The sequence below is a fragment of the Sorangium sp. So ce1335 genome (genome assembly GCF_051521615.1).
GTDB lineage: Bacteria > Myxococcota_A > Polyangia > Polyangiales > Polyangiaceae > Sorangium.
In genome coordinates this window covers 5,625,001-5,740,343 of the sequence record NZ_CP150363.1, presented here as the reverse complement: position 1 = coordinate 5,740,343, position 115,343 = coordinate 5,625,001, and the positions used below count along the sequence as shown (strand labels likewise).

Below are 115,343 nucleotides of genomic sequence, written 5' to 3'. Positions count from 1 at the left end.
AAGAAGAACGGCCCGGCGTCCGGGTCGCGGTGCGTTCCGGCCGACTCCTTGAGGAAGATCTGGAGCAGGTACGACCGCGTGCCGTCGCCGTCGACGAGCACCTCGAGCTCCCGCAGCGCTGCCACGTCCTCGTCGATCTGCCCGATGCCGAGCTGCCGCACGCGCTCGGGCAACAGGTCGTAGTAGGCGGGCGGGGTCGGCATGAACTCCACGCCGCGCGCGCGCAGGCCGCGCACGGCGGTGAGGATGTCGTCCACGGCGAGCGCAACGTGCTGCACCCCGTCGCCGCGGTGCTCCTCGTTGAAGACGTTGATCTGCGAGCTCTTGAAGTGCGGCCGGTAAGGCTCGTTGTTCGCGAACTTCACGCCCGAGCGCGGGTCCCACATCACCGCGGAGCGCAGGCCCGAGCCGTGGCCGGTGTCCTTCGCGACGTCGTTCGTGTGGAACGCGATCTTCCAGAACGGCTCGAGCCCGAGCACGTGCTCCATCCAGAGCAGGGCGGGCGCCATGGTCTGGAAGTTCGAGGTGATGTGATCGAACCGGGCGATCCCGAAGCGGTTCTGGCCGCCGCGCGGCGTGTCGTGGGCCACGCAGCCGGGGAAGAGCGCGGGGTAGCCGCGGCGCTCGACGAAGCGGAAGGTGGTGTCCCCGAACGGCGTCGTGATCGAGAACGAGGCGAAGGTGCCGCCGCCCTCGTGCGTCGCCCGGTGGATCTCGCCGATCGGCGTGCCCCCGCGGCCGTCGAGCAGCCGGAAGGCGCGGTCGATGTCCTCCACCTCGAAGACGATCGTGCCCACGCCGTCGGGGTGCTTGCGCAGGTAGCGCCACGCCCGCCCGCCCTCGCCGATCGGCTGCGAGCAGACGATGGCGCACTCGCCGGCCTGGAAGACGACCGACCGCTGCGCCGCCGCCGCGTTGAGCTCCGGCGAGCTCGCGGCGATCTCCTGGAAGTCGAGCTTCTCCGTGTAGAACCTGCGGCTCCGCTCGAGGTCGCGCACGTAGTAGTGCAGCGCCTCAACCCGCTTGATGCCGATCGACTCCACCTTGGTCATTCCGGTCCTCCGTCGCGAGGGGTCCACCCGGCGCGAGCTGCGCGCCCGGCCAGCTTCACGGGCGCCGCCCGTGGCCGTGGAGCGTCGGCCGCTTCGCCGGGGCGCTCATCCGGCCACCACCCGCTGCGCGATGCGCCCGAACAGGCTCTCGCCCGAGCGACTCAGCATCTCGATCATGATCGTGTCTCCCGGTCGCATGAAAGGCGTCCTCGCCGCCCCGCGCTCGAGGATCTCGAGCATGCGCTTCTCGGCAAGGCACGACACGCCGCGCGCCGGATCCCGGTTCGAGACGGTGCCGCTGCCGAGGATCGTCCCGGCGGTGAAGCTGCGGGTCCTGGCGATGTGCTCGATGAGGTCGAAGAACGAGAAGTGCATCTCCGGGCCGGCCTCGGGATCGCCGATGAGCGCGCCGTTGTAGGTCGAGCGGAGCCGCAGGTGGACGCGCCCGTCGCGGAGCGCGTCGCCGAGGTCGTCCGGCGTGATCGCGAACGGGGAGAACGCCGTGGCCGGCTTCGAGCAGAAGAACCCGAAGCCCTTCGCGAGCTCGGCGGGCACGAGGTTGCGCAGCGTCACGTCGTTGGCCAGGAGGAACAGGCGGATGTGCCGGTGGGCCTCGTCGCGGCGCGCGCCCTGCGGGGTGTCGCCGAGGACGGCGCAGACCTCGGCCTCGAAGTCGAGGCCCCAGGCCTCGTCGCGCAGGACGATGTCGTCGGTCGGCCCGAGGAGGACGCCGGAGCCGCCCTGGTACACGAGCGGATCGGTCGTGAGCGTCCCGGGGGGCTCGGCGCCGCGCGCCTTGCGCACAAGCTCGATGTGGTGGATGTACGCCGACCCGTCGATCCACTCGTACGCGCGGGGCAGGGGAGCGGCGAGCTCTTCCACGGCGAGCGGCATCGCGGCCGCGCCGCCGCGCTCGATGTCGTCGGCGATGCGGCGGAGCGCGGGCTCGGCGCGCTCCCAGTCGTCGAGCGCGGCCTGGAGCGTGGGGAACGCGCTGCCGGCCGGCGCGTAGGCGAGGCCGTCGCGGCGGACGACGACGAGCGTGCCGTCGCGGCCGGGGCCGCGGAGAGAGGCGAGCTTCATGCGGGGGCGAGCTCCTCGTGGCGCTCCGATGGAACCACCGGAGCTCCCATCGCCCAGGGGATCACTTCTGCACCTGGACGCCGAGGAACAGGGCATTGCCCTTCGCGCCCGACAGGTCGCTCCGCTGATAGCCGAGCGCCACACGCGCAGCGTGCCCTTGGATGATGTAGCCCATCTGGGCATCGATGAGCAGATAGGGATCCGCGCCCTTCGGCTTCGCCTGTTGCAGCCGGACCAGGGGCTGCAGCTTCCCGACGCCGATGTCGTTCGGCGTGAGGTAGCTCGCGAGCACGAAATAGGAGTGATCGAACCTCTCGAAATCGCCAAAGTACTTGTAAATTGCGCCCTCGAGCGTGACCGTGCCCGCCGTGCCGAGGTTCTTTTCGAACAGGAGGTCGGCGTTGACCTCGCCGTAGGTGTCCTTGCGCGGGATGCCTGGCGGCGTGCCGTCCGCAGGGGGCGGCAACGATTCGACGGAGCCTTCCCTCTGCACCTCGCCGGCCACGCCGAGCGCGAGGATGCTCTTCTCTCCGAGGTACGTGGATTTCTGGTAATAGGCCGGCTCCGGGTCGAGCAAGCTGATGTTGATCCTCGCCGTGTAGAGCGGGCTCACCGAGGAGTCATGCAGGTTGAAGGCACCCACGTAGTATTTGAACAGACCGCCCGCCACCTTGCCCCAGGCGGTCACCCCATCGTTGCGCCCGAAAGGCCCCTGCCTTGGCCCGATCGGCGGCGCATAGGGCTCGAAGAACCCGGGATAGTTCCACGGCCCCATCGACCACGGCCCGGAGAAGGCGGAGCGATCCGACGGCACGATCATGCGACCGATCCAGACGTTCAGCACATCGTGCAGCTTGAACTTGGCGATGGCGTCACGGAGGGTCGCGCTGCCCGCGATGTTGCCGCCGGTCGGGGTCGGCCCGAACTGCGCAACGATGGCGCCCTGCACCCCGATGAACCGGTTGATCTCGCCCGAGAACATCAGGTCCAGCTCTCCGTCCCCGAGCAGTCGGTCCATCCTCTCGCGCGCGCCGGGGTTCTGTAAGCGGCCTCCGACGCGGGCCCAGGCCGCGACGCTGATCGGGTTCTTCCACGGCTCGTCCGCCGCCGGCGGCGCCGGCGAAGCTGGGCCGGTCCCGGCAGCGCCACGCGGCGCCGGCGCGCCGGCGTGGGCTTCCGCGGAGGGCGCTTGCGCCGCGCTCGCGTCCGCAGGAGGGCTCGCGGGCTCGGTCGCGGGCGCCGCGATCGGCGGGTCTTCGCCCGTGGGCGCCGGCGGCGCTCCGGGCTCCGCTTGTGCCCATGCCGGGCGATTGAAGGAGATGATGCCGAGGACGACGGCCACGATGCCTGCGCCAGCATCGCCCCGGCGTCTCGACGCTCTCGTCTGTGTGCTCATGCGTTTCACTCTTGTCAGGCCAGCGTCAGGCCATCCGAGGTCTTGAAGGTCTCAGCCACGATTGCGCCCCCTAGCCGATCTCGTACACCGTGAGCCGCACCCGGTCGGCCAGCCGCTCGCCCACGGCCAGGGCCAGCATGGCGTTCAGCCGCAGGAGCCCTGGCGCCGAGGTGCGCATGCGGATGGCGGTGCGGAAGTAGTAGAGCCCGGGGTCCACGGCCTCGCCGCGCCCGAGCGCCGCCAGCACTTCCGGCGGCCCGGCGCGGACGCCTTCGGAGAGGATCTCCACCGTCCCATGGCCGGCGATGTCGAGGATGTAGTGGGCGGAGATGTCCATCCGCCCGTCGGCCCAGATCGTTTGCCAGTCGCCGCCCGGCAGCACCCGGCCCTCGAGGCCGCCGGCCACCGTGCCGCCGACGATGGGGATGAAGCGACGGCCGGGCGAGCTCGGATTGACGGTGACCGGCGGGGCCACGGCCACCTCGAGCGTCATCAGGGGGAAGAGGGGCGGGCTCACGCGAGCGGCTCCGAGGCGCGCTTCAGGCCGGTCAGCACCTTGTAGCGGGCGGCGATGGCCTCCAGCTCGCCGGGGGCGAACACGTCCTCGATGCGTTCGAAGCCGTCGGGCGCGCGTTCCTGGGCGATCTGCATGCACTGCTCTGGACCGTTGCCGCGATTGGCCGCCACGATGGCGGCGGTGGCGGGCAGGCGCTCGGCCTCGTAGGCGGCCAGCGCCTCCACCGGATCGGCGTGGGCGGCGAGGGCGCGGACCAGGGCGCGGGCGTCCAGGATGGCCTGGCTCGCCCCGTTGGAGCCGATCGGATACATGGGATGGGCGGCGTCGCCCAGCAGCGTCATGCGCCCGTGGCTCCAGCGCGGCAGGGGATCGCGGTCGACGAGCGGGAACTCGTAGATCGCGTCGGCGCCCCGGATCAGGCCGGGCACATCCAGCCAGTCGAAGCGCCAGTCCTCGAACCTGGGCAGGAAGTCGGCGGGATCGCCCCGCCGGTTCCAGTCCTCCCGCCGCAGGATCTCGGCGACGGCGAGCTCGGCGATCCAGTTGATCCTCTGGCGGCCGTCCGGCCCCGGTGGGGAGATGGGATAGGCGACGAACTTCTGATCCTGATGCCCGGCCATGATCATGCTGGCGCCGGTGAGGAAGGGCGCTGCCATCGTGGTCGCCCGCCACAGGATGCGGCCGCCGTAGACCGGCGGCCCCTCGTCCGGATAGAGGCCGGCGCGCGCCGCCGAATGGATGCCGTCGGCGCAGATCAGGAGGTCGGCGGTAACCCTCCAGGCCACGCCCTCGCGGCGGCTGAGGAAGCGCGCCTCGATGCGGCCTTCGCCCTCTTCGTGGTCCACGAGGCGCCTGTCGCAGATCACCCGTTCGGGGCCCAGCCGCTCGACGGTGGCGTCGAACAGCACGCCCTGCAGGGCGCCGCGGTGCAGGGAGATCTGCGGCGCGGCGTGGCCCGCGAAGCGGCCGCGCGGCTCGCCCCAGATGCGCTGGCCGAAGCGGTTGAAATAGACGAGCTCGCGGGTCGCCACCCCCTGGGGCAGCAGGACGTCGACGAGGCCCAGCTCGTCCAGCACCTCCCCTGCGTGGGGCAGGAGGTTGATGCCGACGCCGAGCGGCAGGATGGTGGGCGCAGCCTCGAACACCGTCACCTCATGGCCCGAGGCGTGGAGCGCCAGGGCCGCGGCCAGGCCGCCGATCCCGGCGCCCACGACGATCACGTGCATGTTATTCTCCCGCAGACATGCGGCTTGACGCCGCCTCTTGTTGAAGCCGCCCCCATGCCTCAATCAACGGCATGGCGGCCGCGGAGGGTCATCACTGCCACCGCCACCCCGGCCGACAGCACGACCGGCACCATGGCCATGGCCACGCCGGCGGGGCCCCAGCCCTGGCCCAGCAGGTGGCCCGCCACGAGCGGCCCGCCGATGGAGCCCACCCGGCCGACGGCGATCGACGCGCCGGTGGCCAGCCCGCGCGACGGCGCCGGGTAATAGAGCGGGATGACGCCATAGAGCGAATACTGCGCGCCCAGCAGGAAGAACCCGGCCAGGCCGGCCAGCACGAGCACGGGCGCCAGGCTGTCGGCCCCCGCCAGCCCGAACAGCGACAGGGCCAGGGCGGGATAGGCCGCGATGATGGGGAGGCGCGGCCCGAGCCGGTCCACCAGCACGCCGATGACCCAGCAGCCGAGGACGCTGCCGGCATTGAAGGCGAAGGCGGCGCCGGCACCTCCCGCCCCGCCGAGGCCCTTGGCCGCCACGAGCGACGGCAGCCAGTTCAGCAGCAGGTACAGCACCAGGAGCGTCAGGCCGAAGGTGCACCAGGCCAGCATCGTGATCAGCAGCCGGCCATGGCCGAAGAGCGCCTGCACGCTGCCCGGCCGCTGGGCGCCGCCGGCCGCCGCCGCGCGGCTGTCGGGCATCAGCCGCGCCATCGCCGGCAGCAGCAAGAGCGGCAGCACGCCGCCGGCCACGAAGATGCTCTGCCACCCGAACCGTGACAGGAAACCGGCCGCGAACAGCGCGGCCAGCGCGCCGCCGGCCGGCATGCCGCTGAACATCAGGGTGGTCGTGCGGGTCCGCCGGTCGGGCGGGGCCATCTCCAGGGCGACGGCGACCAGGGTCGGCATCGCCGCCCCGAGGCCGGTCCCGGCGAAAAACCGGTAGAGGCCCAGCGACAGCGGTCCGCCCGCCACCACGGTGGCCAGCGTGAACAGGCCGAAGACGCCGACCGCCGTCATCAGCAGCGGCTTGCGGCCCATGCGGTCGGCCATCCAGCCGCCGCCCAGCGCGCCGCAGACGAGCCCCGCCATGCCGGCCCCGAACACGACCCCCGCCTGCCCGGGCGAGAGGCCCAGGTGGGGGATCAGCAGGGGGGCGGCCACGCCGATGGCCTGGATGTCGAACCCTTCCAGCAGGGTGATCAGGAAGCACAGCGACAGCGTGACGGCGCCGCGCGGCGCGTGAGGGGGCGATGCGCCCATGGGGAGACCTTCCGTTTCCGTCCCATTGCCCGGGATTGTTGCGGCGGGCGGCAGCCTGAACGACGCTGGCTCAAGCGAGACCCGACTCAGAACTGCGAGAAGAAGTTCCAGATCAATTCACCGGAATTGCTCACGGGGGTGTGGCCCCCCCCTCTGGACTCACACCACACGACGGGATAGCCCGCATCGCAGCCCTCGTAGCTGACGCAGGGGCTCGGCTCGACCGGTGTCGTCTGCGAACCGCAGTTGTTTCGCTCGAGGAAGACGTCGCGCGCGGACCGCCCGTGATCGACCGGAACCACGTTGTCGGCGTCGCCGTGGGCGCCCCACACGGCCACGGGGTGGTCGCCGTCCTCGCAGCCGCTGTAGGTCGCGCCGGACATGGGGGCGATGGCGCGGAAGACGTCGCCCATCGCGCAGCCGATCGCGAAGGACATCATGCCGCCGTAGCTGAACCCTGTTGAGAAGATCCTGCTCTCGTCGATGCAGAGCTCGCCGCGCAGGCGGTCGAGCATGGCGCGGAGGAACGCGATGTCGCGGCCGTTCGTGTTCGCCCAGCCCTGGTCGAGGCCCTCGGGCGAGACGAAGATCGCCGAGCCGCCGGCGCGCTGCTGGAGGCCGTAATAGCCGCCGCCGAACCCGGTCGCGACCTGCTCGGCCGATCCGCCGCGGGGATGCCAGGCGAAGATCAGCCGGTAAGGATGGCTCGGATCATAGTCGTCCGGCACGGCGAGGATGTACTCGCGCGTCGAGCCCCCGACATCGATGCTGAAACGGCCGCTCCTCGGCGCGTTCGCGCTGCCGCAGCCCGCGCTTTGCGTCTCCCCGCCAGGCCCGCCTGCGCCCGTTCCGGCGGCGCCCCCGCCGCCTTCTCCCGAGGCCGGGCGCCCGCCGCTGCCGCCGGTGCCGTCGACCCCCCCCGTCGCCGACGAGCTCCCCGTCGTCGACGAGCTCCCCGTCGTCGACGAGCTCCCCGTGGCACCGGAGCCGGTGGTGCCGGGCCCAGCGAGCCCTCCGGAGCTGGCGCTGCTGGACGACGCGTCGGTCGTCCCATCCCCCTCGCTGGAGCAGGCCAGCGCCGCGAGCGCCGAGAGCGCCGCGATCGCGACGAGCCCCGGCGTGGTCGTGCCGAAATCACGAAGCGTTTTCATTCGTCCTCGCCTCTGCTCGAAGAGCGCCGTCGTTCCTCGCATCACCTGACGCAGGTGACCGCAACGACTTGGTAACCCAAGTCCTACGCGCCGAGGCATAGGCATACTCGCCTATGCCTCCAGGCGAGACGTCGCGCCCACGGCGGCTGGCTGGACGATTCGCGCGAGAGTCGAATTCCCTCGGCGCGCATCCGACCAAGCCCCGGATCGTCCACGGCGAGGACGACCCTGGGCGCGGCGAGCTCGATCGGGACGCAGCTCCGCGGCCGCTCATGGTCGTGACCCGGGCCCGCCCTGAGGAGTCCGTCTCCGGCATCCACGGAGCCCCCGCATCTGCGCCATGAGGGCGTCGGATTCTTGCCAGCGATCCGGTGCCCTCTGCGGGAGCACCGCGGTATCGTGATTGGAACGCTGGAGACGTACGGCGAGAAGCAAAAGAACCTGTTGTCTGGCGAGCTCAGCAGGGCGTACGCTCTCGTGTCCACTCGTCGTTCTTTGTCGACGAGCGTTGCCCATCGTTCCCCCACGAGTGAGGTGCCCATGAAGAGAGCGTCGCGCCGTTCAGGTTCGTCCCTTCGCCGTGCGTTCGTGAAGTCCGCGTTCTCAGCCGCAGCGCTCTCCGCAGCGCTCGCGGTGAGCAGCGCCGCGGCGGCCACGCCGTCCTACACGCTGTTCGAGAGCGGGCAGGTCCGCCCGCTGGCCCTTTCACCGAACGGCAAGCTCCTCTTCGCCGTCAATACCCCGGATGGCCACCTCGAGATCTTCGCGATCCAGGGCGGCAATCTCGTGCATCGGGGCTCGGTGCCGGTGGGCCTCGAGCCCGTCGCCGTCGCGGCGCGCAGCGACACGGAGGTCTGGGTCGTCAACCACCTCTCCGACAGCGTGAGCGTCGTGAAGGTCGCCCAGGGCGGGTACGGGGGCGCCGTCGTGCGGACCCTCCTCGTCGGGGACGAGCCGCGCGATCTCGTCTTCGCAGGCCCGGGCAGGAAGCGCGCCTTCATCACCACGGCCCACCGTGGCCAGAACATCCCCTTCGACCCGCAGCTCACCACGCCCGGCGTCGGGCGCGCCGACGTCTGGGTCTTCGACGCCAATCAGCTCGGCAGCTCCCTCGGCGGCGACCCGCTCACCATCGTCACGCTCTTCAGCGACACGCCGCGCGCGCTCGCGGTCACGCCCGACGGGAAGCGCGTCTATGCGGCCGCGTTCCACTCCGGCAACCGCACGACCATCATCCCCGAGATCGTCGTGCCGGACGGCGGCGAGGACGCCGGCGGCGTGCCGGGGCCGAACATGAACGCGGAGGGCGTCCCCGCGCCGGAGGTCGGGGTCCTCGTCAAGCATGACGGCGAGCACTGGCGGGACGTCATCGGGCGGACCTGGGACGACGAGGTCAGGTTCTCCCTGCCGGACAAGGACGTCTTCGTCATCGACGCGACCGCGAACCCGCCCGCGCAGCTCGCCGGCTCGGCGGGCTTCTACGCCGGCGTGGGCACCGTCCTCTTCAACATGGCCGTCAACCCGAAGAGCGGCAAGGTCTACGTGAGCAACACCGAGGCCCGCAACGACCTCCGCTTCGAGGGGCCCGGCCTCTACGCGGGCGAGAGCCTGCGCGGCCACCTGCACGAGGCGCGCATCGCCGTGCTGGGCGCCGGCAGCGTCGCGACGCGGCACCTCAACAAGCACATCGACTACGACGCCCCGCCCGCCCCGCTGCCGAATGCGGTGAACGACAAGAGCCTCTCGCAGCCGCTCGGGATGGCGGTGTCGAAGAACGGCAAGAAGCTCTACGTGGCCGCGTTCGGGTCGAGCAAGATCGGCGTGCTCGACACCGCCGCCCTCGAGAACGACACCTTCGCGCCGAGCGCCGCGGACCACATCGCGCTGAGCGGCGGCGGCCCCACCGGCATCGTGCTCGACGACGCGGGCGACCGCCTCTTCGTGCTCACCCGCTTCGACAACGCGATCTCGGTGGTGAACACCGCGACCCAGCAGGAGATCGCGCACGTCCCCATGCACAACCCCGAGCCGCCGGCGGTCGTCGAGGGGCGCCCGTTGCTCTACGACGCGCGCTTCACGTCGAGCAACGGCGAATCGGCCTGCGGGAGCTGCCACGTCTTCGCGGATTTCGACAGCCTCGCGTGGGATCTCGGCAACCCCGACGGCAGCGTGCTCAACAACCCGTCTCCGATCGTCCCGATCGCTCCCGCGCTCGAGCCCATCTTCGGCACCGACCCGCTCGTCGGGGCGAACCCCGATTTCCACCCGATGAAGGGCCCGATGACGACCCAGAGCCTGCGCGGCATGCAGAACCACGGCCCGATGCACTGGCGCGGCGACCGCACCGGCGGCAACGACGAGGCGAGCGCGCAGCCCGACGACGGCACCTTCGACGAGGACGCGGCGTTCAAGAAGTTCAACGGCGCGTTCGTGGATCTGCTCGGGCGCAGCGCGCAGCTCTCCGCGGAGGAGATGCAGAAGTTCACCGACTTCATCCTCCAGGTCACCTATCCGCCGAACCCGATCCGGAACCTCGACAACTCGCTCACGGCGCAGCAACAGGCCGGGCGCGATTTCTTCCGCAGCGTCACCGTCGCCCCGAACGGCGCGTGCGTGGCGTGCCACGTGGTGGATCTCGACGCCAACCCGGGCGAGGGCGTCTTTCGAGGGTTCTTCGGGACCGACGGCCGCTCGTCGAACGACGCCGAGCCGCAGATCGTGAAGATCCCGCACCTGCGCAACGTGTACCAGAAGATCGGGATGTTCGGCACCAGCGCCCCGTCCGGGTCGGTCCCGCCCGATCCATTCCTCGGGGATCAGGTCCGCGGTTTCGGCCTGTTCCATGACGGATCCACCCCGGACCTGTTCAAGTTCAGCAGCGGGTTCGACGCGGGGCCGCTCAACCCCGTCGGCATCCCGCACGACGCGGCCGGCGCGCAGGCGAAGAAGGACATGGAACAATATCAGCTCGCCTTCGAGAGCAACCTGGCGCCCATCGTGGGCCAGCAGGTGACGCTCGACGCCGTCAACGGAGCGACGGTCGGCGCGCGGATCGACCTCTTGATGCAGCGGGCCGACGCGGGCGAGTGCGATCTCGTCGCCAAGGGCCGGTTCGGGCTCAACAACACGGGCTTCCTCTACCTCGGCCAGGGGGAGTTCGCGGCGAGCCAGCAGTCGCTGCCGCCCATCCCGGACGCCTTGTTGCGGGTCATCGTGAGCGTGACGAGCAGCGCGCTGACCTACACCTGCGTGCCCCCGGGCAACGGAGAGCGCATCGGCGTCGACCGCGATCTCGACGGCTTCCTCGACGGCGACGAGGTCGCCGCGGGGAGCGATCCGGCGGATCCGGACAGCACGCCTTGAGATAGAGCGAGGGGCATCCCGGCCCGGTTCATCGGACGCGCATCGGGGGGCGACGGATCACGGGGCGACCGACTCGGACCCCGGCGAGCAGTTCCCCGCGAGCGAGCTGCAGGTGAGCCGGTTCTGCATGAAGCTCACCCGCCGGGGTATCTCGACCTGCTTGACGAAGCTCGAGAGGACCCCGGTGCCGTCGGGGCCGGGCGTCGCGAACGGCGCCACGTGATAGAAGGTGGCGAGCTGCTCGGTCTCGGCGTTGTGGCACCCGTTGCAGGTCTGGCCGGCGAACGCGTGGCGCAGCGGCTCGTCCGTGTTCGGAAAGCCCCATTTCGTGGCGGAGGGGACGATGTTGCCCTCCGCCTCGCCCCCGAGGAGCTGAGGGTCGAGCGGCGTGACGCCGGCGATGATCCCGGTGCGGTTCGCGACGAGGAAGGCCTCGAGGCCCGGGTCGCCGTTGAGCTGCTGGTCGGGCGTCTGCGCGGCCTCGACGAGCCGCAAGAACGCGAGATAGCCGGTCGGCTCCGGGACGAGGTGGAACTCCCGCCACGACCAGGGGGCGCCCATCAGGTCCTCGCTCGTGCGGAGCTGGCCGAGCGCGCTGGCGTTGGGGTTGCCCGGCGTGCTGCGCGCGGCGCCGCGCTGCGTGAACAGGTCGGTGATCTCCTGGAGCGCCTCGTTGTACTGGGGGCCGAAGGCGTGCTGCCCCAGCGCGTGGAACCGGGTGATCCAGCTGTGCCGGTCCGGCACGGCCGAGTTGTTCGGCAGGCGGTACTCGAAGATCACCGTCATCCCGCCGATGAAGTGGTTCGGCGGGATGATGCCGAACACGAAGCGCGCCTCGCCGCTGCCGTCCGCGTGCAGGTCGGTCCGGTTGAAGATGCCGCGGAGCTGAAACGGCGCCTGCGCGAGGTCGAGCTTGCCATCCGGCCGCGTCGGCCAGAGGTTCAGCAGCGACGTCGTCGCCCGGGTCGACGTGGGATAACCGTTGACCGTCAGCGGCTGGAACCCCTCGAGCCACTCCGCGACGAAGTCCGCGGGATCGACGCCGGAGGGGGTCATCTGCTCGATAAGGTACCGGAAGCTCCACGGGCCGCCCGTCGCGTTCGAGGCGCGCGCGTCCTGGGTGACCGAGGGGTCGACGATCGCGATCTCCTTGTAGGGGTCGACCGCGGGCCCCGCGCCGCAGGCGCCGGCACAGGCGAAGTTCTGGATCTGGTCGGCCGAGACGTTGCCCAGGTTGACCGAGCTCGGCGTGATGGTCGCGCTCGGCTTGGAGGGGGTGAGCGTATACGACCCCGCGGGCAAGCCGGTGAAGATGAAGTTGCCGTGGCTGTCGGTGACGGTCGACACGGTCACGGGACCGGTGAGCTGCACGGTGACGCCGCTCATCCCCGCGTTCGACGCGTCGTTGCCGACGTGCCCTGCGATCGCGATGGCGCCGCCCAGCGCCGCCTCGTCGCTGTCGAACGAACGTTGCTCCTCCAGCGGCTCGGCCCCGCAGGACGTGGCGGTGAGGGCGGCGAACGCAAGCAGGCGGGCGGTGAGGCGGCGAGTCCTGGTTTCCATCGACAAGGATCCTTTCACGACAGGAGAAGACGCGCGCGCGGCTGCGCGCGCCTGATTCTGTGCCGTGAAGGAGGCAGGGCGCCGGATCGTTAAAAAGATTTCACATTATTTCATGGATACATCACGAGGCGGTACGTCGAAGAGAGACGACCCGGGCTCGGGGCGCGAGGCCCCGGGCCCGGGTCGTCCGTTGTCACCGGCGCGCCGGATAGGGCGTCAGTAGCCGTACACCTCGACCTCGTTCAGGCGAACGAAGACCGGCTGGTGGCTCGGGCCGCGCAGGCTGACGACGCGCAGCTTGCTGCCGACGACCTCCGCCAGCGCGTGAGTCCGCTGCGCCTGCGTGTTGCCGCGGACCTGCAGCGCCGTGACCCAGCCGCTGCCGTCCCACACCTGGAGATCGTAGTCCTGGATCGCGTAGGTGGCGGTCGTGAACAGCTCGACGCGCGTCAGCGTCCGGAGCTGGTGGAAGTCGAGCTCCACCCACGAAGGGAGATCCACGACATACGAGCACCCGGCGTCCGTGCAGCGGTAGAGCTCGTCGTTCGCCCAGCTATGGTCGCCGCCGAGGCTCGTGTCGACGCTGCCGTCCTTGATCCTGTCGACCGAGTAGCCCCCGAACGTGGACTTCGCGCTCGCCGACGCGGCGAGCGAGAGGTTCTGCTCGACGGGGCTCCACACCTCGACGGTCGAGTCGGCCGTCGCGGCGTTGCCGGCAGGGTCGGTGACGCGGACGCGCACGGGCTGCACGCCGGGCGTTGCGCTCGACGACGCCGTGAACGACACGCTCTGGCCCGACGCCTCGTAGGTGCCGTCTCCGTCCAGATCCCAGCTGTAGGCCAGGGCGTCCCCTTCCGGATCCACGCCGCTCGCCGTGAGCTGCAGGGTGTGCCCGGTCGCGACGCGGTACGGCCCGCCGACGGTCACGGTCGGGACGGCGCTCGCCGGCGCGAAGCTCGCGGCGCTGTGCGCGGCGGTCGTGTACACGCCCGTCGCCTCCGCGGCGAGCAGGGGCGCATTCCGCCTGTCGACGAGCTTCAGGTTCGTGAGCGTGTACGGCCCGCTCTGCCCCGACCGGTAGATCTCCTCGCCCGAGAAGACGAGGTCGACCGTGTTGCTCCCCGGCACGACGTGCCGTGAAGCCACCGTGCTGGCGATGGTCGTGGTGCCCTTGACGAGATCCGCGGAGACCGCCGCGTCGCCGTCGAACGTCGAATTGACGCCGACCGTCACGATGAGCGCGTCGTTCAGCCCCGAGCCGTCCGTGCGCGCGCGCGCCGCATCGGTGGTGCCGCTGCCGAGCGTCAGCCCGGACGACCCGATCTGCACGAGCTGCGTGCCCGACCGCTCGAACGCCGTCCCGCCGCTCCTCGTGCCCGAGGCGCTCCACTCGATCCGCGCGTAGCCCGACGCCGCGGGGACAGCGTAGCTGCCCTCGAAGTGGCCGGCGCCCTGGTGGACGAGCGTGACGGTGTCGGTGACGCCATCGGCCCGGACGACCTTGGCCACGACGGAGGCCGCCTGCGGCGCCTCGGACAGGGTGATGTTCAAGGCCGCGGTCTGGCCCGGATAGAGCACGTCGGCCACGGCGCCGAGGTTCGCGGTGAAGAGGCTGTCGAACGACGCGGACGAGCTGTACGTGGCGCCCGTCGCGGGCACGTCCGAGCCTCCCTCCACGATCACCTGCCACGTGCCGGCGCGGGCCGCGGGGAAGTAGTACGCGGCGCTCGTCGCGCCGGCGTCGTAGACGACCGCGTCCTCCGTGATATCGGTCGAATCGACAGGCGCCGTGTCGGAGGCGGGCACCTCGAGCGACTGCACGTAGGCGGGATCGATCGTCGTGCCCGTCGGGTCGACCAGCGTGAGGCCGAGCGTCCCCGCCGACCAGCTCGCCTGGAACGTGGTCGGCCCGCCCTCCACGACGACGGAGCGCGTCTGGCTCTCGCCGGGCAAGATCGCGGCGCGGCGGAGCCCCGCGGACTGCCCGAGGGGCGGCGCGACCTGCGCGTTGGGCGCGGTGGGCTCCGCGGCCGTCCGCGCGGCGATGCGGCAGGCCACGCGCGAGCCGCAGGTCGACCTCGTGCCGGTCACGAGCACCGGCTCGACGCACCCGTGGTACGTCTCCGCGCTGATGGTGTTGCTGTCCGAGTAGACGAAGTACTCCCGCGGGCCGAGGCCGGAGGAGTGCACCTCGTGCGTGACGTAGCGGTCGACGTTGCACCCGGGGAGGCCGATCGAGCTCGGCGTCTGGATGAACGCGTCGTCCGAGCCCGCGATCAGCGCGCTCATCGCCCAGCCCTTGCCGTTGTGCCACGTGGTGTCGGGCCAGGGGATGGTGATGCAGATCTTCTTGCCGAAGATCTTGATGCACTTCTGCCGGTTCTCCCACATCGGCGCGTCCCCGCCGATCACGTGGTAATCGACGCCCGCCCGCTGGCGGTACATGCCGTTGAAGACCGCCATGCCTGGCTTGCTCATCTGGCACACGGCCGGCTGCAGCGCGTTGCAGGCGATGACCTCGACGTCGGGCACGCCGAGGTGCGGCGAGCCGAACGTGAAGAACCGCGAGACGTCGCCGGCGTATGCGGGCCCCTCGATGTACGCGCGCGACACGAGGCCGCCCATGCTGTGGGCGAGCACGATCGCCTTGGTGCGGCCGGTCTCGTACGTGGCCTGAGCGATGGCCTGCTCGACGTGGAGGGCGTTGGCCTCGAGGGGGGGCGTGGAGCCGAGCGACGTGTCGAGATCCGCATAGTAGGGCGCGTAGCCCGCCGACTTCAGCCAGGCGGGGAACGGATTCAGGTCCCCGGTACCGCCGTTCCAGCCATGCACGTACACGACCGGCTCGCGCGTGTAGCCCTTCATGTTCACGGTGGCGACCGCGGTGGCGCCGCCGAGCGTGACCTGGTTGTGGTCCGCGATGTACTGCGCCGAGCCGAAGGTGTACCCGCCCCGCGACGCCGTGACGGTGTACGTGCCCGCGGCCATGTCGTTCAGCGTGTAGTTGCCCCACGCGTCGGTCGTCGCCGTGACGCCGCCGGCCTGGACCGTGACGCCGCCAAGGCCGTTTCCGTTCAGGTCCGTCACGCGCCCCGCGATCTGGTAGGGCGTGTCGCAGCCGTAGACCTCGAGCTCGTTCACGCGGGCGTAGATGGTCTGGTGGTCCGGGCCGCGGATGGCCCAGACGCGCACCTTGCTGCCGGCCACCGGCGAGAACGTGTGCGTCCGCGTCGCGCTCGTGTTGCCGCGGATGGAGGCGGCGGTGAGCCAGCTCGACCCGTTCCAGACCTGGAGGTCGTAATCCTTCAGCGGATAGTTCGCCGTGGTGTAGAGGTCGATGCGATCGATGAGGCGCTGCTGCGCGAGATCGAGCTGCACCCACTGGGGCAGCCAGGCGCCGCTCGACTGCTGGTCGTTGGCCCAGCTCGACGACCCGCCGAGGGCGGTGCTGCGGCTACCGTCGTTGATGCGCGCCGGGCTGTAGCCCGAGAAGGTGGTCTGCGCGCTGGCGGCGGCGCCGATCGCGTAGTTCGTCGCGCCGCACGCCGCCGCGTACTCGGCCTCTTCGACGAACTCTTCCTCGCCTTCAAGCGAGCCATCACAAGCGGTGATAAGAACGGAAGCTGCTGCGAGGAGCAGCGAAGGCACGCGCCTCGCCCCTCGCGAAGAGAACCTGAAACCCATGAAAGAATTCTCCCTGCGACGGCAACAGGGGGTGACCGTGCCGTCCGGCGACGCCTCATAGGAGATTTGTGTCCGGATTGGAAGCGACTGAAACGAAAAGATTTCAGTAGCTTATGCGCTTCTTGTGAGAGCGCATTATTTTGATGGGGCGGCCCTGGAGGCGCTGGGCAACGAGTCGCGGCTTCGAACGCAGCGCCGCGACCGGCTCGAGCGCGACATCGACCGGCCTGGGGCGGCTCGCGCTCGCCGCCCGAGGCGCCCCCGTGCGCTAGGGCCGGTCGAACTCCGGGATGAGCTTTCCGATCTGGCGGATGCTGCTCATGACCACCTCGTGCGGCAGGCGCGCGACCTGCTGGAAGCAGAGGAGGCGATCGATGCCGAGGTCCTGGTAGACCTTCATCTTCTGCCGGCACGTCTCGGGGCTGCCGACGATGAGCGAGTCCTGCTCGCTGAGGCCGTCGAAGACCTCCTGGCTCGGGACTTCCTCGCCCTGCATGATGCGCGCGATGATCGACTGGGCGCGCGTCGTCGCGGGCGACCGATTGGCGCGCTCGCGCAGGAACTGGCCCGTCAGGCCGCCGCCGGCCGGATCGTTGAGCAGCGCCTGCTCCTCGGCGTAGGTGCGCAGGAAGGACTCCTTCGCCTCGAAGAACGTGAACGACCCGTTCGTGTACCACGCCGCCGCCTCGGCGGCGCCGTTCTCCATGGCCTGCTTGTCGGTCTCGGCGCAATGGACGAACGTGAAGAACGCCACCTGGTCGTTGACGAACGCGCCGACGGGCCGCTCGCACCGGCGGATGGCCTCGCGGTAGATCCCGATCCACTCCTGCACCTGCTCGCGCGGCGCCCACAGCGTGACGCCGAGCGCCCCGACGCCGTTGCGCCCCGCTTGCTCGAACGAGGCCACGCTCGAGCAGGCCTGCCAGAGGGGCGGGTGGGGCTTCTGGTACGGCTTCGGGACGATGGGCACGTTCTGGATGTCGATCTCCTCGCTCTTCCAGGAGAAGCGCTCCTGCGTCCACATCTTCGGCAGCATCTCGAATGTTTGCTGCATCTGGGCGCGCGTCCGGTCCGGGGGGATGTTGAACGTGCGCCACTCGGGGATCGTCGAGCGGGCGAGGCCGAGCTCCAGGCGCCCGCCGCTCAGGTGATCGAGGACGGCCGCGCGCTCGGCGACGCGGATCGGATGATTGAAGCGGAACGGCGCCAGCACGGAGGAGTGCCCGAGGCGCATCTTCTTCGTGTGCTGCGAGATCGCCGCGAGCATGAGCTCCGGGGCGGACGAGTAGCTGAACTCCTCGGCCGTGTGGTGCTCGACCTGCCACCAGCATCCGTATCCGAGGCTGTCGGCGAGCTTTGCCTGCTCGAGGGTTTCCATGATGATCCTGTGCTCATGGTCCTTCGACCACGGGCGCGGGCTCTGCATTTCAGTGAACAGGTCGATCTTCATCGAGCCTCCGAGGTTAAGGCGAAGCCCGAAGAATCGATCCGTTGTGTATGGACAGCAAGCCGCTTGTGGGGGGAAAATTACGATCGCGCTGAGGCGGTGCTGCGGCCGCGGGGGCAGCGGCGGCTCGGTGGCCCATGTGATGTCGTGTGGTTTCTCATGGGGCGGTGTGGCCTGCCGCAGCTCGGTCGCGGTGCTCGGCGGGCAACGGCGCCCGGCGGATCAAACGAGTCCGGAGAGCGGGCCGGAACCGGGCTTGCGGTTGCCGATGCTGTCTGTCTCGAGGCCCATGAGCTGGGCGATCGAGACAAGGAGCTTGGCGTGATCCTGCCTGTCGTGATCGAGGTAACGCCCGGTCTTCAGGGCCCCGCGCGCGCCTCCCGCCATCACGAAGGGAACACGCTCCATGCGGTGCGCCGTGCTGCCGAGCTCCCTGCCCACCACGACGAGCGTGTTGTCGAGCAGCGTGCCGTCGCCCTCGCTCACGGCGTCGAGCCGCCCGAGCAGGTACGCGATCTGCTCCGAGTACCAGGCGTCGATCTGCTGGAGCTCCTGGCGTCGATCCCGCCCGTCGTGGGACATCGTGTGGTGATCGCTCGTGTGCCCGAGCCACGAGTGAAGGATATGGCTGAAGGCGTAGCTGAGCTGGAGGCTCATGACGCGCGTGATGTCGCACGAGAACGCGGCCACCGCGATGTCCATCATGTTCCTGATCTCCGCCGGATAGTCCGAGCCGCGGCCGCCTGACTCCACCGGCTCCTCCGGCACCGTGCAGCTCAGCGCCGGGTCGGCAGGCTCCGCCGCCTGGTTCAGCCTGCGCTCCATGGCCAGGAGCCCCTCGAGGTGCGCGTCGAGCTTGTGGTAATCCTCCTTGCCGACCCGCCTGCGGATCCTGGTGAGATCGTTCTTCAGCAGGTCGACGAGCGCCTTGCGCTCCGCCCGTTCCCGCTCCGCGCCCTGATCGCTCGTTGGCGCCTCGCCGGTCGACGTCACCCCGGCGAACAGCCGATTGAACGCGGCCCTGGGGTTCGTCTCGGGGTGAATCGGCGAGTTCTCGCCGGCGTAGATCATCCGGTTCAGGCTGTTCGGATTCAGGCACTGGACACCGAGCTCGACGGTGCGGTACGGCGTCTCCTGCATCGGGTCGTCCGGAGCGCGCTCGTACGGCATGCCGCTGCCGTGCGCGCGGGCGATGATCTGGTCGATGGACGCGCCGCTCCCCCAGCCCGTGCGGTTCCCGTTGCCGCCGTCGAAGTTCGCTCCGGAGGACGGACCGTTCAGGGTCGATGCCGTCCAGAGCCCCGCCATGCCGTAGGCGTGGGCCTCGCCGGCCCCGCCGGCCGTCATCGTGAGCCCCCACGGGATCACGAGCTTCGACTTCCAGGGCTCGAGCGGCGCGTGAATGGCGTGGAGCGAGAAGCTGCGCTCCGAACCCTGCGGCCTCCAGTCGATCACGCTGTTCCAGTCCCGCGCCGGCGCGCCGTCGGGCTGGAAGATCAGCAGGAGCCGCCTGGGGCGCACCTTCTCCTGCCCGGAGGCGTTCATCAGCGGAAGCAGCGATCCCATCGCCGCCGCCCCGGCGCCGAGCCCGAGGGCCTGAAGCATGCTGCGGCGTGAAACCCCGATTTGCGTTCGACGGTTCATCATGGTCACTCCTCGCTGGCGGTGAGCCGCACGTGGCGGAAGGCGTCGCTCAGCGCCACCTGAGCCAACAGGGTCCGGATGTTCCCGCCCGACGCCTTGAATTCCTCGTGGAGGGTCTGGATCGAGCAAGCGTCGTCCAGGCTCTCGATCCGGCCGAGGGCGAAGCGAAACCACTGGTTCGCGACGCATTCGGCCACCTCCGAGCTCGCAGCGAGCTTCTTCGCGAGCTCCACGCCGCCGTAGTACGGACCCGCGAGGTCCTCGCGCGCGCTCGTGATCTCCCCCGCGGCGTTCACCTCGCCGAGGCCGTCCGTCGCGCGGTACTTGCCGATGGCGTCGTAGTGCTCGAAGCCGAGGCCGATCGGATCGATGAACTGATGGCAGGCCGCGCAGGTGGGGTCCGCCACGTGCTGGGCGAAGCGCTCGCGGGTGGAGGTCACGTCGTCCACCGGCGGGGGGACGTTGGCCACGTTCGCCGGCGGGGGGCTCAACGGCTGGCACATGAGGTTCTCGCGGACGACGATCCCGCGGTGGATGGGGGAGGTCTGGTTGTGGTGAGACCAGCGCGCGAGGAACGCCGCCTGCGTCAGGATCCCGGCGCGGCGGCTCGGATCGAGCGACACCGGGTCTCCCGGCGTGAACCCGTCCGGCGGCTCGATATCGTACAGGTCGAACAGGGGGCCCTCCGGGAACGTGTAGTCCGCGCTGAGCAGCGTGCTGAGCAGGCCGTCGCCCCGCCGCACGACGTGATCCGTGAAGCGGGCGGCCTCGTTCAGCATGGCGTTCGCCATCCCCTCGTCGAACGCGGGGAACATCGCGTGGTCCTTCTGCGCCTTGGGCAGCTCCGAGAGGCCGAGCCACTGGCCGTGGAACAGCGCGATCGTGGCGCCCGCCCTCGGGTCCTGCAGCATGCGGTCGACCTGCCTTTCGAGCACGCCGCGCTCGAGCAGGCTGCTGTCGGCGGCGAGATCGACGAGCTCGGTGTCGGGGATCGAGTTCCACAAGAAGAAGGAGAGCCGCGAGGCGAGGCCGTAACCATCCATCGGCTCGGGGGTCGCGGAGGGGACGCCGGACGCGCCAACATCGGCGTGGTACAGGAACGACGGCGACTGCAGCAGCCCCTCGATCACGAGGCGAAAGCCGCGCGACGCCCCGCCCGATTGCCGGCCGAGCTCGTACAGCGAGACGAGCCCCTGGATCTCGTCCGCCTCCAGCGGGCGGCGGTACGCGCGCTGCCCGAGCCGCTCGACGAGCTCGGTCGCGCACGTCGTCCCCTCGTCGTCCGCGAGGCTGCACGGCGCGATCGGGTCCATGCGCCCCTCGGCCTCCGAGGCCACCCGCGCCGCGAGCTCGGCCGCCTGCTGGACGAGGAGATCCGTGACCGGAGCGATGGCGTTGCTGTGAAACGGCCCCATGCGCTCGTCCGGCGCGAGCGCGTCGGCGGGGCGCCCCTCGACGCCGAGCAGATCGCGAAGGGCGTTGTTCAGCTGGTCGCGCGTGAGGCGGCGGAGCCTTGTCAGGCCCACGTGAAGCGCGCCGTCGTTCGCCTCGCAGGCGGCGGCGACCGCGGAGGGGTCGTTCGGGAGCGGTCGGACATCGGACGCCTGGCCGCCGTCCCAGCCGCCGATCCGTCCCTCACACCCGGTCAACAGCATTGCACCGCACAGGCTCGCCATTCCGGCCCATGGTTTCTGTCTCGCTCGGCTCACTCCCAGGTTCATGGGGACTCCTTGTAAGGCATAAGGCATTGATGAGGCGCAAGACCGCTCTGGCCATCACGACGTGTGGTCGGAAGCGACGCCGGGGTCGCTGCAGCTCGGCGAGCGGGCGTTGCAAACGAGAAGATAAATTAACCGGTTAATACGATCAAGTAGATTTGGATGCCGGCAGTCGGTCCCGCTCACCCAGGGAGCGGCATTGCGCCGCACCGGCTCGCGATTCCGGGCCATGGTTCTTGATCGGCCGTATTTAGCTGGATTTCGTGCAAAATCCTTGTGGGGCGTAAGACGTTGATGCGAAGCGCAAGCCCGCTCTGTCCGTCGCGGCGTGTGGCTGGATAGGGCGTTGGGGCGGCTGCGGTTCCCCATGTGGTCGTTAAGAAGGAGAATTAACTAAATCGGTTAAGTTAAGCGAGGTGGCGAGTTTCAGGTCGGTGATAGAAATGCAGGGGCGGCACACTCGAGGTCCCGAGGCGCTCCGGCGCCCGCGCGACACCGAGGATGACCGCGCGCCGCTGGATCACGAGGGCATGGCGGGGACGTGTTACGTGGTCACCCCGCAAGCCGGTGGCGGGCGCGCGGTCGTCGCGCTCGATTTCTCGAACGGCGGGCGCGAGGTGCGCTTGCCCAGGGGGCCCCGGCGATCTCCCGGCGCGCCGCGCTACGACTCGCTCGCCGTGACCCCGTGCCGCCGCAGGAGCTCCCGCAGGTGGTTGCGGTCCATCCGCCCGGCCCGCGCCGCGTGCGACAGGTTCCCCCCGTTCGCCCGGATGAGCGCCTTCACGTAAGCCCGCTCCCAGCGCGCCACCGTGCGCTCCTTGGCCTGCCGGAAGGAGAGCTCCAGGTCGTCCGCCCGGAGCACCGGCTCGTCGTCGCCGCCGCCCTCCCGCGGCCCCGCGACGCCGCCCTCGCCGATCGCCGGGTCGCCCGTCAGCACCGCGCGCTCCACCGCGCTCCGCAGCTCGCGCACGTTGCCCGGCCAGTCGTGGTGGACGAGCCGCTCCACGAGCTCGGCCGGCGGATCGGCCCCGTCCGCGAACTGCCGGTGATAGTGCGCCACGAGCAGCGGGATGTCCTCCCGCCGCTCGCGGAGCGACGGCACCCGGAGCCGCACGACGTTCAGCCGGTAGAACAGGTCCGAGCGGAACGTCCCGCGGTTCACCTCCTGCCGCAGGTCGCGGTTCGTCGCCGCGATGATCCGCACGTCGAGCGGGACGGGATCCAGGCTGCCGATGCGCCGGATCGACCGCTCCTCCAGCGCGCGCAGCAGCTTTGGCTGCAGGTCGAGCCGCAGCTCGCCGATCTCGTCGAGCAGCACCGTGCCGCCGCGCGCCGCCTCGAAGGTGCCCGCGCGCGCCTGCTGCGCCCCCGTGAAGGCGCCCTTCACGTGGCCGAACAGCTCGGCTTCGATCAGCGTGGGCGGGATCGCGCCGCAGTCGATGACGACGAACGGCCCGGCCGCGCGCGGGCTCTGCTGGTGGAGAACCTCGGCGAGCAGCCCCTTGCCGGCCCCGGTCTCGCCCTCGATGAGCACCGTCGCGTCCGACGCCGCGATCCGCGGGATCATCGCGAAGAGCCGGCGCATCGCCGTGCTCTGCCCCAGCACCCGGCCGGAGAGCTCCGGGTCCCCGAGCGGCTCGCTGACCTCCTCGGGCAGGTGGTCGAAGCGCAGCAGCGTCTGCCCCGCGCCGAACGTCGCGCCCGGCGTCAGGTACGCCGTCCCCACCCGGAACCCCGCGAGCGTGATGCCGTTCGTGCTGTCGAGATCGCGGAGCAGGTAGCCCTTCGGCGTCGCCGTGATCACGCAGTGATGGCGCGACACCGACGGGTCGGTCAGCACGAGGTGGTTGCCGGCCGCGGTGCCGATCGAGAGCTCCGGCGCGTCGGCCACCTGGACGGCCCCCTGATCCGGGCCGCTCACCACCTGGACGCTGAACCTGCCGAACGCCACCTCGCGCGGTCGAACCTTCAGCACGGTGGTGGCGTCTGCGCCTGATGTGGGAACCTGGATGCTGCTCACTTGCACGACATTACCACGGTGAACCTGGCGCGCGCGGCGTCCCGGACGCCTCGCCCCAGCCTGCCGGTGCCAGCAGGCAGGTGCTGAGGGCTCCCGCAGGCAGCACCCGCGGCGCAGTTTTGCGTTGTCGCCACGGTGCCCCGCGCGGCGGAGCGCCTGCAGCAGGCGCGTCGCCCCCTCGGACGCTCGCCACGGTGCCCCGCGCGGCGGAGCGCCTGCCAGCGCGCGTCGCCCCCCTCGGACGCTCGCTACCGTGTCCCGCGCGGCGGAGCGCCCGCCAGCGCGCGCATCGCCCCGCCGGCCACCGCCGGCCCGGCGGCGATCTCCAGGCCGGCGAGCGCCTCGGGCGAGGCGAAGACGCCCTCCTCGGTCCCCTCGGGCACCCAGCCGGCGACCTCGGCGAGCGCCCCGCCAAGGAGCTCGCCCGAGGGGCCGACGAGCAGCTCCCCCGCGTGGACGCTGAGGCGCACGTACACCCTCGGGTCGCGCCCGGGGCGGCCCGCGAGCCGCCGGAAGATCGCGAGCGCGGCGTCCACGGCGCGGCGGCGCGCCGCTCGGTCGCCAGCAGCGTCGCCGGCCGCATCGCCGGCCGCGTCGCCGGGGCGCTCCGCCGTGAAGAGAAGGCTGTTGCCGGTCTCGGCCGCGGGCGACAGCCCGGCCTCGGAGAGCTCGGCGGCCACGAACGGCAGGATCGCCTCCAGGTCCGCGAGCAGGCGATCGTCGGGCGGGTCGAGCGCCTCCGGGGCGGCGCCCACCTCGGCGTGGACCGCCACGCCGGGGCAGACGCGCGCGCCGGGCGACGCCTCGAGCACGCCGCGCGACGCCTCGAGCGCGCCGCGGAAGTCCGCGAGGAAGGCGGCGGCCGTCGGGTGGCGCGCGGCCGGCTCCTTCGCGACCGCCCGCAGGAGCACCTCGTCGAACGCCGGAGAGAGCCGCGCCCGCGCGCTCGGGCGCGGCGGGCTCGCGAACAGGTGGAGCTGGCGAAGGAGCGCGCCGATGTCCCCGGTGAAGAGCGGCTCGCCGACGAGCATGCGGTAGGCGAGGGCGCCGAGCGCATAGACGTCCGCCCGGACGTCGACGGCGTGGCCGAGGAGCTGCTCGGGCGAGACGCACGAGGCGCTGCCGAGGACCTCCCGCGACGACGTCAGCGACGGCCCGGGCGCGTCGAGGAGCTTGGCCACCCCGAAGTCGAGCAGCACCACGCGGCGGCGCCCGCCCTCCTCGAGGAAGACGTTCGAGGCCTTGAGGTCCCGGTGCACGACGGCCTGCGCGTGCGCGGCCGCGAGGGCGTCGCAGAGCGGCTCCAGCACGGCGAGCGCCTCCTCGGGCGACAGCCGGCCGCGCGCGCGGAGGTGCTGATCCAGGCTGATCCCGGCGAGCAGCTCCATCGCGTAGTAAGGCCGCCCGTCCTCGAGCTGCCCCTGCTCGAAGACCTCCACGATGCCGGGGTGCCGCAGCCGCCGCACCGTCTCCACCTCCCGCTGGAAGCGGGCCACGACGTCCGGCCGCGCGCTGAGCTCGGGGTGGAGCACCTTCACGGCCGCGAGCGCCCCGTGAACCGCGTGCGTCGCGCGGTAGATCACGCTGAAGCCGCCCGCGCCGAGCGGCTCCTCGAGCACGTAGTCGCCCGCCCGGGCCCCGGGCGGCAGCGCGGCCACCGCGAGCTCGCCGACGATCACCGCCGGGGCGGACGGGACGGCGAGCGTCGACAGCGCGGTGCGCACCGTGGGATCGACGCGAGACCCCGCGCCGGGGAGGGTGTCGGGGTCTTCGCTCGCCATCGAAGGACCGACCGACGGTACCATAGGGGGGCGGCGAGCCGATCCCTCTCCGCCCTGTCCTTGAGCTTGGGAGAGCCACGACGTGTCCCGCTGCCCCCTGTGCCACCGCCGGCTCCCCCCGGCGGGCGTCTGCCCCCGCGACGGCGGCGCGCCGCCGCTGCCGGTCGAGCGCACGCCCGAGTCGCCGGGGCGGCCGCGGGTCCCGGGGTTTCAGGTGGGCGGCCTGCTCGGGCAGGGCGGCTTCTCGGCGGTGTGGGCCGCGCGGCGCGAGGCGGACGGCGCTCCGGTCGCCCTCAAGGTCGGGCGCTCGTCGCGCGCCGCGATGCTGGCGCGGTTCCGGCGCGAGGCGGGCGCGCTCCGGCGCGTCGGTCCGCCGCACGTCCCGCGGGTCCACGGCGAGGGGCGGCTCGACGACGGCCGCCCCTGGATCGCCATGGATCACGTCCCCGGCGAGACGCTCGCCGAGACGCTCGCGGCGCTGCCCGAACCCCCGGAGCCCGCCTGGGCGGCGGCGCGCGCGGCGGCGCTGCTCGACGCGCTCGCGGCCGCGCACGCGCGCGGCGTCGTCCACCGCGACCTCAAGCCGGAGAACGTGGTGCTCGCGCCGCCCGGCGCGGGCGCCGCGCCGGGCCTTCCGGCGGCCCTGCCGGGCGCCGCGCTCGCCCCGGCGCGGGCGGTGCTGCTCGATCTCGGCCTGGCGCGGCCCGCCGGCGCGTCGCGCGAGGACGACGAGGTCGAGATCACGCGCGGGGGCACGATCGTCGGCACGCCCGAGTACATGGCGCCCGAGCAGCTCCGCGCGGGCGCCGCCGTCGACGGGCGCACGGACCTGTACGCCGTCGGCGCGATCCTGTTCGAGCTGCTCACGCTGCGGCCGCCGTTCGTGGGGGACACCGGCGCGATCGAGCACGGGCACCTCGCGCTCCGGCCGCCGCGCCCGGGCGAGCTCGCGCCGATCCCCGAGGCCCTCGAGGAGCTCGTCCTCTCGTGCCTCGCCAAGGAGCCCGACCGCCGCCCCGCGAGCGCGGCGTGGCTCCGGCGCGCCCTCGAGGAGGCATGCCCGATCGGCGCCGCCGCCGCCGAGGAGCCGACCCCGCGGTCGCTGCCATCGAGCGCCGCGGCGGCGCCTCCGTCGAGCGCCGCGGCGGCCCCGCCGTCCAGCGGCGGCAGGCTCATCGCCGAGGGGCTCCAGCCGGCCGTCGTGCTCGTCGCGGACACCGGCGCCGCCACGCCGCCCGTGGTCGCCGCGCTGACGGGCCGCAGCGGCATCTGCGTCCGGCAGCGCGGGCGCCGCTACGTCGCGGTCTTCTCGGCCCGCGACGCCGAGCACCCCGTCCGGCTCGCGCTCGCCGCCGCGCGCGAGCTCGTCGAGCGGCACGGCGCCCGCGTCGCGCTCCACCTCGCGGGCGTGATCATCCGCCCGCGCGCCAGGGGGGCGCCCGCCGTCTACGGGGCGGCGGTGGATCGCCCGGAGACCTGGATCCCCGCGGACCCGTGGTCCGGCATCGCGCTCACGACGGAGCTCGAGCGCGCCCTCGCCGAGGCCGAGCCGACCTCGACCCCCACGTCGCCAGAGGTCGCGCGGGCGCCGGAGAGCGACGCGCCGCCGATGGTCGGCCGGGCCGAGGCGCTCGCGGCGCTCGATGCGAGCGCGGCCGCGGCGTTCAGCGGCGCGTGCCCGGCGCTCGTCACGGTGCTCGGCGACGCCGGGCTCGGCAAGAGCCGCGTCGCGGCCGAGGCGGCCGCCGTGGCGCGGCGCCTGCGCCCCGACGCCGCGGCGCTCGTCGTGCGCGCGGCGCAGCCGCTGCCGGGCGAGGCGAGCAAGGACACCGCGGAGATCCTGCGCTTCGCGCTCGACGCGCCCGCCGCGGCGCCGGCCGACCCCCGCGCGTTCTGCGAGGCGCGGCTCGGCCCGGAGATCGGCGCCTCGACCTTCGCGTCCGTCGCCGCGGCGCTCGGCTGGGCGGGGCCCGGCGCCGCGCCCGCGCCGACGCCCCACCACGTCGCGCGCGCGATCGCCGAGGGGCTCCGCCGCCGCGCGCGCCGCGGTCCCGTCGCCGTGATCGTGGACGACGCGCAGTGGGCGGACGTCACCGTGCTCGACGCGCTCGAGGTCGCGACGCTCGACGGCGCCGGGGTCGCGCTCTGGGCCGCTGTCGTCGCGCACCCGCGGTTCGAGCGGCTCCGCCCGACCTGGGGCGCCCGCACGCAGCGCGCCGACCGGGTGACGCTCGCCGCGCTCGACGAGGCCGCCGCGTCGGAGCTCGCGGCGCAGCTCCTCCTCCCGGCGGCGTACCCGCCGGCCGACGTGCTCCGGGGGCTCGCGCGCTGGGCCGGCGGCAACCCGGGTTGCCTCGCCGCGATCATCCGGTCGCTCAAGCAGGCCGGGCTCGTGCGCCGCCGCCCCGGCGGCGGCGACTACTGCGTCGAGGCGGCGGCGCTCGAGGGCCTGCCCGTCTCCCCGGCGTGGCAGTGGCTGGCCATGCGGCAGCTCGGGGCGCTGCCGCAGGAGGTCGCCGCGCTCGCGCGGCTCTGCGCCGTGCTCGGCGAGTCGTTCACCCGGGCCGAGCTGGAGTGGGTCCAGGACGCCGTCGACAGGGCCGGCGGCGCCGGGACGCCGGTGGACGCCGGGTACGGGCTCGGCGTGCTCGTCGATCGGGGCATCATGGCGCGCGGCGTGGAAGATGACGACTGCGGCGCGGCGCGGGGGGCGCGCGGGGACGCCGGGCGGTGGTGGTTCCGGAGCGGCCTCTTCCGCGACGCTGTGTACGAGACGCTGGATCCCGAGCACCGCGCGCAGATCCACAGGCACGCGCTCGCGTTCTGGCGGGCGCGGGCCCTGCGCGCTCCCGCGTCGCCGGGGGCCACGCGCGGCGATGCCGTCGCGGCGCCCGGTGGCCTCACGGCGCGGCCGGGGCCCGAGGAGCTCGAGCCGCTGGCCCGGCACGCGGGCGCGTGCGGGGCGGGGGAGGAGGCGGCGGAGGCGCACCTCCGGCTCGGGGATCTCGCGTTCGCGCGGCACCGGCACGTCGAGGCGGAGCGCTGCTACACAGCGGCGCTCAAGCTGGCCGGCGAGGGCGATCGCCGCCGCCGCGCGCTCGCGCTGGCCGGGCGCGGGCGGATCCGCTACCGGCTGCACCTCATCGAGGACGCGATGGCCGATCTCGCCGCGGCGCTCGAGCTCGCGCAGGGCGACGCGGACGGCGAGCTGCGCGCGGACGTCCTCCTCGAAGAGGCCACGGCGCTCGACTGGACGGGCGCCTACGAGGCGTCGGCGGCGCGGGTCGCGCTGGCGCGGCCGCTCGTCGAGCGCGCGGGCTCGCCGCGGCTCGCGGCGCGGCTCCGCGTGGCCGAGGGGCGCACGCGCCTGCGGCGGGCCGAGGTCGCGGAGGCGATCGCGCTCCTCTCGGAGGGGGCGTCGCTGGCAGCGTCGGCCGGGGACGAGGAGAGCCGGATCATCGCGCTCGTGCTGCTGTCGACCGAGCTCGCGCACGCGGGGCGCTTCGCGGAGGCGGAGCGGCGGGCCGAGGAGGCGATCGCGCTCTGCGAGCGCGCCGAGGACCTGCCGCACCTCTGCGTCGCGATCATGAACCGCGTCGTGCTCTGGACGCTGAAGAAGGATCTGCCGCGCGCGACGGCGGATCTCCGGCGCGCGATCGCGCTCGCGCGGGAGATCGGCAACCCGTGGCTGGAGCGCGTCGCCACGTACAACGTCGCCGAGCTCCTGTACTGGAGCGACCAGCAGGACGAGGCGCTCTCGCTCGCGCGCCGCGCGCACACGCTGGAGCAGCGGTTCGTCGATCGCCCCGTGCCGGAGTGCTCGCTGCTGCTCGCGCGCATCCTGGCGGCGCGGGGTGAGCTCGGCGAGGCGCGCCTCCTGCTCGCGTGGATCGCCGGCGCGTGCCCGCCGGAGCCCTCCGCGCGGGCGGCGCACGGCTGCTTCCTCCTCCTGCGCTGCCTCCTCTCGGACGACGCCGCCGGTGACGCGCCGGCCGCGCCGCCCGCGTTGCTCGGCGGGCTCGACGAGGCCGATCCAGAGGCCGGCCCGTTCCTCTTCGCGGACGAGCTCCTGGAGGTCCTCTACTGGCGCGGTCGTGCGGCATTACGCCACGGTCTCGCCGAGGTCGTCGCGGCGAGCCTGGACAGGGCCGGCGCGCTCCTTGCCGAGCACCCGGCCTGGCGGTCCCGGTTCGACGAGCTGGCGCGCGGGCTCGATGCGCTGGCCGCTGCGGCACCTGGCTGCTGATCCTGCACGTCGAGCGGCCGCTGATCCTGCACGTCGAGCGGCTGAGCCCGGCTCTCGCGTCGCAGCGCGGCTGTGGCGCGGTGGGTGCCCGCGGCGGAGCGACCGGCCAGGCGCGGCGCGGGCTCGGGATTTGCTTGATGCGGGTGCGAGGCGCGCGCACGTGCGCCTGAGATGGAGGACATCGAATGCTTCGCGTACGGGTCAACGCTGCCGGGGTGATCGGTCTCTGCTTGTTCGCGGTCGGGTGCGCGGCCGCGCCGGCGGACGAGGGCGAGACGATCCTGGCCGCGGAGCAGGGGATCATCGTGATGAACGGCGTCGAGCCCGCTTTCTTCTGGGAGCCCTCGACGCAGGAGGCGCTGCGCGCGCTGGCGCGGTCGCCGCTGTCGGAGACGATCGGCGGCCGCGGGGGCGCCGCGCTCCTCTCGAGCGCCGACGGCAGGCACCTCGTCGAGCGCGTCGTCGCCTGCGCCCTGCCCGAAGGGGCGGCGCTGCGGACGACCTCCGGGCGGTCCTTCGGCGGCTCGATCGGGCTCGCGCCGCGGTGGTCCACCGCGCCGCTCTCGGACGCCGCCGCGCGGCGCTGGATGACGGCGTGCCTCCTCCAGTCGCTGAACGCGACGGGCTCGCGCGTCGCGATCCGCCTCACCGGCGGCCACCCGGCCCTCGCCGACGCGCCGGACAGCGAGGCGCAGGAGTACTCGGTCCGGGACGCGATCATGTTCGGTGATCTCTTCGACCAGGTCCGGCCGACCGCGTTCGCCTGCGCCGACAACGCCCTCGTCGACGCGTGCGGCGTGGCGCTGAGCGCGCGGACGCTCCAGCGCATCTGCGGGCAGTCGCCCTGGTGCAGGATCACCGTCCTCGGCCACTGCGACGCTGTCTGCTCCCGGGACGGCGCGGGCGCGCCGACCTGCAGCGCCCCGGGGAGCGCGGTTTACCCCGAGGCCATCGCGTCGAGCCTGGAGCCCCTCGTCGCGCTCTCCGCCGGGGGCTTGACCTGCGGTGTCCTGGATCTGCTCTCGGGCCTGCTGTAGGGCGGGCGCGCGGCTCACGGCGGCTTCTATCCCGTTCAGGCAGGCTCCGTCTCGACGTCCTGCGCGACGGTGACCCCCGCCTCCCGGTACGGCGCGAGCACCTCCTTCGGCACGCTTCGCTCCGTGAACAGCCACGTGAGCTCGCTCAGCGGGGCGACGACGTACGGCGACGCGGTGCCGAGCTTGTCCGCGGTGGCCAGCGCGACCACCTCGGCCGAGGCCTCGACCATGGCCCGCTTCACGTAGGACTCGTCCAGGTCCACGGTGGTGATCCCGAACGTCGGATCCAGGGTGCACACGCCGAGGTAGCAGAGGTCCGCCCGGATCTGCCGCACCCCCGCGATGGTCACCGCGTCGGCGGCGGCGAGCGGATCCTTGCGCATGCGCCCGCCGAGCAGGACCACCTCGACGCGCGGGTGCTCCGAGAGCGCGATGGCGACGGGCGGGCTGTTCGTCGCGATCGTGGCCTCGAGGTCGCGCGGGAGGTGGCGCGCGACGGCCACGTTGGTCGTGCCGCTGTCGATGAACACGACCTGACCCGGCTTGATCAACGTGGCCGCGGCCCGCGCGAGCTCCTCCTTCACGCGCGGCTGCTGCCGCTCGCGCGCGGGGAAGCTCGGGTTCACCCGGGCCACCGGCAGGCCGCCGCCGTGAACGCGCTGGAGGAGCCCCTCGTTCGCCATCTCGCGCAGGTCGCGCCGGATCGTGTCCTCCGAGACGCCGAACGCGCGGCTCAGCTCCGCCGCGACGACCTTCCCGTCTCGTTCCAGTGCAGCGAGAATCTTCTGGCGCCTCTCGGCCACCATCATGCCCGAGCTGTCTGCCTGATTTTGCACGATCATTCCTGTTTGTTCACGAGGGTCCTTGCCTTGGTCGCGCCTGGCTGCATGATTGTTCCCTGAGGTTCACGAAAATGCACGAAAGTTCGGAGGAGCAGCCTGCCCTCACCACCGGGCGCGCGCGGCGCGCCGTCTCGGTCATGTTCCTGGCGAACGGCATCGCCTTCGCCTCCTGGGCCGCGCGCGTGCCCGCGGTGCGCGAGCGGCTCGGGCTACGCGACAGCGCGCTCGGCCTGGCGCTGCTCGGCATCGCCGTCGGCGCCATCCTCGCCTTCCGCGCCGCCGGGCCGCTCGTCGCCCGCGCCGGGAGCCGGCGCGTCACCCGCGTCTCGGCCATGCTTTTGTGCGCGGCGCTGCCCCTGCCGGCGCTCGCGCCCTCGTTCAACGCGCTCGTCGCGGCCCTCGTGCTGCTCGGCGCGAGCAACGGCCTCATGGACGTCGCGATGAACGCGCAGGCCGTCGAGGTCGAGCGGCGCCACGGCCGCCCGATCCTCGCCTCGGTCCACGGCATGTTCAGCCTCGGCGGGCTGATCGGCGCGGGTTTCGGGGCGCTCGCGGCCGGGTGGGCGGTGTCGCCGGCGGTGCACCTCCTCGCCGTCGCCGCCGTCCTCGCCGTGGTCGTCCTCGACGCCGGCGGGGCGCTCACGGCCGACGCGCGCCCCGAGGCCCCGGCCGCGGCGGCCGCGGGCGCCCCGGGGGTGAGCCGCTCGACGCAGCTCGTCCTGCTCGGCCTCATCGCGTTCTGCTCGTCCGTGGGGGAGGGCGCCATGGCCAACTGGTCGGCCGTCTACCTGCGCGACGAGCTCCACACCAGCGCGGCCGTGGCCGCGACCGGCTACGCCGTCTTCTCGCTGGCGATGCTCCTCGGGCGGTTCTCCGGGGACGGGCTCACGCAGCGCTTCGGCGCCGAGCGGGTCGTGCGCGCGGCGGGGCTCCTCGTCGCTGGCGGGCTCGGCGCGGCGCTGCTCGCCAACGTCCCGATCGCCCTGCTGCTCGGCTTCGGCTGCGTTGGCGCCGGCCTGTCGGTCGTCGTGCCGCTCGTCTTCCGCGCCGGGGCGAGCGCGCCCGACGTCGCGCCCGGCAAGGCCCTGGCGACGCTCGCCACCATGTCCTACGGCGGCTTCCTCGCGGGGCCGCCGGTCATCGGCCTCCTCGCCGACCGCTTCACCCTGCGGGGCGGGCTCGCCGTCGTCGTGGCGCTGGTCCTCGTGATCGCCGCCCTCGCCCCGGTGGTGGCCCGCGGACGCGGCGGCCGCGGGCTCGGGGCGAGCGCGCCCGCCGCGCGCCCGCGCGCGATAGGGGCGCACGGATGACGGTGTCGCGAGGCGGACGGCGGGAGTCGGGCGCGCCGCGGAAGGTGAGCGCGGCTCGCGAAGGTCGGTGTCGCCACCGCGGCGCTGGCCCGGAGGCGCGGGCTCAGCGCTTGCGCCATACGGTCGCCAGCCAGGGTTGCTGCGCGCGGGGCAGGCCGGCGGGGCGGTAATAGTGCTCGATCTCCTCGAATCCCGCGGTCGTCACGTGCTCGCGCCACCGCTCGAGCGACCAGTAGCAGCCGTACCGGTCTCCGGACCACCCCTCGCGGTCGTCGCCGCGCGGGTTGGAGCTGAAGAGGACGCCGCGCGGGCGGAGCGCGGCGTGGAGCTCGCGGAGCACGCGCGGCAGCTCGGCGCTCGGCACGTGGAACAGCGACGCGTTCGCGAAGATCCCGTCGAAGCGCTCGGCCCCGAGATCGAGGCGCAAGAAATCCTGGTGGAGCACCTCGCAGCCCGCGTGCCGCCGCGCCATCTCGACGAACCGCGCGGACCCGTCGAGCCCGACGGCGGTGTGCCCCGCGGCGCGGAACGCCGCGAGGTCGCGCCCCGGGCCGCAGCCGAGATCGAGGATCGTGAACGGGCCCGGGCCCTCCAGCGCCGCGAGCAGCGCCGCGCGGTTCTGCGAGACGTCGTGATCCCGGGTGCCCTCCCAGAAGGACAGGGCGTGAGCGTCGTAGTGACCTACGGTCCTCGCGGTGAGGCGAGCGATGTCGTCGTCGGGCATGGCGGCAGTGTGGATCGGGGAGGAGAGGGCGTCTGGCCTCGTGTGCGGGGCGGCGCTCTCGCCTGCGGGCCCCGGCGCTGCGTCAAGCCGCGGTGAGCCAGGCCTCGAGGCGCTCGGCGAAGCGGGCCGGAGCGTCCATCATCAGCCAGTGGCCGGTCTCTGGCATCACGGTGGCCGCCAGCGCGGGCCTCAGCACATGGAGGCTGAACGGCCATGCGTTCGAGGGGGCGACGATGGCGTGGGCGCGGGAGCCGGGGACGGCGAGGTAGCGATCCAGCGTCTCCACGGTGGGGAACTCGATCATGCTGCGGTACATCCCGAGCAGCCGATCGCGCGGCGTCGCGGCGAGGCGCCCCAGCACCACGTCCCGCGTCGCCGGCGCGCTGCCGTGGAGCGCCCCGTCGAACCCCGCGCGGGCGGCGGCGCGCCAGTCGTCCGTCTCGAGCGCGGCCAGCAGGGGCGAGAGTTGCTGCTGGCGGATCTCCGCCGGCAGCCTCGTGAAGTCGCCGGGCGCGTCCACGAGCACGAGGCGCGCGACCCGATCGGGATGGGCGGCCGCCGCAGCGATGGCCACGAGCGTGCCGAAGCTGTGGCCGACGAGCGCCACGCGCGGGAGGCCGAGAGCGTCGAGCGCCGCGAGCACGTCGGCCGCGCACGCGGCAGGCGAGTAGTCCGCGTCGGCCGGCGCCTCGGACGCGCCGTGCCCCCTCAGATCGAGGGCGACGGCGCGGCGCCTGCCCGCGAGGTGCGCGAGCGGCGCTTCCCAGAAGCCGGTGTGGCCGACCATCCCGTGCACGAGCACGACCGGCAGCGCCTCGGGCGAGGGGCCCGCGCCCGCGGCAGGGTGAGCGCCCGCGGTAGGGTGATCGACGACGTGGAGCGCGCCCGCAGGGCCTGCGACCGTCAGAGAACGCATGTTCGTCCGTTACCTCGGTGTGGGGGGACGCTGGATGGAGTCGCGTCGGGCGGCGAGGGCGGAGCGTAGGCGAGGCGCTGTTCCGAAGCAATGCGGCGCTCGCCGCTGAGCGCCCCGGCTCCGACGCCGAGCGTCGACGGGCAAGGTCCCGCGACCGCCTCGTCGTCGCTGCGCCCCGGGGGCCTTCCGGTTGACGACGCCGGATGGCCCGTCGGATAAGCAAGGCCATGAAGAACGAAGCGGCGTGGCGGGAGACGAAGTTCGTCCAGCGTGGCGGCCGGTTGCGCGCATCGACCGACCTGCGGGAAGTCATCATGGGCTCCCGCCTGATCGCCGACTGCATCGCGAGGCTCTACGATGAGTACCTTCCCCGGTACGCCCACGGGGCCGCGGCAGACCTCGGCTGCGGGAAGGTGCCGCTGTACGGCGCCTACCGGGATCATGTCGCGTCCGTGCTCTGCGTGGACTGGGGCAATTCGGCGTTCGAGACGCCGCACCTCGATTTCGAGTGCGATCTGAACGGCGCGCTGCCGCTTGAGGATGCGTCCCTCGACACGCTGATCCTCTCCGACGTGCTCGAGCACATCGCCCGGCCGGAAGCGCTCTGGGCGGAGATGGCGCGGATCCTGCGCCCGGGCGGCGTCGCGTTCGTGAACACGCCGTTCTTCTACTGGGTGCACGGAGAGCCCTACGATTACTACCGCTACACCGAGTTCGCGCACCGCCGTCTGGCGGAGCTCGCCGGGTTCGAGGTGCTGGTCCTCGAGCGCATCGGCGGGCTCGTGGAGGTGGCGTGCGACGTCTTCGCGAAGAGCGCCTCTGCCGTTCCCGTGCTGGGGAATCCGGCCGCGGCGCTCGCGCAGGGCGTGGTCAGCGCGTGGTCCCGGTCGTCGCCCGGCCGCAAGGTCGCCACCTGGACCGGCAGGAAGTTCCCCCTGGGATACTTCCTTGTCGCGCGCCGCGTCGCCGCGCCGCCGCAGGCCTAGGGGACATCCGCCAGGCGGCGAGGCGCCGGCGGCCCGGTCGCCCCCGGCGCCTCATGGCGCAGCAGGGCGCGCTCGGGCAGCGCCGGAGGGCGGCGCCGCAGCCAGGCTGCTCACGGCCTCGAAGAGCTCCGCGGCGTCGATCGGCTTCGTGAGGTACACCTGGAAGCCGGCGGCGAACGCCCGTTGGCGATCTTCGCGCCGCGCGCAGGCCGTGATCGCGATCGCCGGAATGGCGCTCCCCGCGTCCGGCGCCAGCGCGCGCACCTTGTGCATCAGGGCAAAGCCGTCCTCGTGGGGCATCCCGAGATCCGAGATGAGGATGTCGGGCCGGAACTCCATGAGCGCACGGAGCGCCTCCTGCGCCGAGCGAACGACCCGCGGCTCGGCGCCCAGCTCCCGGAGCATGGCGCCGGCGATCTCGCCGGAGTCGGCCTCATCGTCGACGACGAGGACGCGGACCCCATCGGCGCGCTGATCGAGGGCTGCCGGCGGCGCGCTCTCGGGGGCCGCGTCCTCGCCGCCGCCGACGAGGCCGTCGCCGCGCCCGGCCTGCGCGGGGCCGGCGACGGGCAGCACGACCTCGAACGTCGCGCCTCTTCCCTCGCCCTCGCTGCGGACCGAGATCCTCCCGCCGTGCAGCTCGACGAGGTGGCGGACGATGGCGAGCCCGAGACCGAGCCCGCCGTGGCGGCGCGTCGTGGAGCTGTCGGCCTGGCTGAAGCGCTCGAAGACGAACGGCAGGAAATCGGGGCGGATGCCTTGCCCCGTGTCGCTGATCTCGATGTGGAGACCCGCGCCTCGCCGCGCGACCGAGGCGCGCACGACCCCGCCCGCCGGCGTGAACTTGACGGCGTTGGAGACGAGGTTCCAGAACACCTGCTGGAGCCGCGTGGCGTCGGCCAGGACGCGGGCGTCCCGCGCCTCGACGGCGAGCTCTAGCGCCACCCCCTTCGCGTCGGCGGTGGGACGCAGGGACTCGACCGCTGCCCCGACGACCGCGCCGGGGTCCATGCGCTGGACGTCGAGCCGGACCCTCCCCGTGACGATCCGGGAAACGTCAAGGATGTCCTCGATGAGCCGCGCCTGAGACCGGGCGTTCCGCTCGATGGCCGAGAGCCCGCGCTCCCTCTGCTCGGGCGCGGCGCTCCTCGCCCGCAGGAGGTGCGACCAGCCGAGGATCGCGTTGAGCGGCGTCCGCAGCTCGTGCGAGACCGTCGCCAGGAACTCGTCTTTCAGCCGACTCGCCTCCTCCGCCTCGGCGCGCGCGCGGCGCTCGCTCGCGAACAGCGCCGCGCGCTCCTCTTCCACCTGCTTGCGCGCCGTGATGTCGCCGAAGTGGACGGCGACCCCCTCATGCAGCTTCACGATCATGATCCGGAACCACCGGCGGCGCTCCTCCTCTCCCCAGGGCACCTCGATGTCGATGGGAACGCCCGTCTCGACCACGCTCACACACCGCGCGAAGAGATCGTGTTTGGTCTTCTCGCCCGGCAACGTGTCGAGGAGATCCCGGCCCACCAGGCGCTCCGGGGCGCGCCCCAGCGCGCTCGCCGCGGCGGGGTTCACGTACTCCCACCGGAAGTCCACGATCCTCCCCGGCGCGTCCCGGATCGCCCAGAGCGTCGCGAACCCGTCGAGCGAGTGCTCCTGCGCGATCCGCAGCCGCTCCGCGCTGCGCGCGGCGAGCCGCCTGGTCCTGTGAAGGTTCTCGGCCAGGAGCGAGCTCATCACCGCGGTGACGACGAACGTGCCGAGCTGTATCGTCCCGTGAATCGGGGGAGTCTCGAACGAGCGATAGGGAAAGAGCCAGAAATACCACACGATCACCGCGCAGGTCGCCGTCGTCACCAGGCCGGCGCCGAGGCCCCCGAACCAGGCGCTCACCATGACCGCTGGAAAGTAGAGGATGAATGGCACCTCGTCGCCGAGCACCGGGCGGAGGGAGAGCTTCAGCGCGATGGCGGTGCCCGCGATGAGCAGGGCCGCCCCGTAACGCACCGGAGCCGGGCGTTTCCTGAGCGGCGCGGTCGCGATGCGCGGACTCCAGGCCACGGGCGGTGCTTAATCCGGCCGTGCCGCTCGGTCGAGCCGCGATGTCATCGCGCCGCCGGCGAGCGGGCGCGGCGACCGGGATCGATGGCCGTCGATGACCGCCTCGGCGCGAGATCACTCCCCGCCAGCGCGGGGCGCCGCAGGAGCCCGCGCGCCGCCGCTACGCCTCGGCGCGGTGGAGCTCCTGCACGAGCGCGGCGAGGCCCGGCGGCGAGGACGTGAAGTGGATGCGCACCACGTCCTCGGCGCGCGGGTCGAGCTCGATCACCTTCGCGTGGAGCTCGCCGCCGAGCTGCTCGGCGAGCGCGACCGACGGGTGGAGCTGGAGGTTCGTGAAGGGCGCCGGGCGGGGGTGCAGGCGCAGCACGGCGCCGAAGGGCGAGAGCCCGAGGATGAACGCGGACTGCGGCTCGCCCTCCACCCGCTTGCCGGCGAGGCGCGCGCACACGACCGGCAGCGGCGACGACAGCGGCAGGATCTCGACGCGCCGCTCGGGCAGGTAGAGCCGCTCCGGGTTGTCGAGCCCCAGCACCTCGTGCACGAGCACGCGCGTCGAGAACCCCTTGACGGACAGCGCGTGGCTCTGACCGAGCAAGAGGCCGGCGCCGGCCGCGCGGCGCGTGCTGTCCGCGACGAGGATCTGCCGGCCCACCGTGCACGACTCGATGCGCGACGTCAGGTTGACCTGGGCGCCGACCACGCCGTATTTCGTGCGCGCCTCGGAGCCGATGTTGCCCACGACGACAGGGCCGGTGTTGAGCGCGATGCCCATCTGCAGCGTCGGCAGGCCCTCCGTGCTGTTCCGGTCGTTCACCGCGTCCATCGCCATCTGCATCTCGAGCGCGCAGGCGACCGCGCGCCGCGCGTCGTCGCCCGTCGAGAACGGAGCGCCGAAGAGCGCGAGGATCGCGTCCCCGATGAACTCGATGATCGTGCCGCCGCGCGCGATGATGATGCGCGCCATCTCGCCGAGGTAGCCGTTCAGGAGCTTCATGACGACCTCGGGCGCCATGTTCTCGGTCATCGTCGTGAAGCTCCGCAGGTCGGTCATCATGATCGTCACCTCGCGCTCCTCGCCGCCGAGGAGCTGGGCCTCGGGCGAGGAGAGAAGGCGGCTCACGACCTCTTCGCTCAGGTAACGGCCGAACGTCTTGCGGATGAACTCGCTCTTGATCGACAGCTCCGAGGCGAGCTGCGAGAGCTGCTCGCGCGAGCGCTTCAGCGTGAGCTGCGTGTCGAGGCGCCCGAGCAGGATGTCGAAGTCGATCGGCTTCGTGACGTGATCGTTCGCGCCGAGCCGGAGCGACTCCACCACGTCCTCGCTCCCGCCGCGCGTCGTCACCATGATCACGGGGAGCTCCGCCGCCGACCGGCTCTGGCGCAGCGCCGAGAGCACGCCGAGGCCGCTGATGCCGGGCATGTTCACGTCGAGCAGCACGGCGTCGAAGCGCTCGCGCGCGGCGAGCCCGAGCGCGCGGGGGCCGTCCTCGGCGGGGACGGTGCGGTAGCCGTTGTTCTGCAGCACCCGGCAGAGCACGTCGCGGTTGCCGCGGCTGTCGTCGACGACGAGGATGGCGCCGCGCCCGCCGCCCTCGAGCTCCGCCTGGATCGCGGGCTCCTCGTGCGCGGAGGGGACGTGGACCTTCCAGCTCGCGGGCGCGTCCTCCTCGCCGCCGCCGTTCTCCATCGCCTGCACGATGCCGAGCAGCTTGCGCGAGGCGAGCTCGATGTTGCGGATGTCCTCGATGTGCTGCGGCGCGACCTTGCCCTGCAGCGACGCGACGAGCAGGCGCGTGTAGCCGAGGATCTGGTTGATCGGCGTGTACGGGTCGTGCCCGCCGCCGTGCGGCTCGTGGAGCCGCTGCGGCTCGCGCCGCGCCGCCGATGCGGGCTGGTGCGAGGAGGGCGCGCCGGCCGGCGAAACGCGCCTGCCCGGCGACGAGGCCGGCGCGTGGCCGCGGCTCGTGTCCTCGAAGCGCGACACCTCCGGCACGCGCGAGCTCGGCGGCTCCGGCGGCTGGGTCGCCGGCATCGTCGCCGGCATCGTGGCGGGCCCCTCCGGCGCGTCCCAGGTCGCGAACGGGTCCTGCGACGCGAGGCCGCTGCGCGCCGCGGCGGCGGCCGCCGCCGCGGCGCTCGGCCGATCGCGCCAGCCGCGCGCGTCGTGCGGCGGCGAGCCGATGAGCGGCGCGAGCGGCGCGCTCGGCCGCTCCCGCCGGAGGCGCGCTTCGGCCGGGAAGTGGCTGGGGCGCGCGGGGGCCGGCACGTGCTGCGGGGGCGGGAGCGTGCTGCCGCCGCGGTTCGACGGCGGCGCCGGCGGCAGCACGCTCGTGTTGTTGCGCGCCGGGGGCGGCGCCGGCGGAAGGCAGCTCGAGTTGCTGCGCGGCGGGCTCGGATCCGGCGAGCTCCCTCGCGACGGCACGGGGCTGATCTGTGCCTTCTTGTGCGCGTCCTTGTCGGAGGGCGATCGGCTCATGGCTCCGGCGATTCTACGCCTCCGCGCGTCCGGGCAACGGCGGATGACACCGCTGCTTCACTTTTTATCGCACCCCGGCGCCTGCTCCACGGCGGGTGGATTTCCTGCGACAGCGTTCCCGCGGCCCGAAAGCGTCCCGGCCGTCCCGCCCGCTGAACTGTTTCAGTAAGCCGGCATGCCCGGCGAGAGACGATATCTCCCCGAGGGAGCCCAACCTGCCTGTCGCGTCGCGTGACGCGGGTGGGCGCGCGCCGGCCACCCAGCATGAGCGCCGACGTCGCGCGCTGCCCGGAGCTCGGTTGTCGAGGACAAATGAAAGGCTTTTTTTGAAGTCAAGCGCCACCCGCCGCCCGCGGGCGTCCCGGCTGCGGGCGCCTCGCCGCGCGTCGGGATGTCCGCGACGCCCGTCGCGACGGCCCGGGCGCCGCGGGGGTCGGACGCGCCGCCGCCACCCGCCGGCCACGGGGCCGACACGCGGGTCCACTCCACGGCTCCGGCGCGGCGGACCACCGCGCCAGGTGTGGCAGTCGAGCGCAGGCGTGGCACGCGCGCCGCCGGGCGAGCTCATCTCGCCCGGCGCGCCGAGGCCTGGCGGGAGCTGCGGCGGAGCGCACCCTGGACCCACGACAGGCATGCTTGTCCGCGGCTTCCCCACCTGTTCATGGAGCGGCGCACATGCGTGAGGGAAGGGGAAGGCAGCTCGCCAAAATTGTGCGATCGCGACCGCCCCGCGTGGAGTAGCATCGCTCAACTCGTCGACGAAGGGGCAACATGCATAAGGCACGCAAGAACCTCACCCATTTCACGATGGACGGCTTTCACGGCTTCCGTAGCCGTTTCGATGACGTGAAGCTGGCTCAGGAGCTTCTGGAGGAGGTGCCAGGCGTGCTCCGGCTCAAGCCGGTGATGCCTCCGTTCATCCTCCCCTACTACAACGGCGTGGTGGCCGAGGACTGCGGCATCAGCGCCTTCGTGCTGCTGCTCGGCGGCCACCTCACCATCCACACCTTCAGCTTCCGCGAGTGCTTCTTCGCCGACCTCGTGTACCCGGGGGCCTTCGATCCGCAGCGCGTCCAGATGATGCTCCAGACGACGCTCCCGTGCCGCAGCGTGTTCACGCAGACGGTCGATCGCGGCGAGGGCGGCGATCTCCAGGAGCGCAGGGGGCACGAGGTGGTGAGCCCGGAGGCCGACTTCGGCCCTCACCTCTTCCTGCAGTTCAGCCCGTACCGCGGGCCGACCTCGCTCGACGCGCTCTTCGACATCTTCGACCACCTGCCCTCGAAGATCGGGATGACCCCGATCATGCGCCCCTTCGTCGTGAAGACGGCGACGCGCGACGGCTCCCCGGTGATCAGCGCCATGGTGATGATCGCGGAGTCGCACATCACGCTGCACATCTTCCCGGACAGCGACGAGGCGTTCTTCGATCTCTTCAGCTGCAAGTTCTTCGACGTGGAGCCGGTCGTGCGCGTGCTCGCCGACCAGCTCGGCGGCAACGTGACCGAGCAGGTGCTCGTCCCGCGCGGCCAGCGTTATCTGCAGCTCAGGACGGAGCGCCCGCACGTGATGAGCCACGTGAACCAGTGGCTCGCCGCCGCGCACCCCGGCGTCTACGCGCGCATGCCCGGCGACGGCGGCCCGCTCGGGCCGAAGAGCTCGAAGGGCTGAGCTCGAGGCGCGTCGGCGCCTCGTCGCGCGCGCGCCGCCGGCTGCCGGCGGCGGCGCCTTCACACCATCGCCGGCGGCGCCTTCACAGCACCGCCGCTGGCGGCGGTGCCTTCACACATACCTGTAGTTCGACCGCGTGTACTCGCCCAGCCACGGAGCGTCGAGGAGCGCAAAGGTGCTCTCCTCGGGCCCGGCCCAGCGGAGGATCCCGATGCACCCCGGATTGAGCCGGTGCGGCCTCAGGAAGTTGACGGCGTTGAGCTGGTAGCTCTGCGTGTCGCCGGTCGCGGCGAGGAGCTGTCCGGGCTCGTGGTAGTGCCCGGCGAAATGATACCTCGGCCGGAGCTCGCGGAGCAGATCGAGCACGTCGCGTGAGCCGCCGTCCTCGTAGCGGGGGTGGATGGCGGCCGCGGCGCCGTGCGGCGGCTCGTGCGACAGGAGCACGTCGATGCGCTCGCCGCGGGAGCGCAGCTTGCGCACCTCGGCCGCGGTGTAATGCTCCGAGACGGGATCCCGGCCGGGCCGCCCGCCGTCGGAGATGCCGCCAAGCCCGCCGATCGTGATCCGGTGCGGTCCGCGGCCGAAGGTGAACCGGGCGCCGTTCGGGAGATAAAGGATCTTCTCGTATGCGTCGACCGGCACCGGCGCGGCGGACCCGGCGCCCGCGTCGTCGAGGAACTCGAAGTCTTCGTGGTTGCCCCGGATGAACACCATCTCTGCGGAGATCCGTTGATCCGGCGGCGCGTCGGGCCCGAGGATCGCATCGGCCTCCGGGCCACCCTCGTGGTAGACGGCGAAGCCCAGCTCGTCGGGGTCGCTCTCCGCGAACCGCTTCGTGGCGCGATCGAGCCGGAACGGGGGAGGGAACGCGCCGAGATCGCCGACCTGGAGGATCAGGTCGAGCGCGCGGCCCGTCTCCCGCTGCCATCGACCGAGCAGCCGATAGACGAGCGTGAGGTGGCCGTGGACATCGCCGAGAACGGCGATCTCGAGAGGGGCATCCGTCGTCATGAGGGCGCGGAGCATAACGCCGCGGGCCGGCGGCCAGGAATCCCGCGATGAATCGGTCCGGCAACCGGACCATTCTCATGGTGATCGGCGCGCCGCCCGCCAATCGTGCGACGCGCGGGGGCGGCGTGCGGCGTGCGGCGTGCGGCGTGCGGCGTGCGGCGTGCGGCGTGCGGCGCACGCCGCAGCCTCGATCGGGGCCTCCCATGTGCTCCTGTGCGCTCATCTACCGACACGCGCGCCTTCGTGACGTCCGTCCATGCCGATAGGAACCCGATTTGTGATGGCGTGAATTCGACGAGGTCCCGCGCGGCCGAGGCGACAGGAGCGTGGATCCGGGGCGGAAGAACGCGTGTTTCTCTTGCGGAGACAATGGAGGCGGCGTACTGATCTATTGACGCGAGTGTTCGGCTGGAGCTGACAGACACACCGGCTCGGGCCTCTTCAAGAAGGAGTAGCAGAGGTATGCCCCTGCACGCCGGACAGATGGTGACCCCTTCGCTGCGGCTCGTTCGCATCCTGCGGCGGGGCGGGATGGGGAGCATCTGGGTCGCCGATCGCCTGCCGCTCAAGGCGCAGGTGGCCGTCAAGTTCATGTCGCCCGAGCTCGCGGACGACCCGGGGTACGTGGAGCGATTCCGGCGGGAGGCGGTCGCCGCGGCCCAGATCACGAGCCCGCACGTCGCGCATGTCCTCGATCATGGGCTGACCGCGGACGGCATGCCGTACATCGCGATGGAGCTGCTCCGCGGCGAGGACCTCAGGGCCCGCATCCGCCGCCTTGGCAGGCTGTCGCTCGGCGAGGTGGCCCGCATCGTGGCGCAGACGGCCAAGGCGCTCGGCCAGGCGCACCGTCTCGGCATCGTCCACCGCGACATCAAGCCGGACAACCTGTTCCTTACCGAGGTGGACGGGGAGCCCTTTGTCAAGGTGCTCGACTTCGGTATCGCCCGGCGAGCCCGCGACATGCGCGTCACCTCGACGGGGAACGTCGTCGGGACACCGCTCTACATGAGCCCCGAGCAGCTCACCTGCTCGAAGGATCTCGATTTCCGCGCGGACCTCTGGTCGCTCGGCGTCGTCGCCTACCACGCGATCACCGGGCGAGTCCCGTTCTTCGCGGAGACGATCGTTGGGCTCACGCTCGCCGTGCACGCCGGCAAGTTCACGCCGCCGAGCGCGCTCCGGCCCGAGGCGCCGCCGGCGCTCGACGACTGGATGCGGAGGGCGCTGGAGCTCGACCCGAGCGCGCGCTTCGGATCGGCCAGGGAGATGGCCGACGCGCTGGAGCGGGCGCTCGCGTCGCGCCGGCGGAGCGACGGGCCGCGGGGGCCGATGGCCGAGGAGCCGAGCGTGGAGAGCCTGGCAGCGATGCGGGGCGCGAGCGCGCAGGACACCGCGGTCACCCGGCGCCACCCGGCGCCGGCGCCCCCGTCGATGGCGCTCGCGGACACCGACCCTTGCGAGGGCGACGCGCGCCACGACGAAGATCGAACGACGACGGTCATGATGACGACGTCGAGCCGCAAGAAGAAGCGGCCCTCCGCGCGGATCGCCACGGTCGCCGTCCTCGGCGCCCTGCTCGCCGGCGCCGGCCTGTACCTCGCCGTCCATCGCGCCGCGCCGACGGCCGACGGCGCTGCGCTCACCGCCGACAGCGCTGCGCTCGCCGCCGTCTCCGTCGCCGCGCGCAGCGCGGGGTTGCCGGGCACGGCGGAGGCGACGCTCCTCGCCAGCGTCGTGGACGCGCCGCAGCCGCTGCTCGCGCCGGGGCCGCCGGAGCCCGCCGATGCCCCGGCGACCCGGCCCGCGCCGGCGCCTGCGGCAGAGAAGGCGCGGCCGGCCTCGAAGAAGCCCGCCGCGCGCCCCACGCGCTCCCCCGGGCGGGGCAAGCCCGCCCCGCAGGGCGGGAGGCTCACCCGGCGCATGAAGCACTCTCCCCGTTACGACATCGCCATGCAGCGGTGACGGCCGCCCCGGCGTTCTGCAACGCACGGTGCTCGCCCAGCCGCGGCGACGGCCGCCCCGGCGTTCTGCAACGCACGGTGCTCGCCCAGCGCGGTGACGGCCGCCCCGGCGTCCTCAGGCCGCCTCTCGGTGGATTGACGCCTGCGCGGGCCAGCCCTCAGCGCGGCGTCGCCGCGCGAAGGGCCTCCGCGGTGGCCTGATCCGCGGGGAAGAACGACTCGACGGCGAGCTCGGACAGGGTGACGTCGACCGGCGTGCCGAAGACCATGGTCGTGCTGAGGAAGCTCAGCGTGCGGTCCCCCGTCCGGATCCTGAGCGGCACGGCGACGGCAGCAGGGCCGGGCTCCGGGCGCCACGCGCCTCGCGGCTCCGGCGACGGGTAGCCGCTGAGCTCCTCGAGGAGCTTCACGAGGACGGGGTCGGCGCTCACCTCGATCTGGCGGCGCAGGCGGGCGAGGATGTGCGCGCGCCACTCGGGCGCGTTCTCGATGCGCGGCGCGAGGCCGTCGGGGTGCAGGCTCAGGCGCAGCACGTTGATCGGCGGGGTCAGGAGGGCAGGGGCGGCGCCCACGAGGAGCGGGCCGACGGCCGCGTTCGAGACGACGAGGGTCCAGTGCCTGTCGACGGCGAGCGCCGGATACGGCTCGTGGCCGGCGAGAACGAGATCGATCGCCCTGCGCGCCGCCGCGAGCGCTGGATCGTCGAAGCTGCGCTCGGGATAGAGCGGCGCGTACCCCGCCGCCACGAGGAGCTGGTTGCGCTCGCGCAACGGCACGTCGAGGCGCTCCGCCAGGTGCAGCACCATCTCGCGGCTCGGCTGCGCGCGGCCGGTCTCCAGGAAGCTCAGGTGACGCGTCGAGATGTCGGCCTCGCACGCGAGGTCGAGCTGGGTCATGCGGCGCCGCTGGCGCCACGCGCGCAGGAGGCCCCCGATCGGCGGGTGGGCGTTCATCATCGCGCGCCGACCTTACCACGCCAGGAAAAGCAGCCCATTACCTGGGAGGTAATCGACCCCGTGCCCGGGGCCACCCATCATGGGCATGCGTCAGGGGCGCTGCGGAGAGCCGGCGCGACAAGCGCGTCCGCTCTCCCGGACAGGCCCCGTCCGTCGAGGGGCGATGAGCCCGAGATTGCCACGAAAGGAGCCCGATCATGTTCATGTCCTCTCCTTCTCCTCTGTCTCCTCCGTCTCCTCTGTTCCTGCGCCGCGCCCTCCTCGCCGACGCGATCGTCAGCGGCGCGACTGGCCTCCTCATGTTCGCGGCCGCTGCGCCCCTCGCCGGCCTCGCTGGCCTGCCGGAGGCGCTGCTCCGGTGGTCCGGAGCGAGCCTGCTCCCGTTCGCGGCGATCGTCGCGTGGGTCGGCACGCGCGAGCGGCCGGCGCGCGCCGCCGTCCTCGCGGTCGTCGTCGCGAACGCGCTCTGGGTGATCGACAGCGTGCTCCTCCTGGCGCTCGGCTGGGTCGAGCCGACGGCGCTCGGCTACGCCTTCGTCCTGGCGCAAGCGCTCGTCGTCGCGCTCTTCGCCGAGGCGCAGGCGATCGGCCTCCGCCGCGCGCGGGCGATCGCCTGAGGCGCGGCGATGCGCCCCCGTCGCGGGGCCCGCCGCGCCGTGCGTCGCCTTCTCGCGGCGGGCCTCGATGGCCGACCGGGGATCAGGCCTCCCGCGGCGCCCTCTTTGTCCTCGTCGTCTCCGTCGTCTTCGTCGTCTTCGTCGTCTTCGTCTGATTGCGGCGGGCCTCGAAGAGCTCGACAAGGAAGTCGACGAAGACGCGCGCGCGCGGCAGGAGGTGGCGGCTCTTCGGGTAGAGCGCGTGAACGGGGTACGAGAGGCTCGGCTCGCGGATCGGCGCGGCCTCGAGATCGCCGCGGGCGAGCGCTCCCTCGACGTGGAAGTCGAACGAGTAGACGAGCCCGAGCCCCGCGATCGCGCCGTCCAGCAGCAGGTCGGCGTCGTTCGTGTGAAAGCGCGCCTCGACGGCCGCGGGCGGCGGCGCCTTGCCTTCGGCGAAGCGGTAGGGCGTGGGGCGCCCGTCCTGCAGGAAGCCGAGGCACGCGTGGCGCGCGAGGTCGTCGAGGCGCTTCGGCCGGCCGTGCCGGCGAAAGTACGCGGGGGAGCCGCAGACGAGCGTGCGGATCTCGCCGACCCGCCGCGCGATGAGCGTCGAGTCGCGGAGCTCCCCGAGGCGCACCGCGACGTCGATCCCCTCCGCGACCGGGTCGATGAACTGGTCGCGAAGCGTCAGCTCGAGGCGGATCTGCGGGTAGCGGCGGAGGAAGTCCGCGACCTTCGGCCGGAGGAGCGCCCGGCCAAGGACGACGGCCGCGTCGACGCGCAGCGCGCCCGCCGGGGCCGTGCGCGTGCCCTTGAGCGTCTCCGTCGCGGCCCGGTACTCCTCGACGATGCGCGCGCCGCGGTCGAGGAACGCGGCGCCGTCCTCGGTGAGCCTGAGCGACCGCGTCGTGCGCGCGAGGAGCTGCACGCCCAGCTCGTCCTCCAGGCGCGCGATGCGGCGGCTAACCGCCGAGGCCGTGACGCCGAGGCGCCTGGCCCCGGCGGCGAAGCTGCCCGCCTGCACGGTCGTCACGAAGAACTCGATGCTCGTCAGCGTGTCCACGGCGATTCGTTCTACTCTGGAACGAGAGAAGTGTCACCGGCGCGTCTAACGCTCGGTCTGGAATGAATTAACCTCCGCTCAGGTGCTCGCCGGAGCCGCGAGCGGAACCAGACAAGGCAGAGAGGCAGAGAGGGCCGCGAGGCGCCGGGAAGCGGCCATTCCGCCGCGCCGCGCTCGGCGCCGCGGGCTGCCTGCGCGCGCTGCGCGAAGGAGGGTGTCATGGAAAAGCGAATGAGAGCGTGGGTCCTTGAAGGTGGGTTCGGGACCGATCACCTGCGGAACGTCGAGCTGCCCATCCCAGAGCCAAAGCGGGGTCAGGTCCTCGTCCGGATCCACGCCGCGTCCGTCAATTACCGGGACCTGATGGTCGTCGATGGGCAGTTCGACCCCTCCCTTTCCATGCCGCTGGTGCCGCTCTCCGATGGCGCGGGCGAGGTGGTCGCCGCGGGCGAGGATGCGCGCCGGCTGCGCGCCGGCGATCGCGTCGCCACCCTGTTTCAGCAGAAGTGGCTCGGCGGGCGGCCCACGCCCAGGACGACATCCGAAGTGAGCCTTGGTCATCCCAAGGGAGGGGTGCTCGCCCAGTATGTCGTGCTCGATGAGGACGGCCTTGTCGTCCTCCCGCCGTCGCTCACCTACGAGGAGGGCTCGACGCTGCCGATCGCCGCCGTGACCGCGTGGCAGGCGCTCCACGTCGACGCCCCGGTGAGGCCGGGCGATACGGTGCTCGTGCTCGGGACGGGCGGGGTCGCCGTGTTCGCCGTGCAGCTCGCGCGGGCGTCCGGCGCGCGCGTCATCGTCGCGTCGAGCAGCGACGAGAAGCTCGCCCGCGCCCGCGAGCTCGGCGCGACGGACCTCATCAACTACAGCGCGACGCCCGACTGGGATACGCGCGCGCTCGAGCTGACAGGCGGCGTGGGCGTCGACGTCGTTGTCGACATCGCGGGCGACGTGCGGCGCTCGGTCCGCGCGCTGCGCTCCGGCGGTCAGGTGAGCCTCGTCGGCCTCCTCGCCGGCGCCTCCGCGCAGCTCGACGTGGTGCCGATGCTGCTGAAGCGCGCCCGCGTGCAGGGGATCAGCGTGGGCAGCCGCGATATGTTCGAGGACCTGCTGCGCGCCGTGGCGCACCACCGCATCAAGCCGGTGATCCACCGCGTCTATCCGTTCGAGGCCGCCCGGGAGGCGATCGAGGCGCAGCGGCGGGGCGAGCACGTGGGCAAGCTCGTGATCGCGGTCGCCTGAGGGCGTCGGTCGTCGAGCGGCCTACGTCGCTTGCTCGGCAGCCAGCGCGGCCTGGACCGCGGGGCGCGCGCCGACGCGCTCCTTGTACCGGACGAGGGCGGGCCAGCGATCGAGGTCGACGCCCGCGAACTTCGTCCAGGTGAGCACGGTGAAGAGGTACGCGTCCGCCACCGTGAACTGGTCGCCCATCAGGTACGCCGCGCCCTCGAGGCGCGGCGCCACGAGATCCAGGCGGCGGCTCACCGCTTCCCGCGCGGCGCTCTTCTGCTCGTCCGACGTCCTCGGCCTGAACAGGGGGGCGAACTGCTTGTGCAGCTCGGTGCTGATGAAGCACAGCCACTCCTGCAGGCGGTAGCGGCCGAGGGTGCCGGCCGGCGGAGCGAGCCCGACCTCGGGCTTCTGGTCGGCGATGTACTGGACGATCACCGGCCCCTCGGTGAGCACCTCGCCGCTCTCGATCTCGAGCGCGGGGACGTAGCCCTTCGGGTTGATCTGGTTGAAATCGGCGCCCGACTTCGTCTTCTTCGTGCCGAGGTGGACCTGCTCGAGCTCGAACTCCATGCCCGCCTCCCGCAGCACGATGTGGGGAGAGAGCGAACAGGCACCAGGGCTGAAATAGAGCTTCATGTTGACCTCCAGGAGCGCTCGGGGAGGGGACCTTCCCCGACAGCGCGGCGTCCGTCAAGGCGGCCCGGGCGCCGCGCCGGGGAGGGGACCGGCGGCGATGGCTCGGCAGGTAAGCAACAATGGATATCAGGAGAGCTCTCACGGCCGCTTCGCCGGCCCCCGGCGTCAGGACGGCCGGCGGCGTCAGCGGTGCGGCTCGTTGACGTCGTGCGCCGCGGCGTCGACCAGCGGGTCGGCGTAGACGCCCGGCGTGGAGTCCGGGATGAGCGTCGCGCCCACCGCGCGCGCGTAGAAGTCGGCAGGGCCGACGCCGCCGATGATGCCGTAGGCATAGCCCATCTGTGCGAGCCCGTGCAGGGAGGCGAGGAGCAGGGCGTGGCCGACGCCATTGCCCCGCTCGCCCTCGGCGACGCCGATGGGGCCGAAGAAGCCGCGGCGGGTGCACTCGTACGCGGAGAAGCCGATCACCTCGCCCCCGCGGATCGCCAGGTACACGCTCACAGGCTTGTTCGCGTAACCGATGCTGATCTCGTCGGCCCACGCTGTGGTGAAGTGCCGTTCGATGAACCGCCGCACCGGCGTGATCTCGTACGGCGCCGCCCGCCGCACGACGACGGAGGCGCGCCGCATGCCCTCGAACACCGGGTCGAGCGGCGGCAGCTTGAGCAGGTTGACGAACATGTCGGGCATCGGTCCTCCTGAGCAATAAGGGAATCGGCCGTCACTTCAGCGCGTCGGGGTCGACGCCGAGCTCCCGGAGCCTCTCGGCCAGCCGCGCTGCCCGCTGCTCCGCGGACTCGGCCCGCTGCTCCGCGGACTCGGCCCGCTGCTCCGCGGACTCGGCCCGCTGCTCCGCGGACTCGGCCCGCTGGGCGAGCTCCAGGCCAGCCGGCACGAGCTCTCCCTCGGGGGTGAAGAAGCGGAGCTGTCCTCCCTCCACGCCCAGGAAGAGCCCGAGCTGCGCGCTCCAGAGGCGGCCAGAGGCGTCGGGGGAGAGCGGCTCGTACCGCCCGTCGACCAGGCGAAAGCCCGCGAGATCGAGCGTCTCCGGATCGAACCAGAAGTAGTCCGGCGTCCGGAAGATGTCCTGGTACGTCTGCTTCTTGAGGCCGCGATCGATGCTCGCCGTGCTCTTCGAGAGCACCTCCACGATCACGTTCGGGTACCGGCCGTCCTCCTCCCACACGACCCAGCTCTTGCGCGGTCTCCGCTCGGTGCCGAGCACGACGAAGAAATCTGGGCCCCGGAAGCTCTCGGATTTCAGCTGACGAGGGCTGAAGTAGATCGTCAGGTTGCCCGCCGCGAAATAGTCAGTCCGCTCCTTCCAGAACAGCTCCAGGCTCTCGAGGAGCAGGATCATCTGGATGAGGTGCTGGTAGCTCTCCATGGGCGGCTCGATGCTGTCCAGATCGCCGGGCGGGGCGACGACGCTCGGGTCGACGATCTCCGCCGGCATCGCGAAGGCGAGGGACGTCATGCCTCCAGCCTGCCGGAGGATGCAGACCGCGGCAAGGTCCCGGGGCGCATCTCGTCGGCCCCGGTCGCGCTCACGGATCCACGGCCGCGTTCATTTCGACTTCTCAGGGCCCGACCCCCGCATGTCCAGCCAGCAGCAGCTTCGCCTCGGGCGCGCTCCAGTCGCGCGCGCCCGTGAACCGGAGCGCCAGGCTGCCGTCGGGGCGCACGAGGAACGAGTCGGGCAGCGTCGAGACCCCGAGCCGCCGCGCGAGCGCCGGCGAGCCGGACAGCACGACCTCCGGCGGCACGTCGCCGTCGAAGAAGGCGCGCACGACGTCCCAGCTCTCGTCGACGCTCACGGCCACGAGCTCGATCCGCCCGTCCCGCCGGAGCTCCCGCCCCAGATCGAGCAGCGCGGGGAGCTCGGCGCGGCACGGCGCGCACCAGGTCGCCCAGACGTGGAGCAGCACGGCCCGGCCGCGCAGCGAGCGGAGGCGCAGCTCGCTCCCGTCCGGCCGCAGGAGCGCCTCGTCCGGCGCGGGCTCGGCGCCCGGGAGCTGCTCGTGCTCGAACGGGCGCCCCGGCCGGTCCGCCCCGCGGCCGTGCTCGACGGCCCAGTAGACGCCCACGGCGAGCGCCTGGAGGAGCATCAGCACACCCGCGGCGCCGCCGAACGCGCGGAGGCGAGGGGACGCGCCCACGGCCTACTCCGCCGCCGGCGGCAAGGCCGCAGCGGAGCGCGGCGGGGGGCCGGCGGCGTCCGGCGCCGCGGCCGCCGCCTCGAGGTCCTGCTCGCGCCGCCCGCCCGCCACGCTGTGGAGCACCGGCAGGACGAGCAGCGCGAGCCGCGTCGACGGGATCACCCCCCCGATCACGACCGTCGCGAGCGGGCGCTGCACCTCGGCGCCGACGCCCGTGCTCCACGCCATCGGCACGAAGCCGAGCGACGCGACGAGCGCCGTCATCAGGACCGGGCGCAGGCGGCGCTCGGCCGCGAGAGAGCGCTGGCGAGCCGCGGGCGGTCGGCGCCAACGTCGGCGCTGTCGATGACGGCGAGCGGCGCGCGCGTGGAAGGCGTGGGCGTGCGTGCCGCCGGCCATGTCAGTCCTCCGTCCATGGTCCCTTTTGCGTACCACGAGTCCTCGGGAGCGCGAGCGCCGCGCGGTGCCGTCGCGCCTCCGCCTTCCCGGCGGGCCAGCTTCCCGGCGGGCCAGGCGCCTCCGCCTTCCTGGTGGGCTCGGCGCATGCGGGCTGCGGACGCACCCCCGCGGGACGCACCCCCTCGGAGGCCATGGCCCCAGGGCGGGCTCGACCGTCGCTTGCTTGCCGGGCCTGGAGCGCTCGCGCCGCCCGTCGCCTTGAGCTGCCGTGATCGCCTCGCCCGCCAGCGCCCTGAGCCGCCGTCGCCCTGGAAGATCACGTGACGTCCCGGCCTGTCGACGGCGGTTTACCCGTCGCGCAGATCACCGCAATCGAGGCTGGAACCACCATGATTCCCACTGACGTCCTCTTTGATCTCGATGACCGAAAAATATCTGCACGACCGCGCGAGGACTGTCCGAACAGGCCGTGCCGATCGGATTTTTCTTCAACACTCGGCCGAACTCGGCCGCTCGAGCTTCGGAAAACCGATCTGCCTGGATTTCTGAAGGAATTCGCGCCCGCGAGGGCCTGGTCATCGGGCGATCCAGCGGGCGGAACAACGGATTCATCCGGGCCATACTTAACCAGTTCATCGCCGCCGGCGCGAAACCGAGCGAAACCGAGCGAAACCGAGCGAAACCGAGCGAAACCGAGCGAAACCGAGCGAGCGCACGCGCCGAGGCCTGGGGCATGTCGGATAGTGCGCTACCAGCCATCACACCACAACAGCCATTGTTGTGAGTTCGTAATAGTCAGGCCGCCTCGCAAAAGCCCCGCATAACGAACGATTGTCTTGACGGCCAACCGCGGTTGGAGCAAGAATTACCCTCGTCGCGGTGCCTACCGCACATGGGCACGCGGAAGAGCCTACCCGCTCAGCGCATCTCGTGATTGAGCTTCACCGGCAGGACGATGGTCACGGGCCATCCCTCGGGAGCCAGCGTCGCGCGGCGAGCGCTCCCGACCGACGCAGGGGCAGCGTAGAGCTGTAGTAGATAGATTTTTCTTGTTTCCTTAACGAGGAGAACCACATGAGATTCGCATCCAGGCGTGTCTTGCTTGCCGCCGGGACGGGCCTTCTCGCCGTCTCCTGCGTCGGCGTTCCGGAGGAGTACGAGAGCGAGGAAGGAGGCTTCCTCGACAGCGCCGTCATGATCGACCCGGGCGCGACCTACACGATCGTCGGCCGGCAGAGCGGCAAATGCGTGGAGCTCCAGGGCGGGAGCTCGGCGAACGCGCAGATCTCGACGTGCGTCACCGGCGCGACGCGACAGCAGTTCCGCGTGGAGGCCGCAGACAGCGGATTCTTCCGCCTCAGGAACGTGGGCAGCAATCTCTGCCTCACGGCCAACGGGACGAGCAACAACGCCGCCATCGTCCAGTCCGCCTGCGGCAACAGCACGAACCAGCACTTCAAGTTCGTCGACATCGACAGCACCCTCCAGCGGATCGAGGTCCGCAACGGCGGCGGCAGGGTGCTCGACGTCACGGGTAGGTCGACGCAGAACGGCGCCCGCCTCATCCTGTGGACCTGGGGGAACGGCGACAACCAGAAGTTCTCGCTCAGGGCCGTCGCGGGCAGCGGCTCCAGCAGCAGCACCACGACGACAACGACCACGACGACCACCACCACCACGACCACGACGACCAGCAGCAGCTCGGGTACCGGCGGCGCTGGCGGGGCTGGCGGTGCGGGCGGGGCCGGCGGTGCGGGCGGCGCCGGCGGGGGCGGTACCGGCGGCTTCACCGGCGAGGGCGAGGTGGGGGTCGCCCCGCCTGGAGGGTGCGGGCTCGGCTACAGCCAGCTCCCGGACGGCAAGGGAGGCCTCAACGTCGAGGCCGTCTGTCTACCGAGCGACTTCGACATGGCCAGGTCGCTCGAGGCCTTCAAGACGACGGTCTACCCGATCCTCACCGCCAACTGCAGCGGCTGCCACGGCTCGGCGGGCAAGGCCCAGGCGCCCATGCACGCCGACGCCGATCCGGCGCTGGCGCACGAGTACGCGCTCACGCGCGTCAACTTCAGGAAGCCGGCGGACTCGAAGCTCGTCGTCCGGATGGGCATCGACCGGCACAACTGCTTCGGATCGAGCTGCAGGGACGCGAACACGCAGATGCTCAACGCCGTCACGGCCTGGGCCAACGCCGTCGCGCCGACCCTGCCGGCGACCCCGCGCCCCGTCGCGGCCAGCGAGCGGCTCACCGAGGACCAGGTCCGGGCGTGGATCGCGACGGACAAGGCGACCGTCCCCGCGGCCGACGCGGAGTTCATCAAGTACGCGTCGCTCCACGAGCTCCACAACAAGGGCGTCACCGCCGAGGAGATGAACGTGGCCCGCGTGGGGCTCTCGAAGGCCCTGAACTCCGTCGCGCGCTGGGCTCCGCGGATCGTCAACCCGGTGGACATCAACGGCAAGGGCATCGTCTACCGCTTCGATACCCGCGATTACTGGGGCTACAACAAGGGCGTCACGAAGCTCCACTTCGGCGGGTCGGACGACGACGTGTTCTTCGGGAGGACCTCGGTCAACTACCTCGGTGAGCCGGTCGGCTCCGACGTGACCTTCCGGGAGCGGTACAGGTACACCGCCGAGGTCCAGAGGGACCCGAGCTTCGCGAAGCTCGTCTGGGGGCGCGTCCTCGCCGGCAACGTGGAGGGCGCCACGGACAGCGCGGTGCTGCCGAGCAACACGAACGGCTTCAAGTCGGACTACGTCGAGGCGAGCCAGCTCGTCTACACGCTGACCCGCCCGGACGTGTACAACGCCATCATGGCGCTCCCCTGGTACGCGCACGATCTCGAGAACGAGCTCGGCGTCGTCCGGGATCAGGGGATGAAGTCGTACGAGTACATGCTCACGAAGCAGGCCATCACGGTCGACTCGCGCATGTACTACAGGGCGCGGACGAAGAGCGGCGGATACTACTGGAAGACGTGGGACGTCTTCACCGGTCAGCTCGACGGTGCGGTGAGGACGATCGAGGAGGCGTACGAGACCGGGCAGATCCGGTTCCCGTTCTGGGCGCACCCCGTCCCGAAGTTCATCAGCGGGACCGGCATCGGCGGCTCGCCGAACAACTACAGCTTCATCGCGACGCTGGCGCAGCCCCAGGGCACCGAGCCCCCCGGCTGCGATGGCCAGCCGAGCTACGGCGGCAGCGGCTTCCTGAACTGCCGCTACTACACGGGGACCGACGGGCTCCAGCAGTCGGCCGAGGAGGTCATCTGGGATCTGCCGAACGGCCTGCAGGGCTACGCCCTGTTCGGCGGCTTCAACCAGCGCCGCGTGGACGCGTTCGTCAACATCGTGCGTGATCCGCGCATCGCCCGGGACGCCTCCGACGCGGCGATCAACAGCCTCGTTGGCTTCGCCAGCCCGGATCGTCGCCTGAACGTCGGCAGCTCGTGCATCGGCTGCCACGCGGACGGCATGAACCGCGGCTCCAACGATCTGCGCGACTGGCTGGACGCCGGCGGCTCGCGCCTCCCGAAGGGCGAGCACGGGGTCGACGGCTGGATCAACGACGAGGCGACCGTCGCCCAGGTCAAGGAGCTGTACCCGCCCTCGACCGTGATGCGGCCGCGCATGGAGAACGACCGCAGGGTCTTCCTGTCGTCGATGGCGAAGATCAAGCGGGACATGGTCCTCGGCACGGACAAGAACGTGTACGTGGAGCCGACGATCTGGACCATCGAGTGGGCGCAGAGCTTCTACAGGTACCCGACGACCCGCTCGAACTAGAGCAACAAACGGGTTGAACCCGCCTGAAACGAGCAGAACTTCGAACCGCCAAGACGCCAGGAGCGCCAAGACATCATCTTCTTCTTGGCGTCCTTGGCGTCTTGGCGGTTCATTTCTCGCTCGCTCAACGTGATCGTTGTTCTAGCCCCCACCTGACGAACGTCGCGCGCCCGAGCCCTGGGATCGCGAGCGCCCCCCGCGCTCGCCCCCGGGCTCGGGCCGTTTTCTTTCGTGCCGCATCTCGCCACGCGTCCTCGCGGCGTCACGCGGCGATATGCGCCCGCTACAGCTCCAGGACCGCCTCGATCCGGTGGCGGGTCGCCCGCTCGTAATCGTAGGCGTACCCCAGCAAGCGGGCCTCGCTCCACAGCGGGCCGACGAAGATCAGGCCGAAGGGGGCGCCGCTCTGGTACTGACCGGCGGGCACGACGACCCCGGGCAGACCCGCGATGTTGATCGCCGACTCCGTCGTCGCGGCGTAGGTGGCCGTGCTGAACAGCTCGGGGACCTCCTCGTAGGTCTGCGGGAACGCGAGGCCGTCCAGATCGTGCGCCGCCATGACGGCGTCGAAGATGCTCAGGTACTGGCCGCGGAGGGCCCAGAAATCGGACAGGTCGGGCAGATCCTCGGGGTGGAGCAGCGAGTCCGCCAGCACGGGGAGCGCGTTGGCGTACCAGGTCAGCGGGCCGGTGTCCGGATCGAACGGCGAGACCCCCGCGATGAGCGACAGCGCATCGATCGAGCCGACGACGTCGCCGTTGAACGTCAGCCCCTTCAGGTAGCCCTGGAAGTCGTGGGCGAGCGACTCGGTGCCACGGAAATCGTAGGGCTCACCGGGCAAGGCCAGCTCGGCGAAGCCGCTCCCGGCGAACGGATCCTCGACGACCGTCGCGCCCTGGATCTCGAGCTCCTCGACGGCCTGCGCGTACAGCGCCTGCGTCTCCGGCGAGAGATCGCTGAGGCGCCACCCCGGGCCGTACAGGCCGATCCGCTTCCCGCGGAGGGCGGTGCGGCTCAGCTGGCTCGTGTAGCCGTGCCGGGGCAGGTGCCCGTTCGACGCGCCCGTCTTCGGATCTTGCGGGCTGTAGCCGGCGAGGACGTCCATGACGAGGGCGGCGTCGAGGACGGTCCTCGCGATGGGCCCTGCCACGTCCCTCGTGGTGCCCGCCAGGGGCACGATGCCCGTCGTGGGGACGAGGGCGAACGTCGGCTTGACCCCGACGAGGCTCTGCGCGCCCGCGGGGTTCTGGATGGAGCCTCCCGTCTCCTCCGCGAGGCCCAGCACCGCGAAGTTCGCGGCCACCGCCGTCGCCGTCCCGCTGCTGCTCGCCCCCGGCGCCAGGTCCCTGTCCACGGCGTTGTAGGTGGGGCCTGCCCAGCTGCTGTTCGCCCGGGTGCCGTCGTCGCTGAACGCCGGGATGTTCGTCTTCCCGAGGATGATGGCGCCCGCCTCGATCAGCCGCTCGACGACGACGGCGTTCTTGATCGGGAAGAGATCGACGCCGCCCGCCTGGGAGCTGAGGGGCGCCCAGCCCGCCGTCGACGGCAGCCCGACGAAGTCCATCGATTCCTTGATGACGACGGGGATCCCCGCCAGCGGGCCGAGCCGCTCTCCCCGCCTTCGCCTCCTGTCGATCTCGCGCGCCTCCTGGAGCGCGTTCGGGTTCATGAACGTGAAGGCGTTGTAGGATTCCTCGTACTGCGCGATCCTGTCGAGGTACGCCTGCGTCAACGCCTCCGCGGTGTACCGCCTTGTCGCGTAAGCCCACTGGACCTCCGAGACCGTGAGCTCTGCGACGTCGATGTCGGAAGCGTCGATGGGGCCAGCCAGGGCATGGCTCGTTCCGGGCATCCCCAGGGCAGCTCCAAAGCAGACGGCCGCAGCGCATTGGATGGATCGACGGGTGTTCTTCATGATGAATCACTCCCTCTCACGTCAAGCTCCATGTCAAGACGCAAGTCATGTTGATGATGTGTTGATGATGTGCCGATGGATGGGCTCGCGCGCCACGATCGGGCCGACGGGCGATCGGAAGGGGAGGTGGCGCGCGGGCAACGTCGTCTCCCTCGTGGAGGCGACGCGGTGGGCACAAGGCCCGAATACCCGGGGCCGGCGGCCCGGTCAAGGAGAGGGGACTCTGTCTCCGCGCGCCAAGCAGCTTTCAGGCGGATGTGTCGGAATGCGGTGTCGGGATGCCGCGATCATGTCGTCGCCGTGAACCTGCGGTGGCGTGTCCGCGGGCTCCGTTGGCGTCGTGCTTGAAGCCCTGCGTCGTCTGGTATCTCGCGGGCGCCTCCGGTACCGGATCGGAGGATCTGCGGAGGCGGTTCGGGGGAGACGATCGAAGAAAGGACATGAGATGAGAACTCGTTGCGTATGGATCGTTGTCGGCCTCGATCGATCCATGAGCAGGACAGGGCGACCCGGCCCAGGTCGGGCTGGCCGCCGATCCCGGTCCCGGCGGGCGGCCGAGCCGCCCCCGGAGCACTGATCCCGTCCCGGCGGGCGGTCGAACCGCCTCCGGAGCATCGATCCCGGTCCTGGAGGGGCGGTCGAACCGCCTCCGGAGCATCGATCTCGGTCCTGGAGGGGCGGTCGAACCGCCCCCGGAGCATCGATCCCGGTCCTGGAGGGGCGGTCGAACCGCCTCCGGAGCATCGATCCCGGTCCTGGAGGGGCGGTCGAACCGCCCCCGGAGCATCGATCCCGGTCCTGGAGGGGCGGTCGAACCGCCTCCGGAGCATCGATCCCGGTCCTGGAGGGGCGGTCGAACCGCCCCCGGAGCATCGATCCCGGTCCCGGCGGGCGGTCGAACCGCCTCAGGAGCACCGGTCGCGCCCCACCGGTGCGCCCGCGAAGACGACGCGCCGGGGGCACCAGGGCAGGGGTGAGCGAAGGGGCGCGCGCCGCGGCGAAGTAGGTTACAGTGCGCGCCATGCCTGATTTCGCCAAGCTCGCCGCCGCGTGCACGATGGCACGCGGCCTCGCCATGGACGCCGTCCACGCCTGCTCGTCCGGTCACCTCGGCCTGCCGCTCGGGGCCGCCGAGATCGGCGCCGTCCTCTATGGCGATCTTCTCCGCCACGATCCCAGTGAACCGCACTGGCTGAACCGCGACCGCTTCGTCCTGTCCGCCGGCCACGGCAGCATGTTCCTCTACGGCTGGCTCCACCTCTCGGGGTACCCGGTGTCGATCGACGACATCCGCCGCTTCCGGCAGTGGGAGTCGAAGACGCCCGGCCACCCGGAGTACCACTACACCGAGGGCGTCGAGGCGACGACGGGCCCGCTCGGTCAGGGCGTCGGCAACGCGGTCGGGCACGCGGTGGCCGCCAAGATGCTCGCCGCCCGCTACAACACGCCCGAGCACACGATCTTCGACCTCGCCGTCTACTGTCTCGCCGGCGACGGCTGCCTCCAGGAGGGCGTGGCCGCCGAGGCGGCCGCCTTCGCCGGGCACTTCAAGCTCGACAACCTGATCCTCATCTACGACGCCAACGACGTCACCCTCGACGCGATGGCCGTGAAGACCCAGAGCGAGGACACCGGCAAGCGCTTCGAGGCCTACGGCTTCGAGGTCCTCCACATCGAGAAGGGCAACGACCTGGAGGAGGTCCACCGCGTGCTCCAGAAGGCGCGGGCCTCGAAGAGCGGCAAGCCCAAGTTCGTCATCGCCCACACCCTGATCGGCAAGGGCATCCCCGAGGTCGCCGGCACGCAGAAGGCGCACGGCGAGGGCGGCGCGAAGTTCGTCGCAGAGGCGCGCAAGAACCTGGGGCTTCCGCCCGAGCACTTCTACGTGAGCGAGGAGGTCAAGCAGTTCTTCGCGAAGCGCAAGGAGGAGCTCGGCAAGGCGCGCGCGGCGTGGGAGTCGACCTTCCAGGCCTGGCGCCAGAAGAACCCGGAGCTCGCCCGGCAGCTCGAGGAGGGCACCTCGAGGAAGGTGCCCGCCGACCTCGACGCGCGCGTCCCCGCCTTCGCGGCCGGCACGAAGGTCGCCACGCGCAAGGCCGGCGAGACCGTCCTGCAGGCGGTCGCCGAGGCCGTGCCCGCGCTCATCGGGTCGAGCGCCGACCTCTACGGGTCGACGTTCAACTACATCGCGTCGAGCACCGACTTCGATCCGGAGCACCCGGCCGGCCGGAACATCCGCGCGGGCATCCGCGAGCACGGCATGGGCGCGATCCTGAACGGCATCGCCTACCACGGCGGCCTGCGGCCGAGCGGCGCGACGTTCCTCGTGTTCGCCGACTACCTGCGGCCGAGCATCCGCCTGGCCGCGCTGTCGCACCTGCCCGTCGTCTACATCTTCACGCACGACTCCGTGGGCGTCGGCGAGGACGGGCCGACGCACCAGCCGGTCGAGACCGTGGCCGGCCTTCGCGTCATCGTCGATCTGGACGTCATCCGGCCGGCGGACGCCGAGGAGACGGCCGGCGCGTGGATCTCCGCCCTGGAGCGGACGGATGGCCCGACGGTCCTCGCGCTCACGCGGCAGGCCGTCCCGCTGCTGCCGGGCGACGCCGCGCAGAAGCGCGAGGGCGTGCGGCGCGGCGCGTACGTGCTCGTGAAGGAGACGGCGGCGCTCGAGACGATCCTGATCGCGACGGGCAGCGAGGTCCAGCACGCGGTCGCGGCCGCGAAGGAGATCGGGCCCGGCGTCCGCGTCGTCTCGATGCCCTGCGTCGAGCGGTTCCTGCGCCAGGACCGCGGCTACCGCGAGGCCGTGCTGCCCGCCGCGTGCACGCGGCGCGTGTCCATGGAGGCCGGCGTGACGTTCGGGTGGCACCAGTGGGTCGGGTCGAAGGGGATCGCCCTCGGCATCGATCGCTACGGCACGAGCGCCCCCGGCGACATCGTGATGGATCGGCTGGGCATGAACCCGCAGTCGATCGTGCAGGCGGTGAAGGACCTCCTGCCCTGAGCCGCTGACGAGAGAGAAAGGCCGCCAGGAGCGCCAGGGAGGAGCCGGATCCACCGGCGCTCCTGGCCCCCTGGCGCCTCCTGTTCGCCCGATCGACGAGAGCGCTGGACGTCGCCCCCCGCGGAGCTACAAGCCGCCCGTGCCGTCGGGCGACCTGATCTCTCAGCTCCTGGCCCTCTTCGCCGTGCTCGGGGTCGGCGTGCTGCTGCGGGCGGTCGGCCGCGGCGGGCAGGTCGAAGCGGCCGCGCTGAACCGGCTCGTCATCGACGTCACGACGCCCGCGCTGATCCTCTCCGTGCTGCGCCGCTCCGGCATCGGCCACGGCGCCTGGGGCGCCGTCGCCGCCTCGACGATCGCGCTCTTCGCGTGCGCCCTCGCGGGCATCGCCGTCGCCCGCGCGCTCGGGCTCCCGCGCGCGGCGCAGGGCTCGGCCGGGCTCGTCGGCAGCTTCTCGAACACCGGGTTCCTCGGCGTCCCCGTCGTGCTCGCGCTCTACGGGCGCGCGGGCGGCGCCGCAGGGACGGCGATCCTCGTCGACAGCATCGTCACGACGCTGATGCTCTGGACCTTCGGCGTCGCGCTCGCCGCGCGCATGGGCGCGGGCGGCGACGCGGGCGCGCGCGGCCTGATCCGGGTGCTGCTGCACCCCAACGTGCTGTCGATCGCCGCAGGCCTCGCCCTCCACGCCCTGCCGATCCCGCTCCCGACGTGGGTGGAGCGCGCCATCGACGCGCTCGGGAGCGCGACCCCGACCCTCGTGTTCCTCGCCCTCGGCCTGAGCCTCGACCTGCGCTCGCTCCGCGGCCGCGTGCGGCCGCTCGTCGCCGTCGCCTCGGTGAAGCTGCTCCTCGCCCCCGCGGTCGCGCTCGGCGTCGCGGTCGCGCTCGGCCTGAAGCGGCCGGTGTCCGAGGTGGCCGTTCTGCAGTCCGCCATGCCGACGTCGATGGTCTCCGTGATCGTCGCCGCGCGGTACGGCTGCGACGGCCAGTTCGCCGCGGCCACCGCGGTCGTCACGACGCTCGGCGCCCTCGCGACCCTGCCGATCGTCGTCGAGGTGCTGCGCAGGATGCTCCCGTAGCCGTCGCCGCCCGCCCTGTAGGCGGCGGCCACGCTCGAAGCGCGGGACGGGATCGGCCCACGTCGCCGCGGCGACGCATAGGCCGGTATGCCTATGCCTGGATGCGGAGGGCTCGGGTACGACTTCGTCGCAGTCACCCGCACCGGGTGATGCGAGGACCCGCGGTGACCGACCCTGGCACCGCCCGGCAGCCTGAACGGATGGATCCGACGATGAAGATGGGGAATCTGACGCTGACGCTCTCGATGGTTGGACTCCTTTGCATCGGCTCTGGAGGGTGCGGTTCGTCAGGCGAGGACGATGGCAGCGGAACGACGGGCAGCGGCGCTGGCAGCACGACGTCGGGCGGCTCGGGTGCAACGACGGGCACCGGCGGCGGCGCCGGCACGGGCACAGGCGGCGGCGCCGGCACGGGCGGCGGGACCACGGGATCCGGTGGCGCCGCGGGGACCGGCGGCAGCACCGGCAGCACCGGCGGGATGGCCGGCACGGGCGGCGGCGGCAGCAGCGGCAGCAGCGGCGGCAGCGGCGAGGCCACGATCGTCCCCGACCCCTCGTGGACGTGCGGCATGCCCGACGGCATTCCGCTCCCCACGCTCGGCGAGCTCGTCTTCCGGGCGACGCTGGAGCTCGGCGAGACCCACGATGTCGGGACCACCCAGTTCGGGAACCGCCGCCTCCTCGACGTGAAGGGGGGCACGCTCACGGGCGACAACATCGAGGCCACGTTCCTCACGGGCGGCATGGAGCTCGAGCTCACGCTGTCGAACGGATCCGTCGAGCTCGAGGAGATCAACATCCTGAGAGCGAGCGACGGGAGCCTCATCTACCTGAGGAGCTGCGGTGTCGCGGCCGCCGGCGATGAGGTCGTCCGGATCGTCCCCGACTTCGAGGTCCCGAACTCCAGCCCGCTCGCGTGGCTCAACACAGGGAAGTTCGCGGGCACCCGCGTCGTCGACGCCGCGGCGGGCACGATCCAGATCGACGTCTACGACATCGCCGGGGTGGCCGCCGGAGAGCCGAAGATCAAGCTCACGGATCCCGAGGGGGTCCCCGATCAAACGTGGGAGTGCTCGACGGCGACGGGGGCGAGGGGAGACAGCGTGTTCACCGAGACCGTCACGCTCGGCTCTTCCCTCTCCGTCGGCGCGAGCAAGCGCGGCACGCGCAACATCATCCCCATCACCGGGGGCACCGTCACCGGTGGAACGCTGCTCCGCGGCCTGTCGGGCTCGGTGCTCCCCGGAGGCGCGGACTACCAGCTCATCGGGGCGAACACGGTGCTCGACGCAAGGTATGCGCTGGCCTCCAGCGACGGCGAGGTCATCGTGGTGAGGAACTGTGGACCGTTCGGCGCGCTCGTGCCCGTCTTCGAGACGCGCGCAGACGGCCCCTACGCGATCCTCAACACGAAGTCGTATGTGAGCTCCGACCCGGGGGGGGCCGCGGGTGGGGTGAGCCTCACCTTCTACGAACGCAGATAGAACAGCAGGCCAGCGAGACGATCCCGGGGAAACGGGGCGAAGACGAGAGGTTTCCTCGGGGGCGCATCGCTCCCTCACGCGCGTCGCGGCGCCGTCACGCTGTCGCTGTGCTCCTGAGCGCCCTGCTGGAAGGGTTGGACATCCACGCCATCGGTGTTGACCCTACCCGACGTCAGCGATCGGCCGCGTGCCCGTCGCGACCATCGGCAAGAAACCCGGCGACGAGCGCGTTGAGCCGCTCGGGCGATTGCCGGTTCGGCCAGTGGCCGTTGCCCTCGAGGACCTCGACGCGGGCCGCGGGGACGAGCCGGGCCGCGTCGAGCGTGTGCTTCAGCTTCACGCCCATGTCCCGGTCGCCCTGGATGAAGAGCGTTGGCGCGGTGATCTCGTGGAGGCGCGGCCGCAGGTCGACCCGCATCCGCAAGAACCCGATCGAGCCGTTCTGCCAGTCCGAGGACCCGGCGCCGGCGGCGCGGACCTCCTCGACGATCTCGTCGACGATCCCGTCGAAGTCGTCGACCGGACCGGCGAAGAGCGCCCGCCGCGCGAACGCCGCGATCTGCTCGCGCGTGCGGAGCAGGCGCGTCGGCAGCGTCGTGTTGAGGAGCGGCAGCCTGGCGACGAGCCAGAGGAGCTGGTGAACGACCGGCGGGAAGGAGATGATCCCGGCCGGCGCGATCGCCACGAGCCGGTTCACCCGCTCGGGGCTCTCGATCGCCGTCGCGAGCGCGAGCGCGCCGCCCTGGGAAAGCCCGACGAGGTGGGCCCGCTCGAACCCGGCGTCGTCGAGCACCTCGTGGACGCACCGCAGCATACGCGCGTGCGTCGCGCGCCCTCCCCACGGCCGGCTGAGCCCCTGCTTCGGCCAGTCGAGCGCGAGCACCTGGTGTGACCCGGCGAGGACCGGGATCAGGTGACGCCAGCTCAGCCGGGCGTTGTCCACGCCCGCGCCGCTGAGGAGCAGGACCGGCGACCCGGACTCCCCCGCCCGGTAGACGTGCAGCCGACCCTCGGCCGCGGCGACATAGGTGCTGCGCGCGCCCGGGATCTCACGCACGCTGGCAGTCCCCGCGCCGTGCGGCACCGGCGAGCCCCTCAGGCCCCGACCTGGTAGACGCGCTGATACCCCGCCTCGACGTCCGTGATCGTCACCTCGACGATCCCGTGCGGCGTGATCGCGTATTGCTCCTCGATGAGCGGTCCCTCGCCGCCCATGCGCTCGACGGGCACGGCGGCGAGCTCGGCGGCGCGGTCGCGGAGCCGCCGGTCGAAGGGGAACACGACCTCGTTGAAGGCCGTGATGTCGCCGTGGGGGACGCCGAGCCGGTCGAGCGCGGCGCACTCGACGAACCGGTAGCGGCCGACGTTGTGCGCCGCGCGGTAGACGCGGCGCGAGACCACCGGCGCCTCGTGGCTCGAGGGGACGCGCGCCTCGCGGTCGAAGATCGGGTCGAAGACCACCTCCTCCCCGCCGCTGCTCTCCCGGAACACCCCGAAGTGGCGCGACAGCCTGTCGGAGAGCTCGAAGCCCGCCTCCTCGTCGACCGCGATCGCGAGGCCCATCGCGATCGCCGCCGAGGGATAGGGGGATCGGTGCACGCGCCGCCCGAAGCGCTCGCGCAAGGTCCGCGCGACGATGGGCAGCGAGCTCGCGCCGCCGACGACGTAGATGCCGGCGATGTCGGCGAGCGCCTCGCCCGCGCCCGCGTCGAGCCGCGCGATCACCGGTTGCATGGCGGTGATCGTCGACTCCACGAGCGGCACGCACCGGTCGTAGAAGTCCGAGGCGGCGATCGTCACCTCGTGGGCGGGCGCCAGCTCGCCGAAGCACGCCTCCAGGTCGATCACGATGCGCCGGGAGTTCGGGTTGAGCCGCTCCTTCGCCTCGCGGCACTGGTCGGCGAGCGCGGCGAGCGCGCGCGCCGGCACGTCGTCGGGCTCCAGCCTGGCCGCCTCGAGCGCCGTCGCGGCGAGCACGGCGTCGAAGTCGTCGCCGCCGAGGTGGTTCAGCCCGGCGGTCGCGACGGCGTCGTGGCTCCGGCCGGTCATGTGGACGAGCGACGCGTCGAACGTGCCGCCGCCGAGGTCGTAGACGATGATGTGCTCGCGCTTCGCCGTGATGGTGTTGCGGTGGCGGTGCGTGTACTCGAAGCCGGCGGCCGAGGGCTCGTTGAGGAGCGCGATGACCTCGAAGCCGGCGCGCCGGAAGGCGTCGAGCGTGACGAAGCGCTGCGTGCCGTGCGCGTTCGCCGGGGTCGCCACGACGCAGACGAGGCGCCCGTCGTCGTCCTTCCTCCTCGGCCGGTTCGACCGGTTCAGCACGGCGTCGCGGAGCGATTTCAGGAACAGCGTCAGCAGGTCGAGCACGCGGAGCTTCGTGCTGCCGATCTCGACCTCGAAGTCCGGCGACGCGCGAGGGCCCGAGAGCACCCGCTTGAACGATCGGAGCACGGTCCACTCCGGGTCCGAGGCGACCGCGAGCGCGTCGAAGCCGAAGCGGAGCTCCCCCTGCCGCTCGGCCGCGACCGAGGGGTAGAAATCCACGGTGTCCCCCGCCGCGTCCTGGAAGCTGATGACAGGGTAGTTCCCGCGGTCGCAGCACGCGACGACGGTCCGCGTGGTTCCGAAATCGATCCCGAGGCGCACGGTTGGGTTCCTCCGGCCCGCATGCTGCCACATCCGGCCGCCCGCGGTGAAACTCCGCGGCGGGCGATGGTCTCCACCGACGCCGGCCGGCTGAGCCACGCCGTGCGCACGGCGCTCGGCGCGGATCCTGCGGTGAAGGTGGGCGCGACGCACGCGGCGTTCGACGCGCTGCACGCTGTCGACGAGCGCGTCGTGCGCTGTTACTGACGGCGAGTCATCCCCGCGCCCGCGACGCCGCGCGCGGCTTCTTCGCGGCCTTCGAGCCCGTGCCGGGCTTCTTCGCGGCCTTCGAGCCCGTGCCGGGCTTCTTCGCGCCCTTCGCGGACTTCTCTGGCGGCTTCCCTGCGCCGGCTCGCGGCGCGTCGCGCTTCTTCCGCTTCTCTCCCGGCACCTTCCCGATGCGCGGGTCGCCCGCCTCGATGAGCGCGCACGCTCGCAGCGCCGCCTCCTCGAAGTCGGGCGCGTCCGCCGGGAGCACCTGCCAGCCCGTCACGCTCTTTCCGAGCACCTCGATGCTCCGCATGCTCGGGAACTCCGGGCGCAGCGCCGCGTGGTGCTCCTCGGCCGTCGCGAGCCAGACGCCGTTGTCCGGCCAGCGGCCGGGCTTGTCGCGCAGGGCGAGGACGATCTTCTCTCCCACGTAGACGGCCACGCAGCCGAACAGCGGCCGCGTCTCGGGCCCGAGCGGCGCGAGCGCATCGAGCACGAACTCGTGCGGCACCGGCTTGCGCTTCCTCGCGGCGAACACCTCGTCCGCGGGCGGCGCGAGACGCCCGCTGCTGCTTCGCTTGACCATCGCGCGTCAGCGCCGCGCGAGCCAGTGGCCGTACGGCGGCGGCAGGAGGCGGGTCGGCTGCTCCACGCCGAGCTTCTTCGCCGCGTGGTAGGCCCAGTGCGGATCGTCGAGCAGGGCGTGCGCCAGCATGAGGAGATCCGCCTGGCCCTCCTTCAGCGCCGCCTCCGCCTGCCCGGGCTCGTTGATGAACCACCCGACCCCGACAGGCACGCTCGCCTCCTTGCGGAGGCGCCCGGCGTGCGGGAGCAAGAAGCCAGGGCCCCACGGGATCTTCGAGACGTCGGGGACCACGAACCCGTGGCTCGCGTCGACGAGGTCGAGACCGCAGGCCTTGAGCCGCCTCGTCAGCTCGATCGACTCGTCGAGCGTGACCCCGCCGTCCACCCAGTCGGTGATCGAGAGCCGCACGGTGAGCGGCAGGCGCTCGGGCCAGGCGCCCCGCACGGCCTCGAACGTCTCGATCAGGAAGCGGATGCGGTTGTCGAACGACCCGCCGTACTCGTCGGTGCGCGCGTTCGAGAGCGGCGAGTAGAAGCTGTTCGCCAGGTAGCCGTGCGCGAAGTGCAGCTCGAGCCACTCGTAGCCCGCCGCGACGGCCCGCCGCGCGGCGGCGGCGAAATCGCCCTTCACGCGCGCGATGTCGGCCTTCGTCATCTCCCTCGGCACGCGGGGGAGCTTCTCGCCATACGCCTTCGCCGAGGGCGCCAGCAGCTCCCAGCCGCCCTCCGCGCCCGTCAGGTGGTCGTCGCCCTCCCACGGCCTGTTGGCGCTCGCCTTCCTCCCCGCGTGGGCGAGCTGGATCCCCGGGACCGCGCCCTGCTCCTTGATGAACGCGACGATCCGCCGGAGCGGCTCGATCTGCGCGTCGTCCCACAGCCCGGCGTCCCTCGGGCTGATGCGCCCCTCCGGGGACACCGCCGTCGCCTCGGCGATGACAAGGCCCGCTCCGCCCCTCGCCATCGAGCCCAGGTGAACAAGGTGCCAGTCTGTCGCACGCCCGTTCACGGAGGAGTACTGGCACATGGGAGAGACGACAACGCGGTTGCGCAGCGTGACGTCCTTCAGGCGAAAGGGCTCAAACAGGCTTGCCACAGGCGACCTCCTCGACGACGGTGGCGCAGCTTCGCACGCCCCGACGCGCGCGGGCAAGCGGAGGCCCCCTCCGGGTTGGTTGCATTGTCATGGTAAAAATGATGTTCTGATGAAAGTTGGCTCGGTCGCGCGCGGGGAGCCCGGCGGCACGTCACAACCGCGAAGGCTCGATCGTCGACAGGGAGAAGGGCCAGCGGGGCCCATGACAAGGAGAACGACGATGAGCGAGCAATCCGCAGTGAAGTACGAGCAGGTGATCCCGGACGTGCTGCAGGCGCTGGCCGGCGTGCACCACGTGCTGGAGGGGTACGGCCTCGAGCGGAAGCTGATCCACCTCATCCAGCTGCGCGCGTCGCAGATCAACCAGTGCGCCTTCTGCGTGAGGATGCACACGCGGGATGCGCGGCAGGACGGCGAGACGAACGACCGGCTCGACCGGCTCATCGTGTGGGAGCACGTCCGCGATTTCAGCGAGCGCGAGCGCGCCGCCTTCGCCTGGACCGAGGCGCTGACCTCCCTCGATCGGCGCACCGACTACAGCGCGCTCCGCGCGCGGCTCCGGGAGCACTTCTCCGAGCGGGAGATCGGCGCGCTGACCGCGGCCGTGGCGATGATCAACCTGTGGAACCGCGTCCAGGTCTCAAGGCACTGAGATGACGCCGCCCGACGACGCCTCCGTGTTCGAGTCCGCGAGGCCGATGCTCCTCGGCCTCGCCTACCGCATCCTCGGCTCGCGCGCGGAGGCCGAGGACGCGGTGCAGGACACGTACCTGAAGTGGCAGAGCGCCGACAGGGGCGCGATCGAGAACCCGGCCTCGTGGCTCACGACCCTGTGTACGCGCCGGTGCATCGACCTCTTGCGCTCCGCCCGCCACGCCCGCGTCGATTACGTGGGGACGTGGCTGCCCGAGCCCGTCGAGACCCCGGCCGATCTCGATCCCGGCGAGAAGCTTTCGCTCTCGTCGTCGCTCCAGACGGCCTTTCTGCTGGTGCTCGAGCGCCTCGCGCCGAAGGAGCGGGCGGCGTACCTGCTCCACGACATCTTCGATGTCCCGTACCCGGAGATAGCGACGGCGCTCGGCCTCCAGGAGGCCGCGTGCCGGAAGCTCGTCTCGCGGGCGCGCGCCAACATCGCGCAGTCGAAGGCGCGGCACGCCACCCCGCCGGTGGAGAGGCAGGAGCGGCTGCTCGCGGCCTTCCAGGCGGCCGTCGCGAGCGGCGGGACCGACGATCTGGCGGCGCTCCTCTCGGACGACATCGAGCTCTGCGCCGACGGGGGCGGCAAGGTCCCCACCGTGTCTCACGTGCTGCGGGGCAAGGCCGAGGTGCTCGACTTCATCGGTCGCGCGCTCAGCGACTACTGGAGCCCTTACGCGTGGAGCGAGACGGACATCAACGGAGCCCGCGGCGTCGTCCTTCGCAAGGGCGGCGCGGTCGTGGCGTGCGTGTCCTTCGCCTACGACGAGCACGGCGCGGCGACGAGCATCTACATCGTGCGCAACCCCGACAAGCTGTCCCGCCTCGGCGGGTAGGCGCGCGAGGGCGCGCTCGACCGGCGCGCCAGAGCGACAAACGGGTTGAGCCCGCGTGAAACGAGCAGAATTTCGAACCGCCAAGGCGCCAAGGACGCCAAGAGTATGTCTTCCTTCTTGGCGTCCTCGGCGTCTTGGCGGTTCATTTCTCGCTCGCTCAACGTGATCGCTGTTCTCGCGGCGCGCTGGATCGCCGGTCACGCGCCGGTCAGCGCGCGGGCGAGCGGCCCGCGAGCGCCGACGGCGTGACGCCGAGGACGCGGCGCATGCACCGCGCCATGTGGCTCTGGTGCGCGAACCCCGCCTCGATCGCCACCTGGCTGGCCGGCATGTCGCCCTGCACGAGAAGCGCCCTGGCGCGCTCGACCCGGCGCTGGACGACGTACTCGTGCACCGGCAGGCCGGTCGACCGCTTGAACAGGGTCTTGAGGTGGGACGCGCTGATCCCGGCGACGCCGGCGAGCCGCTCCAGGGACAGGTCCTGATCGAGGTGCTCCTCGATGTACTCTGTCACGCGCCGTAGCTGCGGCCTCGACAGCCCGCGCGGGGGCCTGCTCGGCGCCCCGGCCCGGCCGAGCAGGTGAACGGCGAGGGCGAGGCTCAGGCTCTCCGTGTAGAGGAGCCCGCTCGGGTACCCGGCCACGCGCTCGGCGTCGAGCGCCCAGGCGATGTGCTCTACCTGCGGATCCTTGACCTGGTGGCGGAGATCGAGCCCGGCCGCGTCGGGGTCGCGCCCCATGTCGATGGCCGCGCGGCGCAGGAGCGACGGGGGCAGCCGCAGGATGAGCGAGGTGCCCGCGTCGTCCTCCTCCCAGACGTCCGAGTACCCGGCGGGGAGGACGTCGACGTCGCCGCGCGTGTAGAGGAACCGGTGGGCGCCGCACGACCCGCGGACCGGCGGTCCGGCGTGGACCTTGATCCGGTGGTCGTCCGTGGCCTCCAGCGAGACGACCCCGGCCGGGGTCGTGAGGACGTCCAGGCGCACCCCGAGGCGGGACCGGGGCGCGCTCGCGGCCTGCTCCTGCGCGGTGATGGCGTGCATCGACCCCGAGTATCCAACGGCGCCGCGCCGCGCGCCACGGGTGTCCGATCGTGCGCTCGGCGCGTCCGAACGTGCGCGACGGCGCCGCGCGCGGGCCGCATCCATGGCGGGCAAACGCGCCCGCCGGCGTCCGGCGGGGGAGCGAACGGAGGACTGCATATGAGTGACGTCTCGATCATCGGCCTGGGTCCCATGGGCATCGCGCTCGCGCGGGCGCTCCTCCAGCGCGGCGCGCGCGTCGCCGTCTGGAACCGGACGCGCGCGAAGGCGGAGCCGCTCGTCGCGGAGGGGGCCGCCCCGGCGGCGAGCGTCGCGGAGGCGGTGAAGGCGAGCCCCGTCGTCGTCGTCTGCGTCGCCGACTACCGGGCGACGTTCCGGCTGCTGGAGCCGGGCGAGGTCGCCGCCGCCCTCGCCGGCAAGGTGCTCGTGCAGCTCAGCACGGGGACGCCCGAGGACGCGCGCGGCGGCCAGGCGTGGGCGAAGGAGCGAGGGGCCGACTACCTCGACGGCGCCATCCTGGCCGTCCCGAGCCAGATGGGAAAGCCCGAGAGCACGATCCTCGTCTCGGGCTCGGAGACGGCCTACCGCGAGAGCAAGGCGCTCCTCGAGAAGATGGCCGGCTCCGTGCCTTACCTCGGCGGGAACGTGGGCGCGGCGTCGGCGCTGGACCTCGCGTTCCTCTCGCACCTGTTCCTTGGCCTGCTCGGCTTCTACCACGGCGCCCGCCTCTGCGAGGCCGAGGGCCTGCGTGTGGCCGACCTCGGCGCGATGCTCGCCGACGTGGCGCCGGCGATCGGCGGGATGATCAAGCAGGACGGCGACGTGATCCAGGCCGGGACGTACCTTGGATCGGAGAGCTCGCTGGACACCTGCGCGCGAGGCCTCGAGATGATCGTGCGGCAGGCGCGCGAGGCGCGGATCGACGGCGGGATTCCGGCCTTCGCCGCGGGGCTCTTCCGGAAGGGCGTGGACGCGGGGCTCGGCGACGAGGCGCCGGCGGCGCTCGTCAAGATGCTGCGTCAGGGCGGTTCGATCGCCTGATTCGCCTGTTCGCCCGATTCGCCTGATTCGCCGGGGTCGTTGGATCCGTCTGGCTCGTTGGATTCGTTGGATTGGCTCGATTCATCCGATCGCTGAGAGGACATGCCATGAAGCGTTACGCAGGGAAGAAGGCAGTCGTCACCGGCGGGACCCACGGGATGGGGCTCGCCACCGTCAAGGCGCTCCTCGACGGAGGGGCCGAGGTGCTGCTCACCGGCCGCAACGAGCGGAACCTCGAGGCCGCGCGGCGCGAGCTCGGCCGCGCGGCGCACGTGGTGCGCTCCGACGCGGGGAGCGTCGCGGACATCGACGCGCTCGGCGCCGCCGTGAAGGAGCGCCTCGGGGAGATCGACCTCCTGTTCGTCAACGCGGGCGTCGCGAGCCTGGAGCGGTTCGAGGAGGTGACGGAGGCCTCGTACGACGCGACCTTCGCCGTCAACACGAGGGGCGCGTTCTTCACGATGCAGCGCCTCGCGCCCCTGATCCGGGACGGCGGAGCCATCGTCGTCACGACGTCGATCGCCGACGAGGGGGGCCACCCCGGCATGAGCGTCTACGCGGGCTCGAAGGCGGCGCTCCGCGCGTTCGCGCAGGGCTTCGCCGCCGAGCTCCTGCCGCGGCGCATCCGCGTGAACGCGGTGAGCCCCGGGTTCATCAGGACGCCGACCATGGGCGTCGCGGGCGCCTCCGCCGAGGTACTGGCCGCCTTCGAGCAGGAGGGCCGCGAGATCACCCCGATGAAGCGGATCGGGACGCCCGAGGAGGTGGCGCGCGCGGCGCTGTTCCTGGCCTTCGACGCGACGTTCACGACGGGCGTCGAGCTGCCCGTCGACGGCGGCCTGGGTCAGGGCATCACCGCGCCGCACGCGTAGCGCGGCGCGCCGGGCCGCGCGCGGCGACGGCGACGCGTGCGTCGCTCGCGCCGCGAGCTGTCGAGCTCAATCGATGCACGACACGTATCTGCCACCACGCAATCGCCGTGCCGCGTTTGTAGAGCCGGGAACGCGCGACGACATCGGCGATGAGCCAACCGTGTGTGCCACGCCGGATGGCACAGACGAGCACATGCGGTTTCTCGTCGACGAACACGGCCCTCCTGTGGGATCCCGGGCCGTGGGCGAGAGGGCCGACCATCCCAGGAACACCGCGCGGCGGCGCGCTCGAACGACGCCCGGGCCCGCGTGCTGCTGAAGCTCGCGCTCGTTGGAGCGGCCGCGCTTGCGTCGTCGCTGGCGGCGCGCCGCTTCGGCCACGCGGTGGGCGGCACGCTCGCCGGGCTGCCGATGATCGCGGGCTCGATCATGGGCTTCGTGCTGCTGCAAGGGCCGCCCGCGCAGGCGAGCGCGATCGCGCTCGCGACGCTCGCGTGCCTGCCGGCCACCGTCGCGCACGTGCTCTGCTTCGCCTGGTGCGCGACGCGCTTCCGCTGGGGCGCGGCGCTGCTCGCGGCCAACGCAGCGTTCCTGTCGATCGGGGCGGCGCTCCTCGCGCTGCGGCTCCCCCCGGCGGCGGTCTGCGCCGCGGCGCTCGTGTCGCCCGCCCTCGGCGCGCTCGCCATGCCGCGCCGGCCCCTTGCGCCGGCCGCGGTGGCCATCCCGCGCGCCGAGCTCGCCTGCCGCGTCGCCGTCGCGATGGCCATGGCGTGGCTCGTGCTGCGCAGCGCCGGCGTCGCGCCGGCCGGGCTGAGCGGCCTGCTGCTCGCCGTCCCGATCGTCGGCAACGTCCTGCCGAGCTTCACCCTGCCCCGGCACGGCGTGGCCGCCACCGTGGCGCTGCTCGCGGGCTTCGCGCGCGGCCTCCTCGGCTTCGCCGCGTTCTTCGTCGCCCTGCGCGCCGGGCTCGATCGGCTGCCGCCGGCGGCCGCCTACGGCCTCGCCTGGCTCGTCGCGCTGCTCGCGGCGCTGGCCCTGCGCAGGGCCGGCGCCGCCGCGCGGGCCGGCGCTACTTCTTCCCGTCCTGCTTCTCGCCCTTCGCGTCGCCCGCGCTCTCCTTGATAGTGGGCGGCGGGTCCGACTGGACCGTCTTCGCGTCGCCGGGCTCGAGCGTCACCATCATCGTGCGGTTGCCGCGCTCCGGATCCACGAAGGTCACCTCGTGCGTGCCGGGCGGGACCTTGTGCCCCGAGATCGGCGTGGTCCCGAGCGGCTTGCCGTCGAGGAGGATCTCGGTCGGCTGCGCCGAGACGACGTCGAGCATCGGCGTGTCGTCGAGCGGCGGCTCGGGCTCGGGCTCGGGCTCGGGGGTCGTGGCGACCGGCGGCGGCGGCGCTGCGGGCGGCGGCGGGCTCGGGGCCCCGCCGCAGCCGGCGAGGGCGATGACGAAGAGGGCGGCGACTCGGAGCATGCGGCGGAGGCTAGACACGAAATCACGCGCGGGGGAATGGGGAGGAATGGGAGGGGAATGAACCGGCGACGCGGCGCGAATGCGCGGCCCACGCACGCGGCCGCCGCCGCGAGGCGGAGCGTTGCTTTGCCCGACGAGCCCAGGTACTTCTGGTCGCCATGTCGACCGTGGTGACCTGCGGAACGGGGACGGCGAGCCAGCGACAGCCGACGGAGCACGTCTACTACTCGTCGACGAAGAGCCTTTGCAAGACGTGCAAGCAGGCCGTCGACGCCAAGATCCAGTTTTCTGGTGGGGCCGTATATTTCGACAAGTTCTGCCGGGATCACGGCCACCAGCGCGTGCTCGTCGCCTCGAGCGTCGAATGGTACCTCGACGCGCTCTCGTTCGTCGCGCCGCACACGCCGCCGCGCGGCGAGATCCACGCCGTGCGGAGTGGCTGTCCGTTCGACTGCGGCCCTTGCGCCTCGCACCAGCAGAAGGTGTACATGCCGGTCGTCCCGATCACGTCGGCGTGCAACCTCGATTGCCCCATCTGCTACACGGTCAACAAGAACGAGGGGGCGCACCAGCTCGGCGAGCGCGAGTTCGCGGCGATCCTCGGCCACCTGCGCGCCCAGCACGACGAGCTCGACATCATCAACTTCACGGGCGGCGAGCCCACGATGCACCCCGAGCTGCCGAAGCTGCTCCGGATGGCGTCCGAGGCGGGCATCCGCCGCCTCACCGTCTCGACCAACGGGCTCAAGCTGCGGAGCGAGGCCTACGTCCGTGAGCTCGCCGCCGTGGGGGCGCGCATCGTGCTGTCGCTCGACACCTTCGACCCCGAGGTCGACCAGCGGATGCTCGGGGCCAACACCGTGCGCGCCAAGCTCGAGGCGCTCGAGCTTTTGGAGAAGCACGACGTCACGACGACGCTCCTTCCCGCGATCGCGGCCGGCCTCAACGACAGCGACCTCGGCGCGCTCTTCGACCTGATGATGCGGAAGCCGAACATCGTGTCGCTCGAGCTCCACACGCTCACGTTCACGGGCCAGGGCGGCGCGGGGTTCGACCGCGCGGCGCGCATCACGACGCCCGATCTCCACAGGCTCCTCGACGAGCACACGGGCGGCGCGATCGCCGCGCGCGACTTCGTCCCTTCGCCGCTCGCGCACCCGCACTGCTACTCCATCTGTTACCTGCTCGCGCTCGACGGCGGCGGGTTCGTCCCGTTCACGCGCTTCATGGGGCGGGAGAAGCTCTTCGAGCTGCTCGGCGACTCGCTCTACATCCAGCCGCGCGAGCCGGTGGAAGAGGCGCTCCGCACCGCGATGGACGAGCTCTGGGCCGACCCGGACAGGCTGCCCGAGAGCGAGGCGGTGCTCCGGACGCTGAAGCGCCTGCTCCGCGAGATGTTCCCCCCGGGCAAGCCGCTGCGGATCGCCGAGCGGCAGAAGGTCGCCGAGCGCGCGACGAAGGCGATCTACATCCACTCTCACATGGATGAAGAGAGCTTCGACGTCGCCCGCGTCATGAAGTGCAGCGTCGGCGTCCCCGAGGTCGACGGCAGCAACATCCCGACCTGCTCGTACAACGTGCTCTACCGCGAGAACGACGCGCGCTTCGCCGATCCGGACATGCTCGCGCGCATGGGGCGCACCGAGCCGCACCCGCTCCTCGCGCCGGCGCCGGCGCCGGCGCCGCCGGGGAACCGGCGCTCTCTCCCGCTCCTCAAGGTGCCGACATGACCGCCAAGCTCCCGCTCGTCGACCGCAGGTTCACGTTCACGCCCAGCGCGAAGGACCGCGAGGTCTTCCACTCGTTCTCGCGGGGGCTGTGCCCGCAGTGCAAGCGGGCCGTGGACGGCGTGCGGATCCTCCGCGACGGCAAGGTGTACCTCCGCAAGCAGTGCCCGACGCACGGGCAGAGTGAGGCGCTGATCTCCGGCGACGCCGACTGGTTCCTGAGATCGCTCACCTACGTGAAGGAGGGGTCGAGGCCGCTCGAGTACTCGACCCCTGTCGAGCGCGGCTGTCCGGACGACTGCGGCCTTTGCCCGGACCACGAGCAGCACTCGTGCCTTCCGATCATCGAGATCACGAACCACTGCAACCTCGAGTGCCCGATCTGCATCGTGCAGAACCGGCACAACTACAACATGACGCGCGAGGAGTTCGGGCGCGTGCTCGACGGCATCGTGGCCAAGGAGGGGGCGCTCGAGACGATCAACCTCTCCGGGGGCGAGCCGACGCTCCACCCCGAGTTCCTGGAGCTGCTCGACATGGCCCGCGCGAGGACCGAGATCGCGCGCGTCTCCATCTCGACGAACGGCCTGCGCTGCGCGAGCGACTACGCCTTCTGCGAGGAGCTCGCCCGGCGCAAGGTGTACGTCAGCCTCCAGCTCGACGCGCTGAGCAACCCGGCGCTCCGGGTGCTGCGCGGGGGAGGGGACCAGGCCGCCGCGCGGGAGAGGGCGCTCGCCAACCTGAAGAAGGCCGGCGTGCGCACGACGCTCGTGTCGACCGTGGCCCGCGGCGTGAACGACGACCGCATCGGCGACTGCATCCGGCTGCTCTACGAGAACGACTTCATCCTGTCGCTCACGTTCCAGCCGGCGGCGTACACCGGGTACGGCGGCGCGCACTTCGCGCCGCACGATCCGCTCGACGTGATGACCATCCCCGATGTCGTCCGCGCGGCCGAGGAGCAGACGGGGCTGCTCAGGAAGAGCGATTTCCTGCCGCTGCCGTGCTCCCACCCGAGCTGCTTCGCGCTGACCTACCTGCTCAAGGTGGACGGCGAGTTCATCCCGTTCCCGAGGTTCCTCGAGCTCGATCGCTACCTGGAGCTGCTCGCGAACCGCGGCACCATCCGGCCGGACGAGGAGTTCGAGGGCGCGCTGCGCGACGCCATCGACCAGATGTGGACGAGCGCGGGCCAGGTGCCCGACTGCGACAGGATCCTGAAGGTCCTGCGCCGGGCGATCTTCCTCATGTACCCGGAGGAGCGCGCGCTCGCGCTCGAGGAGCGCCTCCACATCGGCGAGGGGCTCGTGAAGACGGTGTTCATCCACGCGTTCATGGACGTGCACACCTTCGAGGTCGACCGCATCAAGAAGTGCTGCACCCACTACGCGCTCCCCGACGGGCGGCTCATGCCCGGCTGCGCGTACAACAACCTCTACCGCGACAGGGATCCGCGCTTCACGGGCCCTGTCGGCGCGCCGCAGATCTGGGGCAAGACGTGACAGGCCTGCTCGCGGGCAAGCGCGCGATCGTCACGGGCGGCGGGCGCGGGCTCGGCCGGGAGATCTGCGCGACGTTCGCGCGGCACGGCGCCCGGGTGGCGTTCACCTACTCGAGGAGCGAGGAGGGCGCGCGGCGGCTCTGCGAGGAGGTCGCGGCCGGCGGGGCGGAGGCGCGCGCGTTCCGGGCGAGCGTGCTCGACGCGGACGCGACGCGCGCGATGGTGCGCGCCGTCGAGGAGGCGTGGGGCGGGGTCGACGTGCTGGTGAACAACGCGGGCGTGTCCCAGAACCTGCCGATGGCGCTGCTCGAGGAGCAGGACTTCGATCACGTGCTCGACCTGAACCTCAAGGGGGCGTACCTCACCGCCCGCGAGGCGCTGCGGTCGATGATCCGGAGGAAGCGCGGCGTCGTGCTGAACATCGGGTCGCTCGCCGGCGTCCGGATGATCGACGCGCCGATCCACTACTGCGCGAGCAAGGCCGGGCTCAAGGGGATGACCGAGGCCATGGCCAAGGAGGTCGCGCGGCACGGCGTCCGCGTCCTGTGCGTCGCGCCCGGGCTCCTCGAGGACGGCGTGGGCCGCAACCTGCCCGAGCACCGGCTCGCCGACTACCTGAAGCACTGCGCGCTCGGCCGCGTGGGCACGTTCCGCGAGGTCGCCGAGCTCGCGGCGTTCCTCGTCTCCGATCGGAACGGGTACATGACGGGCGCCACCGTGGTCGTGGACGGGGGGGTGTGATGGGCGGCGCGACGGCGGAGAGGGAGCGCCGCTGCGTCGTGTTCGGCGGCTCGGGCACCGTCGGCCGCGCCCTCGTCGCGGAGCTCGCGCGGGCGGGGGCGCGCGTGGGGTTCACGTACAGGCAAGGTCGCGATATTGCCGAAGATTTACAGCGCGCGCTCCCGGGCGTGACGGCGCTCGAGGTCGACCTCGGCGACCCGCGCGCGGCGGCGCAGGCGGCGGACGCGCTCGCGCGGAGGCTCGGGGGCGTGGACGCGTTCGCGCACTGCGCTGTGCGCACGTCGACGGTCGAGCCGCCGGCGTTCGACGCGATCGAGGACGTCAGCTTCGAGGGGTTCGCCGACGTGCTCGCCGTGAACGTGACGAGCGCCTTCGCGGCCGCGCGGAGCCTGCTGCCGCACTTCGACGGCGGCGGGAACATCGTCCTCTTCGGCTCCGTCGACGGCATCAAGCCGGTGCCGTCGCCGGTGCCGTACGCCGCGTCGAAGGCGGCGCTCTCCGGGCTCGCGCTGAGCCTCGCCAAGTCGCTTGGCAGGCGCGGGATCCGCGTGAACCTCGTCGCGCCCGGCGTGCTCGAGGCGGGCGCGTCGCGCATGCTGCCGGACGACCTGCGCGCGGAGTACCTCAAGCACTGCGGGCTCCGCCGCCTCGGCAAGGTCGAGGAGGTCGCGGCGCTGGCCGCGTGGCTCGCGCTCGAGAACACGTACGTCACAGGCCAGACGATGATGGTCGACGGGGGGCTCTGATGGCGGCGGCCTCGTCGTCCTCGTCGCGCCTGCGGGTGATGGGCGGGCTCGCCGTGGTGGCGTTCGTCGTCCACGGGGGCAACCACGTGCGGCGGGGGTCGCCGTACGACCTGCTCTGGATGTGCAACGTCGCGCCGATCCTGCTCGCTGCCGGCTGCTTCCTCGCGAGGCCGGACCTCGCGGCGATCGCGGCGCTGTGGCTCGCGTTCGGGACGCCGATGTGGCTGCTCGACGTCGCGACGGGGAGCGGGCTCATCCTGACGACGTTCCTGCCGCACGTGCTCTGCCCGGTCCTCGCCGTGCTCGCGGTGCGGGAGATGGGGCTCGCGCGGCGCGCCTGGCTCAAGGCGACAGGGGCGTTGCTCGCGCTCGTGGGGGTGACGCGCGCGCTCACGCCCCCCGAGGCGAACGTGAACCTCTCGCACCGCGTCTGGGCGGGCTGGGAGGCGATGTTCCCGCGCTACGACAGGTACTTCGCGCTCGTCGCTGCCGCGGCGGCGCTCACGTTCTTCGTCCTCGATCGCGCGCTCGCGGCGTGGCTCGGGCCCCCGCGCCGGGGCGACGAGGACGGCATGACCCGCGGGGCGAGCACGACCTGATGCGCTACATCCTCCTCGACCGGATCACCGCCGTGGAACCTGGCCGCAGCGCGCGCGGGCTGAAGGCGGTGACGCTCACGGACGAGGTCCTCCACGACCACTTCCCCGACTACCCGATCTACCCCGGGGCGCTGCTCGTCGAGGCGGCGGCGCAGCTCGCCGGCTTCCTCGTCGAGGTGACGGAGAACAGGCCAGAGGCCGCGCCGCGTCGGGCGGTCCTCGCGCAGATCGACAGGGCGAAGTTCTACCGGCCGGCGCAGCCGGGCGACAGCGTCGAGCTGTTCGCCGAGGTGGCGCAGTCGCTGGACGCCGCGGCGAAGCTGTCCGTCGGCGCCGACGTGCGCGGGGAGAAGTGCATGCGGGCGACGCTGACCTTCGTGCTGAGGGCGATCGACTCGGAGCGGGTGCACGCGCAGCGCAGGTACCTGTACGCGCTGTGGACGCGCGAGCTCCCGGAGAAGGTGTGGCTGCCGTGACGGCCGTGACAGGCCTCGCGTCCGTCGTGCTGGCGCCCGGAGCGCCGTGCGATCCGTCGCCGTTCCTGCGCGAGAAGAAGAGCAGGAAGTACCTCGGGCTCCAGGACGCGCTCGCGGTGGTGAGCGCCGGGCGGGCGCTCGCCGCCGCGGGGCTCGCCGCGTCGCTGCCGGGCGAGCGCACGGGGCTCTACCTCGCCGTCGGCTACATCCCCTTCCTGGAGCGCGACATCGCGCCCGTGCTCGAGGGGTCGCTCGACGAGCGCGGGGAGTTCAGCCCGGCGCGCTTCGGGGCCGAGGGGTACACGCGGGCGCACCCGCTGCTCGCGTTCCGGTGCCTGCCTAACATGCCCGCCTACCACGTCGCCGCGAACTTCGGGATCGAGGGGCCGTACGCCGTGCTGTACCCGAGCGCGGGGCAGCTCTACGTCGCGCTCGAGGAGGCCGCGCTCGCGCTCGAGCGCGGCGAGGTCGACGTGGCGCTCGTCGTCGGGGTGGCGCACCAGCGCAACTACCTCGTCGAGCACCACATGCGGCGCATCGACGACCCCGTGCCGGCGGAGCGGCTGTTCGACGCGTCGGCCACGGTCGTGCTGGAGCGCGCGGACCACGCGGCGCGGCGGGGGGCGAAGGTGGCGGGGGAGCTCGCGTCGGTCGCGGTGGCGTACGCGCCGTTCGATCCGCTCGCCGGCGCGCCCGCGAGGCGCGAGACGGTCGCGGTCGTGGGGGCGTCGGCCCGTGGGGCCGGGGGAGGCGGCGACGCCGCGGCGGCCGGCGGGGCCGAGGGCGCGGAGCTCGGGCCCGCGTCGCCGCTCGTCGCGGTCGCGCGCGCGTGGGAGGGGGGCGCCGTCGAGGTCGTGCACCGGCTCGAGGGGCGCGACGGGATCGCGGCGGAGAGCCGCTGGATCCGGAGGGCGTCGTGACGGCGCGGCACGCGGTGGTCGTGACCGGGATGGGCGTCGTGTCGCCGCTCGGCGATCGCGTCGACGCGCTCGCGGACGCGCTGCTCGCCGGCAGGAGCGGGATCGGCCCCATCACCCTGTTCGACGCGTCCACCCTGCCGACGCGCATCGCCGGGCAGGCCCCGCTGCCGGCCGAGGTGCCGCTCGGCGACCGCAAGATCGCGTTCGCGCTGGCGGCGGCGAGGAGCGCCGTCGAGGCGTCCGGGCTCGCTCTCGACGCGGGCGGCGCGCCGCGCGCGGACGCGGGCGTGAGCCTGGGGGTCGGCCTCGAGCTCTTCACGATGGATCACCTCGCGGCGGCCCGGCGCCCGGGGTTCGCCCTGCCGGAGGGCCTCGCCGCGCGGCTCGGCTTCATGCAGACGCCCTCGGAGGTGTGCGTCCACGCGCTCGGCCATCGCTTCGGCCTCGCCGCGCCGCCGCTCGTCCACGTGTCGGCCTGCGCCGCGGGCACCGACGCGATCGGCGCGGCGTACCGGCTCATCGCCACGGGCCGCCGCCGCGTCATGCTCGCGGGCGGCACCGACTCGATGATCAACCCGCTCGGCGTCGCGGGGTTCTGCGCCCTCCAGGCGACGAGCCTCCGCAACGACAGGCCCGAGACGGCGTCGCGGCCGTTCGACAGGACGCGCGACGGGTTCGTGATGGGCGAGGGGGCGGCCGTGCTCGTCCTGGAGCGGCTCGACGACGCGCGGGCCCGCGGCGCGCCCGTCCTCGCGGAGGTCGCGGGGTACGGGAGCAGCTTCGACGCGTACAAGATCAGCGATCCGCACCCGGAGGGGCACGGCGCGTTCCTGGCCATGGCGCGCGCGCTCGCCGACGCGGGGATCGGCCCGGACGAGGTCGACGCGGTCAACGCGCACGGGACGGGCACGCCGAAGAACGATCCCGCCGAGACGCTCGCCCTGAAGCGGCTGCTCGGGGAGCGCGCGCGCGGCGTGCCTGTCTCGGCGACGAAGTCGATGATCGGCCACCTGATCTCGGCCTCCGGCGCCGTCGAGGCGGTGGCCGCGATCGCGTGCATGCTGCGCGGCGCGGTGCACCCGACGATCAACCTGCACGCGCCGGACCCGGCGTGCGACCTCGACTACGTGCCGAACGAGGCGCGCGCGCACCGGCAGCGGCACGTGATCTCGAGCTCGTACGGGTTCGGCGGGCACAACGCGGCGATCGTCCTGCGCCACCCGGAGGCGATCCGGCCGTGAGCCCGCTGCTCGAGGGAAAGCGCGTTGTCGTGACGGGCGCGAGCCGCGGCCTCGGCCGGGCGATCGCGCTGGCGTGCGCGCGGGAGGGCGCGGCCGGCGTCGGGGTCGGCTACCGCGAGCGGGCGGCCGAGGCCGCGGAGGTCGCGCGCGCCGTCGCGGAGGAGCGCGGGGGGCGCGCGCTCGCCCTCGGGTTCGACGTCGCGGACGCGGGGGCGGTGGCGGCGGCCGTCGCGCGGTTCGAGGCCGAGGTCGGGCCGATCGACGGCTGGGTCAACGGCGCCGGCGTCGTCGCGCCGGGGCTGCTCGTGACGTGCAACGTGGCCGACCTCCGGGCGCAGATCGAGACGAACCTGCTCGGGCCGCTCGTGTGCTCCCGCGCCGTGCTGCCGCTCATGATGCGGCGCCGGCGGGGCGTGGTGCTCAACGTGAGCTCCGTCGCGGCGGTCCGCCCGGCGCGGGGTCAGGCCGCCTACGCGGCCGCGAAGGGGGGCGTCGAGGCGCTCACGCGCGCGCTCGCCGTCGAGTACGCGAGGAAGGGCGTCCGCGTCGTCTGCCTGCGCCCCGGGGCGATCGACACGGACATGCTGGGCGGGACGCGCGCGCTGGCCGGCGAGGAGATCGTCGCCCGCGTGCCGCAGCAGCGGATCGCCGCGCCGGACGAGGTCGCCGGCTACGCGGCGTTCCTGCTGAGCGACAGGGCCGCGTACGTGACCGGCGCTGTGGCGACGGTGGACGGGGGCTACGCGGTCGGATGACGCTCGAGGAGCTCCTTCGATCGCGCCGCAGCGTGCGGAGCTTCCTCCCGGAGCCGCCGCCGGACGCCGTGATCGAGCGGCTGATCGAGCTCGCCGTCACGGCGCCGTCGGCGAGCAACAAGCAGCCGTGGCGCTTCGTCGTCGTGAAGCGCCCCGAGACGATCGCGGCGATGGCGGGCGCGGTGCGCGAGGCGGTGGCCACGGTGGCGGAGCACGTGCCGCCGGACGGGCGGGCGGGCTTCGTGGCCTACGGCGACTACTTCACGCGGTTCGAGGGCGCGCCGGTCGTGATCGCGCCGATCTTCCGCGGGCATACGGCGCTGTCGGGCCTCGTTTCGCCCACGCTGCCGGCGGAGCTCCACGAGGCGATCGCCGCGATGGAGCGCGACTCGGGGCTCGTCGGCGCGTCGCTCGCGCTGATGAACCTGCTGCTCGCGGCGCACGACGCGGGGCTCGGCGCGTCGGCGATGACGGGGCCGCTGCTCGCGGCGGGGCGGCTCAAGGAGATCCTCGGCGTGCCCGCGAGCTGGGGTATCGTCGCGCTCGTGGCGGTCGGCCACGCCGCCGGCGAGCCGGCGCCGACCGATCGCAAGGCAGGGAGCAAGGTCACGAGGTGGATCCGATGACGGACGCGGGCGCGGCGAGCGCGGACATCCCTCCGCACGTGGTCGAGACGGTGAAGCGCTGCATCGTGGAGAGCCTGGCCGTGGAGCCCGACGCGGTCGCGCTCGGGAGCCGGCTCATCGACGATCTCGGCGCCGACTCGCTCGATTTCGTGGACATCGTGTTCATGGTGGATCACGAGCTCCACATCCGCGCGCGGGAGAGCGAGTTCAACTTCATCACACGGCTCGATTTCTCGTCGCCCGAGGTGATGAAGGAGGGGTTCTTGACCGAGCCGGTGGTGACCCGGCTGGAGACGTGGCTCCCGGCCCTCGCGGCGGTGGAGGACAAGAAGCGGGTGACGCCGCGGCAGCTCTTCTCGCTGATCACCGTCGAGGCGATCTGCATCGTGGCCGCGCGGCGGCTTGCGGCGCCGGGGGCGGCGCCGCCAGGGGGGGGCACATGACGAACACGACCAAGCTCGTCCTTGCCGAAGGCGTCGCGTCGGGCGCGCGCCTCTACGGCAACCAGGTCCGGGTCGGCGCACGCCAACGGAGCAGCGGTGTCGCGACGCCTCACCCGCTGCCGGTCCTCCTGGCCGGGCCGATCCTCCGGCGCGCCACCGAGTCGGGGGCGGTGGTCTGGGTGGCGATGAGCGCGCGCTGCCAGGTGACGATGAGCGTCCTGTCGTCGGCGAGCCTCTTCCGTGACGATCGTGCGGCGTGGCGGGTGGTGGCGTCCGGCAGCAGCCGCGACATCAAGCAGCTCGGCGCGCACCTGTTCGTCGTGGCCATCGAGGCGAGCGGCGCGATCACCCCGAACGTGATCCACGCGTATGATCTCGAGTTCGAGGCGCCGGACGGCATGGCCTTCGATCACGATCAAGGGCTCCTGGCAAAAGAGGAGATTGCCTACAAGTGGTTTCCGCTGCCCACGTTCTTCGTGAGCGATCAGCGCCAACGACGGCTCAATTTTCTGCACGCCTCGTGCCGGAAGCTCCACGGCCCGGGGCAGGACGCCATCCGCGCGGCGAACGATCACATCGAGACGGGGGCGGACGACGTGTCCTTGCGCCCCGCGGCGTTCTTCTTCACCGGTGATCAGATCTACGCCGACGACGTGCCCGGCGATCTCGGCGAGGCGGTCGCGCACGCGGGCGAGCTGCTCACCGGCTACCGCGAGCTGCTCCCCGATCACGACGCGATCCCCCGCGAGGCGCGCGGCCGCTACCCGCGGCAGCTCCCCTACGACCGGCGCAGCCCGGGCGGCCACGCACGCCAGGACGTCCTCACCCCGGCGCACGGCTTCACCTACGACACGGAGATCGGCCCGCACCACCTCATGAGCTTCGGTGAGTATGCGGCGATGTACGTGCTCGCATGGTCCCCCGAGCTGTGGCGGGCGCGGACGTTCGCCCGCCACCGCTCGTTCTTCCGCTCGCGCGAGCAAGATCTGGTGGCCATCCGCCGGGTGATGGCGAACGTCCCCTGTTACATGATGATGGATGACCACGAGACGAGCGACGACATCGTCCTGGTCGCCGATCAATGGGACCGTATCCGCCACAGCTACGTGGGCCGCTGGGTGGTCGCCAACGCCTGGTCGGCGATCTGGGCGTTCCAGATGCTCGGCCAGCGCACGCGAGCGGACAGCGCCTTGTGGCCGCACCTGCGTCGGTACATCTCCGCGGCGACGGCGCTCGGCGCGCACGCGTTCGATCCCCCGTCGGCGTCGGACGCGTCGGTCCGCGCGATGTACGACCAGCACCGCGCCGCGTTTCACCGGGCGCGGGACGCGTACTCGTGGAACGTCGTTTCTTACAGCGGAGGTTTCGATCACGTCGCGCCCACGCACCCTCCAGCGGTGCTCGTCGACATGCGCACGAGGCGCGGGCTGGACGACGGGTGCCCGGCGCTGCTGAGCGGGCCGGCGATGCGCGAGCTGGGCTCCACCGTCAGCGGCCTGGAAGGAGGGGCCGAGACGCCCGTGCTCCTGGTGTCGCCGGCGCCGGTCATCGGCATGCCGCTCATCGAGGCGCAGCAGATGGGCAGGGCCACCGACTATCCGCGCGATCCGGAGGCCTGGTCGCTCAACAGCCGCGCCTACTTCGAGCTCTTCGACACCCTGAGCAGCAGCGGGAAGAGGGCCGTGGTCGTGCTCTCGGGGGACGTCCACTACGGCTTCATGATCAGCGCGCGCTTCTATTCCTTGAGGCAGAGTCGAGGCGTCGCGATAGCGCAGCTCACGAGCAGCTCGCTGCGCAACCAGAGCGCTGGAGACTCCAGGGATCTCCTCCGGCTGGGCCGGTCGCTGCAAGGACGGAGCTTCAGGCACGTGTTCGACAGCAGCGAAAGCCACCGGGTCGAGCACGCCCCGGAGCACGGCGTCCCTCACGCATCGACCAGCGACGGCACGCTCGACTTCGGCTTCGAGGCGGTCAATGGAAGCGATTACCTCGCCATGGACAACAACGTGGGTATCGTCACGGTGGCATGGGATGAGGCGCGCGTGACGGTCGACCAGCGCCTCGTGGGCGTGGGGCTCGGCGGCGACCCGGGCTCCGTGGTCCTCGAGTGAGCGCCCTGCTCAGGAGCCGTTCGCGCCGCGCAGGGCGGAGCGGGTCTCGTCGTCGAGCAGCCCGGTGACCGCGATGCCCTGCTGCTCCTGGAAGCGCGCCACGGCGGCGTGCAGGCGCGCGCGCCGCTCGTCGTCGGTCTCGGCGCCGTGGCCGGGCAGCAGGAGGCCGAGGTTGGCGAGGCGACCCATGGCCCCGGAGTCGTCGTCGTGGGGATCGAGGTGGCCGATGAGCACGGAGAGCCTCACGCGGCGATCGGGCACGACGAGCTCGACCCGCCCCACGTGAGCGGGCACCTCGAAGCGCACCACGCCGTCGCCGTCGGCGGTCGCCTCGATCGGCGCGCCCGCGCCCTCGACGACGCAGCGCGCGCCGGCGAGCGCCTCGTCCTCGATCGCCAGCGCGATCTCCACCTCGATGCGCGGCGGAGCGCCCCGGAAGCGGTTCGCGGCGTGCGGCGTGAGCGCGGCTCCGCGCGAGGGCTCCTCTGGGAGGTAGAGCACGTCCCCCGGCGCGAGGATCTCGGGCGAGGCCCTCCGCTCCCGGAGGGCCTGGTTCCTCGGGTGATTCCACACCTCCTCGGCGTCGAAGCCGAAGCGGTACGCGAGACGTGAGAGATAATCGCCCTGGCGGACGACATAGGGACGCACAACGCGGATCATAGAAGAGGCCCGCCCCGACAACAACCTGAGCGTCATCGCGTCATCGCAGCGTCCCGCTGCGCCCGCCTCGCACGCCGGTGCTGCCCAGGTCGCCACCGCCTCCCTGGGCTGTTGCCGCTCGCCCGTGTTTCCTTTATGTGACGCGCGTTACGTAGCACGGAGGATCAGGCAGCAAGCTCATCAACCGTCCTGTCACCACGGAAAGAGGCCAAGGCATGACCATCAAGCACGTGGGTTTCACAAGAGCGCTCTCGGCGTTCCGCGGCGCGCTCGCGCTGACCGCGGTCGCGGCATGTTCGTCCGACCATGCTCCGCCCGACGTCGGCGAGCCCGCGCCGGGCCTCGATCCGGCGGGGGCCGCCTCGCTCATCGGCCCGGCCGAGATATGGAAGGAGCGCGTCAGCGACCTCCCCATCTACCGGAACCGCCGCTATTCCCCCGAGGAGCGCGCCGCGGACCTCGTCTCGCGCATGACGCTCGCCGAGAAGGCCAGCCAGATGATCAGCAGCCGGGCGCCGGCCATCCCGGCGCTCGGCATCCCCGCCTACGGCTGGTGGAACGAGGCCGCGCACGGCGTCGCGCGCGAGCAGGTCAACGACCGCGGCAACCCGCCCAACACCATCAACACCACGTCGTACCCCGTCGATCTCTCCCTGGGCTCGACCTGGAACCCGGAGCTCATGTACCGCGAGGCGCGCATGATCTCCGACGAGGCGCGCGAGGTCTTCAGCGACAACAAGCTCAACCTCAACTTCTACGCCCCGACGATCAACCTGGCGCGGGATCCCCGCTGGGGGCGCAACGACGAGGCGTTCAGCGAGGATCCGGTGCTCACCGCCGCCATCTCCGCGCAGTTCGTGAACGGCATGGAGGGCAAGGACCAGCGCGGCCGCCTCCTGGTCGACAGCGGCGGCTACCTGAAGGTGAACACGACGCTCAAGCACTACGCCGCGAACAACAGCGAGTTCAACCGCCGCAATGGCACCTCGGACATGGATGAGCGGACCTTGCGCGAGTACTACACGGCGCAGTTCCGCGACGTCATCCGCGCGGCGCGTCCGGCGTCGATCATGAGCGCCTACAACCGCGTCAACGGCGTGCCCGTGGCCGCCAGCATCCAGCTCAAGGAGGTGCTGGCGCGCTCGACCTTCGGCTTCCGGGGCTTCTTCACCTCGGACTGCGACGCGATCCGCGAGATCCAGTCCGGGCACCGGTGGCAGCCGCCCGGCTATCCCCACCCGCTCGACGCGTATGAGCGCCACGCCTTCGCCGCCGTCGCGGGCGAAGATCTCAACTGCAACTGGGGCTACCACGACAGCTACAGCTACGCGAACACCCTCGTCGAGGCGGTCGCGCGCGAGATCCCCACCCCGACGGGCACCTTCAACGAGAACGACGTCGATCCGCTCGTCACCCGGCTCTTCGCCGCGCGCATTCGCCTCGGCGAGTTCGACGACGACGCCCGCGTCCCGTGGGTCACCCGGGCGCGGGCGCGCGTCCCGCAGGGGACGTGGACCAACAGCGACGACAACGGCGCGATCACCCAGACGCCCGAGCGGCTCGCGATGGCGCGCGAGGTCGGGGCGGAGGCGATCGTGCTCCTCAAGAACAGCGAGACCCGGCGCAAGGACGGCTCGACAGGCACGCTGCTGCCGCTCCGGGTCCCGGCCTCCGGCGCGTTCCGCCTCGCCGTGATCGGCACCTACGCGAACCCTGCCGAGGTCTTCCTCGGCGGCTACTCGAGCGACCAGGGCCCCGCGGGCCACGCCAACACGGTGAGCGGTTACAGCGGCGTCAGGGCCGCCGTCCAGGCCATCAACCCCGCGGCCGTCGTCGACTTCTATCCCGGCGTGACGCCGGGGACCCTGACCGAGGTGGACGCGGCCTCCGTCGCCGCCGCCGCCGACTACGACGCCGTCGTCGTCTACGTGGGCACCGACGAGCGCCATTCGCGCGAGGACGTGGATCGCAGGACGCTCGATCTGCCCGGCGCGCAGGCCGAGCTCATCCGCCAGGTGGCGGCGCAGAACCCGAGCACCATCGTCTACATGGAGACCGTCGGCCAGATGGAGGTCGGCGGCTTCGAGCCCGACGTGGCGGCGCTGCTCTGGAGCTCCTACAACGGCCAGCGCAAGGGCGAGGCGCTCGCGGACGTCCTGCTCGGCGCCCAGAATCCGAGCGGCCGCCTGCCCTTCACCTGGTACACGAACCTCTCCGACCTGCCCCCGATCGACGATTACGCCATCCGGCCGACGGAAGGCAGCCGCGGGCGCACGTACATGTACTTCGAGGGCCCGGTCACCTATCCGTTCGGTCACGGCCTCAGCTACACCCGCTTCGAGTACTCGGACCTGCAAACCGATCAGCAGGAGGTCGACGCGAACGGCACGCTGCGGGTGAGCGTGAGCGTCAGCAACGCCGGCAGCGTGGCCGGCCAGGAGGTTGTGCAGCTCTACGTGAGCACGCCCGACGCCCCCGCCGCGCTCGAGCGTCCCCGGAAGCGGCTGCGCGCGTTCCAGAAGATCGCGCTGGGCCCGCAGGAGAGCCGGACCGTGCGCTTCGATCTGCGCATCGCGGATCTGGCCTTCTTCGACGAGGCGCAGGGGCGCTACACGGTCGACGCGGGGACCTACGGGGTCCAGATCGCGCGCTCCGCCGCGGACCAGGACGTCGCGCAGCAGGCCCTCGTCACGGTGACGGGCGCGCTCCGTGCGGTGCCCGCGGTGGTGACGGCAAAGCCGCAGATCGTTGGCGATCACGACCTCGGCATCCAGCAGCGGGTCTTCTTCCCGGTCGGCGCGGAGATCGATCCGCAGCTCACGGTCTCGCTGAGCGACGAGACGCTCCACGGCTACATCACCAAGGGGGCCAGCGGCCCGCTCCCCGAGGGCATGCGGGTGAGCTTCGAGAGCAACCGGCCCCGGGTGGTCTCCGTGGACGGCGACGGGGCGATCCGCACGATCGCGCCCGGTGTGGCCACGGTGACCGCGTCCGTCGAATACCGCGGTGTCACAGCGAAGGTCGATTTCGTCATCTACGTGCGATCGACGTGACCACGTGACCACGTGACCACGTGACCACGTGAACCGATGGGCTCGTTGGCCCCGGCGCCGGGCGGCGGAATTGCCGCCCGCGGGGCCAGCGCTGGCCCTGTTCCCGTCTCGATGAGCGCGACCTCCGGGCGCGCGATCGAGCGGCGCGACGCGCACCCGGAGAACCCCGCCTGCCCCGGCGCCGTCTTGGCGACTTGCCCGCGCCGATCCGCCTCGCCATCTTTCCAGGCCTATCTCGATCGCGCGGTGCGCGGATGAGCCCGCATCACGGCATGGCCCGTCGTGAAACCCTCGATCGGGGAACCACAGGAGCCACCGAATGAAGAAGAGCCTACCTGACGACGGACTCCGGCTGCCGGTGAAGCTCGACTCGACGAGCAACGGTGAGTACTGGCCGCGACCGCCGGACCCGGCGCTGCGCGAGGTGCAGCGGAGCGCGATGGAGAGCGCGCTGGAGAACGCGCGAAAGCTCGGGATGAGCCGGCGCGAGTACCTGGCCAGCACGTGCGGCGCCGCGACGGTCTTCCTCGCGCTGAACCAGCTCGGCTGCAGCGGCGGGCGTTACCAGGTCACGAGGGAGTCGACCGTCGACCCCGGCGCCGCCGACGAGGTGCTGACCGGCAAGGAGTTCATCTTCGACGTGCAGACGCACCAGGTGAGCGCGGAGCGCGTCTGGTGGAAGGAGGGGCAGCCGTCGCTCGCCGATTTCCTCAAGACGACGCCGCAGGCGGAGTGCGGCGCGCCGTCGTGGGCGCGGTGCTTCACCGATGACGTGCTGATCCGCGAGGTCTTCATGAACAGCGACACCCAGCTCGCTGTGCTGAGCGGGCTGTGGGGAGATCCGCTGCCCATCCTCACGGAGGAAGCGGCGCGCACGCGGGAGAAGGTCGCGCAGCTCGGGCGCGACCGGCTGCGCATCCACGGCGTCGTCCAGCCGACCGCCGCGCCCTGGGAGAAGATCGCCGACGACATGCGCCGGCAGGCCGAGACATTGCAGCTCAGCGCGTGGAAGCTCTACACGGTGTGGGGGCCGACGGGGGAGGGCTGGTGGCTCGACGACGAGGTGGGCCGCAGGACGATCGAGCACGGCCTCGCCGTCGGCGTCCCGATCTTCGCCGTGCACAAGGGGCTGCCGCTGTCGGGGATGAACCCGGCGTACACGCGGCCGAAGGACGTCGGGCCGGCGGCGCGCGCGTTCCCGAAGGCGACGTTCCTCATCTACCATTCCGGCTACGAGCCGGACGTCACCGAGGGGCCCTATGACCCGAAGGCGACGCGCGGCGTGGACGCGCTGATCCGCTCGCTCGAGGAGAACGGCATCGGGCAGAACGGGAACGTGTACGCCGAGCTCGGCTCCACCTGGCGCGAGGTGATGAAGAGCCCGGACGAGGCGGCGCACGTCGTGGGCAAGCTGCTCAAGCACCTCGGCGAGGATCGGATCCTCTGGGGGACCGACGCCATCTGGTTCGGCTCGCCGCAGGATCAGATCCAGGCGTTCCGCGCGTTCGAGATCACCCCCGAATTCCAGGAGCGCTACGGCTATCCGGCGCTGACCCCGGAGCGGAAGGCGAAGATCTTCGGCCTCAACGCGGCGCGCGTGTACGGCGTGAACGTCGCCGAGGCACGGAAAGCGCACCTCGTTGACGACGTGAGCCGCGCCCGCGCGGAGTACGCGAACGCCGGGGCGCCCTCGTTCCAGACCTACGGCCCGAGGACCCGCCGGGACATGCTGCGGTTGCTCGATTTCACGCGCGGTATGCCGGACTGAGGCTGGATGAGCACCCATCGGAGCGCTCACCCCGGCGCACGCGCTCCGCCTTGCCGCGCAGGCCCAGCCGCGGCACGACGCCGCCGTGCACCCCGTCCTCCTCGCCGTCCGCGCCGCCCTCGCCGCGCGCCCTGTCGCCGCCGGCCCGCCCCCCGATCCGTGGCACGCGTGGCTCCTCGTGGCGCTCGCGCGGCAGGTCGACCGGCAGCGCTGGCATGTACGGGTCCAGCGCATGCACCTCTCCGAGGACTCCGGTGAGGACTCGGACGAGGGCCAAGTCCCGGGCATGCCGGGCTGGAGGTTCCTCTTTCACGGCATGGGCCTCTGCTTGACCGCACCCGACGGCGAGACGATCGACGTCGACGACCACGGCGACGGCGGCCTCACGATCGATCCTTACTTCTTCGCCCAGCGCATCCGGAGCCTCCGTCACCCCGCGCTCCCCGAGGAGCGCCTGCTCGCCTTCCTCCCCACCGCGGACGCCATGGCCGTCGCCATCCGCGAGCTCACCGAGGAGGGGCTGCTCGTCCCTCGCGCGGAGGGGCAAGTCTTCCGCGTCCTGCCCGAGCTCGAGGAGAGCGCCGGAGCGCTCGCCTCGATCGACTTCTCCGACGCGGAGCTCCGCGCCCGCTGGGCGGAGCTCCTCGGCGATCACGAGCTGCTCGCCCTCGAGCGGCCCTCGGCGGAGGCCCAGGCGCGGGCCGCGGCGCAGCGCGCGGCTTACAAGCGGTACCTGCTCGCGAGGATCGCGCGCGAGGCCACGGCGCGCGCGTTCATCGATCCTCTCGAGGCGGTGCTCACGCCGGCGGAGCTCGTCGACGCGTGCGCTGGGTTGATCGACGCCTCGGTGAACGCGACCTCCGGGCATGCGATCGAGCGGCTCGACGCGCACCCGGACTACCCGGTCTGCCCGGCCGTTGGCCGGCTGCTCGCCCGCGCGGATCCGGCCGTGCATCACCCCTACGCCGTGCACGCCGCCGCCCGGTACCTGCTGCGCCGCGGGCTCGAGCGCGATCGCGCCGTCGAGGCGGTGCTGGCGTTCGCCCGCGTCAGGGTCGTCGCGGGCTACAAGGGAAACCCGTTCCTCGGCGAGCTCGCGCTGCTGCTCCTCGAGTTTGCTCCTCCGCACGCGCTCCCCGCGCTCCGCCGGGGGCTTCGATCGAACACGCCCGCGGTCCGGAGGGACGTCGCCGGGGCGCTGGCCGCGCTCGGCCAGCCGTGGTGCCTTCGAGAGCTCCTTCTCGCGCTGGACGACGCGGCCACGTTCGAGGCGTCTGCCTCGGTGCGGGCGGCGCTCGCGTGGCTCGGCTCGGACGAGGCGCGCGAGGCGCTCATGCGCTGGACGCAGACCCACGTCCTGCGGGCGACAAAGGGCCCGGGCTACGGGTGGGAGGAGGTCCAGGAGGCCAACGTCGATGGGTTCCTCGCGCGCGAGATCGAGGAGCGCCGCGCCTGGGCCGACGCGGTTCGACCGGCGATCGATCCGGACTTCGATCGCGTCGTGTGGGGGTGATCCCGCTTCATCGCGACGCGCCGTGCGCCGATCCTCCAGCGCGGCGCGCGGGGGGTCAACCGCCGCTGCCGTAAGGACGGGTGATGATCTCGAGGAAGTGCCCGTCCGGGTCGGGGAAGTACACGCCGCGCCCGCCGTCGTTGTGGTTGATCTCGCCCGGGCGTTGCGCCCTGGGATCGGCCCAGTACTGGAGCTTGCGCTCGCGGATCCGGCCGAAGATCTCGTCGAACTCCGCCTCGCTGACCAGGAAGGCATAGTGCATGGGCTGGAACTCGTTGGGGCTGTCGACGAAGTCCAGCGTCACGCCGTTATCGAGCTGCACCGCCAGGAAGTGCCCGAACGGCACCGGGGCGGCGAGGCCCAGGATCTCGCTCAGGAAGGTGGCGGACGTCTTCTTGTCCCGCGCCGGGACGATTGTGTGGTTGAGGCGGACGCTCATGCGCGCGCCTCCCTCCGGTGAATCCTGAGCAGGCCCGCCGGCTGCTGCGTCGAGGCCAGGATCTCGGCCTCAGGATGGGTGTCGTTCATGGTGAGCTCCTCCGTCCGAGTCGAGCCCGCTTGAGCGAACGGCTGTACGGGGTCCGCCGCGCGTGCCCGCACGGGATGAGGGCGAGGGTGCCATGCAGGAATCACGGCAGCAAATGCGCGCCGTGCATGCGCGTCATTCGCCTGGACCATGAGAGCGCTCGACGCCGGCGTCATGACGCGGCCATCTCGCCGGGGGCGGACGGGCGCCGCGCCGCCCGCCGCCGGAGGAGAATGCACGGCAAAGGCCATCAAGATCGCGCGTGCGCGCCTCGAAGCCGCGCGCCTGCCCAGGCGCACGGCAGCGCGATCGCGATGTTCGCGAGCGAGTACCAGGCGGGGCCGAGGTCCCACATCGCGATGGCGCCGAGGGTGGCGAGGGCGAGGCCGACGGCGCCGAGGGCGAGGGCGTGGCGCGTCGGGCGAGCCGGAGCGAGCTGGGCTGCGACGTAGCAGCCGGCGGTGTTGAAGAGGATGCGGTAGGCGAGCGCGAGCACGAACAGCGCGTCGCTCATCCGCTCGCCATGGGGCGGGAAGACGCCGGAGGCGTGGAGCGCCAGGTCCACGGCCGTGGTGACGACGACGGTCGAGAGGAGGCCGCCGAGCACGGCGCCGACGCTCCGGAGCGTGGTCCGGGCCGGGGCGGCGTCGGTCGTGGCGGTGAGCGTTCCTTGGAGGGCTTCGGTCGTGTTCATGGTGTCCTCGTCCGGGTGATGGGGCGCCGTCCTTGGCGCTTCACCGAGACGTCGGAGCCGCCGGCGCTCCCTCGACATGGGCGGCGACGATTTTTTCGACCAACGGGGGCGACCCGACCCGGGTTGGGCGACCCGACCCAGGTTGGGGCGACCCGACCCGGGTTGAGCGACCCGACCCAGGTTGGAGGACAGGAGAGCGACGCCGGACGTCGCACCCTCGCGCGCGCGGAGAACGAGTAATATGGCGACCCGACCCAGGTTGGAGGACAGGGGAGCGACGCCGGACGTCGCACCCTCGCGCGCGCGGAGAACGAGTAATATCAAGTAAAATCGTGCACTTGCGCCGGCTTCGCGCGCGCGTCCCGCCGCCGGCCGCCGATTGCTCGAGCCGGCGAGCGGCCTTAGAGGCCCCACGAGGATCGCGGCGCCGGAGCGCGCCCCGCGACATCTGCGCGCGGGGTGAAGGGACGGTTCCATGCCGGAGATGCCCGCGACCGAGGAGCAGCGGAAATGATGCGCATGGTTCCGATGTTCGCCGTGGCCTTGCCCTGCGGCGCCCTCGCGCTCTCGGCGGCCTGCTCCGATCCCGCTCCTCCCTCGCAGCCCGCCGCGCCGCAGCCCGACCCGCGGCCGACGCCCGCGGCGGAGGAGGCGGCGCGGTTCATCGAGCAGGCGGAATCGGAGCTCCACCAGCTGAGCACCCAGAACAACCGCGCCGCGTGGGTGGCCTCGACGTACATCACGGAAGACACCCAGATCCTCGCCGCCGCGGCGAGCGCCAAGCTGCTCTCCGCGCAGGCCGACCTCGCCAAGCGGGCGGATCGCTTCCGCGGCCTCGATCTGCCCCACGACGTCCGCCGGCGGATCGATCTCCTGCGCACGTCCCTCACGCTGTACGCCCCCGCCGATCCGGCGAGGACCCAGGAACTCGCGACGATCGCCTCGAGGCTGGAGGCGGTGTACGGGGCGGGAAAGTACTGCCCCGAGGGCGGCCGGTGCCTGGATCTCGAGGATCTCGGCAAGATCATGGCGGAGAGCCGCGATCCGGAGGAGCTGAAGCGGGCGTGGGTCGGCTGGCGCGCCGTCTCCGCGCCCATGCGCGGCGAGTTCACGCGGCTCGTCGAGCTGGCCAACGAGGGCGCCCGCGAGCTCGGGTTCAAGGACACCGGCGACGCCTGGCGGGCGAAATACGAGCTGCCGCCGGGGGTGCTGCCGCGGGAGGTCGACCGCCTCTGGGCGCAGGTCAAGCCGCTCTACGACGCGCTCCACTGCTACGTGCGCGGCCGGCTCGCCGCGACGTACGGCGCCGAGGTCGTGCCCGACGCGCGCCCGATCCGCGCCGATCTGCTCGGCGACATGTGGGCGCAGGACTGGAGCAACATCGAGGACCTCGCGGCGCCCGAGGGGGCCGCGCCGATCTACGACCTCGGCGCGGCGCTCCGGGAGAAGGGGTTCACGCCGATCCAGATGGTGAAGACGGGAGAGCGCTTCTTCACCTCGCTCGGGTTCGACCCGCTCCCTGCCACGTTCTGGCAGCGGTCGCTCTTCGTCAAGCCGGCGGATCGCGACGTCGTGTGTCACGCGAGCGCATGGAACATCGACGACGAAGAGGATGTGCGCATCAAGATGTGCATCGACATCACCGCCGACGATTTCCACACGATCCACCACGAGCTCGGCCACACCTTCTATCAACTGGCGTACAACGAGCTGCCGCTCCTCTACCGTGACAGCCCGAACCCTGCGTTCCACGAGGCGCTCGGCGACACGATCGGGCTGTCGGTCACGTCGGAGTATCTCCAGCGGATCGGGCTCGTGTCCGCGCTGCCCCCCGCCTCGAGCGACGTCTCGCTCCTCCTGCGCGACGCTCTCGCCAAGGTGGCGTTCCTGCCGTTCGCCGTCGTCGTCGACCGGTGGCGCTGGGGCGTCTTCTCGGGGGACATCCGGCCGGCGGAGTACAACAGCGCCTGGTGGGCGCTCCGGACGAGGTACCAGGGGGTCACGCCGCCTGTATCGCGCTCCGAGGCGGACTTCGATCCTGGCGCGAAGTACCATGTCGCGGCGAGCGTGCCTTATATCCGGTACTTCTTCGCGCACATCCTCCAGTTCCAGCTCCACCGCGCGCTCTGCGAGGAGGCTGGGTACAAGGGGCCGCTCCACCGCTGCACCATCTACGCCAGCGAGAAGGCCGGCGCGCGGCTCCGTCGCATGATGGAGATGGGGCGGAGCCGCCCGTGGCCCGAGGCGCTCGAGGCGGTGACCGGAACACGGCAGATGGATGCGGCGGCCATGCTCGACTACTTCGCGCCGCTCCGGGGCTGGCTCGATCAGCAGAACCGCGGCAAGGCGTGCGGCTGGTAGTCGGCGGCAAGCGCGGGGGGCGCGCGCCGCCCGGGCTTCAGGCCTGCGGCGGCGTGTAGAAGGAAAAGCGCGTTACGGCGCGGTAGCCCATCCGTTCGTACACGGGCCGCCCGATGTCCGTCGCGTGGAGGACGGTCCTCTGGATACCCGTCGCGCGCAGCGCGTCGTCGAGGCAGCCGCGCATCGCCGCCTCGGAGTACCCTTTGCGCCGGTGCTCCGCCGCGGTGACGACGAAGCCCACGTAGCGGATCCCCTCCACGATGTACGTCGCCGCCGAGCACACGGGCTGGCCGCCCGCGTAGCCGACCCGCCCGAACGCCCGGTCGCCCCACAGCGCCTCGTGGGCCATGGCGGCGCGCCCCGCGGCGATCGGCAGGCCGTAGGCGGCGGTGTTGAGGTCGGCAATGGCGGCGCGCGTCTCGGCGTCGGCGACGCGCCGGAGCTCGAGGCCGGAAGGCGCGCTCCGCCCCGGGGCGATCGCGTCGGCCACCATGCCCGTGAGCGACACGGACGGCGCGAAGCCGAGCCGGCCCAGGAGCTCGGCGGCCGCGCCCGCGTCGCCGCCGGGCGCGCGGGCATCGGACAGCACGAAGAGCCAGGGCACGCCGCCCGTCCGGGCGAGCTCGACGGCCCTGCGCGCCCGGCGCTCGAGATCCTGGAGGTCGGTGGCCGGCGAGGAGAGCGCGGCCACGTTGAGAAGGACCATGTCCGTGCCCGAGAGCACGACGGTGACGCCGTCGGTGTGCTCGATCCGATGGCCGGGGAGACCCTGGCTGAAATAGGTCCAGGCGGCCAGGAACTGAGCATTGGACTCTTCGATCTCGATCGGGTCGGGCATGCGAAACCTCCTCCGGACGGAGAGTACCGGAGCGGAGGCGTCCAGTGATCGAGGCAGAGAACGGGCGCGTGCGGCGAGGGCGCCGCGGTCAGGGCGGTCGTGGCGCCTGGCGCGGCCTCACTCCTGCTCGGCGCTCTCCAGCGTGTGGCAGTAGTGGCACGAGAAATCGCCGGTCTCCGTCATCGGGTCGAACCTCGGGATCTCGAGCAGCGCGGCCATCTCGGGCACGACCCTCTCGTACATGAAGGTGCCGAACCGCTCGCGGTCCGGGTGCGCCGGGTCGCCCACCCACTCGAGGAAGCCGTCCGGGGTGTCGGGGAGCGGGGTGATCTGCGGGGTCGGCATCGCGTAGGCGCGCGCGACAGCGTCGCTGCCGTGGCACGTCTCGCAGGTCATGTTCTCGTACTTCGCGTCGTACTCGGCGAAGACCTCGGCCATCCGCGGCAGGACGACGTCGGTCATGAACTCGCCGCGCTCCTCGAAGCTCATGTCCTTCCACGCGACGTGCTCTTCGTCCCCCCCGCACGCGGCGACGAGGAACAGGGACCCGGCCATCGCGACGCGCCCGAGGATCGCGCTGCCTCGCCTCGCCCCGCGAACGGAGTGCGCCGGGGGCGCCGGCCGGGCCGCCTCGAGGTTCGCGTCGTTCGTCGCCGGTGCCGCGGTGTTCATGGATCGCATCGTCGTGTCTCCTCTGATTGGATCGAAGCGGGGCGTCCGGACGGTCCGGCCGGATGCGCCGTGGGTCTGCCGTGACGACGAACGGGCGACCGCGAGATCGACACGCGGGCGATCTTTTTTTGTGTTTTATGCAAGTATTGGAAATGATTGTATTTCTGTGAGCGGCCGGGGCGCCGGCGCAGACGGGCGTGGGGCCCGGGGGCCGCGGGCGAGGCGGGACGGGCGTCCCTTCGCCGCGCGCCGCCCCGCTGGTGAGCCCGCCTACGTCGGCGGGGTTGCCGCGATCTCGCGCTGGAGCGAACGGTCGAAGACGAAGGTCCCGAAGGGGACGATCGACGACACGAAGGCGAGCGACGAGCGGCCGAGCGACCACCGGCGCGCGACGGCGGCGCGGAGGAGCGCGGCGACGAACAGCACGAAGAGCAGGCCGTGGGCGCTGCCGACGACGCGCACGGCGAGCGGCAGGTCGGCGAGGTACTTGAGCGGCATCGCGATGAAGAGGAGGAGAAGGTACGACACCCCCTCGACGATCGCGATGAGGCGGAGCTGGCGGAGCGCGGTCATGGCGAGAGGGTAGGGCACGCGGCGGGGAAACTCATCCGGGTTGCCGCGTTCGCATCATGACGTGGGCGCCGGTGCTCACGAAGCGGCGCCGGGGCTCACGAGAGGCGCCAGGGCGCTGGCCTCGGCAGCGGAGAGCGGCGCCGACAGCAGCGCCTCGGCGCACGGCGCGATCACCTCGCGCACCGCGTCCAGGTGGCAGCGCGCCCGCTCCGCCTCGGTGAGCCGGCCGTTGTCGCGCCACGCGGCGGCGTCGACCCCGGCGCGCTCCGGGCCGCGCGCGGCGCGCGCCCCGGCGAGCGCCTCGTCGAAGGCGCGCGCGACCGCCGCGCGCACCGGCTCGCCGCCGCGCGCCAGCGCCCAGCGCACGAACGCCCAGGCGAGCTCGGCGTGGGCGGCCTCGTCCGCGGCGATCCTGTCGAGGGCGCGGCACACCTCGGGGTCGCGCGCGCGGCCCCGCTGCGCGCCGGCCTGCAGCGCGGCGAGCGTCTCGCCGACGCAGCCCTCGCGCACCGCGCTGGCGGCGGCGCCGGCGAGCGTGGGCGCCTCGAGCGCGCCGTCCATGGCGAGCGGCCCCGGGCCGAGCGGCCGGCCGGCGTAGCGGCTCGCGAGCGCGAAGCAGGCGCGCGCGTGCTGGAGCTCGTCCGCGAGGGCGCGCTGCGCGGCCTCGATCAGGGCGGGCGGCGCGCCGAGGGCGAGCAGGTCGAGCGTGAAGCGCGCGAAGGACGCGATCGACGCGTGCTCGAGGCGCGCGTCGGTGAGCCACGCCTCGGCGAGGGCCGCGCGCGTCGCTGGATCGAGCGCGAGCGGCGCGTCCGCCGCGGCGTCGAGCGCCCAGTCGGCCCGCGCCTCGACCCCGGCGAGCCGCGGCGCGCCGCCCACGAGGAACGGGCGGCCGCAGGCGCCGACGCCGGGGTTGTTGACGTCGTAGCAACACTGGCCGTCCTCGAGCCGGCCGTTCTCGTAGAGCACGCACGACACGGGGTTGGGGTGGTACTCGCCCGGGCAGGTCGCGGCGCTCCCCCCCGCGCCGCCAGCGCCGCCCGCTTCGCCGCCGCCTGCGGTGCCGGCGCTGGCGCGGACCTCCTCCGGCGAGAAGCACCTCGTCTCCGCGGAGGTGCCCTGACCGCCGGCGCCGCCGGTGCCCGCCGCGCCGCCGATGCCCGCCGCGCCGCCGGTGCCCGCCGCGCCGCCTGCGCCCCCCTCGCCGCCTGCGCCGCCCGCGCTATCTGCGCCACCTGCGCCGCCGGTGCCTGTCACGCCGCCCGCGCCGCCGCCGGCGACGTCGTGACAGCCGAGCGCCAGCGACAGGCCCGTGAACATGCCGGTTCCCACGATCTGCATGATGCGCGCGCGCAGCTCTCTGCTCATGGTGATGTGTCCCTCCTCGACGTGCCGCCTGCGGCCCCTCGGCGTCCCCGCAGCATCGGGATGTTCGGTCGGCGCCGCAAGACGCCAGGCGAGTGGGCGGGCCGCTGCTGGAGGCGTGGACGAGAGCTCGTATCGGCCGCTCGGTACGTGCTCAGTACCGATCGCTGTCGTCCTTCGGCGCCATCGGCCACGCCGGCGCGCTCTCACCGTTGATCGTCGTGCCGCCGTTCATGAAGGTGCCGGCCATTCGCAGGAAGCCGGCGGGGAAGTCGAGCGTCGGGGCCGAGAGCGCGTCGAGCGCCGCCACGTGATCGGGCGCGAGCTTGACCTCCAGGCAAGCGAGGTTGTCGTCGAGCTGCGCCAGCGTGCGCGCGCCGATGATGGTGGAGGTGACGCCCGGCCTGGCCACCACCCAGGCAAGCGCCACGCGCGCCGGCGTCGTAGCGAGCTCCCTGGCGATCTCGACGAGCTTGTCGACGATGGCGTACGCCTTGTCGTTGAGCGCGGAGAGCACGAACGGGCCGCGATCGGTCCTGTGCTTGCCGGCGTTCTCCCGCGTGTACTTGCCGGAGAGCACGCCGCTCTTGAGGGGCGACCAGGGCGTGACGCCGAGGCCCAGCTCGCGCGCCATGGGGATGAGCTCCCCCTCCACCGTGCGCTCGAGGAGCGAGTGCTCGATCTGCAGCGCGATGAACTGCGCCCACCCGCGGAAGCCCGCGAGACCGTGCGCCTGCGCCACCTTCCACGCCGGCGTGTCGGAGACGCCGACGTAGCGGACCTTGCCGGCCGTCACCAGGTCGTGGAGCGCGTGCGCGGTCTCCTCGATGGGCGTGTTCTTGTCCCAGACGTGCATCCAGTAGAGGTCGATGTAGTCGGTCTGCAAGCGGCGCAGCGACTGCTCGCACTGCGCGAAGATGGCCTTCCTCCCGGCGCCGCCGCCGTTGGGGTCGCCGGGGTAGAGGTTGGCGGTGAACTTGGTGGCGATCACCGCCCGGTCGCGCTTGCTCGGGTGGCGGCCGAGGTGGTCGCCGATGATCTTCTCGGAGTGGCCCTTCGTGTAGGCGTTGGCGGTGTCGATGAAGTTGCCGCCGCGCTCGATGAAGCGATCGAGGATCGCCTCGGAATCCTTGACGCTGGATCCGAAGCCGAGGTCTTCGCCGAAGGTCATGGCGCCGAGGCACAGGGGGCTGACGCGCAGCCCGGAGCGGCCGAGGGTGACGTAGTTGTCGAGGCTCATCGCGGTTCTCCTGGGGTTCGGGCTGGAGAGCCCTTGCAGGACCACACCGTGCGCCCGTGGCGGCGTGCAATCTTGGAGGAAACGGCCGAGACGGCGCCGGGCGGGTTGATGGCGGCCAGCGGCGAGCGCACGATGGAGCCGTGCTCGAACCGATCGAACAGGACATCGCGCGGCGCGCCCCGCACCCGGAGGTCGGCGCGCCGGCGTCGCGTGTGCTCCGCAATTTCGTCGCCGCCGTTCGCACCAGCACGCCGCCGGTCACGAACATCGACCTGCTGCCCGACGGCACGACGACGCTCGTGTTTCGCCTCCTCGACGCGGACCGCGCCGACCTCGTCGTCGTCGGGCCCAAGATGCGGGCCGTGTACAAGCGCGTGCCGCGCTTCCAGATCGTCGTGCAGGTGGTCTTTCGACCCGGCGGCGCGTACCCCTTCTTCGGTGTGCCGATGGACGAGCTCGCCGATCGCATCGTCCCGGCGCGCGATCTCTGGGGCGGACGCGCCGACGCCCTGCTCGAACAGCTCGCGGCGGCCGGCGCCGGCGTCACGCTGGACGCCGCGCGGGCTCGCCTGGAAGCGATAGAACGCGCCCTCGAAGGCCGCCTGCTCGGCCCCGACGTGTTCGAGCCGGCGTCGGCGGCCGTGGCGCGCGCCGCGGTCCGGAAGCTCTCGCTCGGGGGGGGCACCGTGGAGGAGACGGCAAGCGCGCTCCACGTCAGCCCGCGGAACCTGCGGCGCGCCTTCGTCGCGACCGTCGGCGTCTCGCCGAAGCAGTACGCGCGCATCGCCCGCTTTCAGCGCGTCGTCGCGAACATGCAGGTCGCCCGCGGGGCGTGGTCGGAGGTCGCCCTCGCGAGCGGGTATTGCGATCAGCCGCACCTGGTCAGGGAGTTCCGCGAGCTCGCGGGGCTCTCGCCGGTCGAGTTCATGAAGCGACGCTCGACCGGCGAGATCGGTCGCACGCGCGATGAGATGGAGAGACCGCGAGCCCGGCCGCGTCTTTCAGGGAGCCGGGCAGCCGCGTTCGCGAGAGCCTCGTACCCCGGCTGACGGGGCCCCGCGCGGGCGCGGGCCCCGGTGTCGTGAGCGTGTACCTCGCTCGTGTGTTCCCTGGAACGCCGATCACGTTGGGCGAGCGAGAGAGAGATAAACCGCCAAGGCGCCAAGGACGCCAAGAAGAAGATCACACCTTGGCGCCTTGGCGCCTTGGCGGTTCGAAATTCTGCTCGTTTCAGGCGGGTTCAACCCGTTTGTCGCTCTAGCCGCAGCCGCCCACCTCGCCCTCGTCGCTGCCGCCGCCCCCGTTGCTGCCGCCGCCCTCTCCGCCCTCGCCGCCGCAATCGAGCTCGTCGACGACCCACAGCCCCGTCGCTCCGTCGCAGGTGGCGGTCTGTGTACCGCAATCGAACTCGTAACTGCACGGTCCCACGCCGTAGTGACCTTCGCAGGACGCCCCGTCCTCGGGCAGCACGTCAGGACACTCGGTGCATTGCTCGACCCACACACCGTCCGTGCAGACGACCGAGCAGCTGGAGCAAGCGTAATCGCATTGCTCGCCCTCGTTCGCGCAGGCCGATCCCGGCGGGGCGCCTTCTCCCTGCACGCACGCCACGGGGTCGCTGCCGGCTCCGGTCGACGCGCTGGACGACGAGGGATCGTCGGGCGCGCTGCCCGTGCTGGTGGATGCGCTCGACGACGAGGGATCTTCGGACGTGTTGCCCCCCGTGCCGCTCCCCGCCGGCGATTCGACCGGATCGGAGCAAGCGAGCATGTGAAACAGCGCCACGGGGATGAGACATCGAAGGATGACGTTCATGTCCCCGCCTCCAGCACGTGATGTGCCAGCAAGATTCGTCAATCTTTCCGCAAGGTAACGAGAATCGTGTGCCACACTGAGTCGGTTCGCTCGGCGCTGGCGGCACAGACTGCCATGGTGGAACGTCACGAGCGCTCCGGGGCTGTTCATGAGGGGTGAAGCCTCCAGCGCGTCGAGCGCGTCGCAGGACGCCGTCAGCGGTGCCACCGGAAGAGCCGGAGGCTCAGCGCGAACGTCGCGACCGTCCAGCCGGCGAGGATGGCGAGGCCGCCGGCGAGCTGGCCGGGATCGGTGACGCCGAACAGCAGGGTCTCCCGGGTGAGCCGCACCATCTGCGTGCTCGGCAGCAGGGCGCCGAGGGCGGCGAGCGGGCCGGGCAGCGCCGAGAGCGGGAAGAAGATCTCCGAGAGGAAGACGACAGGCAGGTTCACCGCGCTGATGAGGTCGACAACGAGGTCCTCGGTCGTGATCACGCACGCGAGCACGAAGCCCGCGCCCATGAACGCGAGCAGGCCGAGCAGCGATATCACGGCCACCCAGGAGGCCGAGGCCGCGGTGAACGGCACGCCGAAGAGCAGCGCGCCGGCCGCCGCCACGAGGGCGATCTGCCCGAGGACGAGGACGGAGCGCGCCGCGATCTGCGCCCCGACGAACACCGCCTTCGGCATCGGCGTCGTCGCGAGCTTCTTCAGGAAGCGGTTCTGCCGGTAGAGCACCATCGTGTAGCCGGTCGCGAAGAGGCCGGCGAGCATGACGCTGAACGTGAGGATCCCCGGGAACAGGTAGTGGACGTACCCCCAGCGCGGGACCTCCACCACGGAGAGCTCGGCCCGCACGCCGGGCGACGCGGCGATCCCGCGCCCGAAGATCCGGTCGCGGGGGCCGACGAGCACGCGCCCTGGCGCGCCGCCGCCGGGGATCACGAGGACGGCGCTCGCGGTCCGCGCGTGGAGGTGCGCGAGCCCCTCGGCCTCGCTGCGCACCGGCACGAGCCGCGCGTCGCGGGCGAGCTCGGCGTCGAGCGCCTCGAGCGGGCGCGCGCCGCCGTCGTGAGCGCCGCGCGCGGGGACGACCGCGATGGTGCGCTCCTCGAACGGGTGGCCGTTCATGAACACGAGGCCCACGACGACGAGGAGCGCGACGGGGAAGAGCAGCACGAAGCTCGCCGAGCTCGCGCTCCGCAGCACGTCGAGCAGCCGCAGGCGCGCGAGCGCCCAGAACGCGCTCACGACGCCTCGCGCGCCTCGCCGTCGCGCATGCGGACGGCGCAGAAGTGGAAGAACGCGTCCTCGACCCCGAGCCCGGTCCGGCGGCCCTCGGGCACCGCGGCGACGAGCTCGTCGCGCGTGCCGCTCGCCCGGAGCTTGCCGCCGACGAGGAAGAGGAGCCTGTCGCAGAGGGCGTCGGCCTCGCGCAGGTCGTGCGTCGTCATGAGGACCGTCCGCTCGCGGGCCACGCCGCGCAGCAGCTCGCCGACCTCCTGCTTGCTGGCCGGGTCGAGCGGCGCCGTCGGCTCGTCGAGGAAGAGCAGCTCGGGCTCGTGCACGAGCGCGGCGGCGATGAAGAGGCGCGCCGCCTCGCCGCCCGACAGGCGCGCCATGGGCACGGCCGCGCGCGGCGTCAGGCGCGCCCGCTCGAGGATGCGCGCCGCGCCGCCGCGGATGCCGTAGATCGCGGCGAACAGACCGGCGTACTCCCGCGTCGTGCAGCGCTCGAGCTGGACCTCCTTCTGCATGACGACGCCGACCCGCCGCCGCGGGTAGGGCGGGATGGGCGCGCCGAAGAGGCGGACCGCGCCGCGCGTCGGCTCGCTGAGGCCCTCCAGGATGTCGAGGAGCGTCGTCTTGCCGGCGCCGTTCGGGCCGAGGACGCCGACGAGGCCGGGGCCCTCCACGCGGAAGCTCACGTCCGAGAGCGCCGCGACGTCGCCGAAGGTCTTGGTCAGCGACTCGACGGCGACGACCTCGTCTGGCGCGCGGGGCATGCGCGCGAGCTTACCAGGTCGGACGGGCGGAGATGTCCGGTGGCTCTCTCGGATCGGGGCGGGTCGTCGAGATGGGGAGAGCGGCCTCCGTGCGATCAGCGGCGCTGGCCGGGCGCGGTCGTCGATGCCGTCGCGTCCGACGCGACGAACGCGCGGATCTCCCGGATCATCTCCTCCGCGGCGTCCTCGAAGAAGAAGTGATCCGCGTCAGGCAGCTCGATCGTCCTGTGGTCCGGGAAAGCCGCCTCGAACCGGGCGCGGTCGCTGCCAGGAAACCCCATGTCCTGGAGCGCCCAGAAGAGGAGCGCCTTCTTGCCCGCGAGGCGGGGCAGGCCGGCCTCCACCTCCTCGAAGTAGTCGGTCGCGGCGGTGATCTGGCCCGGATAGAAGGCCGCGATCCCGCGGCGATCGAGCGGGATGAACGGCCGGACGTACACGTCGGCCACGTCGGCGGGCAGCTCCCGGACGATGCCGTGGTCGATGCCGAACGCGGCGAACGCGTTGAAGTTCACCTGCGCGAACTCGCCGATCGGCCCGCCCACGATCATCGAGAACTTGCCGCGGGGCGTATCCGTGCTCGTCGGCCACGCCCACGTGCTCCCGACGACGACGCGCCGCACGAGCTCCGGCCGGCGCCCGGCGAACCCGAGGCCGATGGGGCCGCCCCAGTCCTGCATGACGAGGGTGATGTCGCGCAGGCCGAGCCGATCGACGAACTCCTCGACGACGCGGCTCTCCTCGCGGGGCGTGAAGCCGAACCCGGCCGGCGCCTCGGACAGGCCGAAGCCCGGGTAATCGAGCGCGACGCACCGGTGCGATCCCCGCAGACCATGGATGAGATCGCGCCACTGGAACGACCACGCCGGGTTGCCGTGAAGGAAGAGGAGCGTCTCGCCCTGGCCCTCGTCGACGTAGTGGACGCGCGCCCCACCCGGGAGATCGACGAAGCGGTGCTCGACGTCGAACATCGCGCGCGGGATCTCGAAGGCGAGGCCCTGGGCGCCGCGCGGCACGTCGCGCTCGGTCGAGAGCGCGCCGGCGAGGCCGGCGAGCTCGATCGCGCCGAGCGCCGCGGCGCCGAGGGCCGCGGCGCGCGAGGGGCGCGGCCGGTCGACGAGGCGAGGGACGAGCAGCGCCAGCGCGACGGCGACGACGGCCACGGCGGGGAGCGCCGCGGCGGCGAGGCCGCGCGGGCCCGCGACGGCCATCCCCAGGAGCCCGCCCGCCGCGAGCCCGGCGAGGGCCGCCGCCAGGGAGAGGCGCGGCCGCGCGGAGCGATCGGCGAGGGCGCGGTACAGCAGCGCCGCGAGCACCGCGGCGAGGGCGCACGCGGGCGTGACGACCGCGTACCGGAGCGAGGGGAAGAAGGCGATGCCGCGCGCGTGCGGCGCCGCCAGGACGGCCGCCGTGGCCAGCGCGACGACGGGGACGGCCGCGGTGAGCCCGGCCCGCAGGACGCGCAGCGCCTCGGCGCCGGTCCATCGCGTGGCCGATGTGTCGATCAGGGGTGCTCTGGTTTGGGTGATCAAGGCGTATTCCTCCGTTGGGTCGAGGCTGTCGCGAGCGCCGGCGTGACCCGGCGCGCGCGGGACACACGCCGAGCGGACCGGCGGACGGCGTCGCCGCGCGCGCCGTGCGCCCGGCGCTCGTCGCCGGCGGGCAGCAGCGCCCGCGGCCGATCTCGGCGCGATGGCGCCGCGCGGCGCTCCCGGAGACGCGCCGGATCAGCCGGCGGGTCCGCGTTGCGCTCGCGAGCCCATCATGGCCCTGGTCACATCATGCCTCCAATACATGATACTCATGAGAACCATGCAGGATGAGCATGATGCCCGCGAGCTCGCCGCCCTGGACCTCAACCTGCTGGTCGTGCTCGACACGCTGCTCGCCGAGCGCCACGTCACCCGGGCCGCCGCGCGCCTCGGCATGACCCAGCCGGCGTGCAGCCACGCGCTGGGCCGCCTGCGCCGCGCGCTCGGCGACCCGCTCCTCGTGCGCGGGGCGCGCGGCGCGATGCTGCCGACGCCGCGCGCCGAGGCGCTGGCGCCCGGCCTGCGCGCCGCCCTGCGCGGCCTGGCCAGCGCGGTGCGCGGCGAGCCGCGGTTCGAGCCCGCCACGGCGCGGCGCACGTTCCGGCTCGCCGCCGGCGACTACGCCGAGCTGGTGCTGCTGCCGCCGCTCTTGTCGCTCCTGGCCGGCGAGGCGCCCGGCGTGCACGTCTGGATGATGCCGCTGGCGCTGACCCGCGAGGAGGTCGTCGCGCAGCTCGCGTCGGGCGCCGTCGACGTCGTGATCGGCCCGCCGCGCCGCGGCTGGCCCGAGGGCCTCTACGTCCGCCCGCTCTTCGAGGAGCGCTTCCGCTGCGTCGTGCGGCGCGACCACCCGGCGGCGCGCCGGCGCCTCACCCTCGACCGCTACTGCGCGCTCTCGCACCTCCTCGTCGCGCCGCGCGGCACGCCGGGCAGCCTCGTCGACGACGCGCTGACGGCGCTCGGGCGCAGCCGGCGCATCGCGGCGGCGGTCCCGCACTTCCTCGTGGCGCCGCACGTCGTCGCGGCCACCGACCTGATGGCCACCCTCGGCGCCCGCCTCGTCGACGCCACCGCGGCGCCGCTCGGGCTCACGGTGCTGCCGCCGCCCCTCGAGCTGGCCGGCTTCTCGCTGGCGATGATCTGGCACGAGCGCACGCACCACGACCCGGCGCACCGCTGGCTGCGCGACCAGGTCGCGAGCACGGCGTGCTGAGGGGACCTGCGGAGAGCTCCTCACCAGCGCGTCCGACCCTGATACCCTCCTCGCCCGATGGCGACCGACCGGCTGATCCACGAGACGACGAGCCTCTGCCCGGCCTGCAAGATCGCCGTCCCGGCCCGGGTCGTCGCCGCGCCCTCCGGCGAGGTCTGGATGCGCAAGGCCTGCCCCGATCACGGCCCGTGCGACGTGAGGCTCTCGACGAGCGCCGCCTGGTACGAGGCGACGCGCGCCATCGCGCCCGCCCCCGCGCCGCCCCCTGCGCCGCGCCGCCCCGTCGAGCACGGCTGCCCCTTCGACTGCGGCCCGTGCGAGGCCCACACCCAGCGCGTCCGCATGCCGGTCGTCACGATCACGAGCGCCTGCGACCTCGATTGCCCCATGTGCTACGTGCACAACCGGAACGACGGCGCGTTCTTCATGAGCAAGGCCGAGTTCGGGGGCGTGCTCCGCCACCTCGTCTCCGGCGCCGGCGGCGACCTCGACCTCATCAACCTCACCGGCGGCGAGCCAACGCTCCACCCCGAGCTGCCCGAGCTCGTCGCCATGTGCAAGGACGCCGGCATCCACCGCGTCAGCATCTGCAGCCACGGCTTCGGCCTGCTCAGGAATGACGCCTTGCTCGGGCGCCTCGCCGAGCTCGGCGCCCGCATCGCGCTCTCGTTCGACACGTTCGACGACGCCACCGACAAGGCCCTGAACGGCGTCAGGAGCGTCGACAGGAAGCTCGCCTGCCTCGAGCGGCTCGACGCCGCCGGCGTCGACACGACGCTCATCCCCGTCATGACCCGCGGCCACAACGACCACGAGATCGGCCGCATCATCGACCTCGGCCTCCGGCTCGGCTGCGTCCGCCACCTCGAGGTCCACACGATGACCTTCACCGGCCAGAGCGGCGCCTCCTTCGACCGCCGCGGGCGCATCTCGACGATCGAGGTCCTCGAGCGCATCGCCGAGACGACCGGCGGGCTCCTGTCCCCCGGCGACTTCGTCCCGTCGCCGTGCGCGCACCCGCTCTGCTACCAGATCGCCTACCTGCTCCTGGACCCGGCCGGCGGCCCGCCGATCCCGTTCACCCGGTTCATGAGCCGCGAGGCGCTCCACGCCTGCCTCGGCGACCACCTCTACCTCGAGCCGAGCGCCCGCCTCGAGCGCGCCATGCAGGACGCGATCGACGCCCTCTGGTCGCGCGGCGACGACGACCGCGCCCTCGGCCTGCTGAACGGCCTGCTGCGCGCGCTGTTCCCGGCGAAGCGGCCGCTCCGCAGGGAAGAGGCGCTGCGCGTCAGCGAGCGCGCGGTCAAGGCGATCTACGTCCACTCGCACATGGACGAGGAGACGTTCGACGTCGAGCGCGCGGCCCAGTGCTGCGACAGCAACTGCTACGCCGACGGCAAGACGGTGCCTGTCTGCAACTACAACGTGCTCTACCGGGAGAAGGAGCCGAGGTTCATGCGCGTGCCGAGGACGTGGTCCGATCGATCCGGCGGGAGGCGCGCCCTCCCGCTCCTCTCGCCGCCGCCCCGCCGGGAGGCCCCGTGAGCGCCGCCGCGCCGCTCCTCGCCGGCAAGCGCTGCCTCGTCACCGGCGGCTCGCGCGGCCTCGGGCGCGCCATCGCCCTCGCGTTCGCGCGCCACGGCGCGCGCGTCGCCTTCACCTACGCGACCGACGACGCCGACGCCGCCGAGGCGGCCCGCCTCCTCACCATGGCCGGCGCGCCGCCGCTCGTCCTCAAGGGCTCTGTCGCCGACGCCGCCCACGTGAAGGACGCCCTCGCCGCGCTCCACCGCGCCTGGGGCGGGATCGACGTGCTCGTCAACAACGCCGGCATCACGCAGGTCCTCCCCATCTCGCTGCTCGAGGAGGAGGACTGGGATCTCGTGATGGACGTCAACGTGAAGGGCGCCTACCTCATGAGCCGCGCCGCCCTGCGGCACATGATCCGCGAGAAGCGCGGCGTCATCCTGAACATCGGCAACTTCGCCTCCGAGCGCGTCATCGAGGCCCCTGTCCACTACGCCGCCTCGAAGTCGGCCCTGCGCGGCCTCACCGAGGCGCTCGCGCGCGAGGTCGGCCGGCACGGCGTGCGCGTGAACCTCCTCGGCCCCGGCCTCCTCGAGGAGGGCATGGCGCAGGGGCTCCCGCAGCACCGCCAGGACGAGTACGTCGCGCACACGGGCCTCCGGCGCCTCGGCCGCCTCGATGAGCTCGCCGAGCTCGCCGTGTTCCTGTGCTCCGACGAGAGCGCCTTCATGAGCGCCGCCAAGCTCGTCGCCGACGGAGGGCTCTGACATGGACGCGTTCGAGGACATCCTGCGCGACGGCTTCGACGACTACCGCGCCTTCGTGAACCCGCTCATCGCGCAGCGGGCGAAGCTCGCGCGCGAGCCCATCCGGGTCGTGCGCGCCGAGGACGGCCTCCTCGTCGACAGCGAGGGGCTCGTCATCGAGGACTTCCACGGCACGCAGGCGTTCGGCCACCGGAACCCGGGCGTGGCCCGCGCCGTCCGCGCCTTCCTCGACTCGGACGCGCCCTCCTGGTACCCGTCGCGCGTCAACCCGTTCGCGGGCCGCCTGGCGCGCCGCCTCTGCGAGCGCACGGGCCACTACGACAACGTCTTCTTCGGGTGCACGGGCAGCGATGCCGTCGAGGCGTCGCTCAAGCTCGCCCGCGCCCTCACCCGCAAGCCCGTCCTCGTCGGGCTGACCGGCGCCTACCACGGCTGCTCCTACGGCAGCGTCTCGTTCATGGGCGCGGGCTACCTGCGCGACCCGTTCGTGCCCCTCTTGCAAGGCGCCACCTCGATCCCGTTCGGCGACGTCGACGCGCTCGCCCGCGTGCTCGCCGGGGGCGACGTGGCCGCCGTGCTCGTCGAGCCCATCCAGGGCGAGGGCGGCGTGCGCGAGCTGCCGCCCCCGTTCGTCGAGGCGCTCTGCGACCTCACGGCGATGCACGGCGCGCTGCTCATCGCCGACGAGGTGCAGACCGGCCTCGGCCGCACGGGGCGCGGCTTCCTCGCGACCGAGCGGTGGCCGCGCCGGCCCGACGTGGTCCTGCTCGCGAAGCAGCTCGGCGGCGGCCTCCTGCCGCTCTCGGCGATGGTCACGCGGCGCGAGATCTTCGTGCGCGCCTACGGCAAGGAGTTCGCCGCGGGCGAGAGCCACAACAACACCATGGGGTACAACGCGCTCTCCGCGGTCGCGGGGCTCGCCACGCTCGATCTCATCACGGACGAGCTCATCGCGACCGTCCGCGACACGGGCGCGTACCTCCGCGAGCGCCTCGAGGCCGCCCTCCGGCCGAGCCGGCTGTTCAAGGAGGTGCGCGGCGCCGGCCTCATGCTCGGCGTCGAGCTCGCGCAGCCGGACCACCCCTGGCTCTCCTTCGAGCACTTCGGGTACCCCGATCTCGCGCACATGTCCGTCGTGTCGCCGCTCGTGTGCCACCGCCTCTACCGCCGCGGCTTCTTCTGCTTCACGTGCGGCCACGACTGGACGATCTTCCGGCTCCAGCCCCGGTTCGACATCCCGCGCGCCACGCTCGACACGTTCGTCGACGCCGCGGCCGACGCGCTCGCCTACGTGGAGGGCCTGACGTGAAGCACGCCATCGTCTTCGGGGGCACGGGCGCCGTCGGCGCCGCGGTGCTGCGCGCGCTCGCCGCGCGCGGCGCGACCGCCACGTTCACGTACTTCCGGGGCGCGGACCGCGCCGCCGCGCTCTCGCGCGAGCTCGGCTTCCGCGCCGTCCAGCTCGACCTCACCGACGCCGCCGCGCTCCGCGCGTTCGTCGCCCGGCTCGGCGCGGACGAGCCGGCGCCCGCCGCGGCGATCCACTGCGCCGGCGCCCTCGACCCGACGCCGGGGCTCGACCTGTCGGACGAGGCGTGGGACCGGGCCTACGCCTCGAACGCGCGCGCCGCCTTCCTCGTCGCGCGCGACGTCGGCGCGCTGATGGCGCGCGGCGGCGGCGGCGAGATCGTCCTCGTGGGCGGGCTCGACCGCGCGCAGTCGCTGCCGATCCCCGTCGCCTTCGCGGCGAGCCAGGGCATGATCGCGGCCACGGCCATGGCGCTCGCGAAGGAGCTCGGCCCGCGGCAGGTCCGGGTCAACATGGTCGCGCTGGGCCTGCTCGACGCCGGGCTATCGGCGCAGCTCGGCGCGGATCTCCGCGACGAGTACCTCGCGTTCTCGGCCCTGCGCCGCCTCGGCACGCCGGACGAGGCCGCGCGCGCGATCGTCTGGCTCGCCCTTCACAACACGTACGTGAGCGGCAAGGTCGTCCCGGTGAACGGCGGCATCTGACCGGCGCGCGCCAGCGCGTCGTCGAGCGCGTAGTCGCTGCGCAGATCGCCGAGCCGGCGCGGCGTGAAGCGGATGTCGTCGAACACGGCGGTGCAGCCGTCGCCCGCCGGCGACTGCGCCGAGAAGCCGACGGCGAGCTCCATCGTGATGCCGAGCGAGAAGCTGCGGACGAGCTGCCACGTCGCCCCGTCGGTGGAGGCGTGGAACGCGCACGCCCGCCCGAGCCGCGAGGCGCGCAGCCACACGTGCCCCGCGTCGACGGCGAACGACCGGCGCTCCTCCGACCGCCCGCGCGTCACCACCGAGACGACCGTCGGCGCGCGCTCCGGCGACAGCTCGAAGCCGAGCTTCGCCCACGCGCGCTCGTGCGCCCAGAGCACCAGCGCGCCGCCGTCGCGCGCGGACGCGAAGCCCACGGCGACGCGCGCGCTGGTGAGGAAATCTCCCTGCGGCGTCCCGAGGAGGCGCGGCGCGTTCAGGACGCCGGCGGTGCGCTCCGGATCGAGGAACAGGTCGGTCTTGCTGCCCGCCGTGACGGTCAGGCACGATCCCTTGCCGATGCTCCAGCTCCTCGGCGGCACTTCCCAGCGGAGCGGCGCCGGCAGCGGCGCCATGAACACAGGTGTACCCACGTCTCCCTCCCCCTGCATGGCGCGATGCTACCAGGAGTGTGTTCCCACGATGTCAGGAATCGTTACGATGTGTGTGCAGGATCTCAGGCCCATGCGAATTACCGTCTTCCTGGTGTCTTGCTGCCTGGCTGTAGGCCTGTCCGGCTGCTTGAAGCCGAGGCGCGGCCCACCGGAGTTCCTGGTCGCGCCGGGGGAGGTGCGCTCGTCGTCGGGGGGCAGCAACGACTACGCGGGCGCCGCGGCGACGCTCGCTGCCGCGGCCGGCGCGACCGTGGCGCAGCGCGAGGCGTACGACATCTGTTACGCGTCCTGTCCGATCGGGACGGCGTGCAATCCCGAGACGGGCCTGTGCGAGCGCCTGCCGTGCGGGGGGAAGTGCCCGGCCGACCGCCGCTGCAAGATCGTCGAGGGCAAGGAGGCCTGCGTGCTCGGGGAGCCCGATCGCGGCGTGGTGCCGCTCGGGCCGGAGCCCGGAGCAGGGCAGCCTGGGGCAGGGGAACCCGCGCCGGGAAGGGCAGGGGCGCCCGCGCCGGGAGGAGCGGCCGGCGCGGCGCCGGGGCCGCGCGCGGACTGACGCTCTCCCGCGCTCCGTTCCTTGCGCCATGGTGGTTCGATTCTCTTCTTCACCTCGCCTCCACCTCGCCAGGCCGCGCCTGGAACAACGATCACGTTGAGCGAGCGAGAAATGAACCGCCAAGACGCCAAGGACGCCAATACATTGTCTTCTTCTTGGCGTCCTTGGCGTCTTGGCGGTTCGAAGTTCTGCTCGTTTCAGGCGGGTTCAGCCCGTTTGTTGCTCTAGCTCCAGCCCCGGCTCGCCATCTCCGCGACAGGCTATCTCCGCGCGAGATCGAGCAGCGCCCGCACGCGCGAGTACGCGACATACGGGTTGTCCCCGGACCCGCCCAGATCGTCCCCGTCCTCACCCGCGCCCTGGGCCCTGATCGGTATCCAGAAATAATCCGGGTGCATCAGCTTCCCGTTCACGCCGTTCGCGAAGGCGGGGTTGCTTATCCACTCGCCGCCGAGCACCGTCAGCCGGTCGTCGAGCTCGAGCACGTAGTGGAGCTCCGACGAGACGGGCGCCACGCTGCGCAGCGCGGCCGGCTGGAGCAGCGCCGCGGGGCTCACCTCGTCGGAGATCATCCCGTAGCGCGCCGACACGCGCACGAAGCGCCGCGCGCTCGGGTTGAACCGGTAGTTATAGCAATCCGCCCCGTGGTACCCGCCGTTACACACGAGCCGCGCCGCCTCCTGCGCGCTCACCTCGGCCATCGCGTCGATCGTGAACGACGTGACCGGGTAGCTCCACACCTCGCGGTGCCACGTGTAGTCGACGACGAACGAGCGCCGCCCCCGCCCGCTCGACGCGGCGCTGATCGAGCTCGCGCCGAGGCCGAGGAGGCCGGTCATCGCCACGTGCATCGTCCCGGGGTTCAGGTCGCGGCACGCCGGATCGACCGGCCTGCCGTAGAGGTCGCGCACCACCTGATCCTCCCGCGCCTCGCAACGGCGCCCCGAGAAGGTGGCGGCGTCGTGCTGGTACAGCTCGGTCATGAGCGCCTCGATGTCCGCCATGCGGAACAGGACGCACCCCGTCTCGACCGACGCGCACTCGACGAGCGTGCTGCCGGAGCGCCTCACGCGGACATCGCGCCGCGGCGGGCCGCCGCCCTCGGCGACGACGTAGGCCGCCCAGCCGTTGCAGTGGCCCCACCAGTACTCCGGGGTGACGCCCTGGTACATCCCGTGATGCGTCAGCTCCCAGTAGGTCGTCGGCCCCGCCACCCGCGTGGCCCGCAGGGCGCCCGACCCATCCGCCCGGCTCCGCTCGCCGGGGGGCGGCTCGATCGACCGGCCCTGTCCCGCGTAGAAGAGGAGATCGTATTTCTCCGCCGGAGAGAGGTTGTCCGGATCGGACGTCAGATCGCCGTAGTCCTTGATCACGGAGTTCCACCGGTCCGCGATGCCGTTCCTGTTGTGGGGCCACCACTGTGAGGCGAAGGGGCCCGCGGCCTGGCCTTGCACGAGGCTCGAGTTCAGCGCGGCATAGGAGCCTCGCAGCTCCGGGTGCAGGCTCGTGGGGAGGTTCGCGGCGTCCATGGGCTCGCGCGTCCCGGTCAACGGGATGAGGAGCGTGTGCGAGCCGCCGATGATCTGGCCCGTCTCCGGCGTGACCCCGAGCACGTACGGTATCGTTCCCCCCTCGAGGAAGCGCGCCTCGATCGGCCGCGCGCTCGTCCGAAGAGCGGCCGCGCCCTCGTGCTGCTCCTGCTCTTGCTCTCTCTGGTCCAGATCCATGCAGCCCAGCGCTAGAACCGCTGAGCTCACCGCCATTACCCCGATACGCATTGTCATGGCTGCTCCCCCCCCGCACGCCTACCCTGTACCACCCGCGTCGCCGATGTCTGCAGAGGTCGGGCCAGCGGCGACGTGGATGCGTCGCGCAAACGATGCACGCGCGTGCGACGCAGCAGGGGGGATCTCGTTCCTGCGTGGCGTTCTCCTTCCGGGAGCGCGCGCGTGCGCTCCAGACGGCCATGCATGTTTCCGTTCCAGGTCCGCGCGATCGATGGGTATCCGAGGCTGTGTGACCCCGACGGAGATGGAGCTGGGTGCTGGGCGGACAGGGACAACGGCGCCCGAGCGCGCGGCGCCGCGGCGGTCGGGCTCGCGCGCGCGGCGCCGCGGCGGTCGGGCTCGCGCGCGCGGCGCCGCGGCGGTCGGGCTCGCGCGCGCGGCGCCGCGGCGGTCGGGCTCGCGCGCGCGGCGCCGCGGCGGTCGGGCTCGCGCGCGCGGCGCCGCGGCGGTCGGGCTCGCGCGCGCGGCGCCGCGTCCGGCTCAGGTGCCGCGGCCGGTGAGCGCCGAGCCGCGGCCGCCGCCGTGCGTCCCGACGCGTCCGCCGACGTCGCCGCCGAGGCCGGCGTCGGGGATGCGCAGCGCGTTGACGATCCGCTTCACGCCGCTGACCCCGCCGGCGACCTCCTCGGCCATCTCCTTCAGCGCGTCGCTGTCGACGGTCCCCGAGAGACGCACCTCGGCGTCGCGCACCTCGACCTCGATCTCGGCCATGTCGAGCTGGTCGTGCTCTCCGAGCAGCTCGCACACATCCTCGCGGATCTCCTCGTCCGATCGCTCGCCGCCTTCATCCCCCGAGCCCGCGAACGTCCCGCGGGTTGGCGGCCGGGCGCGGCGTCGCGGCCCCGAGATGCCGGTCGTCTGCTCGCCGTAGCCGCCGCCGAGGCTCCCCCATCCCTCGCGCTCGGACGCGCTGGTGCTCCCGGGAAGGCCGGGGGCGATGCCGCCGGGCCGCCCGGCGCTGTGGCCGCCTCCCCGCTCTGCCGAGCTCGATCCGCCGCCTGGGCTGCGGATCTCGCTCGCGTCGTCTCTGCTCTTCTCATCCCTGACGCCCGTCATGGCGCACCTCCCGTCGTAGAGCCCCCCCGGCGACCTCCATGGGCGCCGTTCCTGGGCGACGGCATGGGCCAGCCGCCCGAGATGTCCGTGCGGCGACACCCGACCGGCACGTCGATCCGCGCCGGCCGTCCTCCGCGTGCGCGTGCCTCGAGCGCGCTGCCTCCGTGAACGCCGGCAGACGCGGAGAGCCAACGAGCTCGACCTCTCCTGTAGCGCCCGCCCGGTCGGGCGGTGCGGAACCTGCTTCCGCGTGTCGTTGACACCTCCCTGAAACATCAGTAAGTTTCCTCCTGCGAATCGGCCGACCGCAGGGTTGGCAGCGATCGCTGCGATTGCAGCGACCGG

At 72.3% G+C, this 115,343-nt stretch carries 92 protein-coding genes and 1 pseudogene (1 of these 93 running past the window's edge); 42 read left to right on the top strand and 51 right to left on the bottom strand.

Features of this window, described 5'->3' with window-relative positions; genetic code table 11:
• The 7 genes from WMF24_RS21235 to WMF24_RS21205 form a co-directional block, all read right to left on the bottom strand.
• Positions 1–1,052, bottom strand: the 5' portion of a protein-coding gene (locus WMF24_RS21235; protein ID WP_437738248.1) for a 4-hydroxyphenylpyruvate dioxygenase family protein. Its footprint begins 103 nt before the window's first position; 1,052 of the gene's 1,155 nt are visible here — the first part of the coding sequence; its start codon is at positions 1,050–1,052; its stop codon lies beyond the left edge, outside the window.
• 105 nt (positions 1,053–1,157) lie between these two features.
• The gene (locus WMF24_RS21230) at positions 1,158–2,135 is read right to left on the bottom strand and encodes a fumarylacetoacetate hydrolase family protein (protein ID WP_437738247.1); all 978 of its coding nucleotides are present in this window, start codon (positions 2,133–2,135) and stop codon (positions 1,158–1,160) included.
• 61 nt (positions 2,136–2,196) lie between these two features.
• Positions 2,197–3,153: a hypothetical protein gene (locus tag WMF24_RS21225; RefSeq protein ID WP_437738246.1), complete on the bottom strand. Its 957-nt coding sequence runs from the start codon at positions 3,151–3,153 to the stop codon at positions 2,197–2,199.
• A gap of 448 nt (positions 3,154–3,601) precedes the next feature.
• Positions 3,602–4,048, bottom strand: coding sequence for a DUF3237 family protein (locus WMF24_RS21220; RefSeq protein ID WP_437738245.1), 447 nt, complete (start codon positions 4,046–4,048; stop codon positions 3,602–3,604).
• Positions 4,045–5,274: a flavin-dependent oxidoreductase gene (locus tag WMF24_RS21215; protein WP_437738244.1), complete on the bottom strand. Its 1,230-nt coding sequence runs from the start codon at positions 5,272–5,274 to the stop codon at positions 4,045–4,047. The genes WMF24_RS21220 and WMF24_RS21215 overlap by 4 nt, the downstream gene beginning before the upstream one ends.
• Positions 5,275–5,333: 59 nt before the next feature.
• The gene (locus WMF24_RS21210) at positions 5,334–6,533 is read right to left on the bottom strand and encodes an MFS transporter (RefSeq protein ID WP_437738243.1); all 1,200 of its coding nucleotides are present in this window, start codon (positions 6,531–6,533) and stop codon (positions 5,334–5,336) included.
• Positions 6,534–6,619: 86 nt separating this feature from the next.
• Positions 6,620–7,684 carry an alpha/beta hydrolase family esterase gene (locus WMF24_RS21205; protein ID WP_437738242.1) on the bottom strand — a complete coding sequence of 355 codons (1,065 nt, stop codon included), beginning with the start codon at positions 7,682–7,684 and terminating at the stop codon, positions 6,620–6,622.
• A 540-nt stretch (positions 7,685–8,224) separates the two neighbouring features.
• On the opposite strand from WMF24_RS21205, the gene WMF24_RS21200 reads away from it, so the two are divergent.
• Entirely contained in the window at positions 8,225–11,047 is a 2,823-nt protein-coding gene (locus WMF24_RS21200; protein WP_437738241.1) for a beta-propeller fold lactonase family protein, read from the top strand.
• Positions 11,048–11,104: 57 nt separating this feature from the next.
• Here WMF24_RS21200 and WMF24_RS21195 read toward each other — a convergent pair whose 3' ends face one another.
• From WMF24_RS21195 to WMF24_RS21165, 7 genes are all read right to left on the bottom strand, one after another.
• Positions 11,105–12,610 carry a carboxypeptidase-like regulatory domain-containing protein gene (locus WMF24_RS21195; RefSeq protein WP_437738240.1) on the bottom strand — a complete coding sequence of 502 codons (1,506 nt, stop codon included), beginning with the start codon at positions 12,608–12,610 and terminating at the stop codon, positions 11,105–11,107.
• A gap of 216 nt (positions 12,611–12,826) precedes the next feature.
• Positions 12,827–16,294: a galactose-binding domain-containing protein gene (locus tag WMF24_RS21190; protein WP_437738239.1), complete on the bottom strand. Its 3,468-nt coding sequence runs from the start codon at positions 16,292–16,294 to the stop codon at positions 12,827–12,829.
• A gap of 268 nt (positions 16,295–16,562) precedes the next feature.
• Positions 16,563–17,744: an LLM class flavin-dependent oxidoreductase gene (locus tag WMF24_RS21185; RefSeq protein WP_437738238.1), complete on the bottom strand. Its 1,182-nt coding sequence runs from the start codon at positions 17,742–17,744 to the stop codon at positions 16,563–16,565.
• A gap of 219 nt (positions 17,745–17,963) precedes the next feature.
• Entirely contained in the window at positions 17,964–19,388 is a 1,425-nt protein-coding gene (locus WMF24_RS21180) for a DUF1552 domain-containing protein (RefSeq protein ID WP_437738237.1), read from the bottom strand.
• A gap of 2 nt (positions 19,389–19,390) precedes the next feature.
• Positions 19,391–21,034 (bottom strand): DUF1588 domain-containing protein, encoded by a 1,644-nt coding sequence (locus tag WMF24_RS21175; protein WP_437738236.1) that lies wholly within the window; start codon positions 21,032–21,034, stop codon positions 19,391–19,393.
• A 730-nt stretch (positions 21,035–21,764) separates the two neighbouring features.
• Positions 21,765–23,078: a sigma 54-interacting transcriptional regulator gene (locus WMF24_RS21170; protein ID WP_437738235.1), complete on the bottom strand. Its 1,314-nt coding sequence runs from the start codon at positions 23,076–23,078 to the stop codon at positions 21,765–21,767.
• Between the two features lie 293 nt (positions 23,079–23,371).
• Positions 23,372–24,904 carry a serine/threonine-protein kinase gene (locus WMF24_RS21165; RefSeq protein WP_437738234.1) on the bottom strand — a complete coding sequence of 511 codons (1,533 nt, stop codon included), beginning with the start codon at positions 24,902–24,904 and terminating at the stop codon, positions 23,372–23,374.
• A 214-nt stretch (positions 24,905–25,118) separates the two neighbouring features.
• Here WMF24_RS21165 and WMF24_RS21160 point away from each other — a divergent pair, with 214 nt between their 5' ends.
• Together WMF24_RS21160 and WMF24_RS21155 are read left to right on the top strand one after the other, a co-directional pair.
• A complete protein-coding gene (locus WMF24_RS21160) occupies positions 25,119–29,150 on the top strand; it encodes a serine/threonine-protein kinase (RefSeq protein ID WP_437738233.1) in 4,032 nt (1,343 codons plus the stop codon).
• Between the two features lie 185 nt (positions 29,151–29,335).
• Positions 29,336–30,187 carry a hypothetical protein gene (locus WMF24_RS21155; protein WP_437738232.1) on the top strand — a complete coding sequence of 284 codons (852 nt, stop codon included), beginning with the start codon at positions 29,336–29,338 and terminating at the stop codon, positions 30,185–30,187.
• 35 nt (positions 30,188–30,222) lie between these two features.
• Here the strand turns inward: WMF24_RS21155 and WMF24_RS21150 are convergent, their stop codons facing one another.
• A complete protein-coding gene (locus WMF24_RS21150; RefSeq protein WP_437738831.1) occupies positions 30,223–30,996 on the bottom strand; it encodes a DeoR/GlpR family DNA-binding transcription regulator in 774 nt (257 codons plus the stop codon).
• A 104-nt stretch (positions 30,997–31,100) separates the two neighbouring features.
• Between WMF24_RS21150 and WMF24_RS21145 the strand changes: the two genes are divergently transcribed.
• On the top strand, positions 31,101–32,339 hold the full coding sequence (locus tag WMF24_RS21145; protein WP_437738231.1) for an MFS transporter: 1,239 nt from the start codon (positions 31,101–31,103) through the stop codon (positions 32,337–32,339).
• A 103-nt stretch (positions 32,340–32,442) separates the two neighbouring features.
• On the opposite strand, the gene WMF24_RS21140 is transcribed toward WMF24_RS21145, so the two are convergent.
• Positions 32,443–33,063, bottom strand: a complete 621-nt coding sequence (locus WMF24_RS21140) for a class I SAM-dependent methyltransferase (protein WP_437738230.1) — start codon at positions 33,061–33,063, stop codon at positions 32,443–32,445.
• A gap of 82 nt (positions 33,064–33,145) precedes the next feature.
• Positions 33,146–33,979 carry an alpha/beta fold hydrolase gene (locus tag WMF24_RS21135; RefSeq protein WP_437738229.1) on the bottom strand — a complete coding sequence of 278 codons (834 nt, stop codon included), beginning with the start codon at positions 33,977–33,979 and terminating at the stop codon, positions 33,146–33,148.
• Between the two features lie 227 nt (positions 33,980–34,206).
• Here WMF24_RS21135 and WMF24_RS21130 point away from each other — a divergent pair, with 227 nt between their 5' ends.
• Positions 34,207–34,965 (top strand): methyltransferase domain-containing protein, encoded by a 759-nt coding sequence (locus WMF24_RS21130; RefSeq protein ID WP_437738228.1) that lies wholly within the window; start codon positions 34,207–34,209, stop codon positions 34,963–34,965.
• Positions 34,966–35,016: 51 nt separating this feature from the next.
• On the opposite strand, the gene WMF24_RS21125 is transcribed toward WMF24_RS21130, so the two are convergent.
• Entirely contained in the window at positions 35,017–36,963 is a 1,947-nt protein-coding gene (locus WMF24_RS21125) for an ATP-binding response regulator (protein ID WP_437738227.1), read from the bottom strand.
• 214 nt (positions 36,964–37,177) lie between these two features.
• Positions 37,178–39,493, bottom strand: coding sequence for a response regulator (locus WMF24_RS21120; protein ID WP_437738226.1), 2,316 nt, complete (start codon positions 39,491–39,493; stop codon positions 37,178–37,180).
• 771 nt (positions 39,494–40,264) lie between these two features.
• Between WMF24_RS21120 and WMF24_RS21115 the strand changes: the two genes are divergently transcribed.
• The gene (locus WMF24_RS21115; RefSeq protein ID WP_437738225.1) at positions 40,265–41,164 is read left to right on the top strand and encodes an S-adenosylmethionine decarboxylase; all 900 of its coding nucleotides are present in this window, start codon (positions 40,265–40,267) and stop codon (positions 41,162–41,164) included.
• Positions 41,165–41,275: 111 nt separating this feature from the next.
• Here WMF24_RS21115 and WMF24_RS21110 read toward each other — a convergent pair whose 3' ends face one another.
• Entirely contained in the window at positions 41,276–42,175 is a 900-nt protein-coding gene (locus WMF24_RS21110) for a metallophosphoesterase family protein (protein ID WP_437738224.1), read from the bottom strand.
• 462 nt (positions 42,176–42,637) lie between these two features.
• Here WMF24_RS21110 and WMF24_RS21105 point away from each other — a divergent pair, with 462 nt between their 5' ends.
• On the top strand, positions 42,638–44,140 hold the full coding sequence (locus WMF24_RS21105; RefSeq protein WP_437738223.1) for a serine/threonine-protein kinase: 1,503 nt from the start codon (positions 42,638–42,640) through the stop codon (positions 44,138–44,140).
• Positions 44,141–44,297: 157 nt separating this feature from the next.
• On the opposite strand, the gene WMF24_RS21100 is transcribed toward WMF24_RS21105, so the two are convergent.
• A complete protein-coding gene (locus tag WMF24_RS21100; protein WP_437738222.1) occupies positions 44,298–45,095 on the bottom strand; it encodes a helix-turn-helix domain-containing protein in 798 nt (265 codons plus the stop codon).
• A 197-nt stretch (positions 45,096–45,292) separates the two neighbouring features.
• Here WMF24_RS21100 and WMF24_RS21095 point away from each other — a divergent pair, with 197 nt between their 5' ends.
• Positions 45,293–45,712: a hypothetical protein gene (locus WMF24_RS21095; RefSeq protein ID WP_437738221.1), complete on the top strand. Its 420-nt coding sequence runs from the start codon at positions 45,293–45,295 to the stop codon at positions 45,710–45,712.
• 82 nt (positions 45,713–45,794) lie between these two features.
• On the opposite strand, the gene WMF24_RS21090 is transcribed toward WMF24_RS21095, so the two are convergent.
• The gene (locus tag WMF24_RS21090; RefSeq protein ID WP_437738220.1) at positions 45,795–46,757 is read right to left on the bottom strand and encodes a LysR family transcriptional regulator; all 963 of its coding nucleotides are present in this window, start codon (positions 46,755–46,757) and stop codon (positions 45,795–45,797) included.
• A gap of 219 nt (positions 46,758–46,976) precedes the next feature.
• Between WMF24_RS21090 and WMF24_RS21085 the strand changes: the two genes are divergently transcribed.
• On the top strand, positions 46,977–47,999 hold the full coding sequence (locus WMF24_RS21085) for a zinc-dependent alcohol dehydrogenase family protein (protein WP_437738219.1): 1,023 nt from the start codon (positions 46,977–46,979) through the stop codon (positions 47,997–47,999).
• Positions 48,000–48,020: 21 nt separating this feature from the next.
• Here WMF24_RS21085 and gstA read toward each other — a convergent pair whose 3' ends face one another.
• The 6 genes and pseudogenes from gstA to WMF24_RS21055 all read right to left on the bottom strand — a co-directional run bounded on the left by gstA (position 48,021) and on the right by WMF24_RS21055 (position 51,919).
• Complete coding sequence (gene gstA, locus WMF24_RS21080; RefSeq protein WP_437738218.1) at positions 48,021–48,626, bottom strand: glutathione transferase GstA; 606 nt, start codon at positions 48,624–48,626, stop codon at positions 48,021–48,023.
• 183 nt (positions 48,627–48,809) lie between these two features.
• The gene (locus tag WMF24_RS21075) at positions 48,810–49,316 is read right to left on the bottom strand and encodes a GNAT family N-acetyltransferase (RefSeq protein WP_437738217.1); all 507 of its coding nucleotides are present in this window, start codon (positions 49,314–49,316) and stop codon (positions 48,810–48,812) included.
• A 31-nt stretch (positions 49,317–49,347) separates the two neighbouring features.
• Entirely contained in the window at positions 49,348–50,103 is a 756-nt protein-coding gene (locus tag WMF24_RS21070; protein WP_437738216.1) for a Uma2 family endonuclease, read from the bottom strand.
• Between the two features lie 103 nt (positions 50,104–50,206).
• A complete protein-coding gene (locus WMF24_RS21065; RefSeq protein ID WP_437738215.1) occupies positions 50,207–50,785 on the bottom strand; it encodes a TlpA family protein disulfide reductase in 579 nt (192 codons plus the stop codon).
• 3 nt (positions 50,786–50,788) lie between these two features.
• A pseudogene (locus tag WMF24_RS21060) lies at positions 50,789–51,082 on the bottom strand (efflux RND transporter permease subunit); the annotation flags it as partial.
• Positions 51,083–51,547: 465 nt separating this feature from the next.
• Entirely contained in the window at positions 51,548–51,919 is a 372-nt protein-coding gene (locus tag WMF24_RS21055) for a hypothetical protein (RefSeq protein ID WP_437738214.1), read from the bottom strand.
• Positions 51,920–52,258: 339 nt separating this feature from the next.
• Between WMF24_RS21055 and WMF24_RS21050 the strand changes: the two genes are divergently transcribed.
• Positions 52,259–54,970: an RICIN domain-containing protein gene (locus WMF24_RS21050; RefSeq protein WP_437738213.1), complete on the top strand. Its 2,712-nt coding sequence runs from the start codon at positions 52,259–52,261 to the stop codon at positions 54,968–54,970.
• A 283-nt stretch (positions 54,971–55,253) separates the two neighbouring features.
• Here the strand turns inward: WMF24_RS21050 and WMF24_RS21045 are convergent, their stop codons facing one another.
• On the bottom strand, positions 55,254–56,822 hold the full coding sequence (locus tag WMF24_RS21045) for an amidase (protein WP_437738212.1): 1,569 nt from the start codon (positions 56,820–56,822) through the stop codon (positions 55,254–55,256).
• 1,084 nt (positions 56,823–57,906) lie between these two features.
• Between WMF24_RS21045 and tkt the strand changes: the two genes are divergently transcribed.
• The 3 genes from tkt (at position 57,907) to WMF24_RS21030 (ending at position 62,457) form a co-directional block, all read left to right on the top strand.
• Positions 57,907–59,895, top strand: coding sequence for a transketolase (gene tkt, locus WMF24_RS21040; protein WP_437738211.1), 1,989 nt, complete (start codon positions 57,907–57,909; stop codon positions 59,893–59,895).
• Positions 59,896–60,034: 139 nt separating this feature from the next.
• Entirely contained in the window at positions 60,035–60,973 is a 939-nt protein-coding gene (locus WMF24_RS21035; RefSeq protein ID WP_437738210.1) for an AEC family transporter, read from the top strand.
• Positions 60,974–61,185: 212 nt separating this feature from the next.
• Positions 61,186–62,457, top strand: a complete 1,272-nt coding sequence (locus WMF24_RS21030) for a DUF3237 family protein (RefSeq protein WP_437738209.1) — start codon at positions 61,186–61,188, stop codon at positions 62,455–62,457.
• A gap of 172 nt (positions 62,458–62,629) precedes the next feature.
• Here WMF24_RS21030 and WMF24_RS21025 read toward each other — a convergent pair whose 3' ends face one another.
• Together WMF24_RS21025 and WMF24_RS21020 are read right to left on the bottom strand one after the other, a co-directional pair.
• A complete protein-coding gene (locus tag WMF24_RS21025) occupies positions 62,630–63,514 on the bottom strand; it encodes an alpha/beta fold hydrolase (RefSeq protein ID WP_437738208.1) in 885 nt (294 codons plus the stop codon).
• Between the two features lie 38 nt (positions 63,515–63,552).
• Complete coding sequence (locus WMF24_RS21020) at positions 63,553–65,103, bottom strand: Hsp70 family protein (RefSeq protein WP_437738207.1); 1,551 nt, start codon at positions 65,101–65,103, stop codon at positions 63,553–63,555.
• Positions 65,104–65,169: 66 nt separating this feature from the next.
• On the opposite strand from WMF24_RS21020, the gene WMF24_RS21015 reads away from it, so the two are divergent.
• Entirely contained in the window at positions 65,170–65,310 is a 141-nt protein-coding gene (locus WMF24_RS21015; protein WP_437738206.1) for a hypothetical protein, read from the top strand.
• Positions 65,311–65,317: 7 nt separating this feature from the next.
• Here the strand turns inward: WMF24_RS21015 and WMF24_RS21010 are convergent, their stop codons facing one another.
• Together WMF24_RS21010 and WMF24_RS21005 are read right to left on the bottom strand one after the other, a co-directional pair.
• Positions 65,318–65,899, bottom strand: coding sequence for a hypothetical protein (locus WMF24_RS21010; RefSeq protein WP_437738205.1), 582 nt, complete (start codon positions 65,897–65,899; stop codon positions 65,318–65,320).
• 6 nt (positions 65,900–65,905) lie between these two features.
• Positions 65,906–66,991, bottom strand: a complete 1,086-nt coding sequence (locus WMF24_RS21005; protein ID WP_437738204.1) for an NADH:flavin oxidoreductase/NADH oxidase — start codon at positions 66,989–66,991, stop codon at positions 65,906–65,908.
• A 220-nt stretch (positions 66,992–67,211) separates the two neighbouring features.
• Between WMF24_RS21005 and WMF24_RS21000 the strand changes: the two genes are divergently transcribed.
• Positions 67,212–67,643, top strand: coding sequence for a carboxymuconolactone decarboxylase family protein (locus tag WMF24_RS21000; RefSeq protein ID WP_437738203.1), 432 nt, complete (start codon positions 67,212–67,214; stop codon positions 67,641–67,643).
• 1 nt (position 67,644) lies between these two features.
• Positions 67,645–68,523, top strand: coding sequence for an RNA polymerase sigma factor SigJ (gene sigJ / locus WMF24_RS20995; protein WP_437738202.1), 879 nt, complete (start codon positions 67,645–67,647; stop codon positions 68,521–68,523).
• A 208-nt stretch (positions 68,524–68,731) separates the two neighbouring features.
• Here sigJ and WMF24_RS20990 read toward each other — a convergent pair whose 3' ends face one another.
• Positions 68,732–69,565, bottom strand: a complete 834-nt coding sequence (locus WMF24_RS20990; protein WP_437738201.1) for a helix-turn-helix domain-containing protein — start codon at positions 69,563–69,565, stop codon at positions 68,732–68,734.
• Between the two features lie 159 nt (positions 69,566–69,724).
• Here WMF24_RS20990 and WMF24_RS20985 point away from each other — a divergent pair, with 159 nt between their 5' ends.
• Both WMF24_RS20985 and WMF24_RS20980 read left to right on the top strand, forming a co-directional pair.
• Positions 69,725–70,606: an NAD(P)-dependent oxidoreductase gene (locus WMF24_RS20985; protein WP_437738200.1), complete on the top strand. Its 882-nt coding sequence runs from the start codon at positions 69,725–69,727 to the stop codon at positions 70,604–70,606.
• A gap of 107 nt (positions 70,607–70,713) precedes the next feature.
• A complete protein-coding gene (locus WMF24_RS20980; RefSeq protein ID WP_437738199.1) occupies positions 70,714–71,478 on the top strand; it encodes an SDR family oxidoreductase in 765 nt (254 codons plus the stop codon).
• Here the strand turns inward: WMF24_RS20980 and WMF24_RS20975 are convergent.
• On the bottom strand, positions 71,459–71,695 hold the full coding sequence (locus WMF24_RS20975) for a hypothetical protein (RefSeq protein WP_437738198.1): 237 nt from the start codon (positions 71,693–71,695) through the stop codon (positions 71,459–71,461). The two genes, WMF24_RS20980 and WMF24_RS20975, sit on opposite strands and share 20 nt — an antisense overlap.
• A 92-nt stretch (positions 71,696–71,787) precedes the next feature.
• Between WMF24_RS20975 and WMF24_RS20970 the strand changes: the two genes are divergently transcribed.
• Positions 71,788–72,600 carry a hypothetical protein gene (locus tag WMF24_RS20970; protein ID WP_437738197.1) on the top strand — a complete coding sequence of 271 codons (813 nt, stop codon included), beginning with the start codon at positions 71,788–71,790 and terminating at the stop codon, positions 72,598–72,600.
• On the opposite strand, the gene WMF24_RS20965 is transcribed toward WMF24_RS20970, so the two are convergent.
• Positions 72,548–72,949 (bottom strand): PEGA domain-containing protein, encoded by a 402-nt coding sequence (locus tag WMF24_RS20965; RefSeq protein ID WP_437738196.1) that lies wholly within the window; start codon positions 72,947–72,949, stop codon positions 72,548–72,550. The two genes, WMF24_RS20970 and WMF24_RS20965, sit on opposite strands and share 53 nt — an antisense overlap.
• 158 nt (positions 72,950–73,107) lie before the next feature.
• On the opposite strand from WMF24_RS20965, the gene WMF24_RS20960 reads away from it, so the two are divergent.
• Genes WMF24_RS20960 through WMF24_RS20905 form a run of 12 tightly spaced genes read left to right on the top strand, consistent with a single transcriptional unit; the run spans position 73,108 to position 84,835 of the window.
• Positions 73,108–74,679 carry a radical SAM protein gene (locus WMF24_RS20960; protein ID WP_437738195.1) on the top strand — a complete coding sequence of 524 codons (1,572 nt, stop codon included), beginning with the start codon at positions 73,108–73,110 and terminating at the stop codon, positions 74,677–74,679.
• Positions 74,676–76,178, top strand: a complete 1,503-nt coding sequence (locus tag WMF24_RS20955) for a radical SAM protein (RefSeq protein WP_437738194.1) — start codon at positions 74,676–74,678, stop codon at positions 76,176–76,178. The genes WMF24_RS20960 and WMF24_RS20955 overlap by 4 nt, the downstream gene beginning before the upstream one ends.
• On the top strand, positions 76,175–76,918 hold the full coding sequence (locus tag WMF24_RS20950) for an SDR family NAD(P)-dependent oxidoreductase (RefSeq protein ID WP_437738193.1): 744 nt from the start codon (positions 76,175–76,177) through the stop codon (positions 76,916–76,918). Before WMF24_RS20955 ends, WMF24_RS20950 begins: the two co-directional genes overlap by 4 nt.
• Complete coding sequence (locus WMF24_RS20945) at positions 76,918–77,664, top strand: SDR family NAD(P)-dependent oxidoreductase (RefSeq protein ID WP_437738192.1); 747 nt, start codon at positions 76,918–76,920, stop codon at positions 77,662–77,664. Before WMF24_RS20950 ends, WMF24_RS20945 begins: the two co-directional genes overlap by 1 nt.
• A complete protein-coding gene (locus tag WMF24_RS20940; RefSeq protein ID WP_437738191.1) occupies positions 77,664–78,263 on the top strand; it encodes a hypothetical protein in 600 nt (199 codons plus the stop codon). Before WMF24_RS20945 ends, WMF24_RS20940 begins: the two co-directional genes overlap by 1 nt.
• Positions 78,263–78,739 (top strand): 3-hydroxyacyl-ACP dehydratase FabZ family protein, encoded by a 477-nt coding sequence (locus WMF24_RS20935; protein ID WP_437738190.1) that lies wholly within the window; start codon positions 78,263–78,265, stop codon positions 78,737–78,739. The genes WMF24_RS20940 and WMF24_RS20935 overlap by 1 nt, the downstream gene beginning before the upstream one ends.
• The gene (locus WMF24_RS20930; protein WP_437738189.1) at positions 78,736–79,659 is read left to right on the top strand and encodes a beta-ketoacyl synthase N-terminal-like domain-containing protein; all 924 of its coding nucleotides are present in this window, start codon (positions 78,736–78,738) and stop codon (positions 79,657–79,659) included. Before WMF24_RS20935 ends, WMF24_RS20930 begins: the two co-directional genes overlap by 4 nt.
• On the top strand, positions 79,656–80,900 hold the full coding sequence (locus tag WMF24_RS20925) for a beta-ketoacyl-[acyl-carrier-protein] synthase family protein (RefSeq protein WP_437738188.1): 1,245 nt from the start codon (positions 79,656–79,658) through the stop codon (positions 80,898–80,900). Before WMF24_RS20930 ends, WMF24_RS20925 begins: the two co-directional genes overlap by 4 nt.
• A complete protein-coding gene (locus WMF24_RS20920; RefSeq protein ID WP_437738187.1) occupies positions 80,897–81,655 on the top strand; it encodes an SDR family NAD(P)-dependent oxidoreductase in 759 nt (252 codons plus the stop codon). Before WMF24_RS20925 ends, WMF24_RS20920 begins: the two co-directional genes overlap by 4 nt.
• Positions 81,652–82,281 carry a nitroreductase family protein gene (locus WMF24_RS20915; protein WP_437738186.1) on the top strand — a complete coding sequence of 210 codons (630 nt, stop codon included), beginning with the start codon at positions 81,652–81,654 and terminating at the stop codon, positions 82,279–82,281. The genes WMF24_RS20920 and WMF24_RS20915 overlap by 4 nt, the downstream gene beginning before the upstream one ends.
• Complete coding sequence (locus WMF24_RS20910) at positions 82,278–82,724, top strand: phosphopantetheine-binding protein (RefSeq protein ID WP_437738185.1); 447 nt, start codon at positions 82,278–82,280, stop codon at positions 82,722–82,724. Before WMF24_RS20915 ends, WMF24_RS20910 begins: the two co-directional genes overlap by 4 nt.
• On the top strand, positions 82,721–84,835 hold the full coding sequence (locus tag WMF24_RS20905; protein WP_437738184.1) for a hypothetical protein: 2,115 nt from the start codon (positions 82,721–82,723) through the stop codon (positions 84,833–84,835). Before WMF24_RS20910 ends, WMF24_RS20905 begins: the two co-directional genes overlap by 4 nt.
• A gap of 9 nt (positions 84,836–84,844) precedes the next feature.
• On the opposite strand, the gene WMF24_RS20900 is transcribed toward WMF24_RS20905, so the two are convergent.
• Complete coding sequence (locus WMF24_RS20900; protein ID WP_437738183.1) at positions 84,845–85,483, bottom strand: peptidoglycan-binding protein; 639 nt, start codon at positions 85,481–85,483, stop codon at positions 84,845–84,847.
• A 227-nt stretch (positions 85,484–85,710) separates the two neighbouring features.
• Between WMF24_RS20900 and WMF24_RS20895 the strand changes: the two genes are divergently transcribed.
• From WMF24_RS20895 to WMF24_RS20885, 3 genes are all read left to right on the top strand, one after another.
• The gene (locus tag WMF24_RS20895) at positions 85,711–88,548 is read left to right on the top strand and encodes a glycoside hydrolase family 3 C-terminal domain-containing protein (protein WP_437738182.1); all 2,838 of its coding nucleotides are present in this window, start codon (positions 85,711–85,713) and stop codon (positions 88,546–88,548) included.
• Between the two features lie 319 nt (positions 88,549–88,867).
• Positions 88,868–90,316, top strand: coding sequence for an amidohydrolase family protein (locus tag WMF24_RS20890; protein ID WP_437738181.1), 1,449 nt, complete (start codon positions 88,868–88,870; stop codon positions 90,314–90,316).
• 85 nt (positions 90,317–90,401) lie between these two features.
• A complete protein-coding gene (locus tag WMF24_RS20885; protein ID WP_437738180.1) occupies positions 90,402–91,829 on the top strand; it encodes a HEAT repeat domain-containing protein in 1,428 nt (475 codons plus the stop codon).
• A gap of 55 nt (positions 91,830–91,884) precedes the next feature.
• Here the strand turns inward: WMF24_RS20885 and WMF24_RS20880 are convergent, their stop codons facing one another.
• Both WMF24_RS20880 and WMF24_RS20875 read right to left on the bottom strand, forming a co-directional pair.
• The gene (locus WMF24_RS20880) at positions 91,885–92,268 is read right to left on the bottom strand and encodes a VOC family protein (RefSeq protein ID WP_437738179.1); all 384 of its coding nucleotides are present in this window, start codon (positions 92,266–92,268) and stop codon (positions 91,885–91,887) included.
• A gap of 337 nt (positions 92,269–92,605) precedes the next feature.
• Positions 92,606–93,049 (bottom strand): hypothetical protein, encoded by a 444-nt coding sequence (locus tag WMF24_RS20875; protein ID WP_437738178.1) that lies wholly within the window; start codon positions 93,047–93,049, stop codon positions 92,606–92,608.
• 510 nt (positions 93,050–93,559) lie between these two features.
• On the opposite strand from WMF24_RS20875, the gene WMF24_RS20870 reads away from it, so the two are divergent.
• On the top strand, positions 93,560–95,410 hold the full coding sequence (locus WMF24_RS20870; protein ID WP_437738177.1) for a M2 family metallopeptidase: 1,851 nt from the start codon (positions 93,560–93,562) through the stop codon (positions 95,408–95,410).
• 37 nt (positions 95,411–95,447) lie between these two features.
• On the opposite strand, the gene WMF24_RS20865 is transcribed toward WMF24_RS20870, so the two are convergent.
• From WMF24_RS20865 to WMF24_RS20845, 5 genes are all read right to left on the bottom strand, one after another.
• Positions 95,448–96,248 carry a GNAT family N-acetyltransferase gene (locus tag WMF24_RS20865; RefSeq protein WP_437738176.1) on the bottom strand — a complete coding sequence of 267 codons (801 nt, stop codon included), beginning with the start codon at positions 96,246–96,248 and terminating at the stop codon, positions 95,448–95,450.
• 117 nt (positions 96,249–96,365) lie between these two features.
• Entirely contained in the window at positions 96,366–96,920 is a 555-nt protein-coding gene (locus WMF24_RS20860) for a hypothetical protein (protein ID WP_437738175.1), read from the bottom strand.
• Between the two features lie 270 nt (positions 96,921–97,190).
• Positions 97,191–97,493, bottom strand: coding sequence for a DUF3817 domain-containing protein (locus WMF24_RS20855; RefSeq protein WP_437738174.1), 303 nt, complete (start codon positions 97,491–97,493; stop codon positions 97,191–97,193).
• Between the two features lie 75 nt (positions 97,494–97,568).
• Positions 97,569–98,861 carry a ferritin-like domain-containing protein gene (locus tag WMF24_RS20850; protein ID WP_437738173.1) on the bottom strand — a complete coding sequence of 431 codons (1,293 nt, stop codon included), beginning with the start codon at positions 98,859–98,861 and terminating at the stop codon, positions 97,569–97,571.
• 151 nt (positions 98,862–99,012) lie between these two features.
• Positions 99,013–100,098 (bottom strand): aldo/keto reductase, encoded by a 1,086-nt coding sequence (locus WMF24_RS20845; protein ID WP_437738172.1) that lies wholly within the window; start codon positions 100,096–100,098, stop codon positions 99,013–99,015.
• A 140-nt stretch (positions 100,099–100,238) separates the two neighbouring features.
• Between WMF24_RS20845 and WMF24_RS20840 the strand changes: the two genes are divergently transcribed.
• Positions 100,239–101,147 (top strand): helix-turn-helix domain-containing protein, encoded by a 909-nt coding sequence (locus WMF24_RS20840; RefSeq protein ID WP_437738171.1) that lies wholly within the window; start codon positions 100,239–100,241, stop codon positions 101,145–101,147.
• 208 nt (positions 101,148–101,355) lie between these two features.
• On the opposite strand, the gene WMF24_RS20835 is transcribed toward WMF24_RS20840, so the two are convergent.
• From WMF24_RS20835 to WMF24_RS20820, 4 genes are all read right to left on the bottom strand, one after another.
• Positions 101,356–101,913 (bottom strand): hypothetical protein, encoded by a 558-nt coding sequence (locus tag WMF24_RS20835; protein WP_437738170.1) that lies wholly within the window; start codon positions 101,911–101,913, stop codon positions 101,356–101,358.
• 194 nt (positions 101,914–102,107) lie between these two features.
• Positions 102,108–103,142 carry an ABC transporter permease gene (locus WMF24_RS20830; protein ID WP_437738169.1) on the bottom strand — a complete coding sequence of 345 codons (1,035 nt, stop codon included), beginning with the start codon at positions 103,140–103,142 and terminating at the stop codon, positions 102,108–102,110.
• Positions 103,139–103,897, bottom strand: a complete 759-nt coding sequence (locus WMF24_RS20825) for an ABC transporter ATP-binding protein (RefSeq protein ID WP_437738168.1) — start codon at positions 103,895–103,897, stop codon at positions 103,139–103,141. The genes WMF24_RS20830 and WMF24_RS20825 overlap by 4 nt, the downstream gene beginning before the upstream one ends.
• A gap of 95 nt (positions 103,898–103,992) precedes the next feature.
• A complete protein-coding gene (locus WMF24_RS20820) occupies positions 103,993–105,426 on the bottom strand; it encodes an alpha/beta fold hydrolase (protein WP_437738167.1) in 1,434 nt (477 codons plus the stop codon).
• Positions 105,427–105,706: 280 nt separating this feature from the next.
• Between WMF24_RS20820 and WMF24_RS20815 the strand changes: the two genes are divergently transcribed.
• From WMF24_RS20815 to WMF24_RS20795, 5 genes are read left to right on the top strand one after another with little or no spacing between them, the layout of a single operon-like run.
• Complete coding sequence (locus tag WMF24_RS20815; RefSeq protein ID WP_437738166.1) at positions 105,707–106,639, top strand: LysR family transcriptional regulator; 933 nt, start codon at positions 105,707–105,709, stop codon at positions 106,637–106,639.
• 57 nt (positions 106,640–106,696) lie between these two features.
• Positions 106,697–108,187 carry a radical SAM protein gene (locus tag WMF24_RS20810; RefSeq protein WP_437738165.1) on the top strand — a complete coding sequence of 497 codons (1,491 nt, stop codon included), beginning with the start codon at positions 106,697–106,699 and terminating at the stop codon, positions 108,185–108,187.
• Positions 108,184–108,936 carry an SDR family NAD(P)-dependent oxidoreductase gene (locus tag WMF24_RS20805; protein WP_437738164.1) on the top strand — a complete coding sequence of 251 codons (753 nt, stop codon included), beginning with the start codon at positions 108,184–108,186 and terminating at the stop codon, positions 108,934–108,936. The genes WMF24_RS20810 and WMF24_RS20805 overlap by 4 nt, the downstream gene beginning before the upstream one ends.
• Position 108,937: 1 nt before the next feature.
• Positions 108,938–110,245, top strand: coding sequence for a class-III pyridoxal-phosphate-dependent aminotransferase (locus WMF24_RS20800; RefSeq protein ID WP_437738163.1), 1,308 nt, complete (start codon positions 108,938–108,940; stop codon positions 110,243–110,245).
• Positions 110,242–110,949 (top strand): SDR family NAD(P)-dependent oxidoreductase, encoded by a 708-nt coding sequence (locus WMF24_RS20795; RefSeq protein WP_437738162.1) that lies wholly within the window; start codon positions 110,242–110,244, stop codon positions 110,947–110,949. Before WMF24_RS20800 ends, WMF24_RS20795 begins: the two co-directional genes overlap by 4 nt.
• Here the strand turns inward: WMF24_RS20795 and WMF24_RS20790 are convergent.
• Positions 110,898–111,563, bottom strand: a complete 666-nt coding sequence (locus WMF24_RS20790; RefSeq protein WP_437738830.1) for a DUF1349 domain-containing protein — start codon at positions 111,561–111,563, stop codon at positions 110,898–110,900. The genes WMF24_RS20795 and WMF24_RS20790 overlap by 52 nt on opposite strands.
• A 109-nt stretch (positions 111,564–111,672) precedes the next feature.
• Between WMF24_RS20790 and WMF24_RS20785 the strand changes: the two genes are divergently transcribed.
• Positions 111,673–112,155 carry a hypothetical protein gene (locus WMF24_RS20785; protein WP_437738161.1) on the top strand — a complete coding sequence of 161 codons (483 nt, stop codon included), beginning with the start codon at positions 111,673–111,675 and terminating at the stop codon, positions 112,153–112,155.
• A gap of 260 nt (positions 112,156–112,415) precedes the next feature.
• Here the strand turns inward: WMF24_RS20785 and WMF24_RS20780 are convergent, their stop codons facing one another.
• A complete protein-coding gene (locus WMF24_RS20780; protein WP_437738160.1) occupies positions 112,416–113,882 on the bottom strand; it encodes a hypothetical protein in 1,467 nt (488 codons plus the stop codon).
• 540 nt (positions 113,883–114,422) lie between these two features.
• Complete coding sequence (locus tag WMF24_RS20775; RefSeq protein WP_437738159.1) at positions 114,423–114,998, bottom strand: BON domain-containing protein; 576 nt, start codon at positions 114,996–114,998, stop codon at positions 114,423–114,425.
• Positions 114,999–115,343 lie beyond the last annotated feature (345 nt).

Excerpts from the sequence above, each read along its gene's own strand:
- WMF24_RS21230 (WP_437738247.1), bottom strand. The coding sequence starts at position 2,135 with ATGAAGCTCGCCTCTCTCCGCGGCCCCGGCCGCGACGGCACGCTCGTC.
- WMF24_RS21225 (WP_437738246.1), bottom strand. The coding sequence starts at position 3,153 with ATGGACCGACTGCTCGGGGACGGAGAGCTGGACCTGATGTTCTCGGGC.
- WMF24_RS21215 (WP_437738244.1), bottom strand. The coding sequence starts at position 5,274 with ATGCACGTGATCGTCGTGGGCGCCGGGATCGGCGGCCTGGCCGCGGCC.
- WMF24_RS21210 (WP_437738243.1), bottom strand. The coding sequence starts at position 6,533 with ATGGGCGCATCGCCCCCTCACGCGCCGCGCGGCGCCGTCACGCTGTCG.
- WMF24_RS21205 (WP_437738242.1), bottom strand. The coding sequence starts at position 7,684 with ATGAAAACGCTTCGTGATTTCGGCACGACCACGCCGGGGCTCGTCGCG.
- WMF24_RS21200 (WP_437738241.1), top strand. The coding sequence starts at position 8,225 with ATGAAGAGAGCGTCGCGCCGTTCAGGTTCGTCCCTTCGCCGTGCGTTC.
- WMF24_RS21195 (WP_437738240.1), bottom strand. The coding sequence starts at position 12,610 with ATGGAAACCAGGACTCGCCGCCTCACCGCCCGCCTGCTTGCGTTCGCC.
- WMF24_RS21190 (WP_437738239.1), bottom strand. The coding sequence starts at position 16,294 with ATGGGTTTCAGGTTCTCTTCGCGAGGGGCGAGGCGCGTGCCTTCGCTG.
- WMF24_RS21185 (WP_437738238.1), bottom strand. The coding sequence starts at position 17,744 with ATGAAGATCGACCTGTTCACTGAAATGCAGAGCCCGCGCCCGTGGTCG.
- WMF24_RS21180 (WP_437738237.1), bottom strand. The coding sequence starts at position 19,388 with ATGATGAACCGTCGAACGCAAATCGGGGTTTCACGCCGCAGCATGCTT.
- WMF24_RS21165 (WP_437738234.1), bottom strand. The coding sequence starts at position 24,904 with ATGGCGAGCGAAGACCCCGACACCCTCCCCGGCGCGGGGTCTCGCGTC.
- WMF24_RS21155 (WP_437738232.1), top strand. The coding sequence starts at position 29,336 with ATGCTTCGCGTACGGGTCAACGCTGCCGGGGTGATCGGTCTCTGCTTG.
- WMF24_RS21150 (WP_437738831.1), bottom strand. The coding sequence starts at position 30,996 with ATGATGGTGGCCGAGAGGCGCCAGAAGATTCTCGCTGCACTGGAACGA.
- WMF24_RS21145 (WP_437738231.1), top strand. The coding sequence starts at position 31,101 with ATGCACGAAAGTTCGGAGGAGCAGCCTGCCCTCACCACCGGGCGCGCG.
- WMF24_RS21140 (WP_437738230.1), bottom strand. The coding sequence starts at position 33,063 with ATGCCCGACGACGACATCGCTCGCCTCACCGCGAGGACCGTAGGTCAC.
- WMF24_RS21135 (WP_437738229.1), bottom strand. The coding sequence starts at position 33,979 with ATGCGTTCTCTGACGGTCGCAGGCCCTGCGGGCGCGCTCCACGTCGTC.
- WMF24_RS21130 (WP_437738228.1), top strand. The coding sequence starts at position 34,207 with ATGAAGAACGAAGCGGCGTGGCGGGAGACGAAGTTCGTCCAGCGTGGC.
- WMF24_RS21120 (WP_437738226.1), bottom strand. The coding sequence starts at position 39,493 with ATGAGCCGATCGCCCTCCGACAAGGACGCGCACAAGAAGGCACAGATC.
- WMF24_RS21115 (WP_437738225.1), top strand. The coding sequence starts at position 40,265 with ATGCATAAGGCACGCAAGAACCTCACCCATTTCACGATGGACGGCTTT.
- WMF24_RS21110 (WP_437738224.1), bottom strand. The coding sequence starts at position 42,175 with ATGACGACGGATGCCCCTCTCGAGATCGCCGTTCTCGGCGATGTCCAC.
- WMF24_RS21105 (WP_437738223.1), top strand. The coding sequence starts at position 42,638 with ATGCCCCTGCACGCCGGACAGATGGTGACCCCTTCGCTGCGGCTCGTT.
- WMF24_RS21100 (WP_437738222.1), bottom strand. The coding sequence starts at position 45,095 with ATGATGAACGCCCACCCGCCGATCGGGGGCCTCCTGCGCGCGTGGCGC.
- WMF24_RS21095 (WP_437738221.1), top strand. The coding sequence starts at position 45,293 with ATGTTCATGTCCTCTCCTTCTCCTCTGTCTCCTCCGTCTCCTCTGTTC.
- WMF24_RS21085 (WP_437738219.1), top strand. The coding sequence starts at position 46,977 with ATGGAAAAGCGAATGAGAGCGTGGGTCCTTGAAGGTGGGTTCGGGACC.
- gstA (WP_437738218.1), bottom strand. The coding sequence starts at position 48,626 with ATGAAGCTCTATTTCAGCCCTGGTGCCTGTTCGCTCTCTCCCCACATC.
- WMF24_RS21075 (WP_437738217.1), bottom strand. The coding sequence starts at position 49,316 with ATGCCCGACATGTTCGTCAACCTGCTCAAGCTGCCGCCGCTCGACCCG.
- WMF24_RS21070 (WP_437738216.1), bottom strand. The coding sequence starts at position 50,103 with ATGACGTCCCTCGCCTTCGCGATGCCGGCGGAGATCGTCGACCCGAGC.
- WMF24_RS21055 (WP_437738214.1), bottom strand. The coding sequence starts at position 51,919 with ATGCCCCAGGCCTCGGCGCGTGCGCTCGCTCGGTTTCGCTCGGTTTCG.
- WMF24_RS21050 (WP_437738213.1), top strand. The coding sequence starts at position 52,259 with ATGAGATTCGCATCCAGGCGTGTCTTGCTTGCCGCCGGGACGGGCCTT.
- WMF24_RS21045 (WP_437738212.1), bottom strand. The coding sequence starts at position 56,822 with ATGCCCGGAACGAGCCATGCCCTGGCTGGCCCCATCGACGCTTCCGAC.
- tkt (WP_437738211.1), top strand. The coding sequence starts at position 57,907 with ATGCCTGATTTCGCCAAGCTCGCCGCCGCGTGCACGATGGCACGCGGC.
- WMF24_RS21030 (WP_437738209.1), top strand. The coding sequence starts at position 61,186 with ATGAAGATGGGGAATCTGACGCTGACGCTCTCGATGGTTGGACTCCTT.
- WMF24_RS21015 (WP_437738206.1), top strand. The coding sequence starts at position 65,170 with ATGGTCTCCACCGACGCCGGCCGGCTGAGCCACGCCGTGCGCACGGCG.
- WMF24_RS21010 (WP_437738205.1), bottom strand. The coding sequence starts at position 65,899 with ATGGTCAAGCGAAGCAGCAGCGGGCGTCTCGCGCCGCCCGCGGACGAG.
- WMF24_RS21000 (WP_437738203.1), top strand. The coding sequence starts at position 67,212 with ATGAGCGAGCAATCCGCAGTGAAGTACGAGCAGGTGATCCCGGACGTG.
- sigJ (WP_437738202.1), top strand. The coding sequence starts at position 67,645 with ATGACGCCGCCCGACGACGCCTCCGTGTTCGAGTCCGCGAGGCCGATG.
- WMF24_RS20990 (WP_437738201.1), bottom strand. The coding sequence starts at position 69,565 with ATGCACGCCATCACCGCGCAGGAGCAGGCCGCGAGCGCGCCCCGGTCC.
- WMF24_RS20985 (WP_437738200.1), top strand. The coding sequence starts at position 69,725 with ATGAGTGACGTCTCGATCATCGGCCTGGGTCCCATGGGCATCGCGCTC.
- WMF24_RS20980 (WP_437738199.1), top strand. The coding sequence starts at position 70,714 with ATGAAGCGTTACGCAGGGAAGAAGGCAGTCGTCACCGGCGGGACCCAC.
- WMF24_RS20965 (WP_437738196.1), bottom strand. The coding sequence starts at position 72,949 with ATGCTCCGAGTCGCCGCCCTCTTCGTCATCGCCCTCGCCGGCTGCGGC.
- WMF24_RS20960 (WP_437738195.1), top strand. The coding sequence starts at position 73,108 with ATGTCGACCGTGGTGACCTGCGGAACGGGGACGGCGAGCCAGCGACAG.
- WMF24_RS20955 (WP_437738194.1), top strand. The coding sequence starts at position 74,676 with ATGACCGCCAAGCTCCCGCTCGTCGACCGCAGGTTCACGTTCACGCCC.
- WMF24_RS20945 (WP_437738192.1), top strand. The coding sequence starts at position 76,918 with ATGGGCGGCGCGACGGCGGAGAGGGAGCGCCGCTGCGTCGTGTTCGGC.
- WMF24_RS20940 (WP_437738191.1), top strand. The coding sequence starts at position 77,664 with ATGGCGGCGGCCTCGTCGTCCTCGTCGCGCCTGCGGGTGATGGGCGGG.
- WMF24_RS20935 (WP_437738190.1), top strand. The coding sequence starts at position 78,263 with ATGCGCTACATCCTCCTCGACCGGATCACCGCCGTGGAACCTGGCCGC.
- WMF24_RS20915 (WP_437738186.1), top strand. The coding sequence starts at position 81,652 with ATGACGCTCGAGGAGCTCCTTCGATCGCGCCGCAGCGTGCGGAGCTTC.
- WMF24_RS20910 (WP_437738185.1), top strand. The coding sequence starts at position 82,278 with ATGACGGACGCGGGCGCGGCGAGCGCGGACATCCCTCCGCACGTGGTC.
- WMF24_RS20905 (WP_437738184.1), top strand. The coding sequence starts at position 82,721 with ATGACGAACACGACCAAGCTCGTCCTTGCCGAAGGCGTCGCGTCGGGC.
- WMF24_RS20895 (WP_437738182.1), top strand. The coding sequence starts at position 85,711 with ATGACCATCAAGCACGTGGGTTTCACAAGAGCGCTCTCGGCGTTCCGC.
- WMF24_RS20890 (WP_437738181.1), top strand. The coding sequence starts at position 88,868 with ATGAAGAAGAGCCTACCTGACGACGGACTCCGGCTGCCGGTGAAGCTC.
- WMF24_RS20880 (WP_437738179.1), bottom strand. The coding sequence starts at position 92,268 with ATGAGCGTCCGCCTCAACCACACAATCGTCCCGGCGCGGGACAAGAAG.
- WMF24_RS20875 (WP_437738178.1), bottom strand. The coding sequence starts at position 93,049 with ATGAACACGACCGAAGCCCTCCAAGGAACGCTCACCGCCACGACCGAC.
- WMF24_RS20870 (WP_437738177.1), top strand. The coding sequence starts at position 93,560 with ATGATGCGCATGGTTCCGATGTTCGCCGTGGCCTTGCCCTGCGGCGCC.
- WMF24_RS20865 (WP_437738176.1), bottom strand. The coding sequence starts at position 96,248 with ATGCCCGACCCGATCGAGATCGAAGAGTCCAATGCTCAGTTCCTGGCC.
- WMF24_RS20860 (WP_437738175.1), bottom strand. The coding sequence starts at position 96,920 with ATGAACACCGCGGCACCGGCGACGAACGACGCGAACCTCGAGGCGGCC.
- WMF24_RS20855 (WP_437738174.1), bottom strand. The coding sequence starts at position 97,493 with ATGACCGCGCTCCGCCAGCTCCGCCTCATCGCGATCGTCGAGGGGGTG.
- WMF24_RS20850 (WP_437738173.1), bottom strand. The coding sequence starts at position 98,861 with ATGAGCAGAGAGCTGCGCGCGCGCATCATGCAGATCGTGGGAACCGGC.
- WMF24_RS20845 (WP_437738172.1), bottom strand. The coding sequence starts at position 100,098 with ATGAGCCTCGACAACTACGTCACCCTCGGCCGCTCCGGGCTGCGCGTC.
- WMF24_RS20835 (WP_437738170.1), bottom strand. The coding sequence starts at position 101,913 with ATGAACGTCATCCTTCGATGTCTCATCCCCGTGGCGCTGTTTCACATG.
- WMF24_RS20825 (WP_437738168.1), bottom strand. The coding sequence starts at position 103,897 with ATGCCCCGCGCGCCAGACGAGGTCGTCGCCGTCGAGTCGCTGACCAAG.
- WMF24_RS20815 (WP_437738166.1), top strand. The coding sequence starts at position 105,707 with ATGCAGGATGAGCATGATGCCCGCGAGCTCGCCGCCCTGGACCTCAAC.
- WMF24_RS20810 (WP_437738165.1), top strand. The coding sequence starts at position 106,697 with ATGGCGACCGACCGGCTGATCCACGAGACGACGAGCCTCTGCCCGGCC.
- WMF24_RS20800 (WP_437738163.1), top strand. The coding sequence starts at position 108,938 with ATGGACGCGTTCGAGGACATCCTGCGCGACGGCTTCGACGACTACCGC.
- WMF24_RS20790 (WP_437738830.1), bottom strand. The coding sequence starts at position 111,563 with ATGGCGCCGCTGCCGGCGCCGCTCCGCTGGGAAGTGCCGCCGAGGAGC.
- WMF24_RS20785 (WP_437738161.1), top strand. The coding sequence starts at position 111,673 with ATGCGAATTACCGTCTTCCTGGTGTCTTGCTGCCTGGCTGTAGGCCTG.
- WMF24_RS20780 (WP_437738160.1), bottom strand. The coding sequence starts at position 113,882 with ATGGATCTGGACCAGAGAGAGCAAGAGCAGGAGCAGCACGAGGGCGCG.
- WMF24_RS20775 (WP_437738159.1), bottom strand. The coding sequence starts at position 114,998 with ATGACGGGCGTCAGGGATGAGAAGAGCAGAGACGACGCGAGCGAGATC.